The following is a 104271-nucleotide window of genomic DNA, read 5'->3' on the forward strand; positions in this document are numbered from 1 at the left end:
GTGCCCCAAACGGGGGAGAAGTTACCCATCGATAAGTTCTTGAAGACCGGTGAGGAAGAGTACGCTTTCCTCTGTGCGGAGCACCTGCGCGGCCGCTGGGTGCTGGTGGAAGACGATAAGGACGCCACGCCGCTGTATCCTCCGGGATTCTCTCTCGAAGGGCTAGAGGTGTAAGATCCCATCTTCCCGGTAACCGCACGATATCACCGATAACCACACCAACCACCCTAGGAGACATATGGAATAGTCGCCCCAGAACCCCGGCGTGCCCGCGCAGGCTAGCACCATGCAGGGCAGCCCCTTGCCGGAGAATACTGCGCAGAACAATGCCACAGAAAGCACCACGGTAGAAGCTACTGCAGTACCTACCGCAACCGCCCTCCAAAGCCCCGAGCATGACCCGGCTCTAGCAAGCACCGCATCCGCAGCTCCCGCCGAGGCGGTAGCACCCGCGCCCGCAGAGCCTAAGCGCATGGGCCTCTACTCGCTTATCTGCCTCCTGGTTGCGGTTCCCCTTGGAGTGTCTATCGGCGGGATACCTCTAATGTCGCTATACCTGACGTACACGACAGGGCCTAACGCGCCCCTGCTGATTATTGCGAGCATCATTATCTGGGTGTGTATCGCCTTCGCATACTGTGCACTCGTCACCTGGATTACCGAAGCAATCGCCACCCGTAAGATGCCCTGGGCACAGTCCCTCGGCTTATGCGCACGAGTGATGGCACTCGAAGCAATCATTATCGCCATTACCTTTTCTTTTCTGCTGTCCGCTCTCAACGGCGGCAGGTACTAACACACCGTAGACAAACACCACCGGCAGAATACCGGCAGGGTAGAGCCCCCTAAGCTCCACCCTGCCGGTACTTCGTATCCGGGGTTCCACACGATCAGCGAGCGCGGGGTGAGAATAGTCAACGCAAAGCATAAAACCACGCCGAACCAGTGAAAATATGCCGCCAACCCTCTAAAATAGAAAAGGAAAATTCCGAACAACAACCCCGCCCGGTATACCGCGCGGGAAAGCTAAGGAGCGAACTATGTCGCGTAAGCCCCTCATCGCAGGCAACTGGAAGATGAACCTCAACCACGCAGAGGCAGTCACCCTCGTCCAGAAGCTCGCATGGACCCTCGACGACGCAAACTTCAACTTCTCCGCAACCGAAGTAGCCGTCTTCCCGCCCTTCACCGACATCCGCTCCGTGCAGACCCTCGTCGAGGGCGATAAGCTGGACATCCTCTACGGCGGCCAGGACCTCTCCGTCCACGACTCCGGCGCATACACCGGCGAAATCTCCGGCGCATTCCTCTCCAAGCTCGGCGCAACCTTCGTGCTCGTCGGCCACTCTGAGCGCCGCACCTACCACCACGAAAGCGACGAGCTGTGCGCAGCAAAGGTCCAGGCAGCATACAAGCACGGCCTGACCCCCGTCCTCTGCGTCGGTGAGCCCCTCGAAATCCGTGAAGCAGGCACCCACGTCGAGTACACCCTCGAGCAGCTGCGCGGCTCCATCGCAGGTCTGACCGCAGAGCAGGCAGAAACCCTCGTCATCGCATACGAGCCCGTCTGGGCAATCGGCACCGGCAAGGTCGCAACCGCAGACGACGCACAGGAAATGTCCGCAGCAATCCGCGCAGAAATCGCTAAGCTCTACTCCGCAGACGTTGCAGAGAAGGTCCGCGTTCTCTACGGCGGCTCCGTCAAGTCCTCCTCCGCACCCTCCATCATGGGCAAGGAAGATGTGGACGGCGTGCTCGTCGGCGGCGCATCCCTGCAGGCTGACGAATTCGCAGCAATCGCACGCTTCGACGCATAAAACCCCGACGCACCACAGCGTCTCATAGCGTTACAGCGCCCGGCGGGTACCCACCCGACCGGGCGCCGCGCCTTTTAACCGCGCTTCTTTACGGGTGCGTCTCCGTAAGTCTGTAAGCTTCGGTAGCAAAGTGGCGGGGAGTTGCGCTCAGGGGAGTCCCACTAACCGGCTATGCGCGGCCGGCGGGCAAGATGCCGGGGGTGTTCGCCCCTCGGCGCAAAACCCATCCGGAACGTGCCCGCCGCACGGTTCGCCCCGTACACTTAACGGCATGTTCAGCTTCGGATTCTCCCTCATCATCGCAGGCCTCATCGGCACGATGCTCTTCCTCTACATCCGCAACCGCAGGGTCAGCGCCCCGCGCCTGCCCGGCAATGACGGCGGCAACCTCGGCTACGCGGGCGGCGAAGAGTACAGGGAGCCCTCGCCCGAATACCAGTACTTCGAGAGCCGCCGAGACGAATTCCTTGATTGGCTCTACAGCCGCACCTCCTCTCCCGAAATTCCCGTGACCCTCACCCTGCGCGACTGGGTAGACCAGGGCTTCTACGCCGGAGGAGGCGCCTACTGGGCGGCCGCGCAACAATTCACCTACTACCTCATCGACGGCGGGTACGTGCGCGCCTACGACACTGAAGGCGATGAGCTCACCGCCCAGCGCGTGCTCACCGACCGGCCCGCGGCCCTGCAGCTGACCCCCAGCGAGTACCAGCGCCGCACTAACCGCGCCGCCTAAAAACCTAATCAACGTGACCGGACGGCGACGGTAGCGTATAGTTAAACCGTCTGTCTGCAATGCGAAAGCCGCAGACCCCGCCCGAAGAATGACTACAGGAAGGTCCCCATGGACGTCATCATGAACGTACTCATGGTCATTATTGCCATCACCAGCGTGATTGCAGTGCTGCTCGTGCTGCTCAACCGCGGTCAGGGCGGCGGCCTCTCCGACATGTTCGGTGGCGGTATGACCAACTCCCTGAACTCCTCCGGTATGGCGTCGAAGAACCTGATTCGCCTGACCGTGACCGTAATCGTCATCTGGGTTATCGCAGTGGTCCTGTACGGCCTGGCCCTGCGCTTCAACGGCCAGATCGTCGTCTAGCCTGAACCCACCTTCACGGGTGAACGGATAGAGCTTCTCCCCGGCACTTCTCAACCGAGAATGTCGGGGATTTTTTATGCACCAAACGGCAATGACGAAAGCGGTAGCGGGGTGCGAATCTTTACGGCATGATAGGACGTATACACCACATACGAAAGGCAAAGAAGCCATGAGCGTCTACACCCTCGACTACACGTACACCGCCCCGTCAGCCCTCATCGACGGCGCCGACTCCCGCGCGCTCAGCCTCGCCACCAGCGGCGGTAGCACCCCCGAAGGTGCCGCCGCTCACCCGTACTTCTTCTCCGGGTTCCTCGAACGAGCAGACGTCTACGCCACCGCACTACTGGTCGTCGCCAGGGTCGCCCGCACCCGCTTCTACGTGCCGCCCAGCTCCCTCGCCGGAGCCCTACGCGCCGCAGACCCCGTCGTCACCAGCACCGCCGAAGGCCTACGCTTCGAATCCTTCAGCGCCTGCTGCGGAGTGTACGCGCGCCTCGACGTTGACTCCAGCGCACTCGACGCAAGCCACAGCGCCGTAGGCGTCACCAACGTAGACGTCAACCCGCCCCTGCGTGCCGCGCTTGCCTCCCTCAGAGCAGGGGAGCCCATCCACCTGAACGTCGGCGACGACGGGCTGCTCACCACCACCCTTGACGGCTCCGTCATGGAAGAAAAAGTGCCGCTGCCCATCCGCTGGCTCAAAGGCTTTGCAGAAACGCAGATGCTCTCATCCCGCATGAGCCCGGTGCACAGCCTGGACGCTGCCGCCGCCCGAACCTTCATCCACTCCCTGCCGCGTAACTCCAGTACCAAGGCGGTCCTGTGGGCGACCCGTGCGGTGCGTTCCCTGCGGCTTGCCACCCGCGCCACCGCCGGATCCGTATGCGTGGCGGGCCCCGAGCGTCTGCGCGTGCTTGAGCCGCTCATCCGCCACATTCAGCGCCTGGACGCGTACAGTGAGCCCGTGAGCGCCGGTAACGCGCCCGTGCCCAGCGTGTGGGTGGCGCATCTGCCCGGCGCACGCCTGAGCATTGGTTTGAGCCCTGAAAAGTCACGCGGGTTCTCCGGTGAGGGATCCGTGCTGCAGGCGCTGTCTAACCCGAACACCGCCCAGAACGCTGACATGCTCAGCGTGCTGCTTTCCTTCGAGCCGCGCATTGACGTGCCCGTCATGTCTGCCCGCGCCGGCCTGGATGAGGCGGCAACCCGCGACGCCCTCGCCCTGCTGGCTTCCTCCGGTCAGGTTGGTTTTGACGTGCACGCTGGCGAGTATTTCCACCGCCCGCTGCCCGTGCATCCGGAGGCACTGACCGCCATGCACCCGCGCCTGGTCGGCGCGAAAAAGCTTGCCGACTCCGGCGCCATTGAGCGGGTCGGGGCGGGGGAACACGGCACCGGTGAGTACAGTGTGCGCAGCGGCGCGAACATGTACACCGTGGTGCTACCCGCCAACCCGTACGCCGTGGAGGGGTACCTCTGCTCCTGCCCCTGGTGGTTGAAGTACCGCGGTACGCGCGGCCCCTGCAAGCACGCCCTGGCGGTCAGCATTCTTTACCGCGAACACGCCGCCGGCTAGACACACCACGCACCGCACTAAAAGACGACGCCCCAAAAGCTCGCCTCAGCTTCCACCCGAAAGACCACCATGAGCAAACGCCCCGAAACGCACACCTTCCCCGAAGGGGTCATCACTGAGCCGCTCCCCGGCGAAGTCATTCACCCGCTCACCAGGCAGCAGAAAACCTGGAGCGACATCATGCACTTCAACCGCAATCTCGCCAATATCCTGGCGGTCGGCGGTACCCTCGAAGAGATTTACCGCCGCTGGCAGTACTTCGACATCACCACCACCCCCTACGGCTCCCAGCTCGGTAAAAACACGCCCGGAACCGTCACGCAGGACCGCGTTAAAGCCTACGCAGAGTTCGGCTGGTTCACCGGAGGCGTTGCGATGCGCCTAGCTGAGCTCTACGGCGGGGCGCGCCTCGAACACAACGAGGAATACTACACCGCCCTCATCAACTGCGACCGCGAGCTGATCCTCCCGCTGCTGCGTGAAGATCAGCAACTGCGTGAAGAGCTCATCTGGGGCATGCTCGCCGTCGAAGGTAACCGGGACGTATCCCTCACCCAGCGCGACTCCTACAAGCCCGCACAGAAGGTCAACAACCCCGGCTGGTCCTGCGCCCTCATCGAAGCCACCGAAACCGGGCTGATTAGCCGCGACCGCCTCATTGACGCGCTCTTAAGCTCCCTCATGAGCGACTTCCCGGCGTACCGGGTCGGCTGGTTCTCACGCCTGGTCACCGGGCTCAAACTCACCGCCGAAGAAATCGCGGCACGTCAGAGCGAATTTCTGACGCTTTTCTCCTCGCCCATCGGTCCGAGCGTAACCCTCGGCGTGCAGCATATTCACCGCCTCTGGAGCAAAAACCCGCAGGCGCTGGATGCCGCCGCCTTCGCCTACGCGGCACCCGCCGTATGCGCCGGAACCAAGGCAAACGCACTCAAAACCCTGAGCATGCTCCAGGCGCTTTACCGGGCGGGCACCCTCGACGCTGCCGCCTGCGAAGACGCGGTGGTCATGGCGCTCAGCCACACCCACGCGCAGGTTCAAGCCGCCGCCCTCACACACCTCGAAGAATGGGTGAAGGCGGGCGCCGCAGACGATGCGAGCGCTGAGACTATCGTGTTTGCCGAGCGCGCCCGCGAACTCTACCGCGACTACCGATCCCAGCTGGATCCGCTTGTCGTGGCGCAGATTCAGGAGAACGGCTCGCCGCTGCTAGAAGAGACGCGCGACCCGGAGAATGGACAGGGGAGCGGTGCGGAAAGCGCCCTCACTGAACCTGCAGGCATTGAGGCCGCCGCCTCCCGAGCCGTCATCCACCGGTACTGGGACACCCCCGTGCGCCCCGTTACCGCATCTGACGTGCAAGAACGCGCCCGTGCGCTCCTGCACCACCAGGTCGCGCCCTGCGCCACCCCCGATACGCTCAACGAAGCAGACCAGCCCGAAACGCACGCCGGATGCGAGCTGGAGCTGGAACTGCTCACCGCCTACCTGCTCAGTACCGACGGCACCGCGCAGAGCCCGAACCTGCTCGAACAGCTTGTTCCCCTCTGCCTGAAAAAGCTGAACCACTGGGGCCTGGATTGGTTCGACATGCGCGTGCATTTGACGGTTCTTGCCGCCGCCGGGAAGCTGCGTGAGCGCGAGCAGGCATCGGAGATGACCCAGAGGGAAGACCCCGGTACGGTGCCGAACCTGCACTACATGTACTCCCGTCACGCCGCGTTCTTCAGCACCGGCTTCAAGGATGCCCTCGGCGTGTTGAAGAGCAGGCAGAGCTACACGCCGCTCGCCACCCCTGAACTGTTCGGTGGGTGGGTGCATCCGGATACCCTGGTGCGCCGGTACGTCAAGAACCTGGCTGATGGAGCCCCCATCCTGCGCCCGGATTTCACGGCGGCGCTGTTGCGTGTGCGTGTGCCGGAGGTGTTGCCTCCGTACGCTACCGATGAGCAGCGACAGGACGCACAGAGCCGTCGCGCTGAGGCGCTGACCCTGCTTGAAAGCCTCGAAGAGCAATACGTGAAGAACGCCGATCAGGATGCTCCGCGCTCTGCCCCTACCCAGGTTCGTGTGCTCCGCTCCGCCCTCGACGGCACTCTCGCCACCGGGCGCGTCAACCCCTACCTGGAATCCATCACGGTAGCCCAGCGGGAAAAGAGCTGGGGCCTTCAACTGAACGGGGTGATGCACGGTGCTTCCACCCCGGAGCTGAACGCTTTCCGCGGCCTCGCCACCGCCCACCACGACGAAGAAGGACAGTACGCCCTGCTCTACCCCTCACGGGCAGAGCCGCTGGCTTTCTACTGCGCTAGCAGCAACTGGTACGTCTTGGATCACAGTGCCTTCGACCGAAGCCTGTATTTGGCGTTGGCGGCGCACCCCGGCGTGTGGGGTCCCGCCTGCGCGTTCGTGTTTGCCGCGGGCTTCTCGGAGCAGCGCGTCGAGATTCGTTCCCTCGCCGTGGAAATCATGCACCGCGTGCTGGACGACCAGCTCAGCCTTGAGGACGCCACGGCAGGGTTCGTGAACTTTGTGCCGCTGGCGATGCTGAACCGTTGGGCTCTCGCCCTGACCGACTTCGCCCAGCTGGATGCGCGGGCGGCGGTGCGTTTCTTCGCGCGCCTCATACCGCATCTGGATACCGGGGCGAACTCGCTCGGCAAGCTGCTGGGTGCTTTCAGCCAGGCGCTGGCGACTCTCGACCCTGCCACCCGTGCGGAGCTCGTGGATGAGTCGCTGCGTGCCTGGTTGGGTTCGCTGACTGGTTCTTCGCAGAAGGCGCGGTATGCCCGGAATATCCTCAAACAGGTGCAGGGCTAAAACGTTCATATCGCACCCGTTCAACACTTCCGTTCAACTCTTCACGACCATTCACCATCAACTCTGAAAGCAGGTACCGATGACTGATACCGCCCAGCCGCATAACCCTAGCGAGCACGGCGCCGGTGAGCACAACGCCGGTGGACATAACGCAGGTGAGCGTACCCTCGAAGAGCGCCGCGCCGCCCTCAAAGCCCTCATGGCGGCAGAATCAACTGACGTGCAGGAATACCATGCCGTCATCAGCGGCTCCACCGAGGAGGAACGCGCCTCCCTCGCCCGAACCCTCACCCCCAGGAGCGTGATCGGTAGCGACTACATTAACCGCACCCCGCTCGCCGCATACGTTGCCGGGGCGCTCGTGCGCACCCCCGACGGCGACCCGTGGGAATACCACCGCTCCGCCGGTCGCGCCATGCGCACCCTGCTCTGGGAAGGTAAACCCGATCAGCAGCTGATTGACGCGTTCCTGCTCGGCGCCACCGAACGCCCCGACGAGTGGATTCTGCGTTTTATTGAGGGCCTCCCGAACTCTTGGGCGCGCTCGAAGAAGATCTGGGAAACCTGCTACACGCTGCTTCGCGCCCGAAACCTGAGCTGCGATGCCCCCGAATACCTGGTCCTTTTCCTGCACGAAGCCCTGCCCTGCGTGAAGAAGGGCAGCGCCAGTAATCACGCCCAGCTCAAAACCTTCTTCACTCGCGATATGACCCTGCTCGACCAGGAGTTTTGGGCTGTCTTCCGCACCGAAGGGGTGCTCTTCAAGGGCTACGGCAACTACATGGGTGAAAGCGCGGAACTGTGCCGCCTCATGGGTGAGTACTTCGATATCCGCGACGAGATTCTGGACGCCCTGCTACGCGGCCTGACCAGCGATTTTAGTGCCTTCAACTCGGCGGCGTTCCACTCCGTCTACACCGACCTGCAGCCCACCGACGCAGAAAACCGGGCACGCTTCGGGCAGCTCATGGCTGTCCTCACCGCCGAACCGAGCGCATCGGTTGGTTTCGCCCAGACCATGCTGCAGAACGTGCTCAAAGCCTGCGCACCCGCCGCCCTGCAGAAGAACGAAAACGCAGAGCTGGCACCGCTCGAACAGGTCGAGCTGGAACAGCTCATCGACGCACTCTGCGCGAACCTCTACCGCACCGAAAAGAAGATTCAGCGCGGTGCCCTGCGCCTGTTCAAGCTCATCGCCACCCAGTACGCTGGTTTGAGCAAAGCCAAGCGTAAGAAGGCGCAAACCGCCGAGCAGCTGGCGCTTGCCGAATATATTGCTGAGCGCATCCTTGAGGCTTACGAGGTGCTGCCCCTGGAACTGCGCGGTGCCGCTGAAGCCTGCCTGCCCGAAGACCGCCTACCCCAGGCCGAAGAGGAGGAGGCGGCAAGCACCTCCATAGAGGTGCCGCCGGTGCTGTTGCCCGGCACCCCGCGCCATGAGCCGTTCACCCCCATTACGGATTTGAACGAGTTCTGCACTCTGCTGACTGAGGAGTCGAACACCACCTCCGGCCGTGTGGCGGGGGAGAAGAGCCCCCGCGCTGCTGGTGAGAACATGGCGCGTCTCTACCACTTTGCCGCGACCGACAAGCTGGCACCGGCGGAACAGCAGCAGCTTCGTACCCTGCGCAAAATTGCTGACCATTACAGCTACAACAACGTCGCGTACATGCCTGCGCTCTGCGCCGTGTTGGAAGCTAACGCCGAGGCCGCGGGATACAAGTCTGAGGAAATTTCCGAAATGGCTTCGATCATGCAGCGTTTTGAACGTAGCCAGCTGATATGGCGGCGCTCCAGCGACCATAGCAAGCTCATTTCTACAGAAGAGATGGTGCGCCTGGTCGTCCAGAATAAGCACCACCTCTGGGACCCTGGCTACACGTCGCTAGAAGGCTACCGTGACCTCTACAAGATCTTCCGCGAGCAGATGCGTGCCGTCGCCGCCGGGGGAGAGTACCACACAGAAGGTCGCACGGTGCGTCTGCTGAGCGCACCACTACCTGCCCGTCAGCTTACCTACAGCGACTGGACTTATCGCACTGTTTCTGCCCTGGATATCCCCTGGAGCGTCTACTATTCCGGCCTTAATGACAGCAAGGTTGAGGAATACCGTAAAGCTAGCCAAGCGGGAGAACCCACCGGAAAATTTGTTGCCGCCGACTTTGTTCGTCATGAACCGATGTGGCAGGTCGAGAGCGATATCGTGGATACCGTGGATGAGGCGCGCGAGGCGCTGAGCCACGCAACCGCTGGCATGAGCCCCGAGGAGGCCATCGCCTACGAGGTGCTGAACACCGCGTTCATTCCCTTCACCTTTTTGCCGAATGCTTCTGAATCATACGGATGGCAGGGCGACTTCATGACGGCGCTTACCGAGTGGGCATCCTGGCTACTTCAGAACAACCCGGACCTGCTCTCTGCATACTTCCTGTTCGCCGCTTCGCAGTGCATTGAGGAGAAGACCGTCACCCCCGTTCCCGTACTCATGCGTGCGTTGAGGGAGTCTACCGTGCAGGTGGGCGCCCCGACCTGCACTCTGCTCGGCTATGTGGCGAGCGCGAAGAATCCTGAGTACCGTCTGGCGGCGGCAGAGGCCATTGCGGCGCTCTTTGAGGCGGGCCTGCTGGATGCGTCAACCTTCGCAGAGACCCTGAAGTGGGCTCTGGAGGACGGGATGGTCCTTGCGAACCGCCTGGTGGCGACCCTGCGTGAGGTGTCGGGTATCGGTGTTCTGGCGGGTTGGCGTGTGCTGCAGGTTCTGCGTCTGCTGCTGCCGATGGTCGGTGAGCTGACGAAGGGCGGCGACTATGTGCGCCTGGCGGTTGAGCTTGCCGAACTGTACGGCACGCCGGTTGAGATTCCCGCCGTCCTGGAGCCGAAGATGAAGGGCTCTACCGTGCTGGCGAAAGCACTACGCGCCCTGGCTGCGGTGACCCCGCGCGTGACTGAGGAGGCGCTTGCCGCCCGCGAGGCCGCGCTTGCGCTACTGGGTGGAGAAACCTCGAGCGGGGACACCTCGGGTGGGGGCACCTCATCGGTAGGCGCTGAAGGGTAGCTCACGGTAGGGGAGTCATAGGGGAGCACCCCGTAACTGCGCCGCCGTATCTGCACCCCTACGCGCGCAACCCTGTGTACCCAACCTCGTGCACCCAACCGCACTCACCGCCCCGTGACGAAACGGCTTGACCACCGTCGCGGGGCGGGAGTAATCTATAAGTAATGGCGGATCATGAAGAGTCCTACTTTCTGAAATATCTTTTTCTTATATTTATCGGATTCTTCGCTTCCCGCCATTTTTCTTTTAACCCCGTTCCCACGCGGCCGGCAGGATAAGCGACCGACAGATAAGCGGCTGGTGGACAAGCACGCGGCGGATAAGCGCCGCCCAGGCTCCGCTTACGTAACCGCCTGTTGCCCCCGCGAATACACACCCCCGCAGGTCACCGATGACCAAACCCAGCGACAACCCGCACCCACGCCGCTACGATAAGAACATAGACACACCACCGACGGTGACAGTCGGGTGAGACCAACGGAAAGGACGACCCGTGACCACTCCCTACGACGCATCCCCCTACCTGCAGGAATCACCCTACATCAACGAATCCGCCTACCTTCGCGGCGAAGCGCCCGAGGGTCTCAGCCCCCTCGTGCGCCTCATCCTGATGCGCCGCTACGGCGTGTACGTCTTCACCGACCTGTACGGCCCCTACTACCGCTCGAACTACTCGAGCATTAACGACCTGCACCACTCCGGCGCATTCGACACCGACCTGGGGCGAGTATCCGTCCTGAGCAATTGCGGTCTGACCCTCAGCCCTGAGTCCCTCGCCCAGGCGCTGAACGCCAGCGCCAACGAATTTGCCCTGTTCGCGACCATCTGGTCCTACGAATACGGGTACCGCCCCGGCCGCGTGTTCCGCCGCGACTTTGATCTGCGCGCCCTGACGCTCACCGACGAGCAACGCTACACCGAGCAGATCATGCACTACCTCTCCAACCCGTACTACAACCCGGACGGCACCGAGCGCATCCTTGGCGGCCTGCCCGAGAACTACGTGCCCTACGAGTGGCAGCAGCCGATGAGCCGCTCCAACTTCACCAGCATGGAACGCAACCGCCGACCCCTGCAGATGGTCAGCGGCGTGCAGAACGCCCTGATCATGGCGGGTGCCCTCTACCAGCAGTTGCTCGGTCAGCAGCAGGCGTACAGCCAGACCGACCAGCGCGACCTTGTGGCGTTGCGCCGTTTCCTCGCCCAGCATGACGCGCTGCCGGGTGCCCATCCGGAGAACACCAACCGCGAGAACCGCGTGTTCATTGCCGCCTGCCTGCACCCCGAAGACGCTGAGCACTTGCGCACCATGAAGGAGGCGCTCGCCCTCGCCGCCGCATACTCGCGTCTGCGCTTCAACGGCACGGTGGGGGATCTGAGCCTGAGCATCGCGCCGCGCCTGAAGCTACGCCGTAGCGAACGCACCCGCATCGCTCACCTGCTCAACCGGGTACTGGAGGCTGACCCGGTTGGTGCCCGCTACGACAGCGCGCCCAATGCAGAGATGTACAAGCGCCTCGTCAAGGCAATTCACCCCGGCGACTACCCGTCACTGACCGCGCTGAGCCGCTGGGCTGACGACCTGTACTGCGGCGAGGTGTACAGCTTCGAGTCGCTGGTGGACCGCGCCTACGCAACTCGGGATGCGCAGAACGTGGCACGTCTGCTCTCGACCCGTCCCGGCGTGTTTGCACGCCAGCTGGTGCGCGCCCTGGATGCTTTCGAAGCGCCTCGCTACGGCATCGATACCGCACCGAGCCCCGGCCAGCAGGTCATCTTTGACGCGTTTGCCGCCGTGGCGCCGCGCGTTTCCGCGCCCATCCTGGTGCAGATCCGCAACCTGGTGACCCTGCAGCGTAACGCGCTTGCGAACCCGCCGAAGGAGCGCCCCGCCAACCCGGTGGCGGTGCAGGAGGACCGGGAGCTCGCCGACTACGCGCGCCGCAACCCGGAGGGCGTCGCGAGGGTTCAGAACATCATGCAGAACGCGGGCATCCCGAACCCGCTGGGCTCGTTCTTTGGGGATAATTCCGGCCCGGAGAACCCGCTGCCTTCTATCCCGGTCGGTTCCGAACCTGCCGCGAGCCAGCGCGAGGAGCGCCGCGCGGCGTCCGCTCAGAAGACTCAGCCTGCCGCCCCGCAGCGCATGAACCTGTCCAAGACCGGTATCGCCACCATGATTCCGGCGCGCGAGTACAGCCCGGTCGTGCTGGACCTGCTGGAGCGCCTGGTCGAGATTGGCCTGTCCGGCCGTCTTGCCGAGACCAGCATCTACCTGCCCGAGCAGGTGGGTGATACGATTATGCCGCTGAACACACGCAGTGCCCGCCCCTCCCTGGACGGTATGGGCCGCTACAACACCTCGACGGTGCACCTGCCGCCCACCGGCGTGATTCGCCTCTTCTGCTTCTGGGATGAGGGCGTGGACATTGACCTGTCGCTGATGATGTTCGACGCCGAAGGCAACTACATGGACAAGATCAGCTACTGGTCGCAGACCGTGAAGAACAGCCAGGGCGCCATTTACGCGCATCACTCGGGCGACATTACGGACGGTACCGGAGGCGCCTGGGAGTACATCGACATTGAGGCTCGCAAGGCGCTCAAGGCGGAGGTGTGCTACCTCGTGCCGGTGGTGCAGCTGTATTCCGGCTTCGGGGAGGCACACACCCTGGCCGCGGTGAACGACCTGCAGGCGGGCTTCATGGTGGTGCCCGCCGTAGGTGTGGGTGAGGTGCATGAGGTGAGCCAGGTGCACACCAAGTTCACCTTGCGCGCTGAGAGCCGCGGTGTGCTGCCGTTCATCGTGGACCTGCAGAACCGCGACCCGTACGACATCCCGGAGGAGACCGACGCCATCGTGAAGGTGACGGATATTGGTCTTGCCCACGGCATTAACGTGTTGCAGTCTGGCGCGAACATCACCGCCGTGCGTGAGCACTTTGACTGGGCGCAGCCCATGACGGTGCGCGAGTACCTGCAGCTGACCGGCGCGAAGCTCACCCCGAGCCCCGAGGAGGCGCAGCAAGTGCTGGAGGCGACGGTTCCGTCGCTGGCGGCACTGTACGTGGGCTTTGAGGCGGATGAATCTTCGGAGGAACAAGAGCCGCAGAATCCTGCCGCTACTGAACAGTAGGCGGGCGTAGCAAGAGTGGAGCCCCGGATAGTCGAAACTATCCGGGGCTCCACTCTTTTGTCATGTCATAACATTTTGGAATCTTCGTTGGATGATGAAGACATGCTGGCTTACTTAGGCGACCGCTTCGAGCTGTTGGCTCACGTACTGGTTCAGGCTCTGGTGAGAAAGCGCTGCCTGCTGAACCAGACGACGATGCAATTGCGGTGAAACACGCAAGTTGAATCGTCCTGAGAAGGAACGCAGAGAGAACGGTTCGGGTGCCTCGCGGCCATCTTCTTCAAGAATTTCGAGGGTGTCGGCGACGACTTCTCGGATACCTTCGAATGCCTCGGTAGAGGTTGGGGCCAGGTATGAGAGGCTGGGGAATTCGGCTACGGTTCCGACGAATTCCTGGTCGTCTTCAGACCACTCGACGCGGTAGGTGTAGAGCTCTTGGCGGGGGAGAGCGTTAGTCATCGTTATTCTCCAGTTTTCGAATGGCAGTTAGAACCTGCTTGACTTGGTATTTCTTTGCTTTACCGGAGTTTCCCTGTTGAATGTTGACAATAGGGTCACCATGCCAGGGGGTGCTGTAGTAGTGGTGAGATCCGCGGATACGCGGCGCTCCAAAGAAATGGGTGCATACCTTTTGAAGTTGAGTGAAAGTAACGTTTTGAGGGCTGGCGGCCATCTTCGCAACTAAATCTTCAATACTCGGCATACTTCATAGTACCACTTCTAGTACCATTTCGGGGTGGTTTAAAACCATAGAGAAAAGCCCCGGATAGTCGAAACTATCCGGGGCTCCACTCTTTTGTTGATGCAGTTCAGAACCGAAACTTACGGGCGGTTCTCAGGAGCCAGCGACTCCTCGGTTGCAAAAATCAGGGTCTGCTTCTTACCGCGCGCACCCACCGCCGGGGTCTCCAGCAGTAGCTCCGCGTTCAGGTCCTCAGCGTCCAGCTTCGCGCCAGCCAGAAGGCGGCTGGTCGCATCCTGCTTATCCTCACCGGTGATGAGGAAGAACACGTGACGCGAATTATTGATAATCGGCAGGGTCACCGACACACGCTCAGCCGGCGGCTTCGGCGAATCAGAAACCATCACGGTCACAGCCTTACCGCCCTCAACCGGATCCTCCGGCAGACCGGTACCCAGCAGAACCTGCTTACGGCCCGGGAACAGGGAAGCAATATGACCATCCGGGCCCATGCCCAGCAGGGTGATATCAAAGACCGGTGCAGGCCACTGGCCGCCACCGCCACCACCGCAGCCTCCGCCGCCGCATCCGCAACCACCGGCGGATTCGGAAGCCTCAGCAGCCTCAGCATCAAATTCGTCCAGGGTGGTCTCTTCGATGGACTGCTCGGGTGCGGAAGAACCGCAACCGCCGCCACCACAACCACAGCCGCCGGAGCCGCCGTGCTCGTGACCTGCGCCGCCACCGTGACCGCCAGCCAGCGGCAGTTCGGTTGCGCCCTCGGGCATCTGCACGCTCACAGCCGGTGCAGAACCGGCGTAGTCGCGCATCTCAAAGGCGTAGTGCTCAGCTGCAGCTTCCAGGCCGGTGAAAATATCGGACGGACCCATGCGGTGCACATTGCCCACGACCAGGCCGTGCGACAGCAGGGGAGCGAGCAGCACCTCAATAGCCTGACCGTCATTACGTTCGGGGCTACGCTCGGGCACGTAACGCTCATCGGAGAACCAGAAGTGCACGCGGGACCAGTCGATATCCTTCACGCGCTCGTTCTCAGCCCATGCCTTCAAGGTGGCGATACCCATGGTGCCGCCGGTCAGCGAAATGTGGGCGATCGTACGCTCAGAGAGCACGTGCTCAATGATGTCGAGGATGCGGGTCACCGCGTCCGCTGCGAGAGCGTCGCGGGTCGGGTGCGCCACCAGGGTGGGGGTGGATGCGCCCATGTTCTGAATCTTAGGCATCGAAAACCTCCGGGTATTCTTCGAGGTCCAGCATGTCTTCAGGCTGGCAGGTGTCATCGACGAGGGTGACGGTGCGCAGCGCCTGCTTCAGCACGTCACCGTAGGTGTCGTCCGGGTCGAGGCGGCGCAGCTCCTCAGAGATGCACTCGGCGAGGGTACGCACCGGCAGCGCAATCTGCTGATCGGGCGCGTACGGGGTGGAGATGGTCGCCACGGAAATGCCGGGGCGGAACATCGTCACCGAACCGTCTTCACGCTCAATGCTGACGCGGTACAGGCCGCGGTTTGCCGCGCCAATGGTGGCGAGGTGCACGGGTGCTTCAAGCTTCCAGCCGAGCCACGTACCGAGCAGCACCACGGACGGGGACTTGCTCGAACCCCACACAACCACGCGGCGTACGGGGGAGGAAGGCATCTGCTCCATGAGCGCTGCGAGCTGGGTGCGCCACAGGGTGAGGCGGGTCCACGCCAGGTCGGTGTCGCCGGCGCGGTACACCTCGGCGAGGTGCTTGAGGGCCTCCTTCGGGTCCTCAGCGCGTGCAGAATCGGTAATGCGACGCTGAGCGATACGACCGATGGAGTGCTGTGCTGGGTTCTCCGGAACCGAGTGCGGCCACCAGACCACAATGGGGGAATCAGGCAGCAGCAGACCGGAGATCAGTGCTTCGGTCGGGCGGGATGCGCTACCCCAGCCGCGCAGAACAATCATCTCGGAGGCACCGGTGTCGCCGCCGAGGTGGATTTCTGCATCCAGCTGGTCGGGGTCGAGCGGGTCGTGGGAGATGTGCACAATAATGCGGCTCGGGTGTTCGTGGGAGGCACGAATTGCGGCGCGCATTGCTTCGCGGGAGTGGCCCTTTTCCGCGAGAACAACAAGGGTGAGAACTCGTCCGCTACTGAGGCTACCGTTGGCGGCAGTCAGGTGGCTCAGTTCCTTGTTGATGGCGGAAACGGTGGTGTTATGCAGGTGCGAGATCACGGGCGCCTCCAAGCGCGGTTGTCACGCTCAAGCATCTCGTGTGCTGAACGCGGACCCCACGAACCGGACTCGTAGGGTTCAGGCTTAATGCGGTTTTCTTCCCAGTACTCTTCGAAGGGGTCGAGGATCTTCCAGGAGAGCTCAACTTCTTCGTGGCGAGGGAACAGCGGCGGCTCGCCGAGCAGAACGTCCAGGATGAGACGCTCGTAGGCTTCGGGGGACTCTTCGGTGAAGGAGTGGCCGTAGCCGAAGTCCATGTTGACGTCACGGATTTCCATCTGGGTGCCGGGCACCTTCGCGGAGAATCGGATGGTCATGCCTTCGTCGGGCTGCACGCGGATGACGATGGCGTTCTGGCCGACCTGCGGGTTTTCACGTTCGCCGAAGAGACGGTCGGAGGACTTCTTGAAGACCACGGCGATTTCGGTGACTCGGCGGCCCAGGCGCTTGCCGGCGCGCAGGTAGAAGGGGGTGCCTTCCCAGCGGCGGTTTGCGATGGACACCTTCAGCGCTGCGAAGGTTTCGGTGCGGGAGTCTGCGGGGATGTCGTTCTCGTCGAAGAAGCCGTTGACATGCTCGCCGCCCTGGTAGCCTGCGGCGTACTGACCGAGCGCGAAGGAGTTCGGCAGGTCATCGATGCGGACTGCTTCGAGGACCTTCGCCTTCTCGGCGCGCAGGTGCTTAGCGTCGAGGCTGAGAGGCTCTTCCATGGCGGTGAGGGCGAGCAGCTGCAGCAGGTGGTTCTGGATGACGTCGCGGGCCGCACCCACGCCGTCATAGTAGCCTGCGCGGGAGCCGATGCCAATGTCTTCAGCCATGGTGATCTGGACGTGATCCACGTAGTGGGAGTTCCAGAGCGGTTCGAACATCTGGTTGGAGAAACGCATCGCGAGGATGTTCTGAACGGTTTCCTTGCCCAGGTAGTGGTCGATGCGGAACACGGCGTCGGGCGGGAAGACTGCCTCCACGATGGAGTTCAGTTCGCGTGCGCTTTCAAGGTTGTGACCGAAGGGCTTCTCAATGACCACGCGGCGCCAACCGTCGACGGGGTTGACGGTGTCGTTATCGCGCGATGCGAGGTCGTGTTCGGCGAGCTTGGTGAGGACCTGCTCGAATGCCTTCGGGGGGATGGAGAGGTAGAAAGCGTGGTTGCCGTGGGCGCCACGCTCGTCGAGTTCGGCAAGGGTGCTCTTGAGCTGTTCATAGGCTGCGTCGTCGTCAAAGGCACCTACGACGAATCGCATGCCCTGCTGGAACTGGTTCCATACGTCTTCGCGGAAGGGGGTACGGGCGTGTGCTTCAACGGATTCGCGTACGTAGGAACGGAAATCGTCATCGCTCCAGGGGCGGCGACCGAAGCCGACAAGGCCGAAGCTCGGGGGGAGCAAACCGCGGTTCATGAGGTCATACACTGCCGGAAGCAGCTTCTTGCGGGCCAGGTCACCGGTTACGCCAAAGAAGACGAGCGCGGACGGCCCCGCAATGCGGGTAATGCGGCGGTCGCGAGTGTCCCTGAGGGGGTTCGCTTCATGACCGATAGTCACAATATATTCCTTTGATTGCCTTGGTTGGTTCGTGCGGCGCGCGGTTCGTACCTTGTCGCGCGGAGGCGATGCCGCATTCTGGAAGGTGTGTACCCTGTATTGTACCGGTTTTGACGGGACGATATGAGGGGCACCTAACCCGCCGAGATTCTCTGGGACGCCTCGGGCAGTGAAGCCCTGCGGGAATCCTGGTCAGGATCCTGGTCAGAATCTCTACGAGAGTCCCGGCGGATTGGTGCTGTGCCCACAATATGGTGGGCGTGCATATCGGGTGGTGTGCGTCGGGTGGTGCACACCGGGAACGCATTGGTCATGCGCTATATTTCAGTGGCTGCTGAACTTCAGTGGCTTCCGAATTTCAGCAGCTGTAGATTCGGCTGTGTCGCCTGGTTCTACTTAGCCTGCTCGAGTGCTTCGCGGACGGTCTGCAGCAGCTCTTCCCAGGAGACGTCGAACTTGGACAGGCCCTCAACCTCGAGCTTCTCCACGACCTCCGGGTAGGAGACGTGAACGGAGATAGCGTCCAGAACCTCATTCGCTTCGGAGTAGTTCGGCACGATGGTGTTGCCGGTAACCTCGCCGTGATCGGCAACAGCGTTCAGGGTTGCCTCGGGCATGGTGTTCACGGTGTTGGGTGCAACCAGGCCGGTGACGTACAGGGTGTCCGGCAGGGAGGGGTCCTTCACGCCGGTGGATGCCCACAGCGGGCGCTGTACGTTCGCGCCGTGTGCCTGCAGACGTGCCCAACGCTCGGAGGAGAACATTTCCTCGAACACCTCGTAGGCGAGGCGTGCGTTTGCCAGGCCTGCCTTGCCCTTGAGCTGTACAGCGTCGCCGCCTGCCGCTTCGAGGCGTGCATCGATTTCGGTGTCTACGCGGGAGACGAAGAAGGATGCGACCGAGTGGATGGTGGACAGGTCCTTACCGTTTTCCAGCGCCTGCTCCAGGCCGAGCATGTAGGCGTTGATGACCTCGCGGTAGCGGGTCAGGGAGAAGATCAGGGTCACGTTCACGCTGATGCCAGCAGCCAGGGTCTCCGCGATGGGGCGCAGGCCTTCCTGGGTTGCGGGAATCTTAATCATGACGTTTTCGCGGCCCACGCGCTCGTAGAGTTCACGTGCCATCTTGGCGGTGCCTTCGGCATCGCGTGCCAGGCGGGGGTCAACCTCGATGGAGACGCGGCCGTCAAAACCGTTGGACGCCTTGTAGACGGGTGCGAACACATCGCAGGCTGCGCGTACGTCGTCGCAGGTTGCGGCGAAGACTGCCTCTTCAACGCTTGCGCCGGCGGCGGCAAGCTCACGCATCTGCTCAGCGTATGCGGCGCCCTTGGAGAGCGCGCCAGCGAAGATGGTGGGGTTGGTGGTCACACCGACGACGTTGTGGGTCTTGATGAGTTCGGCAAGGTTGCCGCTGGTCAGACGCTCACGGGAGAGGTCGTCAAGCCAGATGGAGACACCGGCGTCGGAAAGCTTCTGAGTGGACTCAGACATGTGAAAACCTTCGATTCTTTGTCGAAATTGAAATTTGAGATATCAGTGAAATCTTCTGGGCGGCGGGAGGCTCCGGCTGAGCGGTCAGCCGGAGCCTACCCGTTGCGTCCGCACCCCACCCGTACAGGGGGAGCGCAGTGTGCGCGGCAGTTACCGCGGCGTTGTTACTGCCTACTTAGCGGCCTCGATGGATTCCTTAGCGGCGGCCACGACAGCCTCCGCGGTGATACCGAATTCGCGGTACAGGGTCTTCGCATCGGCGGATGCACCGAAGTGCTCGATGGACACGGCGCGGCCAGCGGTGCCGAGCAGGTCGTACCAGCTCATCGCCAGGCCAGCCTCGACGGAGACGCGGGCGGCAACCGAGGAGGGCAGAACCGACTCGCGGTACTCTGCGTCCTGCTCAGCGAACCACTCACGTGAAGGCATGGAAACCACGCGAGCCGCGATGCCCTGCTCTGCGAGGGTTGCGCGAGCCTGAACGGCGAGCTCAACCTCGGAACCGGTAGCAATCAGGATGACGTCCGGGGTGCCCTCGGTGTCAGCCATGATGTAGCCGCCGCGTGCGGTGCCCTCAGCGGAAGCGAACTTCTCACCCTCAGCGTCCGCGTGCACGTCCTCACGAGCCCAGACGGGCAGGTTCTGGCGGGAGAGCACGAGGCCTGCGGGGCGGTCGGACTTCTCCAGGATGGTGCGCCATGCGACGGCGGTTTCGTTAGCGTCCGCGGGGCGAACAACATCGAAGCCGGGGATGGCGCGCAGGGCGGAGAGGTGCTCGATCGGCTGGTGGGTGGGGCCGTCTTCGCCCACACCGATGGAGTCGTGGGTCCACACGTACAGTGCGGGAACGCCCATCAGCGCGGAGAGGCGAACGGCCGGGCGCTGGTAGTCGGAGAACACAAAGAAGGTGCCCGAGAACGCGCGGGTCGGGGAGGAGAGCACAATACCGTTAACGATGGCTGCGGCAGCCTGCTCACGGATACCGAAGTGCAGCACGCGGCCGTAGGGGTTGCCGGTCCAGTCTTCGGTGCTGCGCGATGCCGGGTTGAAGGACTCTGCACCCTTGATGGTGGTCAGGTTCGAGCCGGCGAGGTCAGCGGAGCCGCCCCACAGTTCGGGGAATGTGTCAGCGATAGCGTTGATGACGGTGCCGGACGCCGCGCGGGTTGCCACGGAGGTGCCAGCCTCGAACACAGGGAAGGCAGCCTTGTAGTCTGCGGGCAGTTCGCCTGCGACGAGGCGCTTGTACAGTTCGGCGCGCTCGGGGTTAGCCTTGGCCCAGGCCTCGAACTTCTCGTCCCATGCCTTGTGTGCCGCAGCACCGCGCTCAACGAGCTGACGGGTGTGTGCCAGCACGTTCTCCTCGATGAAGAAGCTCTTGGCGGGGTCGAAGCCGAGCACCTCCTTGGTTGCGGCGACCTCTTCAGCACCGAGCTTGGAGCCGTGCACTGCGCCGGTGTTCTGCTTGTGCGGTGCGGGGTAGCCGATGATGGTGCGCAGCTCGATGAACGAGGGCTTGTCCGTGACGGCCTTCGCGCGCTCGATGGCGGCGTACAGCTCGGCGACGTCCTCGACGTACTCGCCGGTGCGGGTCCAATCCACGCGCTGAACGTCCCAACCGTAGGACTCGTAGCGCTTGGCCACGTCCTCGGTGAAGGCGACGTCGGTGTCTTCCTCAATGGAGATGTGGTTGCGGTCCCAGACGACGATCAGGTTGCCGAGCTCCTGGTGACCTGCGAGCGCGCACGCCTCGGCGGTCACGCCCTCCTGCACGTCACCCTCGGAGGCGATGACGTAGACGTGGTGGTCGAAGGGGGAGGTGCCCGGGGCAGCCTCGGGGTCGAACATGCCGCGCATACGACGCTGTGCGTAGGCGAAGCCAACGGCGGATGCCAGACCCTGGCCGAGCGGGCCGGTGGTGATTTCTACGCCCTTGGTGTGCTTGTATTCGGGGTGGCCGGGGGTGAGGGCACCCCAGGTGCGCAGGGCTTCCAGGTCGCTCATTTCGAGGCCGTAGCCGCCGAGGAACAGCTGAGTGTACAGGGTGAGGGAGGTGTGGCCGGGGGACAGGATGAAGCGGTCGCGGCCTTCCCAGCGGTCGTCGGCCGGGTCCTGGTTCATGACCTTCTGGAACAGCAGGTAGGCGACCGGGGCCAGGCTCATCGCGGTGCCGGGGTGGCCGGAGCCGACCTTCTCCACGGCGTCGGCGGCAAGGATGCGGGCGGTGTCAACGGCTCGCTGATCGGTTTCTGTCCACTGGAGGTTTTCTGCCACGTGGGGTGTCCTTTCACAACGTGAGTGGATGCGCCAGCAGGCGTGTGCTAGCGCGCTGTTCATCGGGTGTAACGTGCCTTCGGGGGCGCTTATTCCCGCGCCGGTAGGTACCCGGGTAGGTGCCTTGGTAAGTACCCGGTAGGTGCGGGGAGCCTGGAGGTTTGTTTCGACCCTTTCGTTTTAACAGGATAGTTCACTGGGCGGAAGTATCCGGTGTGTGAATGCAGACATTCACAGGGTGATACGGGGCTGAGATGGAGAAAAAAGCGACGCTACAACGCGGGCTCCGCGGATTTCGCGGTGCACGTTTGAGCTGTGTTTCTGAGCTATGCGCTGAATATTGTTCAGTAACGTAACAATTTTTGTGTAAGTGGTGAAGCTCATGTTAAGGTTGAGCAGGAAGGTTGTAGACCGAAACAGTGGTTGGGTCGGTCTGCATCTCGGTGATTGAAGCCCCTCCTCCGCGTAAGAACCGTTGATTATCTTACTGTGGTGGTGAGATAAAAGGTTCTGGAGGAGGGTGCTTTCTTTTAGTCTCGGACCGTGCACTTTGTGCGTGGTTGAGACTAAAGGTTTGTGTTATATGTATGGGCGCCGGATATGATCGGAACATATCCGGCGCCCGTCTTTTAATTTGCGATGAGAAGAAGCTCTGTCTGCTCTTGCACTGTCTGCGCTTGCACTGTCTGTATTTGTGCTGCCTCTAGTCGGACCACTTGAACTTACGTGAGGCAACAAACCCAATGACCACGGTCCACACAATGAGGACCCAGTGCGGGTCGGCAAGCCACTGATGCTGAATGAAGTTACCGCGCAACGCATCACCCAGAGCCGCCGAGGGCGACCACGCCACAATTCCGGCGTACCAGTCGGGGAAGGACTTCAACGGGAACACCACGCCGCCGGCACCGGCAAGAATGACCCAGGCAATATTCACGATGGCGAGGGTCGCCTCCGCGCGCACCGTACCGGCAATGAGCAGGCCCAGCGCCGTAAATGCGCCAGCACCCATGATCATCGTGATGATGGAGCGGGAGACGGCGATAGCGTCCGGGCGCCACCCCAGGCCGTACCCCAGAACCGCCACCAGGGTGAACTGAATCGCCACGACCACCAGCACCGCAATGCACTTGCCCATAATCAGGCCGTTACGGCCCAGGGGAGTGGTCGCCAGGAACCGCAGCACGCCGTAGCGGCGATCAAAACCGGTGGCAATGCCCTGGCCGGACAGCGCCGTAGAAATCACGCAGAGCGCCAGAACGCCGGGGACCGCCGCGTCCATGCGGGAGACCCCGACCGAGTTCGCGTACTCATCAATCAGGCCGGTAAACCGCAACGCAATGAGTGCCATGACGGGAAAAATAATGTTGAGCATCAGCTGCTCGCCGTTGCGGAGCATCGCCATCGTCTCGTAGCGGCCCTGCTCGATTACGCGCACGAGCGGGTAGTTCGCGCGCGGGGGAATGTACTCCTCATCTTCGTCAATAGAAGAGACCTTGGGGCGGGTGTCTACGGCGGAACGGGTGTTCGCGGCGCGTTCTTCCATTCGGTTCCCTTCCGCTCGGCTCTCTTCTGCAGGCTTTTCTTTTACTTGGTTTTCTGTTGCCCGGTTGTTGGCCGCCCGGTTGTTGTTAGTGCGTGCGGTGTTGCTCATCGGATATCACGTCCTGAAATGTCGAGGAAGACATCCTCAAGAGTCTTCGGTTCCATGGTGAGAGAAATCGGCATGAGGTAACGTTCGGCGAGCGCTGAGGTGAACGCCGCCAGGTGCTCGGGGCGTAGTGCGCCGACCAGCTCATACGCGCCGGGCACGGAGGGTGCGCCGTCACGAGCCGGGGTGTAGGGCACCTTCTCGATGAGCTCCACACCGGCACGCAGATGTGCGGGCAGCAGTTGCTCACGGGTGGGGGTGGGTGCATCCAGTGTGTACTGCAGGCGGTTCGTGCCGTCGCTGGCGATGAGCTCGGAGACGGTACCTTCCTGAACCGTGGCGCCGTTTTCAATGATGTAGACGTAATCGGCGAGCTTCTGCGCGTCATCAATCAGGTGCGTGGTGAGCACGATTGCGGTGCCAAGTTCACGCTGTTCACGAATGATGTCGAAGACGACGTTGCGGGATTGCGGGTCCAGGCCCGCGGAGGGCTCGTCGAGGAAGAGCACGTCCGGGCGGCCGATGAGGGCGGCGGCGAGGGAGACGCGCTGCTTCTGACCACCCGAGAGGCGGCGAATCGTAGTGCCGTTGAAGGCATCAATGCCGAGGCGTTCTGCGAGCTCTTCGACCGGGTACGGGTCGGTGTACATGGTCGAGATGTGCTCGAGTAGCGGAATGGGGTGCATGGCGTTGGGCAGGCCGCCGTCCTGGAGCATAATGCCGACCTTGGCGCGCAGCTCCGGGTCCGCCTGCAGCGGGTTTTCACCAAGGAGGCGCACGGTACCGCGGGTGGGTTTGAGTAGGCCCTGGGCGCAGGCGAGGGTCGTGGTTTTGCCGGCACCGTTGGCTCCGAGGAGGACGACCACTTCACCGGGGAAGACGCGCAGGTTGACCTTGTTGACGGCGCGGTAGAGCCCGCTGGCGGTGAGCCGTTCGGGGTATTTGGTGCGGAAGGCGCGTGAGGGTTTGAACTCTTTGATGAGGTCTTTAATGGTGAGCGCCGGTTCTTCGGTGACGATGCGTCGTCGTGCGGTGGGTGAGGCGCTGGGCTCCGTGTGGTGCTCAGTGTGTGCCGTTGGTACGGCGGATGCACGCCCAGGGTGGTCCTGCTGGCCCGCGGTGGTGGTCTCCATAGACAGTCACTTTCGATTTTTGCGATGAAGGAGCGTGTGTGCCCCTTCATCTTATGCCCTAACTCACGTTCAAAGCACGCCCGTTACGACTCAAAAGTTCACTTTAAGGTAGAAAAGTTAGCAAGTAGGGGTACCTAACTAGCCAAAGAAAAACTAATTAGGACATACTTTATTTGTGTATTCCGTGAATAAGACCCCTCAGCGCGCCTCAACGAACGAGGCGCAGACCCGAAACGGCACCCGAACCGCCGCCTCGGGCTCTACTGGTGCTTCCAGTACAAAGTCCTCCGCGGCACGCACATCCAAGCGCAAAGCCGAGGCAGAAGAACGCACCAGGGACCGCGTCCTGCGCGAAGTCCTCAACAATGGCCCCGTATCCGCAGCAACCCTCGGTGAGCTCCTCAGCCTCACTCCCGCAGCGGTACGCCGCCACCTCGACGCCCTCGAATCCAACAACATGATTGAGGTCGCGCCCATCAAAAAGCACGGCGCCGGAGCTGGACGACCCGCCCGCCGCTACGTGATCGCCCCCCAGGGCCACGAACGCCTCGGCAACGATTACCTCCTTATCGCCCGCGAAGCCCTGCAAATGCTCCGCGACACGGTTGGTCAGGAAGCCCTCGAAGCTTTCGCCTCCGCCCGCGCCGCAGAAATGGAAGCCCGCTACCGACCCGTCGTAGAAGCCGCCGGTGACGATGTGGCAGCCAGAGCGCAGGCGCTCGCAGAGGCAATGAGTAAGGACGGTTTCGTGGCGACCGCTCAGGTCACCGCGCCTCCTGCAGGACGAACTGTTCCCGAGCATTTTCTGGCAAGTATTCAGCTCTGTCAGGGTCACTGCCCGGTGCGCGACCTTGCTGGAGACTTCCAAGTGTTCTGCGAGCAGGAAACCGGGATTATTTCTGACCTGCTCGGCGTTGATGTCCGTAGGCTTTCAACCATGGCTTCGGGCGCTCACGTGTGTACCACGCACGTGCCCCTGAACCGTATCACCGCCGAGAGCGAGAAGAACGCAGAAGAACCTTCCGCGTAACGCTTACCGCAGTACGCAGCGGCGCACCCCGATGCCCCCCTCAAGGGTGCGACCCGCACGCTGAAACCCGCCCGCAACCACACCACGTACACCGCATCACGCATTGTGGTTGAGTGCGGCATCAGCCCCCTCAACTACCGCGCCTGCAACCGGCAGGTGGCGGCGAGAAATGTAATAACCATCGAAGAAAGGCCGTAATGACTGAGAAAGTTGGGCAGAACGCCAACGACACCGTCATTTCAGAGATCCTGGAGATGAACCCCGAACTCGAGGGCATTGGCAACTACGAGTACGGTTGGGCAGACTCCGACGAAGCAGGCCAGGTAGCAAAGCGCGGCCTGGACGAGAACGTCGTGCGCGACATCTCTGCAAAGAAGAACGAACCCCAGTGGATGCTGGACATGCGTCTGAAGGCGCTGAAGTTCTTCGAGCGTAAGCCCATGCCCACCTGGGGCGCGGATCTTTCCGAAATTGACTTCGACAACATCAAGTACTTCGTGCGTTCGACCGAGGGTCAGGCGACCTCTTGGGAGGAACTGCCCGAGGACATCCGCACCACCTACGAGCGCCTGGGCATTCCCGAGGCGGAGCGTAACTCCCTCGTCGCGGGTGTGGCTGCACAGTACGAGTCTGAGGTCGTGTACCACCAGATCCGTGAGGACCTGGAGCAGCAGGGCGTGATCTTCGTCGACACCGACACCGGTCTGCGCGAATACCCCGAACTGTTCAAGGAATACTTCGGCTCCATCATCCCGATTGGTGACAACAAGTTCTCCGCGCTGAACACCGCCGTATGGTCCGGTGGCTCCTTCGTGTACGTTCCCCCGGGAGTCCACGTGGAGATCCCGCTGCAGGCGTACTTCCGCATTAACACCGAGAACATGGGCCAGTTCGAACGCACCCTGATCATCGCGGACGAGGGCTCCTACGTTCACTACATCGAGGGCTGCACCGCCCCCATCTACAAGTCCGACTCCCTGCACTCCGCAGTGGTTGAGATCGTGCTGAAGAAGAACGCCCGCGTTCGCTACACCACGATTCAGAACTGGTCGAACAACGTCTACAACCTGGTGACCAAGCGCGCTGTTGCGCACGAGGGTGCCACCATGGAATGGGTGGACGGCAACATCGGTTCGAAGGTCACCCAGAAGTACCCCGCCGTCTACATGGTCGGCGAGCACGCCAAGGGTGAGACCCTGTCCATCGCATTCGCTGGCGAGGGCCAGCACCAGGACACCGGTTCGAAGATGGTTCACATTGCACCGAACACCTCCTCGACCATTGTGTCGAAGTCCGTGGCCCGTAACGGTGGCCGTAGCGCTTATCGTGGCCTGGTTCAGGTGCGCGAGGGTGCTAAGCACTCCAAGTCCTCCGTGGTGTGTGACGCCCTGCTGGTGGACACCATCTCCCGCTCCGACACCTACCCCTACGTGGACGTGCGCGAGGACGATGTGACCATGGGTCACGAGGCGACCGTTTCCCGCGTCTCCGAGGACCAGCTGTTCTACCTGATGCAGCGCGGCCTGAGCGAAGAAGAAGCAATGGCAATGATTGTCCGCGGCTTCGTTGAGCCCATCGCACGTGAGCTGCCGATGGAGTACGCACTCGAACTGAACCGCCTGATCGAACTTCAGATGGAAGGATCTGTGGGCTAATGCCGACCAACGAAGAAACCCTGGGTTACCACTCCCCGATCATCCCCGGCATGGACCAGGAGGGCGAGAAGCTCGCCACCGAGTTCGCCCACGATGACACCCTGTACCGTGCCACCGAGGCACACCACCAGGGCTCCAACCCGAACAACATCCAGAAGGTACTCGAAGCATCCCGTGCAGAGCGTAAGACCTCCTACAACGTGGAGGACTTCGCGCCCCTGACCGGTCGTGAAGAGGACTGGCGCTTCACCCCGCTGAAGCGTCTGGGCGGCCTGCACCTGGAGAAGCTGACCGGCACCGCACCGGCACCGAAGGTGACCGCACCCGAGCAGGTTCAGGTTGAGACCGTCTCCCGCGAGGATGCACGCATCGGCTCCGCAGGTATCCCTGAGGACCGCGTGGCAGCAAACGCATGGTCCAGCTTCACCGAAGCAACCGTGGTGACCATCCCCGCCGAAGCTGAACTGGCTGAGCACGTGGAAATCGACATCACCGGCACCGGCAACGAGGCTGCCGCGCAGCACATCGTGATTGAGGCTAAGCCCTTCTCGAAGGCTGTCGTGGTTCTGCGCCACACCGGCTCCACCGTGCTGGCACAGAACGTTGAGTTCGTGGTGAACGACGAGGCTGAGCTGAACGTTGTTTCCGTGCAGCAGTGGGCTGACGACGCAATCCACGCCTCCGCACACTACGCTAAGCTGGGCCGCAACGCACGCTTCAAGCACGTTGTGGTGTCCCTCGGCGGCGACCTGGTGCGCGTGACCCCCTCCACCAAGTTCACCGCTCCCGGCGCTGAGACTGAAATGTACGGCCTGTACTTCGTAGACGCAGGTCAGCACATTGAGTCCCGCCTGTTCGTGGACCACTCCGTACCCAACTGCAAGTCCCGCGTGACCTACAAGGGCGCGCTGCAGGGTAAGGGTGCGCACTCCGTATGGGTTGGTGACGTTCTGATTGGTAAGGATGCAGAAGGCACCGATACCTACGAGCTGAACCGTAACCTGCTGCTGGAAGTTGGCCCCCGCGCCGACTCTGTGCCGAACCTGGAGATTGAGACCGGCCTGATTGAGGGCGCCGGCCACGCATCCACCACCGGCCAGCTCGATGAGCAGCACCTGTGGTACCTGCAGGCTCGCGGTATTCCGGAGGCTGAAGCACGCCGTCTGGTCGTGCGCGGCTTCCTGAACGAGATCATTCAGCAGATTCGCGTTCCCGAACTTGAAGAGCAGCTCACCGAGGCCCTTGAGGCAGAGCTCGCCCTCAGCAACAACTAAGCTTTACCAGGAGAAATCAATGTCTACTCTTGAAATCAAGGACCTTCACGTCTCGGTCATCCTCGACGATGAAACCACCAAGCCCATCCTGAAGGGCGTTAACCTGACCATCAACTCGGGCGAGATTCACGCAATCATGGGCCCGAACGGTTCCGGTAAGTCCACTCTGGCTTCCACCATCGCTGGTCACCCCAAGTACCAGGTTGATTCCGGTCAGATTCTGCTCGACGGTGAGGACATCACCGAGATGAGCGTGGACGAGCGTGCACGCGCAGGCCTGTTCCTGGCTATGCAGTACCCGGTCGAGATCCCCGGCGTGACCATGTCCAACTTCCTGCGTTCCGCTAAGACTGCTGTGGACGGCAAGGCTCCCTCCCTGCGTACCTGGACTAAGGACGTTAAGGAAGCCATGAAGAACCTGGAGATCGACCCCGCGTTCATCGCACGTAACGTGAACGAGGGCTTCTCCGGTGGTGAGAAGAAGCGCCACGAAATCCTTCAGCTGGAGCTGCTCAAGCCCAAGTTCGGCATCCTGGACGAGACCGACTCCGGTCTGGACGTTGACGCACTGAAGATTGTGTCTGAGGGCGTTAACCGTGCGCACGACGAGAACGACATGGGCGTCATGCTGATTACCCACTACACCCGCATCCTGCGCTACATCAAGCCGCAGTTCGTGCACGTGTTCGTGGACGGCAAGATGGTTGACCAGGGCGGCCCCGAGCTGGCTGACCGCCTGGAAGAAGAGGGCTACGTAGCTTACGTAGGTAAGAAGTAAGCTTCTTCCCTGACCGGATTCTGACAGAAAGATAGAACTATGACTGAGACTGTGCAGGGTCGTGTTCCTCAGGAAGAGATTGAGGAAGCCCTCAAGGAGGTCATTGACCCGGAGCTCGGCGTCAATATTGTTGACCTCGGTCTGCTCTACGGTCTGCGCTGGGATGAGGATGGAACCCTCATTCTGGACCTGACTCTGACCACCGCAGCCTGCCCGCTGCAGGAGGTTATTGAGGAGCAGGTTCAGAGCAACCTGGATAACCTGGTTGATTCTTGGCGTGTGAACTGGGTTTGGATGCCGCCGTGGGGTCCGGAGCGTATTACTGAGGACGGCCGCGATATGATGCGCGCGCTGGGCTTCAACATCTAAGCTCCTGACCGCAAATAAAGTACCCGCCCGGTGCGGAAGGTGTATGCCTTCGGCACCGGGCGGGTATTTTTGTGTTTTATATAAAATGAACGTGTGGTCTTAACCCCAGCTTTAAAAGTAATTTGATGATAATAGGGATGTATTTTACTAAAACAATTAGGACGCTTTGACTTTGGGGGGGGGGTCGAGTATATTTCCTTGTGAATCATACACTCACATCATATTAGGCTCTCATGCAATGGCTGCTTGAGGACGCCGAAAGGAAATCATGGCACAAAAGATTATTGCCGCTGACGGTTCTGTCTACGTTAAGAAGAAGCCTTTTTATCTCCGTTGGTGGTTTATCACTCTCGTTATTCTTGTTCTTCTTGGTGGCTGCGCTTCGATGATGGGCGGCGACTCTAAGAGCTCCACCACGGTAAGCGCTCCCTCATCTTCTGCCGCTGCTAACTCGGCTGCTACGAGCGATTCTGCTGCCGTAGACTCCTCTGCGGCTCCTGCCACCACTGCGGCAGAGTCTAATTCAAAGCAGAGCGATAGTGTACCGAGTGAGTACAAGTCGGCATTGAAGAAGGCCGAATCGTACTCGCGCACTATGCACATGTCCAAGCAGCGTATCTACGACCAGCTCACCAGTGAATTCGAAAAGTTCTCTCCTGAAGCTGCTCAGTACGCTGTAGACAATGTGAAGGCTGACTGGAACGCGAATGCCCTGGAGAGCGCAAAGAGCTACCAGAAGACGATGAACATGTCTCCTGAAGCAATCCGTTCTCAGCTGACTTCTTCCGTTGAAGGTTTCACTGAGGAAGAAGCGGAGTACGCTATCTCTCACCTGGACTAATTCAATAGATGATTCATAGAAGCCGCCCGGCATGGAACACATTCCATACCGGGCGGCTTCTATATGGTCAGCTTGAACCTAGTCGTTCAGGTGCAGCAATTTCAGCGAGTGCTCATACTTGATCATGAGGCAGGTACGAGTCGGTTCCTCCAGAAGCGCCAAACGCTGCGGGTCAGTATTATCCGCAATATCGGCAAGCTTCACCAGACGAGCCAAATCATTCACACGCACCCGGCTCAGATACGACTCACGCGACTCACCCGGGCGGCGGGTCAAGGCATCAATCGCATCCACAATACGCGCCGAGAAGTGACGCGCCAAGAAAGCGAGAGAAACGCCGGTATCCTCCACCGTGTCATGCAGCAACGCCACGATCTGCGCTTCAGCCTTCAGCTCCTCCAAAGAAATATCAGGGTGAGTCGCGGCAGCCAACTCACACGCAAGCTTACGTACCCCAAGAGCCACACGGCGAGGGTGGGAGATATAGGGCCAGCCGTTACGGTCAGTCTGCCCCTCATGCGCCTTATCAGCGATGCTGTCTGCCAGGCGAACCATCTCTTTGTAGTAGTTATTCGACATGAGAACCTCCGTTGGTTTGAACTCCTGCGAGTTGATGGTCCCAGCGACGTTTTCCGCACCAACGCGGCACGGGTGGTAGCTGGTACCAACACTCTACGCCAGCTGTGGGGTGGCTGTGGCGGAACTCGCCCAAAACACCCTTAATACGTCAAATATGACGCGCCGAAGAAGAAAATAGGGTGCTTTATGTCTGTAAATCATTAACTTGGTGCCTGTTCTACCCGAGTTCTGGCAGCGGATACCGACCCGCAGGAGGCGCCCGCCACCTCCACGAAAGTGTCCTCCGAACCCTTTTGCACCGCCCGGTGTAACTCGCCCAAAATCTCATATGGTGGCAAAAAATTTCTAACTTTTTCTGGCGAAAACAGGTGCGCAAACCGCCCAACACAAAGGCAGTTTAAGCGTGTTTAGCACACACCGATACACACTCATCAAACGAAAAAATTACACGCCCTCCGCGCCCTGCTAAAACCTTCAAAAACCCGTATTTTTGTGCGAAAATACGCGATAAACTGGGGGCAACCAAACATCGGAGAACACCATGGCAGAGCTCTACGAGCGCTTCGTCGCTTTGTATCCCTACCCACACGAGCGAATCCGCCACGGCGCCCCACGAGCCGAACTTAACCGGCGATACCTCGAACACCTCTACGAGGGCAAGAACCGGGGAACAACCCCCATCGTGGTTGCCCTCGACCCGACCCTGCTCGGGACCATTGAGAATAACGTCTCCCTGCGCACCTCAACGCCCGTGCAGAACATCACCGCCGAAACCATCGAGCGGTACGCACACGACCTCATCACCGACCAGCAGCGTTACCTGGAACAAGTCGGTGTAGAAGTTGCCGCGCATGAGGCGTTCCGGCACCTGAACGAGAGCGCCTACCTGCAGACCTACCGCCGCCTCATGGAAAACGGTGAACTTGGCGAAGACGATATTGGTACGCCCCTGAAAGCGGAGTACCCCTTCGAACTGACCGCCGGCATCATCAATGAGAAGGTCAAAACCACCGACATCGACAGCGCCGCGGAACTGCTGATTATGGACCTGCCGCTGCGGGATGTATCCGGGGTGTTCGCCTACCTGCCCTTCGGCGGCTGGGATTCCAGCCCCAGCCCCGAGGCGATGCTGTCCATTGCCCGCTACTGGTTTGAACGCGATGACGCCTACCCGGCTGTTATCGCCTCAGACTTTATCGAGTTCTACACGCCGGTACCGGTCACGACCCGCCGCGACGCCGAGATTCTGGCGGTCGAGCACACGATGGTTTCCTCGGCGATGCCGGTGCGCGTCTACCGCGGCTTCGACAAGCTCGTGGAGGCGCTCTACGGTCAGCACGACTGGTACCTGTGGTGGGAGCAGCTCCCGGCGGCGCTCCTCATTGAAATGCCCTAAACCAGCCTAGCTGGGCGATTAAAGCGAAGGGGCGGGATGAACCTACAAGGTTCACCCCGCCCCTCTCGCGTGTCTGCGCTATTTCAGTTCGTCCACGTGCCGCGCCCGCAAAGCACGAGCGGTCGCCGTCGCGTAATCAACCGCCTGCACCACCCACGGAATCAGCAGCCGCCAATACATGCGCTTGGGCAGGTTACGCGCCACCGCCGCCCTGCGCAACGCACCCCAACGGTCCATGAGCGCCGGAATCGACCGGACCATCAACGCGATCAGCAGGCCCAGACGCTCGGGAGAAAGACCCACGAAACGCAACGGCGAACACAGCCTCACAAAGCCGTCAATCAGAACCGGCAGGGGAGTGCTCACCAGCAGAGCGCGGGACGCATAAAAAGCCGTCAGCATAGTCGCGATAGCATCCGCGCCGGAGGCGTACTGGCCCGTAAACACGTAATAGCCGACCATGATCAGTAGCAGCAGAGACAGCGTGCGAACCACCAGCCACAGCTGAGAGGCAGGCACACCAGCCCACAACGCGCAGAACGTGGAGGCAACCAAAGCCACCAGCGCCACCTGCCAGCCGGTCACCGCCAACAGCAGAAACAACCCAAAGAAGAGCGTGCCCTTGAGCCACAGCGGCGCCCGATGCACCGGCGTGTTCAACGGCTGGTAGAAACCCACCAGCAGAGTACCGGGGTTGAAATCCGAGCCCTGAGAGGCGGGGCGAGGATTCACGCGCGGCGTGTTAGCGCCCATGCGCGCCTCCTGCCGAATCCAGACCTTCGGTCGCACCCTCGTTCGGGAACCCTTCGGCACACCACGTGCGGTACTGTTGCACCAGTTGCTCCGCATCCCCCTGGGCGAGCAGGCGCCCGTCATGAATAATGACGGCTTCATCGCAGGACGCCGCCAAATCCAGGTCGTGCGTGCTGAGCACCAGCATCTGATCCAGCGACTCCAAATGCTTGAGTAGCCGCGCGCGATTGCGCAAATCCAGCAGGGTGGTCGGCTCATCGAGCAGAAGAATCAGCGGGCGCGCCGCCAGCACACTGGTGAGAGCGACCAGCTGCTTTTCGCCTCCTGAGAGGGTGAAAACGCTCTGGTTTTCAAGGTGCTCAAGGCCGCGCTCGCGGAGCAGTTCACGAATTCGTTCGCGGCGCTGTTCACCGCTGAGAACGCTTCCCTCAACGGCGGCGGCACGGCGCAGGCTCAGGTCAATATCTTCGGCGACGGTGGGCATAATCAGCTGCGCCTCCGGCTGGGCAAAGAGCATGCCCACACCCTCAAAAGCACCCTGCGAACCGGTGTGAGAACCGGCGCCCTTCGAGCCGCGGCTCGGCGCCTCCAGGGTGTCTACACCGTTCACGCGCACAATGCCCTCATCCGGGTGGGTGAGCCCATTAAAAAGCCCCAGCAGGGTGGACTTGCCGCTACCGTTCAGACCCAGGACCGCGGTGCGTTTCGCCATGAAACGCAGGCTCACATCCTTGAGGATACGGCGATGCCCGCCTTCGGGCAGCTCGGTGAAAACACTCACCGATTCAAGCTCAAGGGCGGGCATGCTGGTAGAGGCGCTCACCGCCTGCTCGCCTTGCACCTGCTGCGGTGCAGGCTGGCGCGTGGAGCGGCGAAAAAACATAGCTATCCTCTCGTGTGGCACATCGTGTGCCTTTAACGCTGGGTAGAAGCCAGGGACGGGAAGGCGCGGCGTACCGACAAACCAACCAGAACCGCGATCGTGGACTTCACCAGATCCCAGGGAACGAATACCATTGCCGCGCTGAATGCGGCGTCAAAAGTCATGTGGGCGTTCACCATCATACCGGCGATACCGCAGGCGGTCAGAACCACAAAACCGCAGAAGTTCGCGACCAGAGCCATGAGGAAGGTTGCACCAACCGAACGGGTGTTGCGGGTGAACAGGTAGGCGAGGGTACCGGCAATAGCGGCGAAGGGCAGGAAGCCGAGCAGGTAGCCGGCACTCGGGGAGGCGAGCGTACCCAAGCCGGCGCCGCCCTTAGCGAAGATGGGCAGGCCAGCGAAACCAACCAGCAGGTACAGCGCCACGGAGGCGGTGGCACGCTTGCCGCCGAGTACCTGAGCGGTGATGTAAATGCCGAGGGTTTGGAAGGTGAAGGGAACCGCAACGCCGCCCAAGCTGACGGCGGGCATGATGGCGAGCGCGGCGATGAAGCCCGCGAACACTGCGATGAGGGAGAGATCGGTGGCGAGGGAGGTCTTTGCCGCTACGTTACGGCGCGGTGCCTGGGTTGCCTGCGGTGCCTGGGCTGATTCGCGCACGGAATCGGTCATTGGGGTGGTACTCCTTTGATACGTGTTGCTCTGCAGATTTTTCTACAGAGTTGAGGGTGGCGGTGGTTGACTTGCTTGTCACAACCCAGTTTTGAACAATGTTCTACAAATAGTGTTCGGTATGTATAGTACACCGCATACCACAAAAACAAAAGGTGCCCCACATGCGCACTCGGCACGCCTGCACTAAAATTGATGAGGTGCTCTGCGCGCTCGCCGCTTCTAACCCGGCGAATCCCGCCTACCGAGCACTATCAACCCACACACCAGACCGCCATCCGGAAAGGCACCCATGATTGCTGTACAGAACCTCGAATTGCGTGCAGGCGCGCGCCTGCTCATGGAAGAGGTCACCTTCCGCATCGATAAGGGTGACAAGATTGGTCTGGTGGGCCGCAACGGTGCCGGTAAGACCACTATGACTAAGGTGCTTGCCGGTCTGACCCTGCCCGCTGACGGTACGGTGACCCGCAGCGGCACTATCGGCTACCTTCCGCAGGACCCGAAGGTGGATGACATGAGCCAGCTGGCGCGTGACCGCATCCTTTCGGCGCGTGGCCTGGACGGTGTGGCGCGTAAGATGCGTCAGGCGCAGGACGATATGGCGAGTGAAGACCCGGCGGTGCGCGCTAAGGGTATGCGCCGCTACGACCGTCTTGAGGCTGAGTTCATTGCCGGTGGCGGCTACGCGGCTGAGTCGGAGGCGGCGGTCATCACCTCCAACCTGGACCTGCCGGAGCGTGTGCTCGCCCAACCGCTGTCCACTCTGTCGGGCGGTCAGCGTCGCCGCGTGGAGCTGGCGCGTATTCTCTTCTCCAATGCAGACACCATGCTGCTGGACGAGCCGACCAACCACCTGGATGCTGACTCCATCATGTGGCTGCGTGACTTCTTGAAGAACTTCTCGGGCGGCCTGATGGTCATTAGCCACGATGTTGACCTGATGGAGCTGGTCGTCAACCGCGTCTTCTACCTGGACGCGAACCGCTGCGTGATTGACCAGTACAACATGGGCTGGAAGAACTACTTGCTTCAGCGTGAGCAGGATGAGCACCGCCGCAAGCGTGAGCGTGCGAATGCGCAGAAGAAGGCGAATGCTCTGATGGAGCAGGCGAATAAGATGCGCGCGAAGGCGACGAAGGCTGTTGCCGCTCAGCAGATGATTAAGCGTGCTGAGAAGCTTCTGCGCGGCCTGGAGGAGGAGCGTCAGAGCGATAAGGTTGCGGCGATTCGCTTCCCGGATCCGGCGCCGTGCGGTAAGACTCCGCTCTCTGCGCAGGGCCTGTCGAAGTCCTATGGCTCTCTGGAGATTTTCACGGACGTTGATTTGGCGATTGACCGCGGTTCGCGAGTGGTGGTGCTGGGCCTGAACGGTGCCGGTAAGACCACTCTGCTGCGCATGCTGGCTGGTTCCACCGAGCCTGATACGGGTGAGGTTGTGTACGGTCACGGCGCGAAGCTGGGCTATTTTGCGCAGGAACACGAAATTCTTGATGGCGACCGCACTGTCTTTGAGAACATGAAGTCTGCCGCGCCGGATCTGGATGACACCCGCGTGCGCACGATTCTGGGTTCGTTCCTGTTCTCCGGTGATGACGTGGATAAGCCTGCCGGTGTGCTTTCCGGCGGTGAGAAGACCCGTCTGTCCCTGGCGACCCTGGTGGCGTCGAGCGCGAACGTGCTGCTGCTCGATGAGCCGACCAACAACCTGGACCCCGCCTCGCGTGAGGAGATTCTGAACGCGTTGAAGGCGTACCAGGGCGCCATTGTTATGGTTTCTCACGATGAGGGTGCCGTGGAGGCGCTGGATCCTGAGCGCGTGCTGCTTCTACCGGATGCGGTGGAGGACCTATGGTCGAAGGATTACCAGGATCTGATTTCGCTGGCCTAAGCAATATCCGCTGAACATCAAAGCCGACATAAAAGTACGGGGGAGGCTCCGGTACCGTGTGGTACCGGGGCCTCTTGTGTATTGCGCGTTGTTTTATTGTCCGGGGCGTATTGGCTGGGGTGTATTGGCTGGGGTGTATTGTCCAGGGCGTATTTTTTGTGTTCTGAAAATATGTTGCGGAGATATTGCCGGTATTTTTCTCGTGAATAGTGCGGAAAAATGTGACCTGACCCGTGGGGTTGTATTGTTTTCTGACCATATGTGGTGTAATTACGTTCCCGTGCATGTGACTTGTGGGTTCTGACACACCAAACTCGCGGCGTATTTGACGGGAAATAATGTTGCCTTGTGGGTTTTTCTGAGGGAAAGAAAAGCTCTCGGGCGATATTTCAGGGGGTCTGTGTGGGCTTTTTAAATTTTTCATGTGTCTCTACATACATTGTGGGAAAAATGGTAGAAACACAACATGCATGGGGCGTAGACTTGTAACTGTTCCCGCCACTGCGAGGACGCAAACGCGAAACATTAGGGCTCACTACCGATGGTGAGCTAGCGCGGGGGAGAAGAGATTCCCGCCCGCTCACGAAGGAGAACTGCCAATGCACAACACTGAGTTCGAGAAGTACCCCACCTCCGGTGAAGAGAACGTTGAGGTTGACGTCTTCTGGCCCATCCAGGACGCTTAATCTCTCACCCCGATAGGTCGGGATAAGGATTAGAAAAGCGCCCCGCCGCTTCCGTAGGGAAGTGACGGGGCGCTTTGCTGTCCTCAGTGAGAATTTAGTTATGCGGCACGTTATGCGGCGTGAATACCCAGTCCGAACATTTGCAGAGGGTATTCGGTAAAGCCCATCATGGCTGCCGCGTACCAGGCGATGTACCCGGTCAATGCTAGAACGAGTGCTTTCTCGCGTACGCTGCCGGCATCACCCAGGATCGGCAGTGCCATGTAGCCGCTCTTTTTCCATAGGGGAGATGCCACCAGGGGCTTGATAACAATGGGGTAGAGGGGCAACAGTCCGCGAGTTGTCAGCAGGTCGCCAATCAGGTGGATGGTCGCGCCGACCGAAATAGCCCAGGGGAGTAGTGCTAGCGAATCAGTCGTGTAGGCGGCGTACCCGAGGGCGACGGCACCGATCCATCCACCCGGTGCGCCGAGCACGCGCAATGCCAGACCGCCCGAGAACGCGGCAAGAAGTAGTGAAGCCCAGGGGATTCCGTTGTAGCTCAGGTTGGCGCTGAAATAGGCAATTGCCCAGAAAGCTACCAGACCCAAAATGGAGTGCGTTCCCTTGCGGTGTCCGCCGCTGACTGCCCCAACAATGCGTGCTACCCAGCGTGAAATGGGCGGGATGGAGTTGGCGATACTGCCGTTGTGGTGGTCAATATCCGGTAGCATGCCCGCACCGGCGCACGCCAGGGTGGTCACGATGAGGGTGGGGGTATCGGGAACCTGTACCACTCCCGTCTCGACGAGCACTAGCCAGCCAGCTGCGGCGCTGACGGTGTGCGAATAGCCCATCATGGGGAGGTGCCTCCTTGAATGCGATTGCTCAGCGAGTGCGGTTGCCTGGGTTCCGGGATGTTCACTCGAACTAATTAGAACAAATATAGCATATATCGAAATTACTTTCGATAAGCGGGGTTATCCCTCAAGCGGAGTCACCTCAAGCGACATCACCTCTCAAGTGGCACTACCCCTCAAAGGGCAGAGTCTGCTTCCAGAACTCACGCTCGCGCAGGTAATTCTCCAGCCAGCCCACGTGCTCGGAGCACGCCAACCAAATCTTGCGGCGCTCGGGGGTGTGCACCTTCGGGTTGTTCCAGAGCAGCTGAAATTCTGCTGCCTGCTGGCAGCCCTTGCGGGAGCACTTGGCGTACTCGGGCTGTGCATCCTGAGAAAGTGAACCGAGCAGATCCATGTTTTCTTGTCCTTCCTATTGCGCCTCGACGTGCGGTGTTATTCCGTGCCCGCGCGACCGGGCAGAAAAGGGGTGCGGGCTGTTCCGCTTCAGCTAGTGTACGCGCCCGATGAGGCATGTAAAAGAAGGGGAGCAGGTGTTCAGTGTTCAAGAGTGGAGTGTAGCCTGCGGCACCTTTACGCTAAAACGCGGTAAAATAGGGTTTGTCTGTCCATCCGTCCACACCCCAACCGCGTAGCCGCTACATCGGCTCTGATCGTGAGGGGTCGACTCATCAAGGAAGCTCATGAGCGAGAACACTCCCAAGACCGTGCTGGTCACCGGCGGCAACCGAGGCATCGGCTACGAAATTGCCAAGGAATTCCAGGCGGCAGGACACAATGTCTGCATCACCTACCGTAGCGGTGAAGCCCCCGAAGAACTTTTCGCCGTCAAGGCAGATGTACGCGATGCTGACAGCATTAACGAAGCATTCAAGGAAATTGAAGCAGAATTTGGCCCCGTGGAGGTGCTGGTCGCCAACGCAGGCATCACCCGCGACATGCTGCTGATGCGCATGAAGGAATCCGACTTCACCGACGTGGTCGACACTAACCTCACCGGTTCTTTCCGCGTGGTTCAGCGTGCCATTAAGGGCATGCTGAAGCTCAAGCGCGGCCGCATCATCCTGGTTTCCTCCGTGGTGGGTCTGTATGGTTCCCCCGGCCAGGTCAACTACTCCGCATCCAAGGCTGCACTGGTCGGTATGGCGCGTTCCATCACCCGTGAGCTGGGCGGCCGTAACATCACCGCTAACGTGGTGGCACCGGGCTTCATCAACACCGCAATGACCGAGGTTCTGCCCGAAGAGACCAAGAAGAACTACCTCGCGTCCATCCCGGCTGGTCGCTTTGCGGAGGCAGAAGAGGTCGCTCGCGTGATTCGCTGGCTCGCATCCGATGAGGCTAGCTACATTTCTGGTGCTGTCATCCCCGTTGATGGCGGCCTGGGTATGGGTCACTAACCCCCACCCCGTACGGACTGCATGAAGCGCCCGAACGTGGGCGCGCCCTTTCTAGACTTAAGGACATAAAACTATGGCACAGCTGACCGGCAAGACCATCATCATTACCGGCTCCTCCCGCGGCGTTGGCGCAGACACCGCACAGATTCTCGCCGCTGAGGGCGCGAACATTGTGGTGAACTACCGCTCCAAGGCACCGCGCGCGAACAAGATCGTCAAGGCTATTGAAGAGGCTGGCGGCAAGGCAATCGCAGTGCAGGCTGACGTGACCAACAGCGAGGACCTGCAGAACCTCGTCAACACCGCCGTGGAGACCTTCGGCTCTCTGGACTACCTGATCCTGAACGCTTCGGGCGGTATGGAAACCGGCATGGGCGAAGACTACGCAATGCGCCTGAACCGTGACGCACAGCTGAACCTGGCACGCCTGGCTGCAGAGAAGATGCCCGAAGGCGCACGCATCGTGTTCGTGACCAGCCACCAGGCGCACTTCATCCGCGAGGTTGAGACCATGGACGAGTACAAGCCCGTCGCAGAGTCCAAGCGCGCAGGCGAAGACGCACTGATCGCCGAGATCCCCGCACTTTCCGAGAAGGGTATCTCCCTGGTCGTCGTGTCCGCTGACATGATTGAAGGCACCGTCACCGCAACCCTGCTGAACCGCCTGCACCCCGGCGCTATTGAGCAGCGCCGCGAGACCGCCGGCAAGCTCTACACCGTCAACGAGTTCGCGCAGGAAATCGCGAAGATGGTCACCGCAGACGTTGAGACCGGCCACGTTGAGCTGGTCGGCGGCGCACGCGGCTTCATCGACTAATAACTTCAGCCGCTATAGGTGCCGTCGCGGATGCGCCCGCCCCTCTGACAAGGTACATTTGATGAGGCGCGCCGCCCCTGACGCGGCGGCACCTATAGCCCCTAAGGTTTAGCGCGAGGAACCCAATGTGGGGTACCCGCGCACTATGCGCCAACCGCTCCGATAACCCGGCACGGGTTGCGGGGTGGGGCGCATCCCATCCATCTAACTCACTGGAAGAAGAACCATGAGCACCGTACTCAACCTTCAGAATGTCTCCGTGATTCGCGGCGGCCGCAAGATTCTCAACGACGTTTCCTGGACTGTGAACGAAGGTGAACGTTGGGTCGTTCTGGGCCCCAACGGCGCCGGTAAGTCCACTCTGCTTTCGATTGCGGCAGCCCGCCTGCACCCGACCAGCGGCGAGGTTGAAATCCTTGACGAGACCCTCGGCGCTGTTGACGTGTTCGACCTGCGCCCGCGCATTGGTCTGTCCTCCGGTGCTTCGGCTACCCAGATTCCCGCCAACGAGAAGGTTTCCGACGTTGTCGTGACCGCAGCGTACGCTGTGTCCGGCCGTTGGAAGGAAGAATACGACGTCATGGACGACGAGCGTGCCACCGAACTGCTGGCTGAGTGGGGCGTCGACACCCTCGCTGACCGCACCTTCGGCTCCCTCTCCGACGGCGAGCGCAAGCGTGCGCTGATTGCTCGCGCACTGATGACCGACCCCGAACTGCTGCTGCTGGACGAGCCCGGCGCAGGCATGGACATCTCTGGCCGTGAGGACCTGGTTGAGCGTCTGACCGCACTTGCCGCTGACCCCTACGCACCGGCTACCGTGCTCATCACCCACCACCTCGAGGAAATCCCGGCGGGCTTCACCCACGCCCTGCTGATCCGTGACGGCGGCGTGGTTGCTGCCGGCCCGATCCTGTCCACCATTACCGAGGCTAACCTCGCCGCAACCTACGATATGGACCTGGCTCTGACCGTCACCTCCGCGGGTCGTTACTCCGCGTTCAAGCGCGCATGAGCCGTGCCCCGAAGCAGCTGAGCGCCGAACAGATCGCTGAGCGTGCCGAGCGTGTCTACGCCATCGAGTCGGTCACGGCTCTGGCGCAGGCACCCGAGCAGGCTTTGCGCTACTACACGCAGCTGACCGATGTGAAGCTCCGTAGCGCCATGGAGCCGCAGTGGGGTATTTACATTGCGGAGTCCTCGAAGGTGATTCGTCGTGCGCTCGTTGCCGGTCATCAGCCCGTTTCTTTCCTGATGAGTGAGAAGTGGGCTGATGATTTGGCGGATGTTCTGCGCGCCCATCCTGACACTCCCGCGTATGTGGGTAGTGAGGAGCAGCTGGAGCAGGTGACCGGTTTTCATCTGCATCGTGGTGCGTTGGCGGCGATGGCTCGTCCGGAGCCGCAGCCTCTGGAGCAGTTGCTGCAGGGTGCCTCTCGCGTGGCGATTTTGGAAGATATTGTGGACCACACGAATGTGGGCGCTATTTTCCGTTCGGCTGCCGCGCTGAACGTGGATGCTGTGCTGGTGACTCCGCGGTGCGCTGATCCGCTGTACCGCCGCTCGATTCGAGTGTCGATGGGTACTGTTTTTCAGGTGCCGTGGGCTCGCCTGGAGTCGTGGCCTGCTGACTTGCAGACCCTGCACGAGCTGGGCTTTAAGAGCGCGGCGTTGGCTTTGGAGGAGGACTCGCTGACCCTGGAGGAGCTGTCTGCTCGCCGGGATGAGAAGCTTGCGCTGATTCTGGGCACGGAGGGGCACGGTCTGTCGCCCCGCACCTTGGCGGCGTGTGACGATACGGTGATGATTCCGATGTCGCACGGTGTGGATTCTTTGAATGTTGCGGCGGCGAGCGCCGTGGCGTTCTGGGAGACCCGCCCGCGTTCATAACCTGAGGTCTCACCTGGTTATTAACCCGCGTGAGTGCCTTCTTCGGGTGCCCTTGCGGCGTGTCGGTTGGTGCCTGTGAGGGAACGTACTGGGATTTAATCCGTGAAGGTGGTACCCTTAATGGGTTGTGTGCGCCCTATGCGGGCACAATGGTGATGCGCTCTGAGATTTTCTCGATAGCTGCACATCGAAAAACCTACTCCATCTATATAAGGGCTACTGGCAAAATCCAGTAGCAGAAGAAGGTAATCAATGAAGGCAGAAATCCACCCGGACTACAACCTGGTTCTGTTCCGCGACCTCGCATCCGGCAAGGTCTTCCTGACCCGTTCCACCATGACCTCGGACAAGACCGAGAAGTGGGAAGACGGCAACGAGTACCCGATCGTCGAGGTTGAAATCTCGTCCGAGTCGCACCCGTTCTACACCGGTAAGCAGCGCATCATGGACTCCGCAGGTCGCGTCGAGCGCTTCAACGCACGCTTCGGCAACTTCGGCAAGAAGTAAATCTTCTGTCCCAGTTTTGCTTTTTAGCGAAATCAATGCCCCGTTCTCCTTGGTTTTCAGGGAGGCGGGGCATTGTGCGTTCTGCGGCACATAGCAAAATAAATCGCGTGAACGTGAGGAAAGTTGTAGTGTAAAACCTTTCGTTCGCCGGTGCGCAGACCCGCTGACAGCGTTACAATGGGAAAGTATTTTGCGAGTTGTGCATTTTCTGTGCCCTCCAGCACCGCCCCATATCGGCGGGTATTCTCCGGCTCTCTGTATTCTAGAGACTTCGCTGGATGCGCTGTGCGTCTCGCGTATCACCACCTCAAACAAAGGACAACTTAATGAGCGACGCTCACTCTGAACCGTCGCAGAAGAAGAAATGGGTCAAGCGTATTCTGCTGATCCTGCTGATTCTTCTGCTGGTTATTACCCTCGGTATTGGTTTCTTTATTTGGCGTGCTGGCCACACCTGGGATAGCAAGACCGAGAAGTTCGATTCCATCACTAAGGTGGACGAAGACCTCAGCAAAATTAAGGAGCAGCTTGGCGAGGCTAAGAAGCTCAACGTGACGGAGCTGAAGGCTCCGACCGTCACCAACTCGGATACCGGCAAGAACGGCACCACCGATGCTGCTGCGGCTCTTGCAGCTAACGCCAGCGAACACGATAAGGACGGCGACGGTATCTTGGACAACGGATACAATTACGGCGTTATTAAGGGACCCGGCAAAAACATTCTGTTGCTCGGTAGCGATACCCGTACTGGTGCTGATGCAGCTCTGGTGAGCGGTTCCCGTGCGGACACCATCATGCTGATGCACATCCCGGCTGACGGCAAGGGTGTGTACATCATCTCGATTATGCGTGACACCTGGGTTGATATTCCCGGTTACGGTACGGCTAAGGTGAACGCGGCGCTAAACTACGGCGGTGTTTCCCTACAGGTTGCTACCATCGAAAACCTGGTGGGCGTCAAGATCGACCATGTGGCTGAAATTGAGTTTGAAGGATTCAAGTCTCTCGTGAATGCCATTGGTGGCGTGGACGTCCAGGTTCCCTTCGCATTCACCAGTAATGTCTGGACCTTTACCCCGGGTCTGATGCACCTCAACGGCAGTGGCGCTCTGAGCTTTGTTCGTGAACGTTACTCTTTCGCTGATGGTGACTACCAGCGTGTTCGTAACCAGCGTGCATTCCTGCGCGGCCTATACAACACGATGAAGGCTAAGGGCGCGCTGAGCAATGTTGCTTCTTTCCAGTCTTCTATCGAGTCTCTGACTGATTACATGCGTGTGGACTCCGGTCTGAATGCGGCGCAGATTGCTCAGATTGCGGCTCCGGTGTTGACCAGCGGTGACACTACGATGCGCATGACCACTCTGCCGAACGCTGGCCCGGGTTGGTCCTATGACGGTCAGTCAATCATTCTGGTTAACCAGGCTGCAAATGCCCACCTGGCAAGCGCACTGCAGAATGACACGATGGATCAGTTCATGGCTACTTACGGTCAGGACTAAGATCTAACTCCTTGCGGGGGTGAACGCTTGTATGCGCTTTCACCCCCGCTGTGTTTAACCGTTCCTAGTTAACCGTTCCTGGGAAAACAGGGTACGTGAAAGGGCGGCTACCTCACCGTAATGGTGGGTAGCCGCCCTTTGTGCGTATGTTCTGAGGGGAGAGGCTTATGCCTTCGATTCGGGCTCTTCCTCTTCCTCGGTAGCCTCTTCGTCCTCGTATTCGTCGTAGGCTTCGTAGTCATCGTAGTAGGGCTGACGACCAAAGTAGAATGCTACAGCCGCAACAGCGCCACCCAGGATAGCGATGAGGATGCCGAGCATCGGGGTCCACAGTATCGAGATCAGGCCGGCGACCAGAACGGCGAGGCCTGCACCCTTGATCAGGTTCAGCAGGCGGTCACGCTCGTTCGGCTCGTAGTACTCCTCTTCTTCCAGGCTGTATTCGATGGCAGGCTTCTCTGCGGCGGGTTCACTGCGGGTCGACTCGGGGGCGGAGGAACCACCGGTCAGGGAGCTCATGAAACCGCGACGCTTCTTCGGCGCCTGCTGTGCAGAGGACTCCAGGTAGTGGCGTTCGCCTTCGGTGGGCACGAATGCCGGGGGCACCTCGTAGTCTTCACCAACGGGCAGTAGAGCCGGAACGTTGTTGGGCAGGGTCTCGTACCATTCCTGCGGAATATCGGCAGGGCGTGCAGCCTGAACGGTCAGGGACAGCTCGAGGGTGTTACCGCGAATAGTGCCCCATGCGCTGGTGAGGCGGTCGTTCTCGAACGCGTAGCGAATCACGGGTGCGAGCTGCTCAGACATCTGGGTGCTCAGGCGGCCCACGAGCTTACGGTCGTGGCGCACCTCCACGCTGTCAACAACGCGGCCGTCGGAGGTCTTGAGCTGGTTCGCTTCCAGGGTCAGGATCACGCGGCCTTCACCGCTGGGCGGCAGGATGCTGTGCAGGTATTCGGAGTGTTCCTTCTCGTCGAGCACCTTCATGGACGGGCCCTGGGGCAGCAGGGTTGCGCGGGTCGGTGCGTCGTTGAGGGGGAAGAGAGAACCGGGTGCGGACAGGGAGAGCACACCGGTGCTCTTCACGTGCATGCTGCCGCCTTCAGCGCGTACGGCAACAGCGGAGAGCTGCAGATGCGCGATAGGTTCGTAGCCGGAGGCGACCACGCGGGTAATGGAATCCCAGTACGCGGCGGAGTCCTCCACGCTCATGCGGCCTACCTTGAATTCGTCAATGTAGACGGCGATGCTATTGGGCTCGTAGGGGTTATCCGGTTCGGGAACCAGGCGCGCTTCACCGTACCAGATCCGTTCACGGTCGATGTGCAGTTCCTCGAAAATTTGGAGGGTTTCTGCTTCGTAGTAATCATCGGTGACGATGTCAACGCTACCGCGGTCACCGAGTGCGTAATCGACCACTGAAAACTCCTTCTGATATGTCTAAGCGAGCGGATACCTAGTCTATTCTCTCATGCTTTCAGAGCGGACAGCTCACAAAAACGGGTGACATTTATCTGTCTTTTAGCACCGGGTGCATATAGTTTTGCGTTTGGGGGAATCAGCCCCGGTAACGATGGCTCACGTCGCCGCACTAAAGGGCCGCGAACCCTCCGCGTGGAGCCTCCCGAAACAAAAATTTCGGCTGAGAAAGCCGCGAAAAAGACCACCGCTCGACACCACCCGGTTCACAACCGGGTAAGTGCCAAGCGGCGGTCTACATCAATCAGTTTGAGAACCTGGCGGGGGAGATCGGAACCTAGTCTAGGCACCGGTCCACACCCCGCCTCAGCTACTCAAACCATGCAGCTTAGTTCTGCAGGGAAGCGTTGAACTTCTGAGCCACAATCGAACGGTGGCCGTGGTCCTGAGCCTCCAGAACCAGACGACGCAGAGCCGAAGGAGCCTCGGGGTTCGCCTCCAGCCAACGCTGAGCCAGCGCCACGGAGGGGTTGCCCTCAACACCCAGACCCTCGGTGGAGCCGGTGTTGTACGGAGCCTTCGGGTACAGGCCACGTACAATGCGGGTCGCCATACCAATCGAACGAGACGCCCAGAGAGGCAACAGAGCCTCAAAGTAGGAGTCGTAGTAGGACTCACGCAGCTCAACCGGGCCACGAGCAAAACCGTTAATGGTCGAGGCCAGAGCGTCGTTCGACAGCGACTCGTCTTCCATGATGGTCTTGTACGCGGCAGCCTTACGCTCAGCAGAGGGCAGGGCAGCAATCGCGTACGCGTAACCATTCGAAGAGATCGAGGAGGGGCTGTACTTCGCCGCACGGTCCAGATCCTCAACGGTCACCAGGTCGCGGCTTGCGAGCGCACCCAGTGCACTCCAACCCAGGTTCTGGTCGTAAGGAATGCCGGTTGCGTCAGCAATATCGCCGGTGGTGTCTTCGAAAGCACCGCGGGCAATATCGCGGCAGAGCTCTTCACCCTTGGTCGCGTTGGTGGAGACCGAAATCAGGGCGCGCAGCAGAATCAGCTGTTCGTCGGAGCCGGGCTTAGCCTGCGCCAGTGCGGCTGCGAATGCGTCGTAGAGAGCGTCGTAGAGGCGCTCGCGGCCGGTGGGTGCGGAGAAGGTTGCGATAGCGACCTGTGCGTTGTTGACCATGGTGCCCAGCAGGGATGCGCTCGGTTCCTTGGAGACGTTGCGTACGACTGCGTCGACGTAGGTGGTGACGGGCAGGCGTGCATCGCGCACGTTCTCCCAGAGGGAGCCCCAGATGAGGCCGCGGGAGAGCGCGGATTCGAGGGTGGAGACACCTTCGATAGCTGCCTGCAGGCCGTCTTCGTCGGTCAGAGCAACCTTGGCGTAGGTGTGGTCTTCTGCGTTAAGCATGAGCAGGTCAGCTTCGCCAACGAGCTTCTTCTGCTCGTCGGTGAGCTCCACGCGGTGCTCGGAGACGGGCTCTGCCGGGTACTCGAGGGAGAGCAGGCCGGTGGAGGTGAGCTTGCCGTCGGTCAGCGCGAAGGTTTCCAGCTTTGCAACGTGGGGGCGGCCCAGACCTGCGGGCTGCTGTGCGGGCAGTTCCTGAGTGAGGATCAGGTCGGTGAGCTGGCCGTCTTCGCCGTAGACGCGCTTGGTGCCCAGTGCGGACACGCCGGAGGTCTGCAGCCATGCGTTAGCCCATGCCTGCATGTCGCGGCCGGACACCTCGTTGAGTACCTGCAGGAAGTCGTTCAGGGAGGTGTTGCCCCACTCGAAACGCTTGAAGTACACGCGTGCTGCCTCAATGAAGGTGTCGAAGCCGACGTAGGCGACCAGCTGCTTGAGCACGGATGCGCCCTTTGCGTAGGTGATGCCGTCGAAGTTCTGCGATGCTGCTTCCAGGTGGGGGATGTCAGCGACGATGGGGTGGGTGGTGGGCAGCTGGTCCTGCATGTATGCCCATGCCTTGCGGTTGTTCGCGAAGGTGACCCATGCGTCGTTAAAGTTGTTGGCTTCCTTAGCGCCGAGGGTGCCCATGAAGTCTGCGAAGGATTCCTTGAGCCACAGGTCGTCCCACCACTTCATGGTGACGAGGTCGCCGAACCACATGTGTGCCATTTCGTGGCAGATGGTGTTGGTGCGGCCTTCGAGGTCGTCCTCGGTTGCGCCGGAGACAAAGATGTAGTCTTCGGTGAAGGTGACCAGGCCGGGGTTCTCCATTGCGCCGATGTTGTATTCGGGCACGAATGCCTGCTCGTACTTGGGGTACGGGTAGGGGTAGTCGAAGAGGTCCTGGAAGAAGTCCAGGCCGTTTTCGGTGACCTTGAAGATGTGGTCGTAGTCGAAGTGCGGCTTGAGGGACTGGCGGCAGTATACGACCAGGGGGATGTCACCGCTGTTGACCTTGCTCTTGGGCTTGTAGGTGGTGGTTGCAGTGAAGTATTCGCCGGCAACGATTGCGGTGATGTAGGTGGAGATCTTTGCGGTGGGGGAGAAGACTCGCTTGGTGATGGAGTCGTCGGTGGGGTCTACGACCTGGCTTTCGAGTACGCCGTTGGAGCTGACGACCCAGTCCTTGGGCGCGGTGATGCGGAAGTTGAAGACTGCCTTCAGGTCGGGCTGCTCGAAGTTCGGGAAGACTCGGCGGCAGTCGGAGGGCTCGTACTGGGTGTACAGGTAGACGCGACCGTCGGAGGGGTCGAAGTAGCGGTGCATACCTTCGCCGGAGCGGGAGTAGTAGGAGCGACCGTGAATGGTGAGCACGTTTTCTGCCTGCAGGTTGGGCAGGGTGATGCGTGCGCCGTCGACGACATCAGCCAGGGTCAGTTCGGTGCCGTTGAGCTTAACGGAGTCGACGCTGTGGTGGATGTAGTCGATGAAGGTTTCTGCACCGGGGGTATTGCAGGAGAATCGGACGGTGGTGACGGTGGGGTAGGACTCGAATTCGGGGTCCTTGGCGTTAGTCAGGTCGACATGCACGTCGTAGGTGTCGACACTGATGAGAGCCGAACGTTCTGCGGCTTCTTCGCGGGAGAGGTTCTCATTATTCATGCTCTTTATTCTAGTCGGTATGACCGGAAATATGGCAGTTGAGTGGGCGTGCCGGTCATATTAGTTGAGGTGTGAGGGGTTGTGGCACGGTTTGAAATAAACGTCACTCAATATGTGATACAGAACATACTCTTTCGATTTGCGGAGTGCTCAGAAAGCCCGTATAGTATTACGTGTTGCTTCGAACGGCACCGAAAGGAAAACGTTCGAAAGTCACCTGCGCGGGTGGCGGAATAGGCAGACGCGCTAGCTTGAGGTGCTAGTCCTCGTATTAGAGGGTGGGGGTTCAAGTCCCCCCTCGCGCACAGATAATCCCCGGTTCTTCGGAACCGGGGATTTTTGTATGCCGGAATCCATGAAAGCGGAATTTATGCCCTCAGTTGCTAATTTATTGATTGCATAGGCATGTTAGTTGCTTCTTCTTGAAGTAGTGGTATGGTGCTCTACTAGGATGTCGGTGAGCCAATCATATTGTGAGCGGTGGATACAGGATAGAAGTATCTAATGCGACCCTTAAAAGGTTTGGTCTCGCATCTATATTCCGTACAGTATGAGCGTGAGGAAATAATAATGAAAGACCATCTCCCGGCGTACAAGAAAGATTCTTTCATGTGCCCACATTGCAAAGCGCATACAGGGCACAAATTTCGAGACCTTTATCTGTATGAAGAGGAAATGTTCTCTGGATACAATCAATTTCCTCCATACGAACTGTTGACAATAGAATATCCTGCTCCTTCAGATGGAAATGCGGAAACTCAGGCTGGGGAATCTGCAGTTCAGGCAGAAGACATGAATTGGCATGTCTCAATCTGCTACAGCTGTAAAAAATCGAGTTTCTGGAAAGGTACCGTGCTTGTCTATCCAGTGCCTGCAGATCCAGGGTTTCCTGAGCCGAGCAAAGAAATGCCTGAAAAGGTGGCAGAGCTCTATCGGGAAGCATCGGCTGTATTTCCAATATCTAAAAGAGCATCTGCTGCACTAATGCGTGCCGCGGCAGAGAAGTTGGTTTATGAACTAACTAAAGATGACCTCCCTAATAACGCAAATCTGGATGGGAGAATTAAATTCCTAAGCCGTTCTGTTAGTCAAGATGTTTTTAAAGCACTTACTATCATTAGAACTATTGGTAATAAGGTACTCCACTCAAAGGAAGAAGAGGCTGAATCTGTTACCTTTTTCCTTGGTGAAAATATTCAGGGTCTACCTCAAGCTCTTGCAAACTCTTTGAATACACTGGTTAATCAGTTTATTGTAAATCGGAGATTGATTGGTGAGGTATATGAGATTCTGCCTGACTCAGTTCTTGGGCAACTTGAAGATATTATAGAAAGATACAATCAAGATGGTATGGATAACAAATGAGACAGAGAATATATCCTAAACTTATTGCTGGTAAATAATTTCAGTAATTTAAAGAGCTGGAAGAGGTAAACATGAGTAGTAATGTAAACAATTTCAGGCCCACCCCTATTTCTAGAGGTGCAGATGGAGATAAGAGGCGGATTGAGCTGGCCGCTAAACGTTGCCGAAGTGTACTTTCGTCTACTCTTGCTCAGGATCCACGTTGTATTAAAATGGGTATGAGGCTCACTTTTTCTATAGTGCCAGATGAAGGTTCTAAAAAATTCGATATAATCCTTACTGAAGATTTAAATTTGCCTGATTTTGATGCAATGGACGCCGCCATGATAAAGTTTAGGCCTTTTACTCTGAAGCAGGAGAATATCTATTGGGAACGTGTGTTGGAATCGCTCCGAAGGGGTACTGAAGATAAAAAACTTCGTGAAAATATAGACCAGATTCAATGGTTTTTTCAAAATGTTCCATTTGAAAGGTTCCACATTATGGCGGCGAATATTGAGACCGGCGAAGATATATTACCTCTTGGAGTAACAAACGCAGTCATCGGTACTAGGTACTTATATTCTGAAGTGGCGCATGCTGACGACGATGAGGCCTTGCTAGGTAATATTGATAAACCAAGTCAAGCGTCCTCTTATGCATGTCTTGTTGGTGATTGGATTGCGTTGGCAGCAACATTGGAATCAGTTATCCATAATATTTATCCTGAATTATGCCCAGAACTTACGAGTTGGGCTGGTGACCCGATGAGCATTAATATCCGTCAGTTTGGTGAACAGAAAAGAAGATCTTAAGACAATAGAGAAACAGCAAAAAAGTAGTGGGGTGAGGCTCCTTGAAGGGAACCTCACCCCACACTAGCTACGCTAGGGAAGCTAGAAGAACAGCTACATCAGCTGAAACTGAATTACTCAGCCAGACGCTCCGGGTCGGTGGTGACCAGAATCTTCACAGCGGTCTCGTTGTGGTGGATCAGGGTGTCGAAGCCCTTGTCAATCAGGTCTTCCACAGCGATCTTGCCGGTGATGAAGGGCTTGAGGTCAATCTTGCCGGACTCAACCAGCTTGATGGTCTCGGGGTGGGAGTTCACGTATGCGATGGTGCCGCGGATATCGAGCTCCTTGAGCACAATCTTCTGAACATCCAGGGAAGCGGGCTTGCCCCAAATGGAGACGATGACGACCTTACCGGTGGGCTTGAGAGCATCCAGGATTAGGTCCAGTGCGGGCTGAACGGAGGTGCACTCGAACGCGATGTCAGTGCCACGGCCGTCGGTCAGCTTGTGAATCTCAGCCAGGACGTCAACCTCTGCGGGGGAGAAAGCGTAGTCAGCAACGCCGGAGTCCAGAGCCTTCTGGCGGCGCAGCGGGGACAGCTCGGAGATGATGACCTTAGCGCCCTTAGCCTTCAGAACTGCGGAGGTCAGCAGACCGATGGGGCCAGCACCGGTCACCAGTGCGAATGCGCCCTCTTCGAACTCGCCTGCACGCTCAACAGCGTGGTAGCCAACGCTCAGGGGCTCAATCAGTGCAGCTTCGTCCAGGGGAATGGTGTTGGGGATCTTGTGAACCCAGCGGCGCTTGACAGCAACCTTCTCGGACAGACCGCCACCGCGACCTGCCAGGCCGATGAAGTTCATGTCCTTGGACAGGTGGTAGTCCTTGGAGTCGGGGCCGGTGTAAACGTCATCACGAATGATGTAGGGCTCGACGACAACGTGGTCGCCAACCTCAAGGTCATCTACGCCTTCGCCCAGTGCCTCAACAACACCGGAGAATTCGTGACCGAGGGTGACGGGGGAGTCTTCACCAGAAATGGGGTGGGGATGACCGTGCTGGGGGCAGAAGATGGGGCCGTCAAGGTATTCGTGCAGGTCGGTACCGCAAATACCGCACCATGCGACCTTGACCAGAACCTCGCCCGCAACGGCTTCGGGTGCGGGGATGTCTTCAATGCGGATGTCGTTACGGTCGTAGAAGCGTGCTGCCTTCATGGGATGGAGCTCCTTAGCGTGGTTGTGGCGCTCACAGCGGTGTGTGCTTGCCGGTACGGTTCGCATCCATGGGTCTGTCACAGCGTTGACAGAGGCCCAAACGACATGGTTTGGACCGGTTGTGAACTGTCCTGCCGGCATTCGCATCGCTAGCGCCGGATGGTGATGGGTGCGGCTGGATTGTCGCTCCCATGTGCTTAACGCTACTCCACTGAATCAAAGATTCCTAGGATATATACAAATTTTCTTTTATGTGACACAAATTTCTTTTTGGGTGTTTTCGACTCCATCACGCCCGAGCATCTAGCGCCCGGCGAGCGCAGACGGTAGCGTAGAAGCATGACTGACGCGAACGCACAGGGCACCGCCGCCCACACCCAGCCCACTTCTGATAACTCCGGTCGAACGGCACCGAACCGACCCGCCGCAATAACCCGCCACTACGACGCACCCGACGCTGATTGCGTGCGCGGTAGCGAGTACTCCGAAATCCTCGCCCTCGAAACCGAGCAGCGTAAGCGTGCGGCTGACCACCGCCGCAAGCGCGGACACAAGCACCCCGACCATGCGCATCCCGAGCAGGAACGTAGTCACGGCAAGCATCACGGGCACCGCCTCGACGATGACAGCGGACTGGCGCATATTCGCCGCGACCTCGCCGAATCAGTCGCCACTCGCGCGGATTCTCTGACCGCAATTCTCAAGGCGATTCACGCGCATCCCGAGACTGCCTACGAGGAGTATTTTGCCTCCCGCACGCTCGTTGACGCCGTCCGCGAAGCCCACCCGAACCTTAGCGTCGAGTACCCCGCCTTCGGGCTGGATACTGCCTTTAAGGTGGAGCTCGCCAGCGCCGACTACGACCCCGCCAAGCACCGCACCATCGCGATTCTCTCCGAATATGACGCGCTGCCGGGCATCGGTCACGGCTGCGGTCACAACGTCATTGCGGTATCCGGCCTGGGCGCTTTCCTTGCCCTGGCGGATGCGCTCGCCACCGGCCCCGAGGCGTTTAGCGGTAGGGTCCTCTATTACGGCACTCCTGCCGAAGAGTCCGATGCCGGTAAGGAGCTGATGGCGCGTGCCGGCGCGTTCGAGCGGGTGGATGCCGCCATTATGGTGCACCCCTACTTTATCGATGTGGCTGATCAGGCGTGGTTGGGTCGCCGTGAATGTCGCGTGACCTACACGGGCGTGAGCGCGCATGCTTCCTCGCACCCGTTTATGGGTCGTAACGCCCTGGACGCGGCGAATCTGGCGTATCAGGGTTTGGGTTTGTTGCGTCAGCAGATTCCCGGTTCTGACCGTATTCACGCGATTATTGACCACGGTGGGGACGCCCCGAACCTGATCCCTGCTTCCGCGAGCTTGCACATTAATATCCGTTCTAAGCATGCGCCGACTCTGCGTGCGCTGTCGCGACGGGTTGAGGAGGTGCTGCAGGGTGCGGCGCTTATGGCTGGTGTGAGTGCGGAGGTGACGTGGGATTCTTCGCCGATGACTATGCCGGTGCGCACGAACCGTCCGCTGTTGAAGCGTTGGGTTTCGGCTCAGCGTTCGGTGGGTCGCCACCCGTACCCGCCTGGCACGGTCAGTGACACCCTGGCGGCTTCTACTGATTTCGGTAATGTGAGCCTGCGCGTGCCCGGTATTCACCCGCTGATTCAGATTGCGCCCGAAGGTACCGGTATGCACACGGTGGAGTTCGCGCACTGTGCGGACACTCCGGCGGCGGTGGATGCTGCTTTGGATGCGTCGTTCGGTTTGGCTTCTGTGGCTTTGGATTTCCTGATTGACGACAAGTTGGCGCAGGCGGTTCGTGCTGATTTTGAGGCTTCCGGCGGTGCCGTGGATGTTGAGGGCTACTTTAGTGATATGTGAGAGCGACATGTGAGCTTGCTCAAAAGGTCAGAAGGTCATTATTTGGTTTTATGAGTGAAAAACACCCCTAATAGCCCATAAAGTCACCAGCACCCATCGAAAAAAGCAAAATAACCCAACACAAAACGCAGAATCTGCGGCATAATAGAAAGTAACGAAGCAAGCTCACCGGGGAAGGACGCCCACCCAAGGAAATTCAACCCCGAGGCACACACCCGCTTCCTAATAAACCCCGCGAGAATCCTCTCGCACCACACGGATAACTCTCACGAAAAGAGGGCATACAGCAATGAACGGTGTCAACAACCCCACCAAGCTCGGCGTCATCGGTGCAGGCGGCGTCGGTAGCGCAACCGCATACGCAGCTATGGTCCGCGGCTCCGCAGACGAAATCGTCCTGTACGACATCGACGGCAAGCGCGCACACGCTGAAGCACTGGACATCGCACACGGCGCAATGTTCGCACACGAAGCAACCGTAACCGGTGGCGACGACATCGAACTGCTGCGCGACTGCGACATGGTCATCATCACCGCTGGTGCTCGCCAGAAGCCCGGCCAGCCCCGTCTCGAGCTGGCAGGCGCAAACGTCGCAATCCTCGAGAAGCTGCTGCCGAACATCCTGTCCGTAGCACCCAACGCGATCATCATGCTCGTCACCAACCCCTGTGACGTTCTCACCGTTGTGGCTCAGAAGATCACCGGCCTGCCCGCAAACCGCGTGCTGTCCTCCGGTACCGTTCTGGACTCCTCCCGCCTGCGTTGGCTGATTGCTAACAAGGCTGGCGTCTCCATCAAGAGCGTTCACGCAAACGTTGTTGGTGAGCACGGCGACTCCGAGTTCCCCGTCTGGTCCGCAGCAAACATCGGCATGGTTCCCCTGACCGAGTGGGAGCAGGACGGCAAGCCTGTCTTCACCGAAGAGGTCCGTGCAGAGCTCGCAACCGAAGCTATGCGCGCAGCATACAAGGTCATCGAGGGCAAGGGTTCCACCAACTACGCAATCGGTATCTCCGGCGCACGTATCGCTGAGGCATTCCTCGGCGGCCAGAACGCAGTGCTGCCCGTCTCCACCACCATTGCAGGCGAGCTGTACGGCTTCAAGGACGTCGCACTGTCCCTGCCCACCATCGTCAACCGTGAGGGCATCCAGCGCGTGCTCGAGGTTCCCATGAATGAGGCTGAGCTGGCACAGCTGAAGGCATCCGCTGAGGCAATCCGCGCATCCGCAGCATCCCTCGGCTTCTAAAACCCCGGCTTCTCATTCTCTCGGGCTCAACCCGTAAGAAGCAAACATTCAGTAGGCGCAGCGTCAAGCTGAGCTAACCGACAGAAGAACCCGCCGCACCCGGCACCCGCCCCTTGAGGGGTAGGGGACCTGGGGACGGCGGGTTCGCTGTGTCTGTAAGGTCTTTTATGGGGGGGTGATGTGTAGCGTGCTGCTTTGCGTGACCAACTTGGCTTTATCAACCTGGCTTGCCCAGCCTGGCTTGACCAACCTGGGCTTACCGCTCTGGCTTTGGCGTTCTCTGCACGGCACCGAATTTATCTGCCGATTGACCTGCCGCGCCCGTTCATAGTTCCGCGTTTAAACCGCCGTATGACCGCCCGGCGCACACCATAGGCGCGTAGGTAGTAGAATAATGGCATGAGCATTGATCCTCGCACCGAACTCACCCGCCTCCTTGACGCGCTGGAGGCGCACCTGACCGCCGTCGTAAACCGAACCGGCGAACACGACCCCGCCGTCGATGAGGCGTACGTAGAAATCGCCAACGCCTTCGAAGCCTACGAAGATGCCCTCTTCGAGGCTCACAACGAGGTCACCCCCTTGAGCGTCTACGGTGATGAAGACGAGGACGACCTCGATGAACTGGTCGACGACGAAGAAGATGATGAAGACGACGACGATATCGAGTACGAGGACTAAATAGCGCCTCGCCCATACGTTACGGACCGACCCCTGACCGGTACCCCCTACGCGGGGTAATACGGCAGGGGTCGAACCGTACCCACAACACCCGCGTAGATCTTGCCCTCAGCATCTACTGAGCATCCACCACGCACCTACCGAGCATGTACCGAGAACGGAGACACCCGTGAGCGAACCCCGCACCTGGCGCGACGCCGCCCTCATCCTCCGCACCCAAAAACTCGGCGAAACCGACCGCATCATCATCATGCTCACCCGCGACGGCGGAATCACCCACGCCGTCGCCAAAGCCGTACGCAAACCCACCTCCAAGTTCGGTGGGCGACTCGAACCGTTCATGCACACCGATCTGTCCTTCAGCCGCGGCAGAACCAACCTGCACACCATCACCCAGGCGGCAACCCTGCACGCCTACACCGCACCGATTATGGCGAACTACGATGCGTACACGTGTGCCTCCACCATCGCCGAACTGGCGGAAGCACTCACCAAAGACACCGATAGCACCGCCGATATTTACACCCTCACCCACGGGGCGCTTGCCGCGCTCGCGCACGGGCAGCACGTGCCGCAGAGAATCCTGACCCGCTACCTGGCGCGCAGCATGAACGCCGCTGGCTGGCCGCTCATCGGTGAGAATTGCACCCGATGCGGCAACCCGCTCGTGAACGCCGATAGCCGGGGCGATAACGGGGCAGACAGTAGCACCCCCGGCGCTACAAGCGGAAGCGGCAGGTACATTGCCTTCCACACCGCCCACACCTACGGACACCACACGGTCCTCTGCCCCCAATGCGCACCCGCCACCGACACACCCCTGACCGGCCTGCGTGCCGAAGAGCTCGGCTATGCGCTCGCTACCGCATCGGCGGATCCGCGCGCCTGGGCGACTATTGACGCAGCACCGGTGCCGGTCGCCTCCAAAATTCTGGGACTCTACCTGAAAACCACCCAGAACCTGCTCGAACATCCCCTGAAAACGGCGAGCGCCCTCGAAGCAGAAATTCCTGCATCGTAAAAGATGCGCGCCGGCGCGTCAAACATGGGTCAACCAGGACGCAAAATAACCCCCGAAGCACCCGCCCATGCGCGCTATGTCACGGTAAAATAGCTAACAGCACGCCAGGTTTATATCTGGCGCATATTTAGGCAAACGACCCCGGGGGAGAACCCGCCAGGGAAGAAAGGCACACATGGCACGCACCCAGCCCGTACCCCCGCCCGCACACCCCACCGGGGCAACCCCGCCGCCGATTCCGAAGAAGTTCATTCCACAGCACGTCGCCGTCGTCATGGACGGTAACGGACGCTGGGCAAACGAACGCGGCCTGCCCCGCACCGAGGGCCACCGCGCCGGCGAGGCGGCACTGCTGGACGTTGTTGCGGGCGCTATCGAAATGGGCATCCCGTACGTGACCGCCTACGCTTTCTCCACCGAAAACTGGAAGCGCTCACCCAGCGAAGTCGCGTTCATCATGCGTTTCTCCACCGAGGTGCTGCAGCGTCAGCTGGCAACCCTCAAGACCTGGGGTGTGCGCATCCGCTGGGCTGGCCGCCGACCCAAGCTGTGGAAGAACGTCATCGAAGAGCTCGAACACTGCGAGCGCGAAACCATCGACAACACCGTCTGCACCCTCACCATGTGCGTGAACTACGGCGGCCGCGCAGAAATCGCTGACGCGGCGGCAGCTATCGCGGCGGACGCTGTGGCGGGCAAGCTCAAGCCCGGCAACATTACCGAAAAGACCATCCAGAAGTACCTGGACGAGCCCGACCTGCCCGACGTTGACCTGTTCCTGCGTTCCTCCGGTGAGCAGCGCATCTCGAACTTTTTGCTCTGGCAGAGCGCCTACGCTGAGATGATTTTCATGAACGTGCTCTGGCCCGACGTTGACCGCCGCACCCTCTGGGAAGCTGTCGAAGAGTATGCGCGCCGCGACCGCCGCTACGGTGGCGCTGTTGACGCCGTTGCCAACGACAAGTAGCGGCCCGGCATACAGTCCCGGCTCATAGCCCCATAAACCACCCACACCCTCCAACCTTAGGGAGAACAAATGCGCATCTACCCGACCTTCTTCAACATCTTCTTCAAGGGCATGGATCCCGAGAAGGCACACCACGTCGGCTTCTGGGGCGTTCAGACCCTACGCAACGTCGGCATCACCCGCGCGTTGCGTAAGTACTTCCAGCCCGCCCCCGAACTCGCAACCACCGTCATGGGCATTACTTTCCCCTCGCCGTTCGGCCTGGCTGCAGGCTTCGACAAGGGCGGTAAGGGCATTGCCGCGCTGGCTGGTATCGGCTTCGGCCACGTCGAGATCGGTACTATTACCGGTCAGGCGCAGCCCGGCAACCCGCAGCCGCGCCTCTTCCGCCTTGTGGAAGATAAGGCGGTTATCAACCGCATGGGCTTCAACAATGACGGTGCCGCAGCGGCAGGCCCGCGCGTTGCTGCCGCCCGCGCAGACCTCGAAACCGAGTACCGCGGCGCTGTACGCCCGGTTATCGGCGTGAACATCGGCAAGACCAAGGTCGTTGAGCTTGAGAACGCTATCGATGACTACCTGATTTCTACCCGCACCCTGGCACCGCAGGCAGACTACCTGGTCGTCAACGTTTCTTCCCCGAACACTCCGGGTCTGCGTACCCTGCAGGCTATCGAGTCGTTGCGCCCGCTGCTTGCCGCCGTGCGTGAAGAGGCAGACCGCGTATGCCCCAACCGCCACGTACCGCTGACCGTGAAGATCGCGCCGGACCTGGTTGATGAGGACGTTATCGAGGTGGCAGCCCTGGCTAAGGAGCTGAAGCTGGACGGCATCATCGCCACCAACACCACCATTGCCCGCGACGGCCTGGGCCTGACCAGCGACATGACCAAGGTCAAGGAAATCGGTGCCGGCGGACTCTCCGGTGCGCCGCTGAAGCCCCGTTCCCTGGAGGTGCTGCGCCTGCTCAAGCGTGAAATTGGTGACGACCTCGCCATCATCTCCGTTGGCGGCGTGACCACCGCCGAGGATGTGCAGGAGCGCCTGGACGCTGGCGCTGACCTGGTGCAGGGCTACACCGCGTTCCTGTATGAGGGTCCGCTCTGGGCAGCACACATTAACCGTGGCCTGGTGAAGCTGCGCCGCGCTCGCCGCTAGAAGGTTTGCAGGCGGGAGCTTTATGCTCCCTGTCGTACTGAAAGGGGCACCGTTCTCTACCCTAGGGGGTGGAGGCGGTGCCCCTTTTTTGCGTGCCCTCTCAACGTGTAAGGGGTGGTTGTGCTGGTATCTGAGGGAGGGGGGCTGAATTTTTACCTGAGATTCTGTTAGCGTTTTGTGTGTTGTGGATTGCACCCTGACCTGGAGCGATAGTACTATCAGAGTGGTGTAGCACCGACGATTGCACCACTCACGATAATCCAAAGGAGAATAAAAGTGACAGCTACCGAAGTGACAGCTACCGAAGTGACAGCTACCGAACGATATGAAAAAAGTACTTTACTAAAGAGCGCTGTTAATCAAATTATTGATAAATTTAAAATTACTGAATCAAATGAAGATAAATTATTTGAATATTTTACAGGATATCTACTGTCTGCCATGCATAGCATAGATAACCGGCTGGATCCAATAAGTGTTCATAGTGGGGGAGGGGATGATCAAGGAGTAGATGCAATATCAATTATTGTCAATGGAGTTGTAGTAAATGATGAAATTGATGTCCGTAGTTTAAAATACAGTGACGATGAATTTGATGTAAAGTATATTTTTGTTCAGGCAAAAAATATTCTTGATAACAAAAATTTTATTGCAAATTTCGCGTCATTTACATCGGGAATAGATGCCATTCTTAATGAAGATGAAAAGCATCTAGATAAGTTTTCTCAGCGGATTCAAAAATTCATTGAATTGAAGAATATGGTTGAAGAAATTCTAAAGCCAAAAAATAAGCCCAAAATATATGCATACTATGTTTCTGCGGCGGATAGCTTCACTGATGATACTGTGGATAAGAGGGCTCTTCCTAGGTATGAATCTGCTAAGAAGGTGTTACGTAATATTCATAGTTGTGAGTATGGCGAATCTAAAATAATTGATGGTGAACATCTTCTGTCTATATATAGAAAAGTAACACAAGATAAAAAGAGTACAAAGTTCAAATATGATGGACTTTATCAAGTGTCAACCGGAGGTGGGGGAGTTGATGAAGTTTATATTGGTTACCTTCCATTAGGTGAGTATCTAAAGATAATCCATGACGATGAGGATAACATTAATATTAATGTTTTCCACAAGAATGTGCGTAGCTTCCAAGGAAACACAAATGTCAATTCATCAATTAAAGAAGCCTTGGATTCTGACAGTGGAAGGCGGAACTTCTTTGCAAAAAATAATGGTGTTACAGTTACTGCGAATCGAGCAGAAGTGAATAAGGATGAGGGTCTCATGTCCATATATGATTATAATATTGTTAATGGATGCCAAACTAGCTATATATTAAGTGACTACTACCGTGCCGCATTGGATGAAAAGAAGAAAATTGAAGATAGTGTTCCGCTGGATGCTCGAGGAAAAACAGACTCTCAATTATTTGAAATGTTTTGCAATAATGAGATTAGTGGCGACAAATATAAAAAATATAAGAAGGCTAATGACGCATGTCTGAAAGAAATTAATGCCATATTAAAAGAAATTGAAGATATTAAGGAATTGATTCATGTACCTTTGAGGATTGTAGTTAGTGAAGATGATGAATTAGTTCTTGATATTGTTAGATCAACTAATACCCAAAATCCAGTTAAGGCTATCCAGTTTGAGTCAAGAGGGGAATTCCATAAAAACCTGGAAGAGTATTTTAAGGGAATTAGTGCCGGCAAGCTTCTTTATGAGAGTCTATCTGGTGAGTCTAGGCACTACGCTCCTAATACTAAATATGTTGATGCAAATATTCTGTTAAAGTCATTCAGTTCTGTGTACCTTAAAGTTCCACATATGGCAGCTCGTAACTTTGGGCGCCTAACGACAAGTAAAATTAATCAGATTGATTCAATTGATAAACATCGAGACATATTTTCGGAATATCATAATAGGGCGGCATATTTTTTGGTTGCAAAGATGTATGTTGATCTAATTGGTTATGTAAAGCCAGAAAATATTCCCAGTAGGGAGGAGCGTGGCAAGCATGAAAGATATCTGTGGCATATCATATATGCTATGTTTATCGAACTGATTGAGTTAATGCCTCCAAGTTATAAGAAAAAGTATTTGCCCAAAGAAAAGAAGGAAGAAGAAAAGAAGGAAGAAGAAAAGAAGGAAGAGAAGAATAAGTTGAAAAATATAGCTGAACGTCGAAATTCGAAGGATGCTAGAGAGATTCTAGATATGTATCTAGATATGTATCAGGAGCAGAATTTTAAGGACTTGTACGAGAGGTCGTACAGGAGATTTAATAGGGCATTGCAAGAATTTAAAGAAAATAATAAAGATATTGAGAATAATGAAATCAATAAGAATAGTGGTCTTGTGAACTATATCTCTAAAAAATAAGTATTGTGGAAGGGGTCTCGATGTTTGAACCGGAAAATCGAGACCCCTATATTTTTCCATTAACATTAGTTTTAAATTAAGCATTTAAATGGATGATGTGTATTAATAAGGAAATTATTCAATTGCTGACAGTGCACCCTGGTGTGAGGATGGGGAAACCTATGCTTGGCGTGTTTATCGTGATTGGCATTATGCGATGTACGTTCAGCCGGATGGTAGTTGGGAAACCCGGGAAAATAGCGAGCAAAATAACAATATGTGGGATTTTAAGTTGCGTCATAATGGCGAGCGATGGTTGATTGAATCAACCACCAAAGTGAAGTCCTCGTAATCTTTCCACAAGATAGAAAGCCACACACCCAGAGGGTAAGAACAATGACAGGTTCCCAGCGCGCGCTCGCGCATAATGGAGATAAGTGGGAGACCATGCACTACAACGATGTGGAGGACTAACCATGAACCCCAACACGCTGAACCGCCGCTCAATGCTGACCGGCGGCACACTCATCAGCCTCAGCACCCTCCTCGCCGCCTGCGCCCCACACGACATCACAACTGCAGGAGACGGATCCACCGCATCCGGCGCAGCCGCGGCCAACAGTAGCCCAAGCAGTAGCGCCGGCAACAATGCCGGTAGCGGCGAATACCGCAAAGCAGACGCCAAAGGCCCCGCCCAAAACGTCCCCAAGCCCAACGCGCCCGACGACGGCTACCGTGCAAAGACCGCCGACGGCCTCCTCAAAACCATGGACGCCTGGAACCAATGGATCAACTACGGCGTCCAAACCGGCGACTACAGCAAAGCCCGCGAATTCCTCTCCACCTCAAACGACGGAGAACTCAAAATCTACCGGGAAATAGAAGCGCTCTACCAGCGCGGCGGATGGGTCATCGACGGCATCGAACACTTCGAACCCGCCGGCATACCCAGGACCGACGACCATCAAACCTACTACCTGAAAACCAGCCACGAATGGGACAAACACACCGAAGTGGAACCCGACGGCCGCCAAGAAACCTGGAGCAGCGACAAAGAAGAAGAAATCTACACATTCGCCCTCGAACACCGCGACGGCAAATGGCAGATCCTCTACTCCCGAATCGAAGCCTAACCGTACCGGCGTCTAACCTCGATACATCCACCCAGAAGCCACATGTGTTTCGAAAAGCCACCAAAGAAGTAGCTTTTCGAAACACATGTGGCTTCTCACGTAGGAGAGTCGCGTAAGAACATAAAAATAGGGGAGAGGCCTGAACCTTCAGAACCTCTCCCCAAGCACCTATAAGGCACTAACGACTTAGTGCGGGTACTCGCCGTACTTCACCATCGGAACCGGGCGGCGCATACGACGAATCATCATCACACGGTTAAACGCATACATGCCAGAACCACGCTGAACCTCGCCGAACTTCGCAATCAGCTTCTTCTTCAGGCTACGCCACAAAATAAAGTAGTCAACAACCCACAGAATCATCAGCGCATACATTGCGTACACGGAACCGTAATAAATCGGTGCCGCCGCAGTAGACGTACCCGACACACCCTGAGCAATCCAGCCACCAATAAGCAGAACCAGCAGCACAGCCAACATAAAATCGCCAAGGTTACGGCGCGCATCCACATAATCACGGATATAACGGCGCTGCGAACCACGATCCACGGCGGGCAGGTAACGCTGATCGCCACCCATCAACGCATCATTCTGACGCTCACGAGCCTTCGCCATCGCCTCACGTTCACGAGCCTTCGCCTCCTTACGGTCATTAACAACCAGAGGCTGACGACGAGCCGCCTGCTGCTCCTTACGCGAAGGAGTAGGACGGCCCTTCTTCGGGGTGAACTTCGGATTAACCGGAGCCTGAGGCTCCTCTACAACCTGCGGCTGAACAGCTTCCGCTTCAGCCTTCTCTTTCTTACGACCAAACACCCTCCCATCATACCCGAACGGCACACACCAAACCCGCCCCCACAAGCCCACACCAGCAACTGAAACGAACCCAACCACCCGGCGGTTGAGGCTAAGACGGGGTCAAGGTGGGGGTAAGGTAGAAACATGACTACTGAATTCACCCACCACAGCGCCCTGAGCGACGCCGTCACCAAAAACTTCGAAGCAACCCTGCAGACCCTCACCGAGCTCGTCGCCATTCCCTCCATCGCCTGGGAATCGCACGACCTCACCCAGGTAGACCGCAGCGCCGAGGCAGTCGCCGCGCTCGCAACCAAGGCAGGTTTCGACAACGTACGCATCGAACGCGCCACCTACACTACCGCAGACGGCACCGAAAAGCAGGGCATGCCCGCCGTCATCGCCTCCCGCCCCGCCGCAGAAGGCTACCCGACCATCCTGCTCTACGCCCACCACGACGTGCAGCCCGCCGGCAACCTCGACCTGTGGGACACCGACCCCTTCGTCGCAACCCGCAAGGGCGACCGCCTCTACGGCCGCGGCGCAGCAGACGACAAGGCAGGCATCCTCGTGCACCTCGCCGCGCTCGCAGCCCTCAACGAAACTCTCGGCGAGGACTTCAAGCTCGGTGTGAAGCTCTTCATCGAGGGTGAAGAAGAGGCAGGCTCGCCCTCCTTCGTCTCCTTCCTCAACACCTACCGTGAGGAACTGTCCGCCGACTACATTGTCGTCGCAGACTCCGCCAACTGGCGCGCTGGCGTACCCGCACTGACCACCAGCCTGCGTGGCGTCGCATCCGGCGACATCGAAGTGCGCGTCGGCAGCCACGCCATTCACTCCGGCATGTTCGGCGGCCCCATGCTCGACGCCCACACCCTCATGGCACAGCTCATTGCCACCCTGCACGACGCCACCGGCGCCGTAGCCGTCGAAGGCCTGCACCGCGCACCCGAACCCGAACTCGAATACGCCGAAGCAGACTTCCGCAACGACTCCGGTATCCTCGACACCGTACCCCTGGCAGGCACCGGTAGCGTTGCCTCCCGCCTGTGGACCCAGCCGGCAATCTCCGTCATCGGCATGGACATCCCCTCCATCGCAACCTCCTCCAACACCCTCGCCGTCGTATCCCGCGCACGCATCAGCACCCGCCTAGCACCCGGCGACAACCCCGAAAACGCACACCGCGCACTCGCCGAACACATCAAGGCACACGCACCCCACGGCGCACAGGCGAACTACACCGCCGTTGACTCCGGCATGCCCTTCGCCACCGAAGTCGACGCAGACGGTGCACAGACCGCCCTCGACGCAATGCGCGCCGCATGGGACGTCGAACCCGTACAGACCGGCATGGGCGGCTCCATCCCGTTCATCTCCGACCTGAAGGACGTCTTCTCGCAGGCACAGATCCTCGTCACCGGCGTAGAAGACCCCGATACCCGCGCACACAGCGCCAACGAGTCCCTCTACATTCCGGACTTCAAGAACGCAATCCTCGCGGAGGCGCTACTGCTCAGCGCACTCGGCGCTCGCTAAACGCGCTCGCTGACCAGCACCCACTCGGATAGAAAGTTTCAGGAAGCGCGGGGGAGAAACATCCACAAAAAGTGGGGGAGAAAGGTCACAAACCCCAACCCCCACTTTTTCGGTATCCTAGAAGCAGAATTACATGTCAAGCCCCCACACCAAAACTCACGCCCCCGGCGAACTATGCACACCCTAGGTTGTACATCAAACACCCGGGCGCGTATCGTGAAGGCTAAAACACCCACACGCGGCGCACACGGGCAACCAACAAAACAAAAGGACAACACCAATGAGTGCAACCACCATCGAACTGCCGACCCACGGCGTCAACCTCACCGAAGTAGCACAGACCAAGGTCCGCACCCTCCTCGAGCAGGAAGGCCGCACCGACCTGCGCCTGCGCATCGCCGTCCAGCCCGGCGGCTGCTCCGGCCTCATCTACCAGCTCTACTTCGACGAGCGCGTCCTCGACGGCGACGCAGTCCGCAACTTCGACGGCGTAGAAGTCATCGTCGACAAGATGAGCGCGCCCTACCTCGATGGCTCCACCATCGACTTCGAAGACACCATCGAAAAGCAGGGCTTCTCCATCGACAACCCCAACGCAGCAGGCTCCTGCGCATGCGGTGACTCCTTCCACTAAACCGCCACCACGCGCCACTAAAGCGCAACGCGCCTAATAAACCCCCGTCTCGCATACTGCACCCAACCATGCAGATACGCGGCGGGGGTTTTACACTTAACACATGACTACGCACGAAATCACCTGGAAATACATCCTCAACCAGCTCGTCAAACACCAAAACCTCACCGACACCGAAGTCGCCTGGGCAATGGACCAAATCATGACCGGCCAAACCGAACAGCCGATCCTCGCGTCCTTCCTCACCGCCCTCCACTCCAAAGGCGAAACTCCCGAAGAACTCGGCGCACTCGCAGCCGGAATGATTGCCAAAGCCGAAACCGTCGACATCGACCCCAACGCCGTAGACATCGTCGGCACCGGCGGCGACCAGCAAAACACCGTCAACATCTCCACCATGGCAGCCCTCGTCATCGCAGGCACCGGCGCAACCGTCGTCAAGCACGGCAACCGCGCCTCCACCTCCAAATCCGGCTCCGCAGACGTCCTCGAAGCCCTCGGAATCCGCCTCGACATGCCCATTCCCGCAGTCGCCGAATGCGCTCGCGAGACTGGCATCACCTTCCTGTTTGCCATGACCTTCCACCCGGCAATGCGCCACGTGGGCCCGACCCGCCGCCTGCTGGGCATTCCGACCGCATTCAACTACCTGGGCCCCATGACGAACCCGGCTCGCGTGAAGTCCTCGGCTATCGGCGTTGCGAACCCGGTCATGGCTGAGAAGATGGCTCACGTCTTCGCGGAGCGCGGCGATCACGCCCTGATTTTCCGCGGTGATGACGGCCTGGATGAGCTGACCATCGCCACCACGAGCCGCCTGTGGGAGGCTGTAGACGGCGAACTGACCGAGTACCGTTTTGACCCGACCGAGTACGGCCTGCAGAACGCGCCGCTGGAGCAGCTGCGAGGCGGCGACGCCGAGTACAACGCGGGTGTTTTCCGTGCCATTTTGGCGGGGGAGGGCGAGGCCCCGAAGAGCCCGCTGCGCGCCATTCACGACGCTGTGGTGATGAACGCTGCGGCTGGTCTGGTGGCGTACCGACCGGTCAATGGGGAGAGCTTTGAGACCCGTTTCACTCAGGCTTTGGCCGGTGCACGCGAATCCATTGCATCCGGTGCAGCAGAGCGAGTGCTCAACGCATGGGTAGAGTTCAGCGAAAAGCACGCAGAAGCGTAAAGCTCCAGAAATTGATGACAGGCACCCGAGACAAACAGAGCACACCGAAAGGTGTGGGGTCTCGGGTGTCTGTCGTTTAACGGAATGCGTTGAGGAGCCCGAAGGTTCGGGGCATGCGAGCGTGTGGCTGAGCGCCGAGGAAGACGCAAGGCGCACGGAGCGCAGAATAGCGGAGCTCAGAACCGCGGGTGGAACAGTGTAGTCGCACTGCGAGGAGCGCAGGTTTGACCCGTGCCAGCCTGAGCGTAGAAAGCACCGGTGAGCAGCCGGTGGGGTAGTGAAAAATAGGTCTACTTTACATAATGTATATTATCGGCTTTTTAGGGAGGTCTAGAATGAACTCAAGATTCCCCGTATCTAAATAAAGTCTTAACAGTTCATGTATTAACCTCACTCGGTCACCAGAACTGTCGCCAGCACTCAATCCACCTGAAATAATGGATATACCCCGCATCACGAAGGTGCCGTCGCCTCGTGTGCAGATCCAACATCAACCACGCCGGTTGATGTACACCAAAGGAGAAAACTCGTGGATTGGCTCTTTGAGACACCCTGGACACTCTGGGTTGCACTCGCCCTCGTTTTCGCCGTCATAGAAATGCTCAGCCTCGACCTGTTCTTTCTCATGCTGGCGATCAGTGCAGGCATCACTGCAGCAATATCACCCTTCGTGGATAACATGCTGATTCGAACCGTTATTTTCGTGGTGATCTGCCTGATTCTGGTCCTTGGTCTGCGCCCGCCGCTGCTGAAAAAGCTCAATAAATCAGCTACCGGCGCTGTTACTAATGCCGAAGCGCTCATTGGTGCTGAGGTGCGCGTCACTCAAGATGTGACTAGTGAAACCGGTTTGGTGGTACTAGCTGGCGACACCTGGACGGCGCGCACCGCCTCCGGAACACTCGTAGTAGGATCACACGCGAGGGTACGAGCCATTGAGGGTGCTACCGCAATCGTAGAGCCTCTCCCCCACGACTAAGACCAACAAACTAAGACCCATCTGAATACCGGCTCCAAAGCCAATTCAGATATTCCAAAAACACACCATATAACTCACCGATAAGGAGAAACAATGCCTATCAGCCTTATTCTGACGGTCCTACTCATCCTCTTCGTGCTGACGATGCTCGCAAAGACCGTGCGCGTCATCCCGCAGGGACGAGCCGGCATCGTCGAACGACTGGGCAAGTTCCACGCCGTTCTCAACCCCGGCCTGCACATCGTCATCCCCGTAGTTGACCGCGTGCTGCCCCTCATCGACCTGCGTGAACAGGTCGTTTCCTTCCCCTCGCAGTCCGTGATCACCGAAGATAACCTCGTGGTCGGCATCGACACCGTCGTGTACTTCCAGGTCACCGACCCGCGTTCTGCAACCTACGAAATCACCAACTACATTCGCGCCGTAGACGAGCTGACCAGCGCAACCCTGCGTAACGTCGTTGGTGGCCTGAACTTGGAGCAGACCCTCACCTCCCGCGACCAGATCAACGCCGAGCTGCGAGGCGTACTCGACTCCACCACCGGCCGCTGGGGCCTGCGCGTCTCCCGCGTGGACATCAAGGAAATCCAGCCCCCGGTGTCCATTCAGGACTCCATGGAGAAGCAGATGCGTGCAGAGCGTGACCGCCGCGCCGCAATCCTCACCGCAGAAGGCCAGAAGCAGTCCGACATTCTGACCGCAGAAGGTGAATCCCGCGCAGCCATCCTTCGTGCGGAGGGTGAAAAGCAGGCACAGATCCTTCGCGCAGAAGGTGACGCACAGTCCGCAATCCTGCGTGCAAACGGTGAAGCAGAAGCCGTGCAGAAGGTCTTCGCAGCAATCCACGAATCCAACCCCAGCCAGCAGCTGCTCACCTACCAGTACCTGCAGACCCTGCCCAAGCTCGCCGAAGGCGACGCCAACAAGCTCTGGTTCATCCCGACTGAACTCGGCGATGCACTGCGAGGCCTCGGCAACGCATTCGGCACCCTGCCCGCATCCGACCTGGCAGACGCACCGAAGAATCCCGCAGCGCAGGCGCCCAAGAGCGCACCGCAGGCACCCGGAAGCTACGGCATCAACGGCTAAACGCGAAATCTAACGCATAAAAAGGCGTGAATCACCAAAAATCACGCCGAATAAATACCACCACGCTGGGCGGGCGGAGACTATTACCGATATAATGGATGTTTTGTAAACGTTCGAGGGAATAGCTCTCCCCCGCCCAACGTTATGCCTAAAGCGCCAAAGAGCGCACCCGACGACACTGGAGGAAAAATGAGCGATCGTAGCCTGCGCGGTATGCGCCTGGGTTCCCAGTCGATGGAAACCGAATCGAACGTACAGCCCGCGCCCCGCCAGCGCGTCGAATACCGTACCGCTGACGGTGACCGCGTTTTCGTGACCTTCGCGGCAGAAGCAGAAATCCCCTCGGTATGGACCGCAAAGTCCGGCAAGGAAGCATACCTCGTCAACGGCGACTCCACCGCAGACGCCGAAGAAGAGAAGCCCGCACGTACCCACTGGGATATGCTCATGGAACGCCGCAGCATCGAAGAGCTGGAAAAGACTCTGGAAGACCGCCTAGAATACTACCGCAAGCACTACGCGCTCTAAAAGCGCCGTAGAGGCGCCGTAGAAACGCTGTAGAAGCCCGCGCTGTAAGAAGGGCCCGCTAAGCACCACTCGTGCTCTTAGCGGGCTTCTTGTTTTGGCGCTGGTTCCGTCGGTACATGAGCCAGGAAAGAGCGCTACAGACAGCATAAAAAGACCGGGGCGGATACGTTATGTATCCGCCCCGGTCTTTCGTTTAAAGCTCAGGCGCGAGAAGCGTCTGCGCAAAAAGCTACCGGGCTTACTTGCCCAGAGCCTTCTTCAGCTTCTGAATGCGGTTAGCCATACCCCAGCGAGTCACCTTAGACATGGAGTCAAAGATAATGTTGCCGTCCATCTTCGAAGCGCCAATCTCACGCTCAACGAAGGTAATCGGAACCTCAACAATCTTCAGGCCAGCCTGCTCAGAACGCCACGCCAGATCAACCTGGAACACGTAGCCCTTCGAGTCGATGCCCTCAAGGTTCAGGCGCTGCAGAGCGTCACGACGGTACGCACGGAAACCAGCGGTAATGTCCTTAATGGAGGTGCCCAGAATCAGGCGGGTGTACAGGTTAGCACCGCGAGAGAGAATCTGGCGGTGAGCCGGCCAGTTCTTGGTCTTGCCGCCGGGAACGTAACGCGAACCAATAGCCAGGTCAGCGCCCGCCTCCACAGCACGAACCAGAGAAGGAAGCTGCTCAGGCTGGTGCGAGCAGTCAGCGTCCATCTCAATCAGAACGTCGTAGCCTGCCTCAAGGCCCCAATCGAAGCCAGCGAGGTATGCGCCACCCAGACCGTCCTTAACGGTGCGGTGCAGAACGTGAATCTGGGAATCCTTAGCCGACAGCTCATCAGCAATCTGACCGGTACCGTCGGGGCTGTTATCATCCACCACGAGAATATCCACCTCGGGAGCTGCCTTGCGAAGACGCTCTACCACGATGGGCAGGTTCTCCTTCTCGTTATACGTCGGGATGACAGTTAGAACGCGCATATTACTCCCTCACAGGTGCATATAAAACAGGCAGTGTAGGTATCCAGTATACCGGGTAAATATTTGAGCAACTGAACCATTGGCGGCCTCCACTGCTCCTAAACTGCCTAAAAAGGTGTTGACAAGCTAAAAAATTAGTTACTTTCAGTGTAAATAGATTCCAGAATGGGCAGAGTCGAATCCTCCTCCAGCGCCGGAAGCAACGGAATGCGAGCGCGGGGGTCGGTGCTCCACGATGCTACGCGGGAGTCGGGTGCCTGGACCATGAGGGCTTCGACGCGCCACTGTGCTACGTATGCGGGGGTGTCGGGGGTTAGCTGGCCGGTGAAGGGGTTTTCTTCGTGTGCTAGGCGGTAGACGCCGCGGGTGAGGGCGGCGAAGGCGCTGCGTGCGGAGATGCCGTGTTCGTCGTTGACGAGTTCGCGGATGAGGGACCAGGCGCCGGGTGCGTAGAGTTTGGCGTCGGAGCCGAGGGCGATGGAGGTGCCGGCTGCGTTTGCGCGGCGTGCGACGGATGCCACAGATTCACGTGCTTCTCCCCCGGCGTGTGCGAGGAGTGCCTGGACGGTGTCGTTGTTGGCTTCGTCTTCTTCGGGTTCGCAGACGCTGAGGCCGAGGTTGATGCGTGCTTCTGCCAGTTTGGTGAGGTATTCGTCGGTGATGGGGTCTTGCGGGGTGCTGATTGCTGCGTCGAGGCGGATGGGCAGCCAGGGGCGGTTTTCGCGTACGGCGAGTGCGGCATCGGCTGCGGTGGTGAAGCCGGTGGATGCGTCGATGGAGAGCAGGAGTGCGGCGTCTTCGGCTACCTGTGCTGCTGCGGGTGCCTCTTCGGGTGTGACAGAGATGCCGACCAGTTGCAGGCCCTTGATGGCGCGTTCGCCTTCGGTGAGGGGGCGTAGTGCTTTGATGGCGCTGATCAGTTCGTCGGTCTCAATGCCGGTGGCGTTGAGGATGAGACGGATGTCGGGTGTGCCGTGTTCGGCGCTGTAGTAGCTGAGTGTGGAGACGAGGTCGGGGACGTCTTCCATGCCGGCGAGTAGGGTGTGCGTGTGGTAGCCGGCTGCGCGGTATGCCTGCAGGTAGTCGAGGATTTCGGGTGCTTCTTTGCCTGCTACCGGTGCCAGTGCGCGCGCGAAGGCGGGGGTTAGTAGGGCGCCGTCAAGTTCGGTGATGGTGGCTGATTCGTCGGCAATTGAACGCGCCCCGGAGTCGGAACCAACCCAGCGGACGAAGCCGTCTTCGACGAGCATTGCGGTTGCGTACGGGTCGACGGGGCTGTACACGCTACCATCTACGAAAATACGGGTAGACATTAGATTCCTTTCACCTTTGAGGCGCGCCGAGGCGCACACGAGGGCGGGCACTTCAATTGTGCTCGCGTAGCTTAGCTGAGCGTCTCATTTGAGTATAGAAGCACCCCCGCTGCCTGCGATAGTTCGTTCGTCCTTAGATGAGGCGGAACTTAGATGATGTAGAACAATGCACAGTAGCGGGGGTGGTGGCCCGAACTGGTCGGGCGCGGTGTAGCACTATGTACGGTGTAGCTAAGGCGCGGGCTAGACGTCCAGGGCGACTACGCCGCGGCGTACCGCCTCAATCGCTTCTTCACAGCGGGCTCGAATGACCGGGTCCAGTGAGCGGATGTGCGCGATTTGGTCCAGGGCGTCCAGTACCTGCTTTGCCCAACGTACGAAGTCGCCGGCGGCAAGGCCGGTGTCCTCGATTGCCTTTGCGAGGTGCGCGCCGTTCGCCCAGGCGTACATGGGTTCAACCAGGCCGAAGTCGCATGCGGGGGTCGGGTTGACCTTGAACTGTTCCTCGGCTGCGTTCAGGTCGGCGAGGCGCTGCGTAATCGTCGCGATGGGTGCGCGCAGGGACGGGTGCGGGTAGTGAGCCAGGTATTCCACCGCGTCGCGCTTGCCCTGGTAGGTCAGCGCGGCAACGGTTGCCGCGATGGCGGCGGGTTCCAGTCCGTCGAGGAAGTGCGCGTCCAGGCACAGGGCGGTCAGTAGGTCACGCTCGCCGTAGATGCGGCGTAGAGCCTGTCCGCCGGTGGTTAGCGATAGTTCGTTATCCTCGGTGCGTTCGACGTAGCCGTAGCTCTCCAGCAGACGCGCAATGCGGTTGAAGACCTGAGCGATCGTGTTGGTGCGGCGGGCAATCTGACGGCGCAACCCTTCGGTTTCAGAGTTGAGCTTCTGCCAGCGTTCAGCCCAACGCATGTGGTTTGCACGGTCGGAGCAGCCGTGGCACGGGTGGTTACGCAGCTGAGCCTGCAGAGCCTCCAGCTGCGCGTCGATGCTGTTTTGGCGTGCAGGGATGTTCTGCTGTGCGAGCGCACGCGGGGCGCGGCCGTCGTAGAGCGCCTGACGCATGCGGCTTGCGGTGTCGCGGCGTTCCTTGGGGGTTTTGAGGCTCAGTCGCTTGGGGATTTTGATGCGTGAGACCGGTTCGACGGCGCCTTCGAAGTCGCGGGTTGAGGCGGTGCGCTGGTGTGCGTCCTCGGTAAGGATGCCGATGCGCGGGTCGGCGTGCGAGTCGGAGCGGGTGATGACGACTGCGTAGCCGCGGGAGCGGCCGTGCGGAATGTAGATGATGTCGCCGGGTAGTAGCTGCTGGATGCTGTGGTGTGCCTGCGCGCGGGCGTGGCGTTCGTTGCTCTTGGACGCTTTCTTTTCCAGTTCGGCGATGTGGCGGCTGAGCTGGACGTATTCGGTGAAGTCGCCCAGGTGGCATGCCATTGCTTCGCGGTAGCCTTCTAGGGCGTTTTCGTTTTTGCGTACGCGGGAGGCGACGCCGACGACCGACTTGTCTGCTTGGAACTGTGCGAAGGAGGATTCCAGGATTTTGCGGGTGCGTTCGGCGCCGTAGGAGGCGATGAGGTTTGCCGCCATGTTGTAGGTGGGGCGGAATGAGGAGTTCAGCGGGTAGGTGCGGGTTGAGGCGAGGGTCGCCACGTGCTCCGGGGACATGCCGGGGCGCCACATGACGACGGCGTGGCCTTCGATGTCGATGCCGCGGCGGCCTGCGCGTCCGGTCAGCTGGGTGTACTCGCCGGGGGTGATGTCCACGTGGGATTCGCCGTTGTACTTGGTGAGCTTTTCCAGGATGACGGTGCGGGCGGGCATGTTGATGCCCAGCGCGAGGGTTTCGGTGGCGAAGACCAGCTTAATCAGGCCCTGGGCGAAGAGGGTTTCGACGACCTCCTTGAATAGGGGTAGTAGGCCGGCGTGGTGCGCGGCGATACCGCGAATCAGGCCGTCACGCCATTCGTAGTAGCCGAGGGTGTTCAGGTCGCGGGTGTCCAGGTGAGCGGTCGCTTCCGCAATGTAGGCGCGGATGGTCTGCTGCTGTTCGGGGGTGGTCAGCGTAATATCGGCGGATACGCAGTGGCTGACCGCGCCGTCGCAACCGGCACGGGAGAAGATAAAGCAGATTGCGGGCAGCAGGCCCTGTTTGTCGAGGGCGCGCACCATCTCCGGGCGGGTAATGCGCTGCGGGCGCAGAGGCTTCTGCTCACCGCGCGCATCAAAGTCCCGGTCGTTACTGAAACGATCGTTGCTGAAACGGTCACGACGGTTCGAGCGGCCGCGCTCGCCGCTGCTGAACGTCTCATTGAGCCAGCCTTCACGGCGGTGACGGAAACGCTCACGCTTGCCGCCGTAGCGTCCACGGCCCGGCGCGGAACGGAAGCCGGGGCGTAACGCCTTCAGCTGCGGGTTCAGACGCAGACCGGCAAGCAGTGGGTTGGCGCCCGCCTCCACGGTTGCGCCACGCTGCTTAGCTTTCTGTGCCTTCTTCGCCTGCTTGCGGGAGAGCTTCTCCTCCGGCTCCTGGTTCTTGCCCTGGGTGTGGTTTTTGCCCTGCGCGGAGTTGTCTTCGGGTACGAACAGGTCCACCACGCGGTGACCGACCATCATGTGCTGCCACAGGGGCACCGGGCGGTGCTCGGAAACGATAATGTCCGTGCCGCCGCGCACCGTATCCAGCCACGCGCCGAACTCCTCAACGTTCGACACCGTAGCCGACAGGGAAATGACGTTCACATGCTCGGGAAGGTGAATAATCGCCTCTTCCCACACCGCGCCACGGAAACGGTCCGCCAGGTAGTGCACCTCATCCATGACCACATAGCCCAGGCCGGTCAGCGTGGTCGAGTTGGCGTAGAGCATGTTGCGTAGCACCTCGGTGGTCATCACGACCACGGGTGCTTCCGTGTTAATGCTCGTATCGCCGGTGAGCAGACCCACGTAATCCTCACCGTACGCGCGCACAAAGTCGTGGTACTTCTGGTTGCTCAGCGCCTTAATGGGGGTCGTGTAGAACGCCTTCATGCCGCGGCGCAACGCCAGGTAGATACCGAACTCACCCACAATGGTCTTACCGGCACCGGTAGGCGCGGCAACGAGGACGGAGCGGTCCGCCTCCACGGCGGCACACGCCTGACGCTGAAAATCATCCAGCGGAAAATCAAGGGACGCCTCAAAAGCCCCCAGGGCGGTCTTCGCGTATGCGGCGCGCTCTCGGGATGCGGCGTAGGCGGCAGCGTAGTCGGTGCCGGTCTGCTCGTTAGAAGCGGTAGAAGTGTGTGCGTCAGAAGTGTGCTGTGCGTGGTGCTTGCTCATAGTATGTCCAGTGTAACCGCTCGCCCACCGCCCACCTTCCGAAAGCATCCTGCATGGGCACTAATCCGGTACGGGCGAACAGCGAGCGCATCGGCGGCACAGTTTCGGCGCAATATACGCTGCGTTTCTGCGGGGACGTACCGGCGGGCGTTGTAAAAATTCGTCTGTACGCCTCGAGACCCTTTTGTGGAATATGCGAAAGGGGCGGGGTACAGGTTCTCTGTACCCCGCCCCTTTCGGTTAGGTTGCTCAAAGCGAGCTATTCAATTTAGGAAGTCTTCTCGTCCTCGAAGTAACCCATCTTCGCCAGGTCTTCGGCGCTGGTTGCGGTGTTCAGGCTTGCTTCGTCTGCACCCTGCGCCAGCTTTGCGAGCTTGCGGTCGCGGCGCTTGTCGTTAATCATGCAGATGAGGATTGCTGCGAAGAAGAAAATCAGCAGCGGCGCCATGAGCACGAACATCATCATGATGTCGCTACCGGGTGCAGTCAGCGCTGCGATAACTGCAACGAGCACAACAACCCAGCGCCAAGACTTCAGGATGGTCTTACCGCGAATCAGGCCCAGCATGTTAATGCCGACCAGGATCACCGGGATGATGAAGGCGCAAGAGAACGTCACAACGAACTTCAGGATGAAGGAGATGTACACGCCCGCGTCAATGTAGTTACTTTCGTTGACGGGGGTGAACTTCAGCAGCGCGTAGACCACGCCGGGGAGGGTGAAGTACGAAATAGCGACACCGCAGGCAAACGCGAAAATAGATGCGGTGAGGAAGCCGAAGAGATACTTCTTCTCCTTGGTGTGCAGCGCCGGCAGCAGGAATCGCAGCGCCTGGTAGAGCCAGACGGGAGAGGCGATCACCAAGCCGATGTACATACCGACCTTCAGCAGCTGGTCGAAAGGAGATGCGACGCTACCGTAGTTCAGGTTTGCGTTGCGGCCGGTTTCTGCGTTGATCTGCTGCAGGGGCGCAGAGATCATTTCAATGAAAGGCTGGTAGAGGAAGACCGTACCGATGATGGCTGCGATGATGGTTGCGATAGCCGCTTTGATGAGGCGGTCGCGGAATTCGCGCAGGTGTTCCTTGAGTTCCATGCGTGCTTCAGGATTGATTTTGCGGTTGCGCACGTCCTGGTCAGGTGTTGCCACGTGGTGTCCTCTGGGTGTCGGTGCCGTGTGTGATTCGGCTGAGGGGGTCTGGTGGGGTGTTTATGGGGTGGTGCCGCAAAACCCGTGCCGGCCGGTGGGCTGGCACGGGTTTGGTGCGTCGGTGGCGGGACCGTTACTTGGTTTCGGTCTTGCCGTCCTTGCCGTTGTCTACGACCTCAGCGGTGACGACCTCTTCGCCGTCCTTCTCGCGGGGGTCCTTCTTGGAGTCGTTCTTCAGGCCCTCAACTTCGGTCTTGAAGATGCGCATGGACTGGCCGAGGCTGCGTGCCATACCGGGCAGCTTGGGTGCGCCGAAGAGGAGGACGATGAGGAGGATAACGACGATGATGGTCGCGGGGTGGCTGAAAATCTGGCCCATGGTGGTGTGCCTTTCTGTTAGAGCAGGTCTCCGATGTTTTGAGGTTGGCCGAGTCGATCTCGTCGGGAGACCCGTCGCTTGATCCGCTCAGACCTGCGTGTCTGCTTACCTTGTTCGTAGTTATTGTATGCCTCGGTGATGGGTGTGAATACCCCGAGGGTGGTGTCTCGCGGGAGTTTTCGGCTTGCGTTCGCTTGCGCTGCGTCGAATTGTCCCTCGATTGACTCGACCCAGGTTACGGTTTCGTCAAGGAGTGTGAAACCGCGAGTGAGTGCTTTGTAGGTGAACCATGCCAAATAGAGGAGCGAGCAGATGATGAGCGCGCCCCATAGCAAAATCCAGAACCACCAAGACATGAGCACCATTATACAAGTTTTAGGTTAATGTTTTGGCCCCTTAGATGGGTTTTTAGGGCGTTTTTGCTTGTGGGTGAAGTTCTATTTTTCTGCGGGCGCACCCCGGCGGCTACTCGCTTTGAGGGTTTGCAACTGGTCAAGCAGCGCCGCGCGCAGGTGCGCAGGACCGACCAGTTCGAGGGCACCTCGGTGCGCGATGACAGTGTCGAGAATGTTCTTATCGCCGGCACCGTGGGCGTTGTTGTAGTAGTGGATGCGCACGTACTGGGTGCGTGAAGCCTTCTTCACGTGGTGGGTGCTGCGGCGCATGTACGTTGCGGTGAGAGTATCGAGCGGTTCACCGCTGGGAATATGCTCGGTCGGGTGAATCCGCAACTCAGCGAACGGGTTGGTCTGAGTGCTGTGCTGCTGCGCGTGCCAGTTTGGCACGGTGTCACCGGTGACCGGGTGGGTGCGACCCGCGCCCGCCTCCTGAATGTGGTTGATGCGGGTGAGGCGGAAGTTGCGCCAGAAAGTGGGTTCCTTCTCCCCCGCCTCACTGTCGGCACTGTTCGCTGCCTCGCCGGTGGCTGCGTGAGCAAAAGCCTCAGGTACCTGCGCGGGTACCTCTTCACCGCGCGCCGCATAGTAGCGTTCCTCAGCGGTACGGCACCACGCATGCAGGTACATGTGGTCGCGGTGCAACACCAGCGCATACGGATCCACCAGACGATCCGCGGCACGCTCAGAGGTACCGTAACCAATGGTCACGGCGTTGCCGCTGCTCAGGGCGGCAGTCGCCTCCTGCAGCAGAGGCTCCTCCGGGGCGAAGCACAGGTGCTGCGCATAGACAGGCGCGTTCGGGTACGCGGCGGCGAGCGCCGCACGGATACTGCCCAGACGCGCATCCGCTGGGTGCAGAATATCTGCAGCAGAGAGGGTAAAGACGAGAATGGCGAGTTCAGTGTCAGTAAGGCGCGCGTAGTTCAGCAGCGTGTTCGGGGTGGCACCGCCAAAGTCCGGCAGCAGGTTAATGTAGCTGGGCTTGAGGGCGTCCGGGTCCTTGGGGTCAGAATCGAAGGGAACGGTATCTACCTGCGCGAAAATCTCGGGGATGATAGTTTTGCCGAGGTCGCGGTTTTTCTCGGTGTCCACGCTGTAGAGGGCGTTGAGCTGATTCAAAGGCATGGGCTCTTCACCATGGGCACTCGCCCAGCGGTCGGCACGATGCAGACCCAGAACCAGGTCGACGAGGGCGTCGAGGACGTTATTACGGTTACGCTGGTCAATCTTACTCCACGTACCGGGGTCCTCGACTGCGCCACTGTGCAGGTCGGTGAGGGTACGCAGCAGCAGCTGCTGGGCGGCGTAGCTGTCACGCTGGCGGGTAGATGCAGCCTCCGATTCCTCGGGCGGCTCAATCACGCAGCTGTAGCTGGTCGCCGCCACGGCGCTATCAATCGTGCCGTACGAGGGCACGGTGAAGGGATCCGACAGCGTGGAATCGGCGCTGACCTCCACGACGGACAGGTACTCTTCGTAGCCCTTAATGTCTTCAAGCCAGTTCTTGGCGTTAAACGTCGCATTGATGGGGGTCGAATCAATACGCGAAAGCATCGTGAGCTTCTGAATACGGCTGGCACGGAACGTGTACTCCTTACGCTCCGAGCTCTCAGTGTAGTAGCCGACAAAATACCAGGTGCCGTAACGGTACCCAATACCGGCAACACTGACCTTCTCCTGCACGCGGGTCGCACCGGCAGCCGTCTGATAGGTGAACGTGACCGTCTTACGCTCCGCATAGGCGGTGAACAGCTCATTCAGGTGCGGGTTATCGCTAAAGTAAATACGCTGAAGAGGCTCGCGGTAGGTGTACAGGTTCTTCGCGCGCTGACGCTTGCCGGTCTTCGGCTCCAGGATCTTCGCGGCGGCGAGCGCCTCATCGGTGAGGTTCTCGCTGGTCAGCGCAATCTTACGCAGGATGCGGTAGGCGTCATCCTGCAGTTCGGTGCCTTCCCAGCCGCGCAGGATGGTGTTGATGAGGCGGAACTCCTCAGCGGTGGGGTTCCATGCGGGTAGCTTAGCTGCGTCGCTGGGTTCGAGGCGGTAGCGCTCCCCCAGGTCAGTGGTCACGTGGGTGATGCGCGCGCCGGCATCACGCAGGGTCTGCTTGGCTCGTTCAAAGGCGCGTTCCTGGGCCTCGCTGAGGGAGCCGTTAGCGCGCGTGCTAATACCGAGCAGGGTCAGTAGCTCGTTGCGGCTGATGCCCTGGGTTCGGGTTGCGGCATCGGGTGCCTCGGCGGCGGTGGAGAGGCGGTGAAGAGTCATGTAAAGCTGGGCTGCGGTGGACATGATTCCATCATACCGTGTGTGTTCCGCGGCACTTACTTGCGTGTGGGGTGGCTGCGAGAAGAATGCGCGGGTATAAAATTTCGCGGACGCGCCGATAGCCCAGTACAAAAAAGCCCAGTACAAAAACTTGATACACAAAAGCCCGGCGCCCCTCCCACAATCGGGAGAAAGCACCGGGCTGCGCGTCTCTGCGCGTCTTACGTGAGAAGCGCGAAAAACGTGAGAACCTTACCGGCTAGTCCTTAGCGGACGTCCAGCAGGTCCACCACGAAAATCAGGGCCTCGCCGGGCTTAATGACCGAACCTGCGCCGCGGTCACCGTACGCCATGTCGGCGGGAATCTCCAGGCGACGACGGCCGCCGACCTTCATGCCGAGCAGACCCTCATCCCAGCCGCGGATAACCTGGCCAACGCCCACCTGGAACGGCAGCGGCTCGCCACGGTTCCAGGACGCGTCAAACTCTTCACCGGTGGAGAATGCCACACCAACGTAGTGGGTGAGCACGCGGGAGCCGGGAACAACCTCAGCGCCTGCACCCTCGATCAGGTCGGTGATGACCAGCTCGGTGGGGGCGTCGCCCTCGGGGAAATCGATTTCGGGCTTTTCGCGGTCGAGGTTACGCTGACCGAAAGACATGGGTGTCTCCTTTGATTGGTTCGAAATGAATCGAAATAGTGGGTGCGCTCGCCGCCCATACAGGATAAGCGGCGAGCGCTGTATAAAACACTATATAAAAATGTGGTTGCCGGGCTACTGTGCGGTAGCCGAAGCGGTAGCCGCCGGGGTCGCAGTCGCAGAAGCCTCAGCGGTTGCCGAAGCGGACGCCTCCGCAGCAGCTGCGCTAGAAGCCGCCTGAGCACGCTGCAGGGTCTGCGGGTTCTCCTCCGCGCCCAGAATATCAACAACGAACACCAGAGTGCCCGAAGGCTTGGAACCGCCGGTGTCGTTACCGTACGCCAAATCCGCCGGGATGACTAGCTCAACGCGGGAGCCGACCTTCTTGCCCTTCAGACCCTGAGTCCAGCCCTTGATAACGCCCTGCAGGGAGAGGCCCATCGGGGTGGAAGCGTCATAGTTGCCGTCGAAGACCTTACCGTCGGAGTACTGCACGCCAATGTAACGCACGTACACGGTATCGGTTTCCTTGACCTCGGCGCCCTCGCCCTCAATGAGGTTCTTCGAGACGAGCTCAGTGTATTCCTGCTTGGTGTCGGGCAGCTTAATATCAGCCTTGCCGGTGGACTCATCCAGAGTGAAGGACGGCAGCGACGGGTCAGCCTCAACAGCCTTACCGGTTGCGTACTTGGGCAGCTTCGTCTTCACGGTGTACACCTCAACGTTAGTTGCGGCACCGGGCGAAGCGGTCGTAGTGGTCACGCCCGCGGTGCTACGCTGCTGCAGAACGTTGGTGGTGTACGAGAAAGAACCGCCAACCTTAATCTTCTTCAGGGTTTCGTACACCTGCGGTGCAGCCTGCTTCAGCTGATCGTTAATCGGCAGCAGAATCGGCTCGCTGGAGTAAGTGGAACCGTTAAGCTTGCCGTCGGTGCCGTTGAACACGGCAGCCTCAACGAGCACGTAGTCACCATCGTTGATGGAGTCGCCGTTACCTTCCTCAATCACGTACGCGGAGGGGCTAGAAGCGGCGAAGGGAGTCGCGAAGGACGCCTCAGGCGCAGCGGTCGCGTTCTTCAAGGTGTACTGCACCTTGGACAAATCGCCATTGCTGGACTGTGCGCCACATGCGGACAGTGCGAGCGCGAGAGCTGCCGCGCTGGCACCGAAAATAGTGAGCTTAGAGCGTTTGGTCATAGTGTTATCCTCTGGGGTTTTCTGTGAGAGTGGGGCGTGTGAGTGCCCGTGTGCCACAGAACAGTTTACAGGTATGGGTTTAGCTGTTTTATGCTACGGCACGTAGCTGTGTTCAGGCTGTGTCGCGGCGCGGGGTGAGCTGGGGTTTTAGCAGGGCGGCGGGAATGCCGCCTCCTGATGCTGACGCGCCTTAGACGCCAACAGGCTTAGCACCTCCTCCAGCTCCTCGCTGCCAGTAGCAAACGGGTCCTTACACACCAGCGTGTGCTGCGGGTAGGCGTTGAGCTTCAAGTGCACCCAATCCACGGTGAACTGCTCCCCCGCCGCAACCGCCGCGTTAATGAAACGCGAACGCTGCAGAGCGCGAGTGTTCGGCGGCTGAGTCTTCGCCGCCTCCGCAGCACCCTCGGGCAGGATGCGCTTGACCGCACCGCGACGAACCAGCGCGTGGAAGACGCTACGCTCCGGGTCGATATCGTGGTACGCCAAATCCAGCTGACGGATGCGGGCGCTCGCATAATCGGCAGGCTGACCGGCCGCGCGGGCGCGGGCAATATACGCATCCAGAAGCTTCTTCTTAATCGCCCAGTCAATCTCAGTATCAATGCTGCTGTAGTCGCCGGACTCGATAGCGTCCAGGGTGCGCTGCCACAGGTCCAGGGCGTATTCCACGTGGTGGTGGTGCGCGCCGTACTGCTGCACGTACTGGCGTGCCGCATCCAGGTAGTGACGCTGAACGCTCAACGCCGTGTAGTGCTTACCATCGGTGGTTTCGAAGGTCGCGGTGCCGGTCAGATCGTGGCTGATAGCGCGCAGAGCCGCAGGAACAGACACAATATCCAGGCTCGTCACCGGGAAACGGTCCTCCAGCATGCGCAGCACCAGGTCGGTGCTGGCAATCTTCAGCAGCACGGTCGGCTCCGCCATGTTCGAATCACCATTAATGACGTGCATGCGGCGGAACTTCGACGCGTCCGCATGCGGCTCATCGCGGGTGTTAATGAGCGGGCGAGCGCGCGAGGTCGAGGTGGACGCCGCCTCCCAAATATGGTCGGCACGCTGCGAGAACGAATACGAAGGCACACCCGTGCTGGACGCCGGGTCGGTCGAACCGGGCACCGGGCCGCCGTTCGGGTGGGTCTTACCGGCACCGACCAGAATCTGGCGGGTCACCAGGAACGGCACGAGCTGGGCAATCAGGTCGTTGAACTGCAGTTTGCGGCTGATCAGGTAGTTCTCGTGGCTGCCGTAGGAGTTGCCCGCCGAATCCACATTGTTCTTGAACAGGTACAGTTCGCCATCGAGGGGGCGGCCCTCGGAACCGGCGAGCAGGCGCTTGCGGGCGGTACGCGCCAGATCAGCGAAGAGCAGCTCGCCGGCGCGTTCCTGCGCGAGCAGTTCGTCAATGCTGCCGCATTCGGCGGAGGCGTACTCGGGGTGCGAACCCACGTCAAGGTAGAGCCTACCGCCGTTGGGCAGGAAGACGTTCGTTGAACGCCACTGATCCAGGACGGGCTTGAAAAGGGCGGCGGCGGACTCTTCGATGCTCAGCCGACCGAGCCCGTGCGGGACGTAGCTGAGCCCGAATTCGCTTTCAATGCCGAAAATACGGTGTTCCATGATGCTGACCCGGCGCGCAGGTGCGCCGGTTACTCGCCGCCCTTCTGGACGAAGCCGGTGACGAAGTCTTCAGCGTTCTCAGCGAGCAGGCCGTCAATTTCGTCGAGCAGGTCGTCGACCTCGCTCACGTCAGAGACAACGTGGGAGGCGGCGAGGGTCAGTTCCTGCTCCTGCTCGGCTGCGGTGGTTTCGGTCTGCTGTGCGCTGATGCGTTCGCGGCTCATGGTTCTCTCCTCAAGGGGTTTGCGGTTGTGGACAAATAAGTTTTTAGTGGGGTCGGGTGCGGGGTGTAAGGGTTTTGGTACCCGGATTCTCCTGCACCCTACCTGTGGGTTATGTGGTTTTTACTCTTCCGAATGGGGGTATTCACCCCGGGGAAGAATATGAGTTTATGTGGGTTTAGGGGTGGTGAGGTGCCACTAGCGCAGGCGGTTCAGCAGCTCATCCGAATGGTTCACCTCATCCAGCAGCGGCTCCACCTGGGCGGCACCGTACCGGGTCGGCTCCATCATCGTAAAACGAGTCAGATCCTTCGAATACCTGCCACGGCAGGACACCGTATCCCAGTTGATACCCAGAATCTCCTCCGGCCAACGCGCCATCAACGTGCCACGCAAAAACGCGCGCGTCTCACGCGGCGGCTCAGTCGTCGCACGCTCAATCTGCTCCGCAGAGAACAGCGTGCGCATGCGGCCACGCGACACCAGACGGTGATACAGGCTCTTCGACGGGTCAATATCAGCGTACTGCAAATCCAAAGCCTTCAACTTCGGATTCGCATAATCTACGCCCTGAGCGACATACCCGCGCACCAGCGCATACTTCGCCACCCAATCCAGACGATCCGCCAGCGAGAGCGGGTTGGTTTCCAGGGCATCCAGAACCTCACCCCACAGATCAAGAATCTGCGCGGTCGCAGCATCCACACCCGCCGGGTTCGACTCCTCGTGAGCACGGGAGGCCTCATAGTAGGCGCGCTGAATCTGCAGGGCGCTCGCCGAACCACTCGTGGACACCGGGTTCGGCAGGGTCGCCGAAGACGGCGCCAACGGCAACTGAACTGACAGCGACAAATCGTGGCTGACCGCGTGCATCGCCGCCACCGGATCGGACAGGCGCACACCCGGCAGCACGGGGTGCTGCTCGCTATGCGACTCAATCAGGTTCATCACCAGCGCCGCCGTACCAAACTTCAACAGGTTCGAATAGTGCGACATGTTCGCATCCGCCGGAATCACGTGCAGGCGGCGGTACTTAGACTCATCCGCATGCGGCTCATCGCGAGTATTCACAATCGGGCGGCGAATCGTGGTCTCCAAACCAATCGTGCGCTCAAAGAAATCAGCACGCGAACTAATCTGAAAACCCGGAACCTCACCGTGCGTACCAATACCCACACGGCCCGCACCCGTAAAAATAGCGCGGGTCGCAAAGAACGGCAGGAGTGCATCCGCAACCTGCTCAAACGGAACATCACGGCTAATCAGGTAGTTTTCGTGGGCACCGTACGACTGGCCCTTCGAGTCGGTGTTGTTCTTGTACAGCTTCACCTGCGGCAAATCCTGCGCGTGGTTGCCCAACTCCACTAGCGACTCGTACGCCAGCGCGTCACCGGCAGCGTCATAGAGCACCGCGTCGGCGGGGGTCAGAACCTCCGGCGAGGAATACTCCGGATGCGCATGATCCACATACAGGCGCGCACCATTGGGCAGAATCGCGTTCATGGTCACGCGGTCCCAGTCCAGACGCTCCGGGAAACCACCGCGGCCGTGCACACCGGCGAGCGCATCCAGGGCGCTACGCGGCTCAGCGGGTTCACCCGGTGCCTGAACGCCCGCCTCGCGCATAATCTCCAGGGCGATGTCTTCGCTGGTCAGCTCGGTGCGGGTGTGCGTCATCTGGCTTGAGTGGGCGGTGGAGGCGTCCTGAACCTGACCGAACGCATCACGCAGCGGCGACTCGGACTCCCCCAGCCACTGGCCCTCGGGTGCGGCGGGGGCGCTGGGTTCGGTCGAGTAGTTCTCGGCTTGGCGGGCCTCCTCGGCGACGAGCTCGGCGGCCAGGGCGCGGCGCTGCAGCTGCTCGCGGAAGGCGGCGCCGCGGCGGAAGGCGAGCTTGGCGTAGGTGTTGACCACCAGTGCGGACAGCACGGTCGGGTTGGTGCCCGGTGCGGAGGGCGCGATGACGCCGTACTCGGTTTCTGCACCCATAATGCGGTGCACGCCGTAGCTGGGTGTGGAGTTCATGGGTTTCTCCTGAAGGGTTCCTATATAAAGTCTGGACCTGCGGTAATGCCGGTTGTATAGCGGGGTAAGCGCGAGGTGTGGCTGAGCGCGCAGGTTAGCGGGTGCGCGCCGTCCGACTCATGGCGCGGGCGCTCGGTTTAGCGCGGCGGCTCCACCGACACCAGACGGCCACGTACACCGGCAACGGTGAGCGCGTCCTCAATATCGGGCAGCGGCGGCAAGTCCACCTGATCCTCAAACTCGGCGCGTACCGCCTCCAGCAGGTGGCGGGTACCAATACCCACACTCGAGGCGTCCGCACCGGCGGTCAACGCCTGCAGCTGCTCCTTAATTGCGGCCTTCTTCGCGCGGTCCACAATATTGCGAATCACCGCACCCGAAGCGAAATCGCCGCGGTACAGCGTGTGAGTGGACAGGTTTGCGCTCGCACCAGAACCAACAACCATGGAAGAATCCACGGTCGCCACAGCGTACGCCGTGGAGGGGGTGCGCGCGTACAGCTGACCTGCCGCCGCCGCAATCATCGCGGTCAGGGCGGCGCGGGTCGAACCGGCGGCTGCCACCTCCGCAGCGTCCAGGGGCAGGTCCTCGGTCAGGTACAGACCGAAAATCTCTGCCGCACCGGCGGCGTCCGGGCGGTTAATGCGAATTTTCAGGTCGAGTCGGCCCGGGCGCATCACCGCGGCGTCGATGAGGTCTTCACGGTTGGTCGCACCAATAACAATGACGTTCTGCAGCGACTCCACGCCGTCAATTTCGGCAAGCAGCTGCGGCACGATGGTCGTCTCAATATCGGAAGAACGACCCGAACCGCGCATACGGAACAGCGACTCCATCTCGTCAAAGAACACGACGACCGGGTGGCCCGCCTCCGCCTTCTCACGGGCGGCAACAAAAATATCGCGAATCTGGCGCTCCGTCTCACCAACGAACTTATCGAGCAACTCGGGGCCCTTAATGTTCAAGAAGTAGCCGCGAGTAGCCGAACCCGGGTTCAGCGCAGCCGCACGAGCCGCCAGGGAGTTCGCCACAGCCTTAGCAATCATGGTCTTACCGTTACCGGGAGGACCGTACAGCAGAATACCCTTGGGCGGCGCCAGGTGGTAGCGCTCAAAAATCTCGGGGTGCAGGTACGGCAGCTCCACCGCGTCACGAATCTGCTCAATCTGTGCACCCAGGCCACCAATCTGCTCGTAGGTGACGTCCGGGATCTCTTCCAGAACCAGCTCCTGCGAGCGGGAGGCGGGAACCTGCGAGGTCAGCATGCGGGTGCGGGTGTCGAGGGTGACCGCGTCACCGGTGCGCAGCTGCTCAATGTCGAGGAAACCAGCCACGCGCGCCACCTGCTGAGCACCCGAGGACGTATCAACCAGCACGCGCTGCTCATCCAGCACCTCGCGCACGGTCACCACGTCACCGAAGGGTTCGGTGTCCAGGGCGAGTACCGCCTCCGTCTTGTCGTTGAGCAGCACGGTCATGCCGGGGGTCAGCGTGGACAGGTCAATGAGCGGGGACACGGGAATACGCATCATGCGGCCGCTCACCTGAACATCCAGGTAGGTGTCAATTTCGGCGGGAGTCTTATCGTCCGCGACCTGCTCGTAGGTCATGGTCTGACCCTCATTCACCGCCAGCACAATCGCCGAATTCAGCGGCGGCATGACGTTCTGCGACAGGGACGCGCGCAGACGCTCCACCTGGTAGCGCATGCTGGTGATTGCCTCAACGAGCTTGCGGTTCTTCTCCCCCGCACCACGAATCTGTCGGCTCATATTGTCGCGGGTTGCCTCCGCCGCGGAGAGTCGACGCAGCACGGCATCATACTCCTGCGCGCTGACGGGCTGACTGCCGGGCAGGGAGGTCGACCCGAAAGCAGCCGAGTAGTGCGGTGCCGCGCTGGCTGCACTGTGGGCGGTGCCGTACTGGGGGGTTCCTGCCTGATCTGCAGATTCGTGGGTGGACACGGTAGCTCCTTTAGCTGTTCGTCCTAATCGGCGGCTACTCGGTGCGGGTGGTTGGGCACAGTGAGTAGCCTGGTGAGTGCACTGCGGGGGCTCCAGGCAACGCCCGTGCCCCCGCAGGTCAGTGGTTCAAATTATTCGGCGGATTCAGTCGCCTCAGCTGCTGCGCCGTTGTTCTGCTCAGACTCCATGGCGTTTTGCGCGGTACCGTTCTGTTCGAGCGCAATCTCGTTCGCGCGTGCGGCGTGAGCGGCAAGGTTCTTCGCATCGCGGGCTGCGCGGCGAATCTTCTTGTCGGTCACCTCGCGCTCACCCACGTTCATGGGAATCCACGCGTTCATGTCCTCCTCGGAGAAGTCCGTCTTGGAGGCGCGACGCTTCGGCGCCAGGCGCACCGCACCGTCGGCCAGGCGGCGGGCCACAATCAGGAACGCGGTGTGCGCAACCATGCGGTGGTCGGGGCGGACCGCCAGGCCCTCCACGTGCCAGCCACGAACAATGGTTTCGTCACATTCGGGTTCGGTGAAGCGGCCGTCCAGGCGCATGCCCTCAACCAGGCGGGACATCTGGGTCACGGTCGCAACGTAGCAGATGAGCACGCCGCCGGGTGCGAGCGCCTCCGCAACAGCGTCCAGGCATTCCCAGGGTGCGAGCATGTCGAGTACGACGCGGTCGACGCTGCCGGGCTCTTCGACCTGCGGCAGGGTGTCCTGCAGGTCGCCGATGCTCAGCTTCCACGCCGGGTGCGGGCCACCGAACATGGTTTCAATGTTGCCGCGGGCGACGTCTGCGAACTCTTCACGACGTTCGAAGGAGTGCACGCAACCGTAGTCGCCGACTGCACGCAGCAGCGCGATGGACAGTGCACCGGAGCCAACGCCGGCCTCGACGACGCGTGCGCCGGGGAAGATGTCTGCCTTGACGATGATCTGGGCGGCGTCCTTGGGGTAGACGACGGCTGCACCGCGCGGCATGGAGAGCACGAAGTCCTTGTAGAGGGGGCGCAGCGCCTGGTAGAGGATGCCGTGAGTGTTGGGGATGACGGTGCCTTCGGGTGCGCCGATGAGGTCGTCATGCTTGAGGAAGCCCTTGTGGGAGTGGTATTCGCCGCCTTCGGCGAGGGTGATGGTGGTGATGCGGCCGCGTTCGTCAGTGATTTGGACGCGCTCGCCGGGGCGGAAGGGGCCGCGGCGGTTGATTGCGCCGGTGGGGGTGGGGGTGCCGCTGCTCACGGGGTGATTCTCCTCGGGTTTGGGTCAGTCTGTGCTGTTCGCGCTTTGCGGCGAACTGCGGACGGAAAAAGTCCTTTTCTATTTTAGCGGAGTCTGCAAATCGGCTGTGGCGCATTACCCCGCGGGCGTGATAATGCGGGGCACCGATGGAGCGATGACCGTTGAGCAATGAGGGCTACTTATTTTTGGTTAGACTTGAGGGGAGCTCGCAGAAATCCTCTGCGGGCAGAAACACCTTAGTGCCCACGAATTATGGGCAAAGGAAAGAGTATTGTGACTGATTTCAACTCACTGATTGCCGAGTTCGGCAGGCAGGTGCGGGAGAATCTGCGCGTTGGGGAAGGCGAACCGGAGGCTCAGCTGACGAACCCGGTTGCTACCCTTTTGCAGGACTTTGGCGCTTTGCATTCGATGAAGGTTGTGACCGTCCGTGAAACCTCGCTGAAAACAGCGGGGGGGGGGTCTAATTTCTGAGGGCCTGGTGCGCCCTGATTACGCCATCACGGTCGATGGTGTTTTAACCGGTTACGTGGAGCTGAAGGCTCCGGGTAAGAACATTGACCCCGCTTCTTTTAGTAAGAAGAGCCACGAGTATAGGCAGTGGCAGCGTCTGCGGAACCTTCCAAACCTTTTGTACACCAATGGCACCGAGTGGCGTCTATACCGTTATGGCGAACCGGTGCTGACGAGCACCGGGTACGACGCAGTGCATATGCATGGTTCTTTCAGCGGCCATGGCACGCTGAGCGCACCGGATGCTCTCGCGACGTTTTTCCTGAACTTTTTGCGTTGGGTTCCCGCTCCGATTAAGAGTGCTGGACAGTTGGTGGAAACTCTCGCTCCCCTTGCTGCTTTGCTACGTGAAGAGATGCTTTTGGGCCTTGCTGCGCAGGAAAAGACCTATAAAGCGGATCAAGCGAAAGCTAAGAAGAAGGGTGAAGAGGATTTTGTGATTCCTCCCCCGCTGGTGGGTCTGCGTAAGGATTGGCGCGATACTCTCGCCCCGAGTACCAGTAATGAAGAGTTTGCCGATAGCTTTGCACAGACGGTTGTGTTTTCGCTGGTGGTTGCCCTCTCAGAGGGTCACGACCTAAGTCTTGAGACATTCTCGACCATGGCGAGTCGTTTGCGTTCCCAACACGGTCTGCTGGGTAATGCGCTGGGTCTGCTGACCGAGCACCTGGATGAGAAGAGCTCCCTGTATAACGCTCTCGCCGTGATTGTGCGTGTCATGGGTGCCGCTTCCTGGGCTGATATTTCTGGCGGCAAGTCGGATGTGTATCTGCACCTCTACGAGCACTTCCTGAAGGTCTATAACCCGGCGCAGCGTAAGAAGACTGGTAGTTACTACACCCCGGTTGAAGTGGTGAATCAGATGGTGCGCCTGGTGGATGACGCTCTGCGCACCTACCTGGGCAAGGAGCACGGTCTGGCGAGTGAGGGTGTGTCCGTGATTGACCCGGCGATGGGTACCGGCACCTATCCGCTGTCGGTTATGCATAAAGTGGCAAGTGCGGAAAGCCTCTCTCCCGCTGCGCGTACTCGTGCCCTGAATCGTCTGGCGAAGAACCTGTACGGCTTTGAGCTGCAGTCGGGTCCTTTCTCCGTGGCAGAGCTTCGCCTGAACCAGACCCTTAAGGAGCTGGGGGCTGACATTCCTGAGGACGGTCTGAACCTCTATGTGGCGGATACTCTGGGCGACCCCTACGCTAAGCAGAAGCCGGTGAACGGTAATACTCTGCGTCTGCTTTCTCAGTTGTCGAATAAGGCAACTAGGGTAAAGCGTGAGGTGCCTATTCAGGTGTGCATTGGTAACCCGCCGTATAAGGATAAGGCGGAGGGTATGGGCGGCTGGGTGGAGTCGGGTTTCCGCTCTGCCGATGTCGCTTCCCCTATTCTGGATGACTTCCGTGCATCGGGTAAGGGCAAGTACGAGTATGTGCTGAAGAACCTGTACGTCTATTTCTGGCGCTGGGCTTTTTGGAAGGTTTTTGAGGATTCTTTCCGTGCTCTGGAGGGCCAGCTCGATAGTGCTCAGCGTGCGGGTGTGGTCTGCTTCATTACCGCATCTGGCTATCTGAATGGACCTGGTTTCGCGGGCATGCGCGAGTATATTCGTCGTTCGTCTAGCCGCGGATGGATTATTAATGTGACTCCTGAGGGTAAGCGCCCGCCGGCGAAGAACGCTGTCTTTGCTATTGAGACTCCGGTGTCTATTGCTCTGTTCTTGCGTGAAGAAAATACCGATGAGGAAACCCCTGCGGATATCCGCTATGTAGCTCTGCACGGTACCTTTGCGGAGAAAATACAGGCTCTTGCTGCCCTCGAACTGGATAGCGCAGAGTTTGAACCGGTGCGTTCCGGCTGGGGTGATAAGTTCGCTCCCGAAGCGGGTGGCGACTGGGACAGTTACCCGGCATTGCCTGATTTCTACCTAGACCATTTTCCTGGGATTAATCCTTCTAGGTCGTGGGTATATGATCCTTCCCCATCCATTTTGGAAGAACGCTGGGCTGAGCTGATTGAGGGCAATGATTTGCAGGTACGTGCCGAGCGTTTCAAAGAAACACGCGACACAACTATTTCAAAGGGAAAGAAGCCCCTTCCCGGCACCGACACGTTCCAGGGGAGCCGTGAAAGCCTGAACGATCAGATTGCTCGTGAAGTCATTCCGGACGCGCCGGCTATTGTACCGGTAGGGTTCCGCTCCTTTGACCGTCAGTATGTAATGGCGGATTCTCGTCTAATCCACATGCCTTCCCCCCAGCTGTGGGAATATCGTGTCCCTGAGCAGATTTTTATTGTGGAACAGCACGCACACTACCCCAAAGCAGGTCCAGGGTTGTTCTTTAACACCCTCATTCCCGATAAACACTCATTTAAGGGAAGTGAGGGTGGACGAGCTCACCCGACGCTGAATACTGGTGGTACGCCAAACCTCACTGGATCTGCCGCGCAGATGCTACGTGAGCGTTTCGGCGATAACGCCCCCGGCGACCTCGTCTATTACCTGGCGGCGCTCACCGGACACCCCGGCTATGTGCGCACCTTTGACGAGCCCCTCCAACAGGCGGGTATCCGTGTGCCCCTCACCGCCGACCCTGCGCTCTGGGAACGCGCTGTTCAGCTTGGTAAGCAGGTCGTGTGGCTGCACACCTACGGTGTGCGCGGCGAGCCGCTACCGGGTATGAAGTACCTGCACCAGATTCCCGAAGGTGCAGACTACGTCCTGCCGACCCCGACGGTAGACATGGGCAAGACGATGCCGGAGAAGAAGCCCAGCTTCTCCCTCGACCCGGTCGATAGCCTCTCTGAGGAAGAGAACAACCCCGTCATGGGCACCGTCTCCTTCGGCCGGGCACGCTGTGAGAACGTGGAGAAGCGCGTCTTCGACTACACCATCGGTGGTAACCAGGTGCTGGGACTGTGGGCTAAATACCGCCTCAAGAAGCCGGTAGTGCGCCGTAGCTCCTCGCTCAACGATATTGTTCAGCGAGAATGGCCGCTTGCCTGGAGCGAAGAGTACGAGCGGCTACTCTACACTCTTACGCACCTGGTGCACCTGGAACCCGCTCAGGAGAAGCTCCTTGATGAGGTTCTCGCCGGTGAACAGATTTTCCGCGAGGAATTTGTAGACACCGAAGACTAGCCGCTGAAGAGCATCATCAGTTATCGGGTTCTACAGCCGGTTAAACGCAAAAAGGGGTGGGTGACCCTGGACTATTCCAGAGTCACCCACCTCTTATTGCTCTCAGAAGCCCTACGTTTCCTTCTGCGCCTCGTATGCGCGAACCTCAGCTAACATCTCTGCGGCAAGAGCATCAACCGTCTCACGGTCATACGGGCGAAGAGCGTACAGCTCCTCTACGACCGACGAAGCCATCTTAGAGGACCACGCCCAGGCGTGCCGCCAGGATGTCACGCACCAGCGCGCCACCGCCGATGGTGGTGTCCGCCAGAGCCTTCACAGCCCACGCATCCACAGCCGCCAACGCCGCCGGAGCGTTCAGGTCCTCGCCGAGTGCCTCACGAACAGCAGCCAGTAGCTCAACAGCCGCCTCATCGGTGACACCTTCGGAACCCTCACGGCCCTCAGCCACCGACACCGCATGACGGTAGGTGTCCAGGCGAGCCTTCGCGTGCTCCAGCAGCTCATCAGTCCAGAACCAATCCGAACGGTAATGCTGACCCATAATCGCCAGACGCACCGCGTTCGCATCCTCACCGGCCGCACGCAGACGCGAAACCAGCACCAGGTTGCCGCGGGACTTACTCATCTTATGGCCATCCAAACCAACCATGCCGGTGTGCGCGTAGTGCTTAGCGTGCGGGCGTGCAGACACAGCCCACGAATGGCCCGCACCCAGGTCGTGGTGCGGGAAGGTCAGGTCGTTACCGCCCGCCTGAACGGTCAGCGAACCATCCACAAAACGGCGGGCAATCATCGTGCACTCGATGTGCCAGCCGGGGCGGCCCGCGCCCAGCTCGCCGGCATCCCAGCTCGGCTCGCCCTCACGCTCAACACGCCACAGCAGCGGATCCAGTGCGTCACGCTTACCGGCACGGTTCGGGTCGCCGCCGCGCTCAGCGAAAATCTCCAGCATCTCATCACGGCTCAAGTGGCAGACCTCGCCCGGCGCCCACGAGTAGCCCTCAGCGTTCGCGGGCAGCTCACGCACAGCCTTCAGATCCAGGTACACGTCACCGTCAGGATGCACCACACCCTGCTCGTCGGTGTAGCCGGGCACGCGGTACGCCAGGCCGCGGCGCAGCAAATCCTCAATCAGCGGGAACAGCCACTCAATGGACTCCACCACACCCACATAGTGCGCCGGCGGAATCACGTTCAGCGCCTTCATATCGGTGCGGAACAGCTCCGTCTGATCCTCAGCCAGCTCACGCCAATCAACGTTCGTCGCGGTCGCACGCTCCAGTAGCGGGTCGTCCACATCGGTCACGTTCTGCACGTACGTCACCGGCACGCCCGCATCCAGCCAGGCGCGGTGCAGCAAGTCAAAAGCAACATAGGTGGAGGCGTGACCCATATGCGTCGCGTCGTACGGGGTGATACCGCAAACGTACAGGCTCGCCGCCTTATCCTCCTGAACCTGAACAATCTCACCAGCCGCAGTATCAAAAATACGCGGCAGCGCAGCCTGACCGGGCAGAGTCACAGAGGCCGGGGCATCCCAAGCTCGCATGGGTTTCCTTTCCGTAAAAACGCCCACAACCGGTGGACGCGCCACACCCGCCGCCCAACCTCAAGGCATGCGGGTGCCAAAAAATCTACTCCAATAAGAATACCCGCCCGTGAGAAACTCACGGACGGGTATGTCATATCACGCTGAGGGCTAAAGCCTTAGAACGCCGAAGAAGTAGCGTTCAGAACGCCAGTGCCCAGACCAACGAAAATCAGGATACCGAGCGCAATGCGGTACCAGATGAAAATGCCGTAGGACTTCGAAGACACGTACTTCAAGAACCAGCCAATCATCAGGTAACCCACCACAAACGCAACCAGAGTAGCCACGATAGTCGAGGGAATACCGTAGTAGCCGGTCGCCTCCTCGCCGGTGACCACCTTGAAGGTCTTGTACAGGCCAGACATGAACACGGCAGGCATGGCCAGCAGGAACGAGTAACGTGCCGCAGCCTCACGGGTGTACCCCATGAACAGACCCGCAGTAATCGTACCGCCCGAACGGGAAACACCCGGGATCAGTGCCAGCGCCTGTGCGCAACCGTACAGCAGGCCGTGACGGAAAGTCAGGTCCTTCAGCTCACGCTGCTCACGACCAAAACGGTCCGCAAGGCCCAGGAACACAGCAAACACAATCAGCATGGTCGCCACAATCCACAGGCTACGGAACTGCGTGTCAATGTAGTCTTCCAGCAGCAGGCCCAGAACGCCGATGGGCAGGGAGCCAATAATAATCAGCCAACCCATGCGGGCATCCGGGTCATTGCGCGGTACACGACCGGTAAGAGCGCCAAACCACGCCTTCACAATGCGCACAATATCGCGCCAGAAAAAAATCAAGACCGCGGTCTCAGTACCCAGCTGGGTGATTGCGGTAAACGCGGCGCCCGGGTCAGCCTTCTCCGGCAGAATCTGGCCAACAATGTTCAGATGCGCCGATGACGAAATCGGCAGAAATTCGGTCAGGCCCTGAACAAAGCCCAAAATAATTGCTTGAATCCATTCCACGCATTCAAGGATACAGGAGGCGCACCCGCCCGGGGCGGTTCGCCGAAGGTGATGTGGAACTTCCGCAAACCACCCCGTCCACACTGTGAAACGCTCAGGGTGCCGTTTCAGGAGGTACACCACGGTGCATCCGGGGCTTATCCACGGTTCACCCACGGTTCAAGGAGGCCGCGCAAACACTTCAAATGCGCGCTCTCCGGCGCGTCGAAGGTGCGTCAGCGGCGCGTTCTCCGGCGCAAGCGTACTAGCCGCACGACCAGTCAAAAACACCAGTCTCAAAATCAAAAACAGCGCTACCGCACCCAAAATTCAGCACATCAAACTCATCGAACTCAATATAACGAGCCGTCAGACCCTCCGGAAGAGCCTGCGCATAAAAATGAGTGCCACCCAGGTGAGTACCCACCGCAATCAGCGGCTTCGCCCACTCAAACCACGCCGAATCCTCAGCATCCCAATCGAAAGGACTCAGATAACCAGTCTGCGGGTCCACATTCTCAAACACATCACTGGGGACCTTACCGGCATTCGGGTCATCCGTCGAAATCCACCCCACAAGAGCAGGCTTACGATCCAGCGGCTGCTGACGATCCGCCAAAGCCCAGGCGCTGAAGCTCTCCTCCTCACCACGATGCTCACCGGACCGGCGCACATCCTGCGGCGGCTCCGTACGGGACGAGAACTCCTCCTCACTCAGGTACAGCACCGCAAACTCAGCATCCAAAATATCGCGCAACAACAACTGGTACGGATGCACCCGCGCCTGCGCATACTGCACCTCAAACGGGTCATCACTTGCAGCATTCGTAGCTTTTCATGAGAGTTCCTCCCTGCAGATTATTCGCCCCACAGCACGCCGATACACACAACAACTGCGCACATTAAACGCGTGAGGGCGGGATACATACTCCCAGTATGCATCCCGCCCCCACATCATGCACGGCTAACGGTCATCAGCCAGCGGTCACCCGCAAACCTTGCACAAAGCATGTACGGCTATCGCCTACGCCTGACGCTCATCACGCAGCGCACGGTTCACAGCCGAAATCATCGCCTTCAACGCCGCACGAGTCGTCGAGCTGTCCACACCAATGCCCCACAGTACGCGAGAACCAACAGCAGCCTCAACGTAGCAGGCAGCGTTAGCAGTCGACGAAGACGACATGGTGTGCTCCGAATAATCCATCACGCGAATATCCACGCCCTCGCCCGACAGGATGTTCTGCAGAGCATCCACCGGACCGGTACCCGAAGCCGAACGAGTGTACGTGTGACCATCAATGTTCAGACCAACACGCAGAGTAGTCGCACCAGTATCAGCCGAATCAATGTTAATCGACTCAATACGGTACTTACCCCAACGGTTCTGCGGATCAGCAGCAGGCAGGTACTCATCCGCGAAGATGTTCCACAGCTTCTCGCTGGTCATCTCGCCACCCTCAGCGTCAGTACGAGCCTGAACAATCTTCGAGAACTCAACCTGAGCACGACGCGGCAGATCCAGACCGTGATCCTGCTTCAGCAGGTACGCCATACCGCCCTTACCGGACTGCGAGTTCACACGAATAATCGCCTCGTAGGTACGACCCAGGTCGCGAGGATCAATCGGCAGGTACGGAACCTCCCAGTAAACCTCATCCACGGTCTTACCCGCCTCAGCAGCGGTACGCTCCAGAGCCTCAAAGCCCTTCTTAATAGCGTCCTGGTGAGAACCAGAGAACGCAGTGAACACCAGGTCGCCACCATACGGCGAACGCTCGTGCACCTTCAACTGGTTGCAGTACTCAACAGTCTTACGGATACCGTCAATATCAGAGAAATCAATCTGCGGATCAATACCCTGGGTGTACATGTTCAGGCCCAAAGTGACCAGGTCAACGTTACCGGTGCGCTCGCCATTACCGAAGAGGCAACCCTCAATACGGTCAGCGCCCGCCAGGTAACCCAGCTCAGCAGCAGCCACGCCGGTACCGCGGTCATTGTGCGGGTGCAGCGACAGCACAATGTGCTCGCGGTGGTTCAAGTTGCGGTGCATCCACTCGACAGAGTCGGCGTACACGTTCGGGGTAGCCATCTCAACGGTAGCGGGCAGGTTCACAATCAGCTCGCGGCCGTTCTGACCGACCTCCAGCTCCTCAGCTACAGCGTTCACCACGCGAGCCGCGTACTCCAGCTCAGTGCCGGTGAAAGACTCGGGCGAGTACTCGTAGATGACCTTAGTGTCAGAGATCATCTGCTCTTCGTACTTGCGGCACAGGCGCGCACCCTGCAGGGCGATATCCAGCACGCCCTCCTGATCCTGGTTGAACACCACGCGACGCTGCAGAACGGAGGTCGAGTTGTAGAAGTGCACAATCGCCCGCGGTGCGCCCTCAATCGCCTCAAAAGTGCGGGCAATCAGGTGCTCACGCGCCTGCACCAGAACCTGAATGGTTACATCTGCGGGGATGTGGCCGTCCTCAACGAGGGTACGCACAAAATCAAAGTCAGTCTGCGACGCCGAGGGGAAACCAACCTCAATTTCCTTGTAACCCATCTTCACCAGCAGCTTGAACATCGCAAGCTTACGGTCGGTGTCCATGGGGTCAATCAGCGCCTGGTTGCCGTCACGCAGATCCACTGCGCACCAGCGCGGAGCCTTCTCAATGACCTTATCCGGCCAAGTGCGGTCCGGCAGGTCAACAACAATCTGCTCGCGGAAAGGGCGGTACTTGTGTACCGGCATGGGGCTGGGCTTCTGGTGGTTTTTCATGATGAATTTCCTGTTGGTTGGTCCGTCTCGCTCTACCCCAAATGTGGGGCTCGTACCGTGCCGGGTATCGGTCCCCGGCAGCCGTGGTCAAGGCGGTGCATCAGAAAGGATGCGAAGGTGAGATGCCGCGTCAAAAAGCCGGAACGGTTGCGGCAGATTCTAGCGTGCCCCGTTCCGGCGAATAAGCAGCAGGTTCACTGCCTGGCGGGTAACCCCGCGCTTGCTCTCACCGTCAATAGTCATGCCTCCACGCTATCACAGGGGTCGGAGGCGGTGGCAGGGCACCCGGGAAGCCGTCCATCATCTGGAAAGAATCAACGACAAAGGGGCGCAGCCACCATTTCTGGCGCTACGCCCCTTCTGTTCGCTATTCACGTATCTGCGCTATGTTCTACTAGCTACAACCTAGTAGGCGAAAGCAGTCTGGCACTTGTGCTGATCAGCAGTCTGACCGGTCGCGTTACCCGCAATCGCAGCCTCCTGCTTCTCCATCGCCTCACCGGACGGGAAGTCAGTACCAATCGTCACCGACACGCCCAGAACCTCTTCAGTAGCCACCACGCGGGTTACGTTCAGCTTCGCGGCGATTTCCTTCGCTTCCGCCTCGTAACCGGTCGAGTAGAACACCGTGGTGAAGTTCGTCGGGCTAGCGGAGGTACCCGGAGTAACATTCGTGTAGCCCAGGCCCTCAATCACCGAAGCGATCGTAGCCGAGCGGCCATCCAGACCGGTCGCGTTGTACACGTTCACCGGAACCGTACGATCGAGCTGAACCGGAGCGGCAGCAGTAGCCGGCGCCTCCGGAGCCTTCTCCTCCTTCAGCGACTTATCATCACGCAGACGCTGGAACACGTTCGCAGCATCCGCAGAAACCTGCAGGCGGTTCGCATCCTGGCTCCACGGCTCAGTCGGCACCGTCGCAAACACAACATTCGACAGGTCCACACCACCAAGAGTCGCACCAACACCCACCAGAGTGCTGATATTACCCAGGTTCTTATCCACCGTCACGTTCTGAGTAATCGCCTCAGCAATGTTAATCAGACGGCCCGGATTCGACAGAGTACCCTCGCTCTTCACCTTACGCAGCAGCGAAGACAAGAAGCCCTGCTGAGCCTGAATACGACCAATATCGGAACCATCCGAGAAGCCGTGGCGGCTACGCAAGAACGCAAGAGCCTGCTCACCCTCAACCGAAGAAGTACCGGCAGGAAGCTTCAGGCCACTGTACTCGTCATCAATCGGAGCGTCCACACACACCTGAACGCCGCCAACAACCTTTGACAGCTCCTTCACAGCGTTAAAGTCCACCAACATGAAGTGGTCAATATTCACACCGGTCAGCTTGCTAATGGTCGCCACAGTACAACCGGCACCACCGCGAGACAGAGACTCGTTAATCTGAACGTTCTCCTCAGCCGGGTACACGGTGCCACTCTCAGGATCAGTACACTGCGGCACATCAACCATCAGGTCACGCGGGAACGACAGCACGCTCACGTTCTTACGGTCCTTGCTGATCTGCAGCAGCATCATCACGTCCGCGCGAGCCTCAGAATTGCGGTCATCCTCATCACCGTACGCACCGTTATTGCCCTTACGGGTATCGGAGCCAATCACGAGAATGTCCAAGGCGCCGTTCTCCAGGCCGTCCTTGTAATTGCTGATGTTCAGCTCCTGAGTATGCAGATTATTGCGCATACGCAGAGCCAACACGCCACCAAAGCCAACAACAATGACGAGCATGCAAGCAGTAAGCAGAGCAATCCACTTATTGCGGTTTGAAGTCATCACCGTCGTGCGCATATGACGACCGGTGCTTCGTAAACGAGGTGCCTGGGGCATACCTTTTCTCTTTCTGCCGGTGAGCAAGTGCTTTCTCAGAGTAACACTCTTCCCTATGAGCGCCGAATGAGTAGGAAAGCTACTAGAATCCCAAGCGGTTCAACGCACGCGCGTCAGACTGCCATTCCTTCGCAACCTTCACATGAATATTCAAATAAACGCGGGTACCGAGCATCGCCTCAATCTGCTCACGAGCCTTCGTACCAATCTTGCGCAGATTCGAGCCGCCCTTACCGATAATGATGTACTTCTGCGACTCACGCTCCACAAACAGGTTCACGTGCACATCCAGCAGCGGGTTATCCGCAGGTCGGCCCTCACGGAACTCCATCTCCTCAACCGTCACAGCAATCGAGTGGGGCAGCTCCTCACGCGCACCCTCCAGGGCAGCCTCACGCACCAGCTCCGCGATGAGGGTTGCCTCCGGCTCATCGGTCAGCTCACCCTCCGGGTACAGCGGCGGCGACAGCGGAGTGTACTGCGCCAACAGGTCAGCAACCGCATCCACCTGGAAATGCTTCACAGCAGACACCGGGATAATCGCAGCCCAGCCGCCCTTACCGTCAACCGGCATCGGCTCAGCAACCTCACCGGAGCGGCGCTTAGCCGCAGGACCCGAACCCTTCGCGAAAGGCACAGCATCATTCTTGCCGCCCTTACCCTTGGGGCCCTTACCCTTCTGCTTCGCACGATGCGCGGCACGCTTAGCACGAGCCGCACGCTCAGCGCTCATGACCTCCTCGCCGAGCGCCTCAACAGCCAGCAGCTGCTCACGCAGCTCCTCAGAGCTCACAGTGTCAGCCTTCGTCACAATAGCAACCACCGGCTTATTGCTCGACGCCACCAGCTGCGAGGCAATGTAACGGTCACCCGGACCGATCTTCTCATTCGCCGGAATGCAGAAGCCCAGCACATCCACCTGCGAAAGGGTGCTTGCCACCAGGTCGTTCAGACGCTCACCCAGCAGAGTGCGGGGGCGGTGAATACCCGGGGTGTCCACCAGAATCAGCTGGTACTCGTCCTTGTGCACAATACCGCGGATCGTGTGGCGGGTCGTCTGCGGACGGTTCGAGGTGATAGCCACCTTCTGACCGACCATAGCGTTCGTCAGGGTAGACTTACCCGCATTCGGGCGGCCCACCAGCGACGCGAAACCCGAACGGAAATCCGCCGGGTAGGTCGGCAGCGGGGTGCTCAAGTCCAGAGTGCTCAAATCGAGCGGGGTGTACTCCTGGTCCATTGTGTTTCTCCTTGTCAAACCCCGTGCGGGGTGTATGGGGTGCCAGCCTCATCTGCCTGCGCCTTCCGGGGCGGGGCGGCCGACTCAAAGTGTGTTAGGGAAAATGCGGCGTCTATGTTCGATATCTAGCGGTTGCCGCGCTGATCGGTTGCCGGTTCAGCCTCTGCAATATCTCCCGGAAGATCCGGATGCGCATGCGGCTCAGCCACAGCGGGCGGCTCCGTATCCACGCTGAGGATGTCAGCAACCTCCGAGGAATTAGGCTCCGAGGAACCTTCAGCACCCTGCTGCTCATCACGAGGCGGCTCGTACCACGCCTGCAGCATGTCCACCTGGTGGCGGCGGCCCGACGAACCAATCGCACGAATATGAATACCGTCAATCTCAATCTCAGAACCGACAATCGGCACCATACCCAGATGCTTAGCGAGCAGACCGCCCACCGTATCAACATCTTCATCCTCGAGTTCACGACCGAAAATCTCGCCCAGCTCATCAATACCCAGGCGGGCAGACAGACGGAACGTGCCGTCATCGTTCAGCGTGTACTCGGGGCGTTCGTGATCGTACTCGTCAGAGATATCGCCGACCAGCTCCTCAATCAGGTCCTCAAGCGTGATCAGACCGGCGGTGCCGCCGTACTCATCAACAATGATCGCCACGTGCGTGGACTCACGCTGCATCTCACGCAGCAGATCCATGGCGCGCTTCGACTCGGGCTCAAAACGCGCCGGGCGCATCAGCTCAACCACGGTCGGCAGGGCGGTACCTTCCGGCGCCTCACCGTGCAGGATGAAGGCGCGCATCGCGTCCTTCAGGTAGAGCACGCCCAGAATCTCATCGCTCGAATCACCAATCACCGGCATACGCGAATAACCCGAACGCAGGAACAGGCTCAGCGCCTCACGCAGAGGGGTGTCACGGCTAGCGGTGAGCATGTCGGTACGCGGAACCATGAGCGAACGGATGCGGGTATCATCCATCTCAAAGACGGACTGCACCATCTGCGCCTCGTCATCCTCGATGGTTTCAGCGTCGGAGGCGCGGTCCAGGAACTCGCGCAGCTCCTCCTCATCGAACACACCCACCGGGGCCTCAGCCGAACGTTCCGGCGCCAGGCGCACACTGAGCTTATCGAGCAGACCGGTCGCCGGGCTCAGCAGAACCGACAGGTAGTGCACCGGGCGAGCCAGCACACGAATCGAGGCGACCGGACGGTTACGTCCCAGAGCACGCGCTAGCACATGCAGAATCGGGTAGCCCACCAGCGCAACGATCACGAGGGTCAGTACGACGGCGAGCGCGTGCACCTCGACCAGGTTCAGCAGGCAGGTCATGGTGGCGAGCACCGCGGCGGCTGCCGCAATGAGGCGGGTCAGGCGCAGCGGGTGCGTGTACGCCTCGGAGTCACCGTCGAGGGTGCGCTGCAGGACGCGGGCGCCGAGGGTGTCCGGGTGTGCCTCCACTGCCTCCTCAGCCTCGTTGTGCGGCAGGTAGGTGAACGCGGTTTCGGCGATTGCCGCGACCACGGTCAAGCAGAGCGCGAGAACGGCGAGGAGGGCTGTGAGTAGAATGTCCACGCCGCTCCCCTAGTGTCGGGTTTCGACCGGTGCCGGGCGGCCCAGGAACTCTTCGAGGATGGAGCGCTGAATGCCGAACATTTCAGCTTCCTCTTCGGCGGTGCCGTGGTCGTAGCCGAGGCAGTGCAGAATGCCGTGGGTGGTGAGCAGGCACAGCTCATCGAGGGTGCTGTGACCCGCGTCTGCGCCCTGACGTGCGGCGACGGGCGGGCAGAGGATGATGTCACCGAGCATGCCGCTGGAGGGGTTTTCGGGGGTTCCCGGTTCCAGTTCGTCCATAGGGAAGCTCATCACGTCGGTTGCGCCGGGCAAGTCCATCCACTCGACGTGCACGCGTTCCATTTCGTCTTCATTCACGATGGCGATGGACAGGTAGGTGTCATCGGCAAGGTGCATGCGTTTGAAGGCGTGCTCGACGAGGCGGGTGAGCACCTCGGTGTCTACCGCTTCGAAAGATTCGCGGATGAAGGCGTCGGTTGCCGGGTCGGCACCGGTTGCGGGTTCTTCACAGTCGAATTCGATCTCTGCCACCGTTTAGCGTCCTTCCGGGTGTGCGTTGTCGGAGTTGTTCTCGGCGTTCTTTTCGGAGCCGCCGTTGATGCCGGCGCGGTCCAGCAGCTTCTCGGCTGCGGCCTCGATGGTGGCGCGCTTGACCTTGCGGTTGCGCTTGCGTTCCATTGCCTTCTGGTCTTCGCCCCACTGGTCGTATGCGGACACAATGTTCGACACCAGGGTGTGGCGAACCACGTCGGAGGATTCCAGGATGCTGAAGTGAATATCCTCCACACCCTGCAGAATGTTGCGAACCTGCTTCAGGCCGGAGGCGGCGCCACCGGGCAGGTCAATCTGGGTGATGTCACCGGTAATGACCATCTTCGATCCGAAGCCCAGGCGGGTCAGGAACATCTTCATCTGCTCGGCGGTGGTGTTCTGCGCCTCGTCAAGGATGATGAATGCGTCGTTGAGGGTACGGCCACGCATGTACGCCAGCGGTGCGACCTCGATGGTGCCCGCCTCCATGAGCTTGGGGATGGTTTCGGGTTCAAGCATGTCGTGCAGTGCGTCGTAGAGCGGGCGCAGGTACGGGTCGATCTTCTCGTTGAGGGTGCCGGGCAGGAAGCCCAGACGCTCGCCAGCCTCCACGGCGGGGCGGGTGAGGATAATGCGGTTCACTTCGTGGCTCTGCAGCGCCTGCACAGCCTTCGCCATGGCGAGGTAGGTCTTACCGGTACCCGCCGGGCCGATACCGAAGATGACGGTGTTCGCGTCGATAGCGTCCACGTACTTCTTCTGGTTAATGGTCTTGGGGCGAATCGTGGTGCCGCGGGTGGAGAGGATGCTGGTGGACAGCGAGTGCGCCGGGTTGCTCAGTTCGTCGCCGAGCATGCCCATGAGGCGGTGAATGACCTGCACGGTAATCTGCGTGTCGTGGCTGGAGAGCACGCGCAGTTCGTTCAGCAGCTTTGCAGCGGTGTTGACGGCCTCGGAGGGGCCGGTGATGAGCACGTCCAGGTCTTTGGGGCGCAGGCTAATCTGCTCGAAGTAGTCCTCGATAATCGCCAGGTGCGCGTCCTGCGGGCCGAGCACGGCGATCATTTCTGCGGCGCTCTTGAAGGATACGGTGCGCGCGGTCGAGAGAGGTCGGGAGGTAGTCATATGGGCTCCTTGGCTAGTGATGTATTTACAAGTATAGATGCGCGTGATGCACCACGCCCCGGTGGATTCCTGTCAGCGGCGCTCTACCAGCGGCCCAGCACCACGTTCAGGGTGCACATGGCGGCAGAACCGGCGGTGGAGGAACGCAGTACCTCGTCACCGAGTAGTGCCAGCTGCGCGCCAGCGTCGGTGAAGAGCTGCACTTCGCGGTCGCTGATGCCGCCTTCGGGGCCGACGAGCAGGTAGATTTCCTCGGGCAGGTTCCCTGCCTCTACAAGCTTGCGTGCCAGGGCGCTGAGGCGTTCGGTCGCCTGCTCATGCAGGATGAACACGGCGGCGGACTGCTCAGAGCCGGCAACTTCTTCAATGAGTTCCACCAGGTCGGCGGTGCTGTACAGGTCGTACACTTCGGGAATGAGCGCGCGGCGCGACTGCTTTGCCGCGGCGGTGACGGTGTTCTGCCACTTGGTGTGTGCCTTGGAGGCGCGCTCCCCCTTCCAACGCACGATGGAGCGGTCCGCACTCCACGGAAGCACACCGTACACGCCCAGCTCGGTCGCGGTTTCGATGGCGAGCAGGTCGCGGCCGTCCTTCGCGAGCGCCTGCACCAGGTAGATGGAGGGCACGCTGCGTTCCTCGCGCAGCTCCTGCACCTGCACGCTCACGCCGTCCGCGTTGATGGAGGCGACCGTACCGAGTGCGCGGCGGCCGGTGCCGTCACCCAGGTCGATGCGTTCGCCGAGCTCAAGGCGCTTGACGAGGGCGTGCTTGCCTTCGGAGCCGCTGAGCGCGCAGGTGGCGCCGGGGGTGAGTGCGTCATATTCTTCCGTGCTGATGTAGAAGATGGGGGCGCTCATGGTTCTCCTTGAGGTGCGGTTTGAAAGCGTGGGTAGTGTGCGGGTGGCGTGTGAAATAGGTGTGCTGCTTAGCGCGGGCGCGTGCAGTGCTGTGCTGACAGGAAAGCGGCGGGTGCGGGTTGAGTACCGCACCC

General features: G+C 59.6%; 83 protein-coding genes and 1 tRNA gene. 41 read left to right on the forward strand and 43 right to left on the reverse strand.

Annotated elements, in window-relative coordinates; genetic code table 11:
• The first annotated feature begins 286 nt into the window (after nt 1-286).
• The 8 genes from HMPREF2749_RS01960 (at nt 287) to HMPREF2749_RS01995 (ending at nt 13509) form a co-directional block, all read left to right on the forward strand.
• Entirely contained in the window at nt 287-796 is a 510-nt protein-coding gene (locus HMPREF2749_RS01960; protein ID WP_246823485.1) for a histidyl-tRNA synthetase, read from the forward strand.
• A 244-nt stretch (nt 797-1040) separates the two neighbouring features.
• Nucleotides 1041-1817, forward strand: coding sequence for a triose-phosphate isomerase (gene tpiA / locus HMPREF2749_RS01965; protein WP_005509126.1), 777 nt, complete (start codon nt 1041-1043; stop codon nt 1815-1817).
• Nucleotides 1818-2088: 271 nt separating this feature from the next.
• Nucleotides 2089-2553: a hypothetical protein gene (locus HMPREF2749_RS01970; protein WP_049342829.1), complete on the forward strand. Its 465-nt coding sequence runs from the start codon at nt 2089-2091 to the stop codon at nt 2551-2553.
• Nucleotides 2554-2661: 108 nt separating this feature from the next.
• A complete protein-coding gene (secG, locus tag HMPREF2749_RS01975; protein WP_049334137.1) occupies nt 2662-2919 on the forward strand; it encodes a preprotein translocase subunit SecG in 258 nt (85 codons plus the stop codon).
• Nucleotides 2920-3088: 169 nt separating this feature from the next.
• The gene (locus HMPREF2749_RS01980; protein WP_070593254.1) at nt 3089-4498 is read left to right on the forward strand and encodes an SWIM zinc finger family protein; all 1410 of its coding nucleotides are present in this window, start codon (nt 3089-3091) and stop codon (nt 4496-4498) included.
• Nucleotides 4499-4567: 69 nt separating this feature from the next.
• Nucleotides 4568-7318, forward strand: a complete 2751-nt coding sequence (locus tag HMPREF2749_RS01985; RefSeq protein WP_070593256.1) for a DUF6493 family protein — start codon at nt 4568-4570, stop codon at nt 7316-7318.
• A gap of 79 nt (nt 7319-7397) precedes the next feature.
• Nucleotides 7398-10373, forward strand: a complete 2976-nt coding sequence (locus tag HMPREF2749_RS01990) for an endonuclease (protein ID WP_070593258.1) — start codon at nt 7398-7400, stop codon at nt 10371-10373.
• A gap of 493 nt (nt 10374-10866) precedes the next feature.
• Entirely contained in the window at nt 10867-13509 is a 2643-nt protein-coding gene (locus tag HMPREF2749_RS01995; RefSeq protein WP_070593260.1) for a TerD family protein, read from the forward strand.
• A 114-nt stretch (nt 13510-13623) separates the two neighbouring features.
• Here HMPREF2749_RS01995 and HMPREF2749_RS02000 read toward each other — a convergent pair whose 3' ends face one another.
• From HMPREF2749_RS02000 to HMPREF2749_RS02040, 9 genes are all read right to left on the reverse strand, one after another.
• Nucleotides 13624-13968: a type II toxin-antitoxin system HicB family antitoxin gene (locus HMPREF2749_RS02000; protein ID WP_049342824.1), complete on the reverse strand. Its 345-nt coding sequence runs from the start codon at nt 13966-13968 to the stop codon at nt 13624-13626.
• Nucleotides 13961-14212 (reverse strand): toxin HicA, encoded by a 252-nt coding sequence (locus HMPREF2749_RS02005; protein ID WP_070593262.1) that lies wholly within the window; start codon nt 14210-14212, stop codon nt 13961-13963. Before HMPREF2749_RS02005 ends, HMPREF2749_RS02000 begins: the two co-directional genes overlap by 8 nt.
• Nucleotides 14213-14331: 119 nt before the next feature.
• A complete protein-coding gene (locus tag HMPREF2749_RS02010; RefSeq protein ID WP_049349679.1) occupies nt 14332-15435 on the reverse strand; it encodes a 6-phosphogluconolactonase in 1104 nt (367 codons plus the stop codon).
• Complete coding sequence (locus HMPREF2749_RS02015) at nt 15428-16414, reverse strand: glucose-6-phosphate dehydrogenase assembly protein OpcA (protein WP_049349677.1); 987 nt, start codon at nt 16412-16414, stop codon at nt 15428-15430. Before HMPREF2749_RS02015 ends, HMPREF2749_RS02010 begins: the two co-directional genes overlap by 8 nt.
• Nucleotides 16411-17958, reverse strand: a complete 1548-nt coding sequence (gene zwf / locus HMPREF2749_RS02020; RefSeq protein ID WP_049347574.1) for a glucose-6-phosphate dehydrogenase — start codon at nt 17956-17958, stop codon at nt 16411-16413. The genes HMPREF2749_RS02015 and zwf overlap by 4 nt, the downstream gene beginning before the upstream one ends.
• A gap of 392 nt (nt 17959-18350) precedes the next feature.
• Nucleotides 18351-19451 (reverse strand): transaldolase, encoded by a 1101-nt coding sequence (gene tal, locus HMPREF2749_RS02025; RefSeq protein ID WP_049349673.1) that lies wholly within the window; start codon nt 19449-19451, stop codon nt 18351-18353.
• A gap of 171 nt (nt 19452-19622) precedes the next feature.
• Nucleotides 19623-21725, reverse strand: coding sequence for a transketolase (tkt, locus tag HMPREF2749_RS02030; RefSeq protein ID WP_049349671.1), 2103 nt, complete (start codon nt 21723-21725; stop codon nt 19623-19625).
• Nucleotides 21726-22428: 703 nt separating this feature from the next.
• On the reverse strand, nt 22429-23379 hold the full coding sequence (locus tag HMPREF2749_RS02035) for an ABC transporter permease (RefSeq protein WP_049353109.1): 951 nt from the start codon (nt 23377-23379) through the stop codon (nt 22429-22431).
• Nucleotides 23376-24509 carry an ABC transporter ATP-binding protein gene (locus HMPREF2749_RS02040; RefSeq protein WP_049356997.1) on the reverse strand — a complete coding sequence of 378 codons (1134 nt, stop codon included), beginning with the start codon at nt 24507-24509 and terminating at the stop codon, nt 23376-23378. The genes HMPREF2749_RS02035 and HMPREF2749_RS02040 overlap by 4 nt, the downstream gene beginning before the upstream one ends.
• A gap of 175 nt (nt 24510-24684) precedes the next feature.
• On the opposite strand from HMPREF2749_RS02040, the gene HMPREF2749_RS02045 reads away from it, so the two are divergent.
• The 6 genes from HMPREF2749_RS02045 to HMPREF2749_RS02070 all read left to right on the forward strand — a co-directional run bounded on the left by HMPREF2749_RS02045 (nt 24685) and on the right by HMPREF2749_RS02070 (nt 30456).
• Nucleotides 24685-25539, forward strand: coding sequence for a helix-turn-helix transcriptional regulator (locus HMPREF2749_RS02045; RefSeq protein ID WP_049356995.1), 855 nt, complete (start codon nt 24685-24687; stop codon nt 25537-25539).
• 197 nt (nt 25540-25736) lie between these two features.
• Nucleotides 25737-27194 (forward strand): Fe-S cluster assembly protein SufB, encoded by a 1458-nt coding sequence (sufB, locus tag HMPREF2749_RS02050; RefSeq protein ID WP_049337647.1) that lies wholly within the window; start codon nt 25737-25739, stop codon nt 27192-27194.
• Entirely contained in the window at nt 27194-28468 is a 1275-nt protein-coding gene (gene sufD / locus HMPREF2749_RS02055; protein WP_012903574.1) for a Fe-S cluster assembly protein SufD, read from the forward strand. The genes sufB and sufD overlap by 1 nt, the downstream gene beginning before the upstream one ends.
• 19 nt (nt 28469-28487) lie before the next feature.
• Complete coding sequence (gene sufC / locus HMPREF2749_RS02060; protein WP_005506105.1) at nt 28488-29246, forward strand: Fe-S cluster assembly ATPase SufC; 759 nt, start codon at nt 28488-28490, stop codon at nt 29244-29246.
• 39 nt (nt 29247-29285) lie between these two features.
• Complete coding sequence (locus HMPREF2749_RS02065) at nt 29286-29615, forward strand: metal-sulfur cluster assembly factor (RefSeq protein WP_005506103.1); 330 nt, start codon at nt 29286-29288, stop codon at nt 29613-29615.
• Nucleotides 29616-29883: 268 nt separating this feature from the next.
• Nucleotides 29884-30456, forward strand: a complete 573-nt coding sequence (locus tag HMPREF2749_RS02070) for an Ltp family lipoprotein (protein WP_070593263.1) — start codon at nt 29884-29886, stop codon at nt 30454-30456.
• A 78-nt stretch (nt 30457-30534) separates the two neighbouring features.
• Here HMPREF2749_RS02070 and HMPREF2749_RS02075 read toward each other — a convergent pair whose 3' ends face one another.
• On the reverse strand, nt 30535-31035 hold the full coding sequence (locus tag HMPREF2749_RS02075; protein WP_012903571.1) for an HD domain-containing protein: 501 nt from the start codon (nt 31033-31035) through the stop codon (nt 30535-30537).
• 541 nt (nt 31036-31576) lie between these two features.
• On the opposite strand from HMPREF2749_RS02075, the gene HMPREF2749_RS02080 reads away from it, so the two are divergent.
• A complete protein-coding gene (locus HMPREF2749_RS02080; RefSeq protein WP_070593264.1) occupies nt 31577-32431 on the forward strand; it encodes a DUF4253 domain-containing protein in 855 nt (284 codons plus the stop codon).
• A gap of 78 nt (nt 32432-32509) precedes the next feature.
• Here HMPREF2749_RS02080 and HMPREF2749_RS02085 read toward each other — a convergent pair whose 3' ends face one another.
• From HMPREF2749_RS02085 to HMPREF2749_RS02095, 3 genes are read right to left on the reverse strand one after another with little or no spacing between them, the layout of a single operon-like run.
• Nucleotides 32510-33184 (reverse strand): energy-coupling factor transporter transmembrane component T family protein, encoded by a 675-nt coding sequence (locus HMPREF2749_RS02085; protein ID WP_070593265.1) that lies wholly within the window; start codon nt 33182-33184, stop codon nt 32510-32512.
• Nucleotides 33174-34067 (reverse strand): energy-coupling factor ABC transporter ATP-binding protein, encoded by an 894-nt coding sequence (locus HMPREF2749_RS02090; protein WP_070593267.1) that lies wholly within the window; start codon nt 34065-34067, stop codon nt 33174-33176. The genes HMPREF2749_RS02085 and HMPREF2749_RS02090 overlap by 11 nt, the downstream gene beginning before the upstream one ends.
• A 32-nt stretch (nt 34068-34099) precedes the next feature.
• Entirely contained in the window at nt 34100-34741 is a 642-nt protein-coding gene (locus tag HMPREF2749_RS02095; protein ID WP_070593270.1) for a biotin transporter BioY, read from the reverse strand.
• Nucleotides 34742-35033: 292 nt separating this feature from the next.
• Between HMPREF2749_RS02095 and abc-f the strand changes: the two genes are divergently transcribed.
• Nucleotides 35034-36632, forward strand: a complete 1599-nt coding sequence (abc-f, locus tag HMPREF2749_RS02100) for a ribosomal protection-like ABC-F family protein (protein ID WP_070543479.1) — start codon at nt 35034-35036, stop codon at nt 36630-36632.
• A 796-nt stretch (nt 36633-37428) separates the two neighbouring features.
• Here the strand turns inward: abc-f and HMPREF2749_RS02105 are convergent.
• A complete protein-coding gene (locus HMPREF2749_RS02105) occupies nt 37429-38157 on the reverse strand; it encodes a metal-dependent hydrolase (RefSeq protein WP_070593272.1) in 729 nt (242 codons plus the stop codon).
• A 169-nt stretch (nt 38158-38326) separates the two neighbouring features.
• Nucleotides 38327-38554, reverse strand: coding sequence for a hypothetical protein (locus HMPREF2749_RS02110; protein ID WP_005506080.1), 228 nt, complete (start codon nt 38552-38554; stop codon nt 38327-38329).
• 286 nt (nt 38555-38840) lie between these two features.
• Between HMPREF2749_RS02110 and HMPREF2749_RS02115 the strand changes: the two genes are divergently transcribed.
• The 6 genes from HMPREF2749_RS02115 (at nt 38841) to HMPREF2749_RS02140 (ending at nt 44273) form a co-directional block, all read left to right on the forward strand.
• Nucleotides 38841-39557: a beta-ketoacyl-ACP reductase gene (locus HMPREF2749_RS02115; RefSeq protein WP_070593274.1), complete on the forward strand. Its 717-nt coding sequence runs from the start codon at nt 38841-38843 to the stop codon at nt 39555-39557.
• Nucleotides 39558-39630: 73 nt separating this feature from the next.
• Nucleotides 39631-40374, forward strand: a complete 744-nt coding sequence (locus HMPREF2749_RS02120; RefSeq protein WP_060824810.1) for an SDR family oxidoreductase — start codon at nt 39631-39633, stop codon at nt 40372-40374.
• A gap of 226 nt (nt 40375-40600) precedes the next feature.
• On the forward strand, nt 40601-41389 hold the full coding sequence (locus HMPREF2749_RS02125) for an ABC transporter ATP-binding protein (protein ID WP_012903561.1): 789 nt from the start codon (nt 40601-40603) through the stop codon (nt 41387-41389).
• The gene (locus tag HMPREF2749_RS02130; protein WP_012903560.1) at nt 41386-42264 is read left to right on the forward strand and encodes a TrmH family RNA methyltransferase; all 879 of its coding nucleotides are present in this window, start codon (nt 41386-41388) and stop codon (nt 42262-42264) included. The genes HMPREF2749_RS02125 and HMPREF2749_RS02130 overlap by 4 nt, the downstream gene beginning before the upstream one ends.
• A 252-nt stretch (nt 42265-42516) precedes the next feature.
• On the forward strand, nt 42517-42771 hold the full coding sequence (locus HMPREF2749_RS02135) for a type B 50S ribosomal protein L31 (protein WP_005506069.1): 255 nt from the start codon (nt 42517-42519) through the stop codon (nt 42769-42771).
• 326 nt (nt 42772-43097) lie between these two features.
• Nucleotides 43098-44273 carry an LCP family protein gene (locus tag HMPREF2749_RS02140; protein WP_070593275.1) on the forward strand — a complete coding sequence of 392 codons (1176 nt, stop codon included), beginning with the start codon at nt 43098-43100 and terminating at the stop codon, nt 44271-44273.
• 165 nt (nt 44274-44438) lie between these two features.
• Here the strand turns inward: HMPREF2749_RS02140 and HMPREF2749_RS02145 are convergent, their stop codons facing one another.
• Together HMPREF2749_RS02145 and pepN are read right to left on the reverse strand one after the other, a co-directional pair.
• Complete coding sequence (locus HMPREF2749_RS02145; RefSeq protein ID WP_012903558.1) at nt 44439-45692, reverse strand: HIRAN domain-containing protein; 1254 nt, start codon at nt 45690-45692, stop codon at nt 44439-44441.
• Between the two features lie 388 nt (nt 45693-46080).
• Entirely contained in the window at nt 46081-48753 is a 2673-nt protein-coding gene (gene pepN / locus HMPREF2749_RS02150) for an aminopeptidase N (protein WP_070593277.1), read from the reverse strand.
• A gap of 219 nt (nt 48754-48972) precedes the next feature.
• Here pepN and HMPREF2749_RS02155 point away from each other — a divergent pair.
• From HMPREF2749_RS02155 to HMPREF2749_RS02165, 3 genes are all read left to right on the forward strand, one after another.
• Nucleotides 48973-49058: transfer RNA gene (locus HMPREF2749_RS02155), tRNA-Leu, on the forward strand.
• Nucleotides 49059-49428: 370 nt separating this feature from the next.
• Nucleotides 49429-50118: a DUF4145 domain-containing protein gene (locus tag HMPREF2749_RS09100; RefSeq protein ID WP_168162424.1), complete on the forward strand. Its 690-nt coding sequence runs from the start codon at nt 49429-49431 to the stop codon at nt 50116-50118.
• A gap of 71 nt (nt 50119-50189) precedes the next feature.
• Nucleotides 50190-50912 carry a hypothetical protein gene (locus HMPREF2749_RS02165; RefSeq protein ID WP_141747354.1) on the forward strand — a complete coding sequence of 241 codons (723 nt, stop codon included), beginning with the start codon at nt 50190-50192 and terminating at the stop codon, nt 50910-50912.
• Between the two features lie 113 nt (nt 50913-51025).
• Here HMPREF2749_RS02165 and HMPREF2749_RS02170 read toward each other — a convergent pair whose 3' ends face one another.
• Nucleotides 51026-52111, reverse strand: coding sequence for a 2,3-butanediol dehydrogenase (locus HMPREF2749_RS02170; protein WP_070593283.1), 1086 nt, complete (start codon nt 52109-52111; stop codon nt 51026-51028).
• Between the two features lie 339 nt (nt 52112-52450).
• Between HMPREF2749_RS02170 and HMPREF2749_RS02175 the strand changes: the two genes are divergently transcribed.
• The 8 genes from HMPREF2749_RS02175 to HMPREF2749_RS02210 all read left to right on the forward strand — a co-directional run bounded on the left by HMPREF2749_RS02175 (nt 52451) and on the right by HMPREF2749_RS02210 (nt 62568).
• Nucleotides 52451-53992 (forward strand): amidohydrolase, encoded by a 1542-nt coding sequence (locus HMPREF2749_RS02175; protein ID WP_070593285.1) that lies wholly within the window; start codon nt 52451-52453, stop codon nt 53990-53992.
• Nucleotides 53993-54281: 289 nt separating this feature from the next.
• On the forward strand, nt 54282-55241 hold the full coding sequence (locus HMPREF2749_RS02180; RefSeq protein WP_012903553.1) for an L-lactate dehydrogenase: 960 nt from the start codon (nt 54282-54284) through the stop codon (nt 55239-55241).
• Between the two features lie 399 nt (nt 55242-55640).
• Nucleotides 55641-55922, forward strand: coding sequence for a hypothetical protein (locus tag HMPREF2749_RS02185; RefSeq protein WP_070593286.1), 282 nt, complete (start codon nt 55641-55643; stop codon nt 55920-55922).
• 169 nt (nt 55923-56091) lie between these two features.
• Entirely contained in the window at nt 56092-56943 is an 852-nt protein-coding gene (recO, locus tag HMPREF2749_RS02190) for a DNA repair protein RecO (RefSeq protein ID WP_070506305.1), read from the forward strand.
• Nucleotides 56944-57118: 175 nt separating this feature from the next.
• A complete protein-coding gene (locus HMPREF2749_RS02195) occupies nt 57119-57910 on the forward strand; it encodes an isoprenyl transferase (RefSeq protein WP_005509086.1) in 792 nt (263 codons plus the stop codon).
• 69 nt (nt 57911-57979) lie between these two features.
• A complete protein-coding gene (locus HMPREF2749_RS02200) occupies nt 57980-59068 on the forward strand; it encodes a quinone-dependent dihydroorotate dehydrogenase (protein WP_005509085.1) in 1089 nt (362 codons plus the stop codon).
• Nucleotides 59069-59344: 276 nt separating this feature from the next.
• Entirely contained in the window at nt 59345-61456 is a 2112-nt protein-coding gene (locus tag HMPREF2749_RS02205) for an AIPR family protein (RefSeq protein ID WP_049347619.1), read from the forward strand.
• A 455-nt stretch (nt 61457-61911) separates the two neighbouring features.
• Complete coding sequence (locus tag HMPREF2749_RS02210; RefSeq protein WP_070593288.1) at nt 61912-62568, forward strand: DUF6318 family protein; 657 nt, start codon at nt 61912-61914, stop codon at nt 62566-62568.
• A gap of 186 nt (nt 62569-62754) precedes the next feature.
• Here the strand turns inward: HMPREF2749_RS02210 and HMPREF2749_RS02215 are convergent, their stop codons facing one another.
• On the reverse strand, nt 62755-63384 hold the full coding sequence (locus HMPREF2749_RS02215) for a DUF3043 domain-containing protein (RefSeq protein WP_049341235.1): 630 nt from the start codon (nt 63382-63384) through the stop codon (nt 62755-62757).
• A gap of 126 nt (nt 63385-63510) precedes the next feature.
• Here HMPREF2749_RS02215 and HMPREF2749_RS02220 point away from each other — a divergent pair, with 126 nt between their 5' ends.
• The 6 genes from HMPREF2749_RS02220 to HMPREF2749_RS02245 all read left to right on the forward strand — a co-directional run bounded on the left by HMPREF2749_RS02220 (nt 63511) and on the right by HMPREF2749_RS02245 (nt 69312).
• The gene (locus tag HMPREF2749_RS02220) at nt 63511-64905 is read left to right on the forward strand and encodes a M20/M25/M40 family metallo-hydrolase (protein ID WP_070593290.1); all 1395 of its coding nucleotides are present in this window, start codon (nt 63511-63513) and stop codon (nt 64903-64905) included.
• A 280-nt stretch (nt 64906-65185) separates the two neighbouring features.
• Nucleotides 65186-65539 carry a HesB/IscA family protein gene (locus tag HMPREF2749_RS02225; protein WP_049337623.1) on the forward strand — a complete coding sequence of 118 codons (354 nt, stop codon included), beginning with the start codon at nt 65186-65188 and terminating at the stop codon, nt 65537-65539.
• Nucleotides 65540-65642: 103 nt separating this feature from the next.
• Entirely contained in the window at nt 65643-66716 is a 1074-nt protein-coding gene (gene trpD, locus HMPREF2749_RS02230; RefSeq protein ID WP_070593292.1) for an anthranilate phosphoribosyltransferase, read from the forward strand.
• Between the two features lie 529 nt (nt 66717-67245).
• On the forward strand, nt 67246-67695 hold the full coding sequence (locus HMPREF2749_RS02235; protein WP_049353085.1) for an NfeD family protein: 450 nt from the start codon (nt 67246-67248) through the stop codon (nt 67693-67695).
• 93 nt (nt 67696-67788) lie between these two features.
• Nucleotides 67789-68784: an SPFH domain-containing protein gene (locus tag HMPREF2749_RS02240; protein WP_049349618.1), complete on the forward strand. Its 996-nt coding sequence runs from the start codon at nt 67789-67791 to the stop codon at nt 68782-68784.
• Between the two features lie 189 nt (nt 68785-68973).
• The gene (locus tag HMPREF2749_RS02245; RefSeq protein WP_005506034.1) at nt 68974-69312 is read left to right on the forward strand and encodes an RNA polymerase-binding protein RbpA; all 339 of its coding nucleotides are present in this window, start codon (nt 68974-68976) and stop codon (nt 69310-69312) included.
• Between the two features lie 238 nt (nt 69313-69550).
• Here HMPREF2749_RS02245 and HMPREF2749_RS02250 read toward each other — a convergent pair whose 3' ends face one another.
• From HMPREF2749_RS02250 to HMPREF2749_RS02315, 13 genes are all read right to left on the reverse strand, one after another.
• Nucleotides 69551-70285 (reverse strand): polyprenol monophosphomannose synthase, encoded by a 735-nt coding sequence (locus HMPREF2749_RS02250; RefSeq protein ID WP_049341224.1) that lies wholly within the window; start codon nt 70283-70285, stop codon nt 69551-69553.
• Nucleotides 70286-70419: 134 nt separating this feature from the next.
• Nucleotides 70420-71598, reverse strand: a complete 1179-nt coding sequence (locus tag HMPREF2749_RS02255) for an amidohydrolase (protein ID WP_049349616.1) — start codon at nt 71596-71598, stop codon at nt 70420-70422.
• A 243-nt stretch (nt 71599-71841) separates the two neighbouring features.
• Nucleotides 71842-74910 carry a DEAD/DEAH box helicase gene (locus HMPREF2749_RS02260; protein WP_070593294.1) on the reverse strand — a complete coding sequence of 1023 codons (3069 nt, stop codon included), beginning with the start codon at nt 74908-74910 and terminating at the stop codon, nt 71842-71844.
• 268 nt (nt 74911-75178) lie between these two features.
• On the reverse strand, nt 75179-76060 hold the full coding sequence (gene tatC, locus HMPREF2749_RS02265) for a twin-arginine translocase subunit TatC (protein ID WP_005508665.1): 882 nt from the start codon (nt 76058-76060) through the stop codon (nt 75179-75181).
• A gap of 133 nt (nt 76061-76193) precedes the next feature.
• Nucleotides 76194-76439 (reverse strand): Sec-independent protein translocase subunit TatA, encoded by a 246-nt coding sequence (gene tatA / locus HMPREF2749_RS02270; protein WP_005506024.1) that lies wholly within the window; start codon nt 76437-76439, stop codon nt 76194-76196.
• Nucleotides 76440-76876: 437 nt separating this feature from the next.
• The gene (locus tag HMPREF2749_RS02280) at nt 76877-79126 is read right to left on the reverse strand and encodes a WYL domain-containing transcriptional regulator (RefSeq protein WP_070593296.1); all 2250 of its coding nucleotides are present in this window, start codon (nt 79124-79126) and stop codon (nt 76877-76879) included.
• Between the two features lie 242 nt (nt 79127-79368).
• The gene (locus HMPREF2749_RS02285) at nt 79369-79764 is read right to left on the reverse strand and encodes an FKBP-type peptidyl-prolyl cis-trans isomerase (RefSeq protein ID WP_049362378.1); all 396 of its coding nucleotides are present in this window, start codon (nt 79762-79764) and stop codon (nt 79369-79371) included.
• A 114-nt stretch (nt 79765-79878) separates the two neighbouring features.
• Nucleotides 79879-80940, reverse strand: coding sequence for an FKBP-type peptidyl-prolyl cis-trans isomerase (locus tag HMPREF2749_RS02290; protein WP_070593299.1), 1062 nt, complete (start codon nt 80938-80940; stop codon nt 79879-79881).
• Nucleotides 80941-81087: 147 nt separating this feature from the next.
• Entirely contained in the window at nt 81088-82560 is a 1473-nt protein-coding gene (gene pafA, locus HMPREF2749_RS02295; protein ID WP_070593301.1) for a Pup--protein ligase, read from the reverse strand.
• A gap of 29 nt (nt 82561-82589) precedes the next feature.
• Nucleotides 82590-82784, reverse strand: coding sequence for a ubiquitin-like protein Pup (locus tag HMPREF2749_RS02300; RefSeq protein WP_005506016.1), 195 nt, complete (start codon nt 82782-82784; stop codon nt 82590-82592).
• Nucleotides 82785-82979: 195 nt separating this feature from the next.
• The gene (gene dop / locus HMPREF2749_RS02305; RefSeq protein ID WP_070593303.1) at nt 82980-84806 is read right to left on the reverse strand and encodes a depupylase/deamidase Dop; all 1827 of its coding nucleotides are present in this window, start codon (nt 84804-84806) and stop codon (nt 82980-82982) included.
• A gap of 137 nt (nt 84807-84943) precedes the next feature.
• Nucleotides 84944-86770, reverse strand: a complete 1827-nt coding sequence (arc, locus tag HMPREF2749_RS02310) for a proteasome ATPase (RefSeq protein WP_070593305.1) — start codon at nt 86768-86770, stop codon at nt 84944-84946.
• Nucleotides 86771-86901: 131 nt separating this feature from the next.
• Nucleotides 86902-87999: a tRNA (adenine-N1)-methyltransferase gene (locus tag HMPREF2749_RS02315; protein WP_070593307.1), complete on the reverse strand. Its 1098-nt coding sequence runs from the start codon at nt 87997-87999 to the stop codon at nt 86902-86904.
• 273 nt (nt 88000-88272) lie between these two features.
• Here HMPREF2749_RS02315 and HMPREF2749_RS02320 point away from each other — a divergent pair, with 273 nt between their 5' ends.
• Together HMPREF2749_RS02320 and HMPREF2749_RS02325 are read left to right on the forward strand one after the other, a co-directional pair.
• The gene (locus HMPREF2749_RS02320; RefSeq protein ID WP_070593309.1) at nt 88273-88473 is read left to right on the forward strand and encodes a hypothetical protein; all 201 of its coding nucleotides are present in this window, start codon (nt 88273-88275) and stop codon (nt 88471-88473) included.
• A gap of 7 nt (nt 88474-88480) precedes the next feature.
• Nucleotides 88481-91648, forward strand: coding sequence for a type ISP restriction/modification enzyme (locus HMPREF2749_RS02325; protein ID WP_070593311.1), 3168 nt, complete (start codon nt 88481-88483; stop codon nt 91646-91648).
• A gap of 111 nt (nt 91649-91759) precedes the next feature.
• Here the strand turns inward: HMPREF2749_RS02325 and HMPREF2749_RS09455 are convergent, their stop codons facing one another.
• The 11 genes from HMPREF2749_RS09455 to HMPREF2749_RS02375 form a co-directional block, all read right to left on the reverse strand.
• Nucleotides 91760-91882, reverse strand: coding sequence for a hypothetical protein (locus tag HMPREF2749_RS09455; RefSeq protein WP_256388345.1), 123 nt, complete (start codon nt 91880-91882; stop codon nt 91760-91762).
• Nucleotide 91883: 1 nt separating this feature from the next.
• Entirely contained in the window at nt 91884-93200 is a 1317-nt protein-coding gene (gene mshC / locus HMPREF2749_RS02330; protein WP_049341204.1) for a cysteine--1-D-myo-inosityl 2-amino-2-deoxy-alpha-D-glucopyranoside ligase, read from the reverse strand.
• 158 nt (nt 93201-93358) lie between these two features.
• Entirely contained in the window at nt 93359-94207 is an 849-nt protein-coding gene (locus tag HMPREF2749_RS02335; RefSeq protein ID WP_044145830.1) for an undecaprenyl-diphosphate phosphatase, read from the reverse strand.
• A 244-nt stretch (nt 94208-94451) separates the two neighbouring features.
• Entirely contained in the window at nt 94452-94985 is a 534-nt protein-coding gene (locus HMPREF2749_RS02340; RefSeq protein WP_239662224.1) for a hypothetical protein, read from the reverse strand.
• Between the two features lie 225 nt (nt 94986-95210).
• A complete protein-coding gene (leuA, locus tag HMPREF2749_RS02345; protein WP_070593313.1) occupies nt 95211-96959 on the reverse strand; it encodes a 2-isopropylmalate synthase in 1749 nt (582 codons plus the stop codon).
• 405 nt (nt 96960-97364) lie between these two features.
• Nucleotides 97365-98804: an LCP family protein gene (locus tag HMPREF2749_RS02350; RefSeq protein ID WP_070593315.1), complete on the reverse strand. Its 1440-nt coding sequence runs from the start codon at nt 98802-98804 to the stop codon at nt 97365-97367.
• An 82-nt stretch (nt 98805-98886) separates the two neighbouring features.
• Nucleotides 98887-100044 carry a GTPase Era gene (locus HMPREF2749_RS02355; RefSeq protein WP_172855757.1) on the reverse strand — a complete coding sequence of 386 codons (1158 nt, stop codon included), beginning with the start codon at nt 100042-100044 and terminating at the stop codon, nt 98887-98889.
• Nucleotides 100045-100169: 125 nt separating this feature from the next.
• Complete coding sequence (locus tag HMPREF2749_RS02360; RefSeq protein ID WP_070593317.1) at nt 100170-101624, reverse strand: hemolysin family protein; 1455 nt, start codon at nt 101622-101624, stop codon at nt 100170-100172.
• Between the two features lie 9 nt (nt 101625-101633).
• Complete coding sequence (gene ybeY, locus HMPREF2749_RS02365; protein ID WP_049341195.1) at nt 101634-102155, reverse strand: rRNA maturation RNase YbeY; 522 nt, start codon at nt 102153-102155, stop codon at nt 101634-101636.
• 3 nt (nt 102156-102158) lie between these two features.
• Entirely contained in the window at nt 102159-103280 is a 1122-nt protein-coding gene (locus HMPREF2749_RS02370; RefSeq protein WP_070593319.1) for a PhoH family protein, read from the reverse strand.
• An 83-nt stretch (nt 103281-103363) separates the two neighbouring features.
• A complete protein-coding gene (locus HMPREF2749_RS02375) occupies nt 103364-104137 on the reverse strand; it encodes a 16S rRNA (uracil(1498)-N(3))-methyltransferase (protein ID WP_070593321.1) in 774 nt (257 codons plus the stop codon).
• Nucleotides 104138-104271 lie beyond the last annotated feature (134 nt).

Origin of the sequence: Rothia sp. HMSC075F09 (genome assembly GCF_001810515.1) — a bacterium.
In the GTDB taxonomy this organism is placed as follows: Bacteria; Actinomycetota; Actinomycetes; order Actinomycetales; family Micrococcaceae; genus Rothia.

Bases quoted from the DNA above. Each gene is read 5' to 3' on its own strand.
- HMPREF2749_RS09455 (WP_256388345.1), bottom strand. From the start codon at position 91,882: ATGGCTTCGTCGGTCGTAGAGGAGCTGTACGCTCTTCGCCCGTATGAC.
- HMPREF2749_RS02110 (WP_005506080.1), bottom strand. From the start codon at position 38,554: ATGGATCTGCTCGGTTCACTTTCTCAGGATGCACAGCCCGAGTACGCC.
- secG (WP_049334137.1), top strand. From the start codon at position 2,662: ATGGACGTCATCATGAACGTACTCATGGTCATTATTGCCATCACCAGC.
- HMPREF2749_RS02070 (WP_070593263.1), top strand. From the start codon at position 29,884: ATGGCACAAAAGATTATTGCCGCTGACGGTTCTGTCTACGTTAAGAAG.
- HMPREF2749_RS02140 (WP_070593275.1), top strand. From the start codon at position 43,098: ATGAGCGACGCTCACTCTGAACCGTCGCAGAAGAAGAAATGGGTCAAG.
- HMPREF2749_RS02000 (WP_049342824.1), bottom strand. From the start codon at position 13,968: ATGACTAACGCTCTCCCCCGCCAAGAGCTCTACACCTACCGCGTCGAG.
- HMPREF2749_RS02245 (WP_005506034.1), top strand. From the start codon at position 68,974: ATGAGCGATCGTAGCCTGCGCGGTATGCGCCTGGGTTCCCAGTCGATG.
- trpD (WP_070593292.1), top strand. From the start codon at position 65,643: ATGACTACGCACGAAATCACCTGGAAATACATCCTCAACCAGCTCGTC.
- HMPREF2749_RS02010 (WP_049349679.1), bottom strand. From the start codon at position 15,435: ATGCCTAAGATTCAGAACATGGGCGCATCCACCCCCACCCTGGTGGCG.
- HMPREF2749_RS02350 (WP_070593315.1), bottom strand. From the start codon at position 98,804: ATGCCCCAGGCACCTCGTTTACGAAGCACCGGTCGTCATATGCGCACG.
- dop (WP_070593303.1), bottom strand. From the start codon at position 84,806: ATGAACTCCACACCCAGCTACGGCGTGCACCGCATTATGGGTGCAGAA.
- HMPREF2749_RS02170 (WP_070593283.1), bottom strand. From the start codon at position 52,111: ATGAAGGCAGCACGCTTCTACGACCGTAACGACATCCGCATTGAAGAC.
- HMPREF2749_RS09100 (WP_168162424.1), top strand. From the start codon at position 49,429: ATGTTCTCTGGATACAATCAATTTCCTCCATACGAACTGTTGACAATA.
- HMPREF2749_RS01960 (WP_246823485.1), top strand. From the start codon at position 287: ATGCAGGGCAGCCCCTTGCCGGAGAATACTGCGCAGAACAATGCCACA.
- HMPREF2749_RS02035 (WP_049353109.1), bottom strand. From the start codon at position 23,379: ATGAGCAACACCGCACGCACTAACAACAACCGGGCGGCCAACAACCGG.
- HMPREF2749_RS02075 (WP_012903571.1), bottom strand. From the start codon at position 31,035: ATGTCGAATAACTACTACAAAGAGATGGTTCGCCTGGCAGACAGCATC.
- HMPREF2749_RS02220 (WP_070593290.1), top strand. From the start codon at position 63,511: ATGACTACTGAATTCACCCACCACAGCGCCCTGAGCGACGCCGTCACC.
- HMPREF2749_RS02040 (WP_049356997.1), bottom strand. From the start codon at position 24,509: ATGGAGACCACCACCGCGGGCCAGCAGGACCACCCTGGGCGTGCATCC.
- leuA (WP_070593313.1), bottom strand. From the start codon at position 96,959: ATGAAAAACCACCAGAAGCCCAGCCCCATGCCGGTACACAAGTACCGC.
- HMPREF2749_RS02290 (WP_070593299.1), bottom strand. From the start codon at position 80,940: ATGACCAAACGCTCTAAGCTCACTATTTTCGGTGCCAGCGCGGCAGCT.
- HMPREF2749_RS02105 (WP_070593272.1), bottom strand. From the start codon at position 38,157: ATGATGGGCTATTCGCACACCGTCAGCGCCGCAGCTGGCTGGCTAGTG.
- HMPREF2749_RS02375 (WP_070593321.1), bottom strand. From the start codon at position 104,137: ATGAGCGCCCCCATCTTCTACATCAGCACGGAAGAATATGACGCACTC.
- HMPREF2749_RS02200 (WP_005509085.1), top strand. From the start codon at position 57,980: ATGCGCATCTACCCGACCTTCTTCAACATCTTCTTCAAGGGCATGGAT.
- HMPREF2749_RS02135 (WP_005506069.1), top strand. From the start codon at position 42,517: ATGAAGGCAGAAATCCACCCGGACTACAACCTGGTTCTGTTCCGCGAC.
- sufC (WP_005506105.1), top strand. From the start codon at position 28,488: ATGTCTACTCTTGAAATCAAGGACCTTCACGTCTCGGTCATCCTCGAC.
- HMPREF2749_RS02300 (WP_005506016.1), bottom strand. From the start codon at position 82,784: ATGAGCCGCGAACGCATCAGCGCACAGCAGACCGAAACCACCGCAGCC.
- HMPREF2749_RS02355 (WP_172855757.1), bottom strand. From the start codon at position 100,044: ATGGACCAGGAGTACACCCCGCTCGATTTGAGCACTCTGGACTTGAGC.
- HMPREF2749_RS02180 (WP_012903553.1), top strand. From the start codon at position 54,282: ATGAACGGTGTCAACAACCCCACCAAGCTCGGCGTCATCGGTGCAGGC.
- HMPREF2749_RS02175 (WP_070593285.1), top strand. From the start codon at position 52,451: ATGACTGACGCGAACGCACAGGGCACCGCCGCCCACACCCAGCCCACT.
- HMPREF2749_RS01990 (WP_070593258.1), top strand. From the start codon at position 7,398: ATGACTGATACCGCCCAGCCGCATAACCCTAGCGAGCACGGCGCCGGT.
- HMPREF2749_RS02250 (WP_049341224.1), bottom strand. From the start codon at position 70,285: ATGCGCGTTCTAACTGTCATCCCGACGTATAACGAGAAGGAGAACCTG.
- HMPREF2749_RS02285 (WP_049362378.1), bottom strand. From the start codon at position 79,764: ATGTCTTTCGGTCAGCGTAACCTCGACCGCGAAAAGCCCGAAATCGAT.
- HMPREF2749_RS02280 (WP_070593296.1), bottom strand. From the start codon at position 79,126: ATGTCCACCGCAGCCCAGCTTTACATGACTCTTCACCGCCTCTCCACC.
- HMPREF2749_RS02115 (WP_070593274.1), top strand. From the start codon at position 38,841: ATGAGCGAGAACACTCCCAAGACCGTGCTGGTCACCGGCGGCAACCGA.
- HMPREF2749_RS02005 (WP_070593262.1), bottom strand. From the start codon at position 14,212: ATGCCGAGTATTGAAGATTTAGTTGCGAAGATGGCCGCCAGCCCTCAA.
- HMPREF2749_RS01980 (WP_070593254.1), top strand. From the start codon at position 3,089: ATGAGCGTCTACACCCTCGACTACACGTACACCGCCCCGTCAGCCCTC.
- HMPREF2749_RS02120 (WP_060824810.1), top strand. From the start codon at position 39,631: ATGGCACAGCTGACCGGCAAGACCATCATCATTACCGGCTCCTCCCGC.
- HMPREF2749_RS01985 (WP_070593256.1), top strand. From the start codon at position 4,568: ATGAGCAAACGCCCCGAAACGCACACCTTCCCCGAAGGGGTCATCACT.
- HMPREF2749_RS02165 (WP_141747354.1), top strand. From the start codon at position 50,190: ATGAGTAGTAATGTAAACAATTTCAGGCCCACCCCTATTTCTAGAGGT.
- HMPREF2749_RS02210 (WP_070593288.1), top strand. From the start codon at position 61,912: ATGAACCCCAACACGCTGAACCGCCGCTCAATGCTGACCGGCGGCACA.
- mshC (WP_049341204.1), bottom strand. From the start codon at position 93,200: ATGCGAGCTTGGGATGCCCCGGCCTCTGTGACTCTGCCCGGTCAGGCT.
- HMPREF2749_RS02125 (WP_012903561.1), top strand. From the start codon at position 40,601: ATGAGCACCGTACTCAACCTTCAGAATGTCTCCGTGATTCGCGGCGGC.
- HMPREF2749_RS02195 (WP_005509086.1), top strand. From the start codon at position 57,119: ATGGCACGCACCCAGCCCGTACCCCCGCCCGCACACCCCACCGGGGCA.
- HMPREF2749_RS02225 (WP_049337623.1), top strand. From the start codon at position 65,186: ATGAGTGCAACCACCATCGAACTGCCGACCCACGGCGTCAACCTCACC.
- tal (WP_049349673.1), bottom strand. From the start codon at position 19,451: ATGTCTGAGTCCACTCAGAAGCTTTCCGACGCCGGTGTCTCCATCTGG.
- HMPREF2749_RS02085 (WP_070593265.1), bottom strand. From the start codon at position 33,184: ATGGGCGCTAACACGCCGCGCGTGAATCCTCGCCCCGCCTCTCAGGGC.
- HMPREF2749_RS02080 (WP_070593264.1), top strand. From the start codon at position 31,577: ATGGCAGAGCTCTACGAGCGCTTCGTCGCTTTGTATCCCTACCCACAC.
- HMPREF2749_RS02065 (WP_005506103.1), top strand. From the start codon at position 29,286: ATGACTGAGACTGTGCAGGGTCGTGTTCCTCAGGAAGAGATTGAGGAA.
- HMPREF2749_RS02130 (WP_012903560.1), top strand. From the start codon at position 41,386: ATGAGCCGTGCCCCGAAGCAGCTGAGCGCCGAACAGATCGCTGAGCGT.
- pafA (WP_070593301.1), bottom strand. From the start codon at position 82,560: ATGGAACACCGTATTTTCGGCATTGAAAGCGAATTCGGGCTCAGCTAC.
- sufD (WP_012903574.1), top strand. From the start codon at position 27,194: ATGCCGACCAACGAAGAAACCCTGGGTTACCACTCCCCGATCATCCCC.
- tatA (WP_005506024.1), bottom strand. From the start codon at position 76,439: ATGGGCCAGATTTTCAGCCACCCCGCGACCATCATCGTCGTTATCCTC.
- pepN (WP_070593277.1), bottom strand. From the start codon at position 48,753: ATGAATAATGAGAACCTCTCCCGCGAAGAAGCCGCAGAACGTTCGGCT.
- tpiA (WP_005509126.1), top strand. From the start codon at position 1,041: ATGTCGCGTAAGCCCCTCATCGCAGGCAACTGGAAGATGAACCTCAAC.
- HMPREF2749_RS02095 (WP_070593270.1), bottom strand. From the start codon at position 34,741: ATGACCGATTCCGTGCGCGAATCAGCCCAGGCACCGCAGGCAACCCAG.
- HMPREF2749_RS02260 (WP_070593294.1), bottom strand. From the start codon at position 74,910: ATGAGCAAGCACCACGCACAGCACACTTCTGACGCACACACTTCTACC.
- HMPREF2749_RS02185 (WP_070593286.1), top strand. From the start codon at position 55,641: ATGAGCATTGATCCTCGCACCGAACTCACCCGCCTCCTTGACGCGCTG.
- sufB (WP_049337647.1), top strand. From the start codon at position 25,737: ATGACTGAGAAAGTTGGGCAGAACGCCAACGACACCGTCATTTCAGAG.
- HMPREF2749_RS02240 (WP_049349618.1), top strand. From the start codon at position 67,789: ATGCCTATCAGCCTTATTCTGACGGTCCTACTCATCCTCTTCGTGCTG.
- HMPREF2749_RS02255 (WP_049349616.1), bottom strand. From the start codon at position 71,598: ATGTCTACCCGTATTTTCGTAGATGGTAGCGTGTACAGCCCCGTCGAC.
- HMPREF2749_RS02090 (WP_070593267.1), bottom strand. From the start codon at position 34,067: ATGTTTTTTCGCCGCTCCACGCGCCAGCCTGCACCGCAGCAGGTGCAA.
- HMPREF2749_RS01970 (WP_049342829.1), top strand. From the start codon at position 2,089: ATGTTCAGCTTCGGATTCTCCCTCATCATCGCAGGCCTCATCGGCACG.
- HMPREF2749_RS02370 (WP_070593319.1), bottom strand. From the start codon at position 103,280: ATGACTACCTCCCGACCTCTCTCGACCGCGCGCACCGTATCCTTCAAG.
- abc-f (WP_070543479.1), top strand. From the start codon at position 35,034: ATGATTGCTGTACAGAACCTCGAATTGCGTGCAGGCGCGCGCCTGCTC.